The 112,159-nt window shown below is 63.7% G+C and carries 103 protein-coding genes and 1 pseudogene (1 of these 104 cut by a window edge); 52 read left to right on the plus strand and 52 right to left on the minus strand.

The genetic code is table 11. The features are described from left to right. Window positions 1–228: 228 nt before the first annotated feature. Window positions 229–747 (plus strand): DUF4142 domain-containing protein, encoded by a 519-nt coding sequence (locus NKH43_RS14320; RefSeq protein WP_352858733.1) that lies wholly within the window; start codon window positions 229–231, stop codon window positions 745–747. 249 nt (window positions 748–996) lie between these two features. Then, window positions 997–1,242 carry a polymerase gene (locus NKH43_RS14325; RefSeq protein ID WP_502906479.1) on the plus strand — a complete coding sequence of 82 codons (246 nt, stop codon included), beginning with the start codon at window positions 997–999 and terminating at the stop codon, window positions 1,240–1,242. Window positions 1,243–1,341: 99 nt separating this feature from the next. Here NKH43_RS14325 and NKH43_RS14330 read toward each other — a convergent pair whose 3' ends face one another. Then, window positions 1,342–2,130 (minus strand): DUF1236 domain-containing protein, encoded by a 789-nt coding sequence (locus tag NKH43_RS14330; RefSeq protein WP_352858840.1) that lies wholly within the window; start codon window positions 2,128–2,130, stop codon window positions 1,342–1,344. Window positions 2,131–2,334: 204 nt separating this feature from the next. On the opposite strand from NKH43_RS14330, the gene NKH43_RS14335 reads away from it, so the two are divergent. The 4 genes from NKH43_RS14335 (at window position 2,335) to NKH43_RS14350 (ending at window position 5,632) form a co-directional block, all read left to right on the plus strand. Further along, window positions 2,335–2,634, plus strand: a complete 300-nt coding sequence (locus NKH43_RS14335; RefSeq protein ID WP_352858735.1) for a DUF1236 domain-containing protein — start codon at window positions 2,335–2,337, stop codon at window positions 2,632–2,634. A 313-nt stretch (window positions 2,635–2,947) separates the two neighbouring features. Beyond that, window positions 2,948–3,796, plus strand: coding sequence for a MetQ/NlpA family lipoprotein (locus NKH43_RS14340; RefSeq protein ID WP_352858736.1), 849 nt, complete (start codon window positions 2,948–2,950; stop codon window positions 3,794–3,796). A gap of 134 nt (window positions 3,797–3,930) precedes the next feature. Next, window positions 3,931–4,995 carry a methionine ABC transporter ATP-binding protein gene (locus NKH43_RS14345; protein ID WP_156948146.1) on the plus strand — a complete coding sequence of 355 codons (1,065 nt, stop codon included), beginning with the start codon at window positions 3,931–3,933 and terminating at the stop codon, window positions 4,993–4,995. Continuing rightward, complete coding sequence (locus NKH43_RS14350; protein WP_023720558.1) at window positions 4,976–5,632, plus strand: methionine ABC transporter permease; 657 nt, start codon at window positions 4,976–4,978, stop codon at window positions 5,630–5,632. Before NKH43_RS14345 ends, NKH43_RS14350 begins: the two co-directional genes overlap by 20 nt. A gap of 32 nt (window positions 5,633–5,664) precedes the next feature. On the opposite strand, the gene NKH43_RS14355 is transcribed toward NKH43_RS14350, so the two are convergent. Both NKH43_RS14355 and NKH43_RS14360 read right to left on the minus strand, forming a co-directional pair. Further along, the gene (locus NKH43_RS14355; RefSeq protein ID WP_352495105.1) at window positions 5,665–7,407 is read right to left on the minus strand and encodes a hydantoinase B/oxoprolinase family protein; all 1,743 of its coding nucleotides are present in this window, start codon (window positions 7,405–7,407) and stop codon (window positions 5,665–5,667) included. A 1-nt stretch (window position 7,408) separates the two neighbouring features. Next, the gene (locus NKH43_RS14360) at window positions 7,409–9,493 is read right to left on the minus strand and encodes a hydantoinase/oxoprolinase family protein (RefSeq protein ID WP_352515745.1); all 2,085 of its coding nucleotides are present in this window, start codon (window positions 9,491–9,493) and stop codon (window positions 7,409–7,411) included. A 216-nt stretch (window positions 9,494–9,709) separates the two neighbouring features. Here NKH43_RS14360 and NKH43_RS14365 point away from each other — a divergent pair, with 216 nt between their 5' ends. From NKH43_RS14365 to NKH43_RS14385, 5 genes are all read left to right on the plus strand, one after another. After that, on the plus strand, window positions 9,710–10,537 hold the full coding sequence (locus tag NKH43_RS14365; protein ID WP_352481417.1) for a ferredoxin--NADP reductase: 828 nt from the start codon (window positions 9,710–9,712) through the stop codon (window positions 10,535–10,537). Window positions 10,538–10,700: 163 nt separating this feature from the next. Continuing rightward, the gene (gene deoC / locus NKH43_RS14370; protein ID WP_352481416.1) at window positions 10,701–11,750 is read left to right on the plus strand and encodes a deoxyribose-phosphate aldolase; all 1,050 of its coding nucleotides are present in this window, start codon (window positions 10,701–10,703) and stop codon (window positions 11,748–11,750) included. Window positions 11,751–11,763: 13 nt separating this feature from the next. Then, window positions 11,764–14,136: an aldehyde dehydrogenase family protein gene (locus NKH43_RS14375; RefSeq protein ID WP_352858738.1), complete on the plus strand. Its 2,373-nt coding sequence runs from the start codon at window positions 11,764–11,766 to the stop codon at window positions 14,134–14,136. 178 nt (window positions 14,137–14,314) lie between these two features. Continuing rightward, window positions 14,315–15,046, plus strand: a complete 732-nt coding sequence (locus NKH43_RS14380; RefSeq protein ID WP_352481414.1) for an SDR family oxidoreductase — start codon at window positions 14,315–14,317, stop codon at window positions 15,044–15,046. A gap of 161 nt (window positions 15,047–15,207) precedes the next feature. Continuing rightward, window positions 15,208–16,053, plus strand: coding sequence for a fumarylacetoacetate hydrolase family protein (locus NKH43_RS14385; protein ID WP_023720565.1), 846 nt, complete (start codon window positions 15,208–15,210; stop codon window positions 16,051–16,053). A gap of 166 nt (window positions 16,054–16,219) precedes the next feature. Here the strand turns inward: NKH43_RS14385 and NKH43_RS14390 are convergent, their stop codons facing one another. From NKH43_RS14390 to NKH43_RS14415, 6 genes are all read right to left on the minus strand, one after another. Further along, window positions 16,220–17,218 carry an ABC transporter ATP-binding protein gene (locus tag NKH43_RS14390; protein WP_023718925.1) on the minus strand — a complete coding sequence of 333 codons (999 nt, stop codon included), beginning with the start codon at window positions 17,216–17,218 and terminating at the stop codon, window positions 16,220–16,222. 15 nt (window positions 17,219–17,233) lie between these two features. Then, complete coding sequence (locus NKH43_RS14395) at window positions 17,234–18,295, minus strand: Gfo/Idh/MocA family protein (RefSeq protein WP_023718924.1); 1,062 nt, start codon at window positions 18,293–18,295, stop codon at window positions 17,234–17,236. Then, on the minus strand, window positions 18,292–19,131 hold the full coding sequence (locus NKH43_RS14400) for a carbohydrate ABC transporter permease (RefSeq protein ID WP_023718923.1): 840 nt from the start codon (window positions 19,129–19,131) through the stop codon (window positions 18,292–18,294). Before NKH43_RS14400 ends, NKH43_RS14395 begins: the two co-directional genes overlap by 4 nt. A gap of 12 nt (window positions 19,132–19,143) precedes the next feature. Further along, complete coding sequence (locus tag NKH43_RS14405) at window positions 19,144–20,067, minus strand: carbohydrate ABC transporter permease (RefSeq protein ID WP_023718922.1); 924 nt, start codon at window positions 20,065–20,067, stop codon at window positions 19,144–19,146. A 237-nt stretch (window positions 20,068–20,304) separates the two neighbouring features. After that, window positions 20,305–21,564 carry an ABC transporter substrate-binding protein gene (locus NKH43_RS14410; RefSeq protein ID WP_352858740.1) on the minus strand — a complete coding sequence of 420 codons (1,260 nt, stop codon included), beginning with the start codon at window positions 21,562–21,564 and terminating at the stop codon, window positions 20,305–20,307. A 2-nt stretch (window positions 21,565–21,566) separates the two neighbouring features. Next, window positions 21,567–22,526, minus strand: a complete 960-nt coding sequence (locus NKH43_RS14415) for an N-acetylmuramic acid 6-phosphate etherase (protein WP_352858742.1) — start codon at window positions 22,524–22,526, stop codon at window positions 21,567–21,569. Between the two features lie 199 nt (window positions 22,527–22,725). Here NKH43_RS14415 and NKH43_RS14420 point away from each other — a divergent pair, with 199 nt between their 5' ends. From NKH43_RS14420 to nagA, 4 genes are read left to right on the plus strand one after another with little or no spacing between them, the layout of a single operon-like run. Next, window positions 22,726–23,607 carry a glucosamine kinase nucleotide-binding domain-containing protein gene (locus tag NKH43_RS14420; protein WP_023718919.1) on the plus strand — a complete coding sequence of 294 codons (882 nt, stop codon included), beginning with the start codon at window positions 22,726–22,728 and terminating at the stop codon, window positions 23,605–23,607. After that, complete coding sequence (locus tag NKH43_RS14425; protein ID WP_023718918.1) at window positions 23,604–24,386, plus strand: GntR family transcriptional regulator; 783 nt, start codon at window positions 23,604–23,606, stop codon at window positions 24,384–24,386. Before NKH43_RS14420 ends, NKH43_RS14425 begins: the two co-directional genes overlap by 4 nt. Next, window positions 24,383–25,414 (plus strand): SIS domain-containing protein, encoded by a 1,032-nt coding sequence (locus NKH43_RS14430; protein WP_352495468.1) that lies wholly within the window; start codon window positions 24,383–24,385, stop codon window positions 25,412–25,414. The genes NKH43_RS14425 and NKH43_RS14430 overlap by 4 nt, the downstream gene beginning before the upstream one ends. After that, the gene (gene nagA / locus NKH43_RS14435; RefSeq protein ID WP_023718916.1) at window positions 25,411–26,583 is read left to right on the plus strand and encodes an N-acetylglucosamine-6-phosphate deacetylase; all 1,173 of its coding nucleotides are present in this window, start codon (window positions 25,411–25,413) and stop codon (window positions 26,581–26,583) included. Before NKH43_RS14430 ends, nagA begins: the two co-directional genes overlap by 4 nt. 2 nt (window positions 26,584–26,585) lie before the next feature. Here the strand turns inward: nagA and NKH43_RS14440 are convergent, their stop codons facing one another. The 4 genes from NKH43_RS14440 to NKH43_RS14455 form a co-directional block, all read right to left on the minus strand. Then, window positions 26,586–28,109: a malonate--CoA ligase gene (locus NKH43_RS14440; RefSeq protein ID WP_352549622.1), complete on the minus strand. Its 1,524-nt coding sequence runs from the start codon at window positions 28,107–28,109 to the stop codon at window positions 26,586–26,588. Between the two features lie 39 nt (window positions 28,110–28,148). Continuing rightward, window positions 28,149–28,826, minus strand: coding sequence for a ribulose-phosphate 3-epimerase (gene rpe / locus NKH43_RS14445; protein WP_023718915.1), 678 nt, complete (start codon window positions 28,824–28,826; stop codon window positions 28,149–28,151). A 230-nt stretch (window positions 28,827–29,056) separates the two neighbouring features. Beyond that, window positions 29,057–32,806, minus strand: a complete 3,750-nt coding sequence (locus tag NKH43_RS14450) for a DUF7929 domain-containing protein (RefSeq protein ID WP_352858744.1) — start codon at window positions 32,804–32,806, stop codon at window positions 29,057–29,059. A 10-nt stretch (window positions 32,807–32,816) separates the two neighbouring features. After that, a complete protein-coding gene (locus tag NKH43_RS14455; RefSeq protein ID WP_502895966.1) occupies window positions 32,817–35,024 on the minus strand; it encodes a hypothetical protein in 2,208 nt (735 codons plus the stop codon). 322 nt (window positions 35,025–35,346) lie between these two features. Here NKH43_RS14455 and dnaK point away from each other — a divergent pair, with 322 nt between their 5' ends. From dnaK to NKH43_RS14485, 6 genes are all read left to right on the plus strand, one after another. Next, window positions 35,347–37,263, plus strand: coding sequence for a molecular chaperone DnaK (gene dnaK, locus NKH43_RS14460; RefSeq protein WP_023718912.1), 1,917 nt, complete (start codon window positions 35,347–35,349; stop codon window positions 37,261–37,263). Between the two features lie 212 nt (window positions 37,264–37,475). Then, the gene (dnaJ, locus tag NKH43_RS14465) at window positions 37,476–38,606 is read left to right on the plus strand and encodes a molecular chaperone DnaJ (protein WP_023679852.1); all 1,131 of its coding nucleotides are present in this window, start codon (window positions 37,476–37,478) and stop codon (window positions 38,604–38,606) included. Window positions 38,607–38,722: 116 nt separating this feature from the next. Further along, window positions 38,723–39,328, plus strand: coding sequence for a phospholipid N-methyltransferase PmtA (gene pmtA, locus NKH43_RS14470; protein WP_023718911.1), 606 nt, complete (start codon window positions 38,723–38,725; stop codon window positions 39,326–39,328). Window positions 39,329–39,389: 61 nt separating this feature from the next. Beyond that, a complete protein-coding gene (locus NKH43_RS14475) occupies window positions 39,390–39,986 on the plus strand; it encodes an NADPH-dependent FMN reductase (protein WP_352858746.1) in 597 nt (198 codons plus the stop codon). Further along, window positions 39,983–40,696 carry an orotidine-5'-phosphate decarboxylase gene (gene pyrF, locus NKH43_RS14480; protein ID WP_352858748.1) on the plus strand — a complete coding sequence of 238 codons (714 nt, stop codon included), beginning with the start codon at window positions 39,983–39,985 and terminating at the stop codon, window positions 40,694–40,696. The genes NKH43_RS14475 and pyrF overlap by 4 nt, the downstream gene beginning before the upstream one ends. A 27-nt stretch (window positions 40,697–40,723) precedes the next feature. After that, on the plus strand, window positions 40,724–41,011 hold the full coding sequence (locus NKH43_RS14485; protein ID WP_023718908.1) for a DUF1330 domain-containing protein: 288 nt from the start codon (window positions 40,724–40,726) through the stop codon (window positions 41,009–41,011). Here the strand turns inward: NKH43_RS14485 and NKH43_RS14490 are convergent. The 6 genes from NKH43_RS14490 to NKH43_RS14515 form a co-directional block, all read right to left on the minus strand. Then, window positions 41,008–42,066: a D-alanine--D-alanine ligase family protein gene (locus NKH43_RS14490; RefSeq protein WP_352858750.1), complete on the minus strand. Its 1,059-nt coding sequence runs from the start codon at window positions 42,064–42,066 to the stop codon at window positions 41,008–41,010. The two genes, NKH43_RS14485 and NKH43_RS14490, sit on opposite strands and share 4 nt — an antisense overlap. Window positions 42,067–42,225: 159 nt before the next feature. Further along, a complete protein-coding gene (locus tag NKH43_RS14495; RefSeq protein WP_352481401.1) occupies window positions 42,226–43,107 on the minus strand; it encodes an SMP-30/gluconolactonase/LRE family protein in 882 nt (293 codons plus the stop codon). Next, a complete protein-coding gene (locus tag NKH43_RS14500; protein ID WP_023718905.1) occupies window positions 43,107–43,745 on the minus strand; it encodes a 2-dehydro-3-deoxy-6-phosphogalactonate aldolase in 639 nt (212 codons plus the stop codon). Before NKH43_RS14500 ends, NKH43_RS14495 begins: the two co-directional genes overlap by 1 nt. After that, window positions 43,742–44,692: a 2-dehydro-3-deoxygalactonokinase gene (locus tag NKH43_RS14505; RefSeq protein ID WP_352858841.1), complete on the minus strand. Its 951-nt coding sequence runs from the start codon at window positions 44,690–44,692 to the stop codon at window positions 43,742–43,744. Before NKH43_RS14505 ends, NKH43_RS14500 begins: the two co-directional genes overlap by 4 nt. Further along, on the minus strand, window positions 44,692–45,459 hold the full coding sequence (locus NKH43_RS14510) for an SDR family NAD(P)-dependent oxidoreductase (protein WP_352640350.1): 768 nt from the start codon (window positions 45,457–45,459) through the stop codon (window positions 44,692–44,694). Before NKH43_RS14510 ends, NKH43_RS14505 begins: the two co-directional genes overlap by 1 nt. A gap of 132 nt (window positions 45,460–45,591) precedes the next feature. Next, complete coding sequence (locus NKH43_RS14515) at window positions 45,592–47,391, minus strand: GtrA family protein (RefSeq protein WP_352481399.1); 1,800 nt, start codon at window positions 47,389–47,391, stop codon at window positions 45,592–45,594. A gap of 130 nt (window positions 47,392–47,521) precedes the next feature. On the opposite strand from NKH43_RS14515, the gene NKH43_RS14520 reads away from it, so the two are divergent. The 6 genes from NKH43_RS14520 to NKH43_RS14545 all read left to right on the plus strand — a co-directional run bounded on the left by NKH43_RS14520 (window position 47,522) and on the right by NKH43_RS14545 (window position 52,369). Next, on the plus strand, window positions 47,522–48,529 hold the full coding sequence (locus NKH43_RS14520; RefSeq protein ID WP_023718901.1) for a glycosyltransferase: 1,008 nt from the start codon (window positions 47,522–47,524) through the stop codon (window positions 48,527–48,529). A 7-nt stretch (window positions 48,530–48,536) separates the two neighbouring features. Continuing rightward, on the plus strand, window positions 48,537–48,911 hold the full coding sequence (locus tag NKH43_RS14525) for a GtrA family protein (RefSeq protein ID WP_352640351.1): 375 nt from the start codon (window positions 48,537–48,539) through the stop codon (window positions 48,909–48,911). A gap of 216 nt (window positions 48,912–49,127) precedes the next feature. Further along, the gene (gene gshB, locus NKH43_RS14530; protein ID WP_352640352.1) at window positions 49,128–50,069 is read left to right on the plus strand and encodes a glutathione synthase; all 942 of its coding nucleotides are present in this window, start codon (window positions 49,128–49,130) and stop codon (window positions 50,067–50,069) included. A 160-nt stretch (window positions 50,070–50,229) separates the two neighbouring features. Continuing rightward, window positions 50,230–51,762: a YifB family Mg chelatase-like AAA ATPase gene (locus NKH43_RS14535; protein WP_352495454.1), complete on the plus strand. Its 1,533-nt coding sequence runs from the start codon at window positions 50,230–50,232 to the stop codon at window positions 51,760–51,762. Window positions 51,763–51,854: 92 nt separating this feature from the next. Continuing rightward, window positions 51,855–52,178 carry a hypothetical protein gene (locus NKH43_RS14540; protein WP_352495471.1) on the plus strand — a complete coding sequence of 108 codons (324 nt, stop codon included), beginning with the start codon at window positions 51,855–51,857 and terminating at the stop codon, window positions 52,176–52,178. Further along, a complete protein-coding gene (locus NKH43_RS14545) occupies window positions 52,082–52,369 on the plus strand; it encodes a GNAT family N-acetyltransferase (RefSeq protein WP_352515833.1) in 288 nt (95 codons plus the stop codon). The genes NKH43_RS14540 and NKH43_RS14545 overlap by 97 nt, the downstream gene beginning before the upstream one ends. 201 nt (window positions 52,370–52,570) lie before the next feature. Here NKH43_RS14545 and NKH43_RS14550 read toward each other — a convergent pair whose 3' ends face one another. From NKH43_RS14550 to lepA, 7 genes are all read right to left on the minus strand, one after another. Continuing rightward, a complete protein-coding gene (locus NKH43_RS14550) occupies window positions 52,571–54,742 on the minus strand; it encodes a malate synthase G (protein ID WP_352495453.1) in 2,172 nt (723 codons plus the stop codon). Between the two features lie 290 nt (window positions 54,743–55,032). Further along, window positions 55,033–57,060 (minus strand): hydantoinase/oxoprolinase N-terminal domain-containing protein, encoded by a 2,028-nt coding sequence (locus tag NKH43_RS14555; RefSeq protein ID WP_352858753.1) that lies wholly within the window; start codon window positions 57,058–57,060, stop codon window positions 55,033–55,035. A 177-nt stretch (window positions 57,061–57,237) separates the two neighbouring features. Next, window positions 57,238–57,612, minus strand: a complete 375-nt coding sequence (locus tag NKH43_RS14560; protein WP_352858755.1) for an endonuclease domain-containing protein — start codon at window positions 57,610–57,612, stop codon at window positions 57,238–57,240. 97 nt (window positions 57,613–57,709) lie between these two features. Further along, window positions 57,710–58,333, minus strand: coding sequence for a CDGSH iron-sulfur domain-containing protein (locus NKH43_RS14565; protein WP_352858757.1), 624 nt, complete (start codon window positions 58,331–58,333; stop codon window positions 57,710–57,712). Between the two features lie 526 nt (window positions 58,334–58,859). Then, window positions 58,860–59,234: a hypothetical protein gene (locus tag NKH43_RS14570; RefSeq protein ID WP_502906480.1), complete on the minus strand. Its 375-nt coding sequence runs from the start codon at window positions 59,232–59,234 to the stop codon at window positions 58,860–58,862. Window positions 59,235–59,498: 264 nt separating this feature from the next. Then, window positions 59,499–60,023: a hypothetical protein gene (locus tag NKH43_RS14575; protein ID WP_352549613.1), complete on the minus strand. Its 525-nt coding sequence runs from the start codon at window positions 60,021–60,023 to the stop codon at window positions 59,499–59,501. A 147-nt stretch (window positions 60,024–60,170) separates the two neighbouring features. Beyond that, complete coding sequence (lepA, locus tag NKH43_RS14580) at window positions 60,171–61,976, minus strand: translation elongation factor 4 (RefSeq protein WP_352858759.1); 1,806 nt, start codon at window positions 61,974–61,976, stop codon at window positions 60,171–60,173. Between the two features lie 158 nt (window positions 61,977–62,134). On the opposite strand from lepA, the gene NKH43_RS14585 reads away from it, so the two are divergent. The 4 genes from NKH43_RS14585 to msrA all read left to right on the plus strand — a co-directional run bounded on the left by NKH43_RS14585 (window position 62,135) and on the right by msrA (window position 65,473). Next, window positions 62,135–63,184, plus strand: coding sequence for a TadE/TadG family type IV pilus assembly protein (locus tag NKH43_RS14585; protein WP_352858761.1), 1,050 nt, complete (start codon window positions 62,135–62,137; stop codon window positions 63,182–63,184). Window positions 63,185–63,526: 342 nt separating this feature from the next. After that, complete coding sequence (locus NKH43_RS14590; RefSeq protein ID WP_352858763.1) at window positions 63,527–64,252, plus strand: DUF1223 domain-containing protein; 726 nt, start codon at window positions 63,527–63,529, stop codon at window positions 64,250–64,252. Window positions 64,253–64,331: 79 nt separating this feature from the next. Continuing rightward, entirely contained in the window at window positions 64,332–64,667 is a 336-nt protein-coding gene (locus tag NKH43_RS14595; RefSeq protein WP_352858765.1) for a hypothetical protein, read from the plus strand. Window positions 64,668–64,744: 77 nt separating this feature from the next. Continuing rightward, window positions 64,745–65,473, plus strand: coding sequence for a peptide-methionine (S)-S-oxide reductase MsrA (gene msrA / locus NKH43_RS14600; RefSeq protein ID WP_352858767.1), 729 nt, complete (start codon window positions 64,745–64,747; stop codon window positions 65,471–65,473). A 229-nt stretch (window positions 65,474–65,702) separates the two neighbouring features. Here the strand turns inward: msrA and NKH43_RS14605 are convergent, their stop codons facing one another. From NKH43_RS14605 to NKH43_RS14615, 3 genes are all read right to left on the minus strand, one after another. After that, window positions 65,703–68,237, minus strand: coding sequence for a mechanosensitive ion channel family protein (locus tag NKH43_RS14605; protein ID WP_352858769.1), 2,535 nt, complete (start codon window positions 68,235–68,237; stop codon window positions 65,703–65,705). 101 nt (window positions 68,238–68,338) lie between these two features. Beyond that, a complete protein-coding gene (locus tag NKH43_RS14610) occupies window positions 68,339–69,343 on the minus strand; it encodes a cytochrome d ubiquinol oxidase subunit II (RefSeq protein WP_352481386.1) in 1,005 nt (334 codons plus the stop codon). Further along, window positions 69,340–70,713: a cytochrome ubiquinol oxidase subunit I gene (locus tag NKH43_RS14615; protein ID WP_352858771.1), complete on the minus strand. Its 1,374-nt coding sequence runs from the start codon at window positions 70,711–70,713 to the stop codon at window positions 69,340–69,342. The genes NKH43_RS14610 and NKH43_RS14615 overlap by 4 nt, the downstream gene beginning before the upstream one ends. A 263-nt stretch (window positions 70,714–70,976) precedes the next feature. Between NKH43_RS14615 and NKH43_RS14620 the strand changes: the two genes are divergently transcribed. The 4 genes and pseudogenes from NKH43_RS14620 (at window position 70,977) to NKH43_RS14635 (ending at window position 73,984) form a co-directional block, all read left to right on the plus strand. Continuing rightward, window positions 70,977–71,903, plus strand: coding sequence for an ABC transporter ATP-binding protein (locus tag NKH43_RS14620; protein WP_352858773.1), 927 nt, complete (start codon window positions 70,977–70,979; stop codon window positions 71,901–71,903). Between the two features lie 14 nt (window positions 71,904–71,917). Next, window positions 71,918–72,679, plus strand: a complete 762-nt coding sequence (locus NKH43_RS14625) for an ABC transporter permease (RefSeq protein ID WP_023718882.1) — start codon at window positions 71,918–71,920, stop codon at window positions 72,677–72,679. Between the two features lie 137 nt (window positions 72,680–72,816). Further along, on the plus strand, window positions 72,817–73,308 hold the full coding sequence (locus NKH43_RS14630) for a MarR family winged helix-turn-helix transcriptional regulator (RefSeq protein ID WP_023718881.1): 492 nt from the start codon (window positions 72,817–72,819) through the stop codon (window positions 73,306–73,308). Then, window positions 73,305–73,984, plus strand: a pseudogene (locus tag NKH43_RS14635) (GNAT family N-acetyltransferase). Before NKH43_RS14630 ends, NKH43_RS14635 begins: the two are co-directional and overlap by 4 nt. A gap of 103 nt (window positions 73,985–74,087) precedes the next feature. On the opposite strand, the gene NKH43_RS14640 reads toward NKH43_RS14635, so the two are convergent. After that, complete coding sequence (locus NKH43_RS14640) at window positions 74,088–76,079, minus strand: PhoX family protein (protein ID WP_352481384.1); 1,992 nt, start codon at window positions 76,077–76,079, stop codon at window positions 74,088–74,090. Window positions 76,080–76,282: 203 nt separating this feature from the next. Here NKH43_RS14640 and NKH43_RS14645 point away from each other — a divergent pair, with 203 nt between their 5' ends. From NKH43_RS14645 to NKH43_RS14660, 4 genes are all read left to right on the plus strand, one after another. Then, complete coding sequence (locus NKH43_RS14645) at window positions 76,283–76,621, plus strand: hypothetical protein (protein ID WP_023718878.1); 339 nt, start codon at window positions 76,283–76,285, stop codon at window positions 76,619–76,621. A gap of 14 nt (window positions 76,622–76,635) precedes the next feature. Continuing rightward, a complete protein-coding gene (locus tag NKH43_RS14650) occupies window positions 76,636–77,337 on the plus strand; it encodes a phosphatase PAP2 family protein (protein ID WP_023718877.1) in 702 nt (233 codons plus the stop codon). A gap of 318 nt (window positions 77,338–77,655) precedes the next feature. Beyond that, on the plus strand, window positions 77,656–77,925 hold the full coding sequence (locus NKH43_RS14655; protein WP_023718875.1) for a helix-turn-helix domain-containing protein: 270 nt from the start codon (window positions 77,656–77,658) through the stop codon (window positions 77,923–77,925). A gap of 181 nt (window positions 77,926–78,106) precedes the next feature. Further along, entirely contained in the window at window positions 78,107–79,819 is a 1,713-nt protein-coding gene (locus NKH43_RS14660; RefSeq protein WP_352858775.1) for a SulP family inorganic anion transporter, read from the plus strand. 13 nt (window positions 79,820–79,832) lie between these two features. Here the strand turns inward: NKH43_RS14660 and NKH43_RS14665 are convergent, their stop codons facing one another. Beyond that, on the minus strand, window positions 79,833–80,693 hold the full coding sequence (locus tag NKH43_RS14665) for an SMP-30/gluconolactonase/LRE family protein (RefSeq protein ID WP_352851348.1): 861 nt from the start codon (window positions 80,691–80,693) through the stop codon (window positions 79,833–79,835). A 115-nt stretch (window positions 80,694–80,808) separates the two neighbouring features. On the opposite strand from NKH43_RS14665, the gene NKH43_RS14670 reads away from it, so the two are divergent. Together NKH43_RS14670 and NKH43_RS14675 are read left to right on the plus strand one after the other, a co-directional pair. Continuing rightward, window positions 80,809–81,612, plus strand: coding sequence for a helix-turn-helix domain-containing protein (locus tag NKH43_RS14670; RefSeq protein WP_023718872.1), 804 nt, complete (start codon window positions 80,809–80,811; stop codon window positions 81,610–81,612). A 365-nt stretch (window positions 81,613–81,977) separates the two neighbouring features. Continuing rightward, entirely contained in the window at window positions 81,978–82,772 is a 795-nt protein-coding gene (locus NKH43_RS14675) for a DUF6647 family protein (RefSeq protein WP_156948065.1), read from the plus strand. A 109-nt stretch (window positions 82,773–82,881) separates the two neighbouring features. Here NKH43_RS14675 and NKH43_RS14680 read toward each other — a convergent pair whose 3' ends face one another. Genes NKH43_RS14680 through NKH43_RS14690 form a run of 3 tightly spaced genes read right to left on the minus strand, consistent with a single transcriptional unit; the run spans window position 82,882 to window position 85,150 of the window. Continuing rightward, entirely contained in the window at window positions 82,882–83,694 is an 813-nt protein-coding gene (locus NKH43_RS14680; protein ID WP_023718869.1) for a C40 family peptidase, read from the minus strand. 41 nt (window positions 83,695–83,735) lie between these two features. Beyond that, window positions 83,736–84,680 (minus strand): CHAD domain-containing protein, encoded by a 945-nt coding sequence (locus NKH43_RS14685; RefSeq protein ID WP_352858777.1) that lies wholly within the window; start codon window positions 84,678–84,680, stop codon window positions 83,736–83,738. Further along, on the minus strand, window positions 84,677–85,150 hold the full coding sequence (locus NKH43_RS14690) for a CYTH domain-containing protein (RefSeq protein WP_023718867.1): 474 nt from the start codon (window positions 85,148–85,150) through the stop codon (window positions 84,677–84,679). Before NKH43_RS14690 ends, NKH43_RS14685 begins: the two co-directional genes overlap by 4 nt. A gap of 88 nt (window positions 85,151–85,238) precedes the next feature. On the opposite strand from NKH43_RS14690, the gene NKH43_RS14695 reads away from it, so the two are divergent. Genes NKH43_RS14695 through NKH43_RS14710 form a run of 4 tightly spaced genes read left to right on the plus strand, consistent with a single transcriptional unit; the run spans window position 85,239 to window position 88,967 of the window. Next, window positions 85,239–85,955: a CerR family C-terminal domain-containing protein gene (locus NKH43_RS14695; RefSeq protein WP_502906481.1), complete on the plus strand. Its 717-nt coding sequence runs from the start codon at window positions 85,239–85,241 to the stop codon at window positions 85,953–85,955. Further along, on the plus strand, window positions 85,952–86,905 hold the full coding sequence (locus tag NKH43_RS14700) for an HlyD family secretion protein (protein WP_023718865.1): 954 nt from the start codon (window positions 85,952–85,954) through the stop codon (window positions 86,903–86,905). The genes NKH43_RS14695 and NKH43_RS14700 overlap by 4 nt, the downstream gene beginning before the upstream one ends. Then, window positions 86,902–87,822, plus strand: a complete 921-nt coding sequence (locus NKH43_RS14705; protein WP_023718864.1) for an ABC transporter ATP-binding protein — start codon at window positions 86,902–86,904, stop codon at window positions 87,820–87,822. Before NKH43_RS14700 ends, NKH43_RS14705 begins: the two co-directional genes overlap by 4 nt. An 8-nt stretch (window positions 87,823–87,830) precedes the next feature. After that, complete coding sequence (locus NKH43_RS14710; protein ID WP_023718863.1) at window positions 87,831–88,967, plus strand: ABC transporter permease; 1,137 nt, start codon at window positions 87,831–87,833, stop codon at window positions 88,965–88,967. Window positions 88,968–89,003: 36 nt separating this feature from the next. On the opposite strand, the gene NKH43_RS14715 is transcribed toward NKH43_RS14710, so the two are convergent. The 3 genes from NKH43_RS14715 to NKH43_RS14725 form a co-directional block, all read right to left on the minus strand. Next, window positions 89,004–89,657, minus strand: coding sequence for a glutathione S-transferase family protein (locus NKH43_RS14715; protein ID WP_352495448.1), 654 nt, complete (start codon window positions 89,655–89,657; stop codon window positions 89,004–89,006). A 92-nt stretch (window positions 89,658–89,749) separates the two neighbouring features. Continuing rightward, window positions 89,750–90,727 (minus strand): threonine/serine dehydratase family protein, encoded by a 978-nt coding sequence (locus tag NKH43_RS14720; protein WP_352495447.1) that lies wholly within the window; start codon window positions 90,725–90,727, stop codon window positions 89,750–89,752. Between the two features lie 202 nt (window positions 90,728–90,929). Next, window positions 90,930–91,247: a hypothetical protein gene (locus NKH43_RS14725; protein WP_023718860.1), complete on the minus strand. Its 318-nt coding sequence runs from the start codon at window positions 91,245–91,247 to the stop codon at window positions 90,930–90,932. Between the two features lie 181 nt (window positions 91,248–91,428). Between NKH43_RS14725 and mbfA the strand changes: the two genes are divergently transcribed. Continuing rightward, a complete protein-coding gene (mbfA, locus tag NKH43_RS14730) occupies window positions 91,429–92,412 on the plus strand; it encodes an iron exporter MbfA (RefSeq protein WP_023718859.1) in 984 nt (327 codons plus the stop codon). A 6-nt stretch (window positions 92,413–92,418) separates the two neighbouring features. On the opposite strand, the gene NKH43_RS14735 is transcribed toward mbfA, so the two are convergent. The 3 genes from NKH43_RS14735 to NKH43_RS14745 form a co-directional block, all read right to left on the minus strand. Continuing rightward, complete coding sequence (locus NKH43_RS14735; RefSeq protein WP_023718858.1) at window positions 92,419–92,763, minus strand: antibiotic biosynthesis monooxygenase family protein; 345 nt, start codon at window positions 92,761–92,763, stop codon at window positions 92,419–92,421. After that, a complete protein-coding gene (locus NKH43_RS14740; RefSeq protein WP_023718857.1) occupies window positions 92,760–93,092 on the minus strand; it encodes an NIPSNAP family protein in 333 nt (110 codons plus the stop codon). Before NKH43_RS14740 ends, NKH43_RS14735 begins: the two co-directional genes overlap by 4 nt. Window positions 93,093–93,187: 95 nt before the next feature. Continuing rightward, window positions 93,188–93,403: a DUF1127 domain-containing protein gene (locus tag NKH43_RS14745; RefSeq protein ID WP_352858779.1), complete on the minus strand. Its 216-nt coding sequence runs from the start codon at window positions 93,401–93,403 to the stop codon at window positions 93,188–93,190. 68 nt (window positions 93,404–93,471) lie between these two features. On the opposite strand from NKH43_RS14745, the gene NKH43_RS14750 reads away from it, so the two are divergent. Next, complete coding sequence (locus NKH43_RS14750; RefSeq protein WP_352789094.1) at window positions 93,472–94,146, plus strand: ArsR/SmtB family transcription factor; 675 nt, start codon at window positions 93,472–93,474, stop codon at window positions 94,144–94,146. Window positions 94,147–94,370: 224 nt separating this feature from the next. Here the strand turns inward: NKH43_RS14750 and ligD are convergent, their stop codons facing one another. The 3 genes from ligD to NKH43_RS14765 form a co-directional block, all read right to left on the minus strand. Continuing rightward, complete coding sequence (gene ligD / locus NKH43_RS14755; RefSeq protein ID WP_352858781.1) at window positions 94,371–96,872, minus strand: DNA ligase D; 2,502 nt, start codon at window positions 96,870–96,872, stop codon at window positions 94,371–94,373. A 9-nt stretch (window positions 96,873–96,881) separates the two neighbouring features. Next, on the minus strand, window positions 96,882–97,733 hold the full coding sequence (ku, locus tag NKH43_RS14760; protein ID WP_352858783.1) for a non-homologous end joining protein Ku: 852 nt from the start codon (window positions 97,731–97,733) through the stop codon (window positions 96,882–96,884). A gap of 125 nt (window positions 97,734–97,858) precedes the next feature. Further along, window positions 97,859–98,365, minus strand: coding sequence for a YciE/YciF ferroxidase family protein (locus NKH43_RS14765; RefSeq protein ID WP_023718852.1), 507 nt, complete (start codon window positions 98,363–98,365; stop codon window positions 97,859–97,861). Between the two features lie 407 nt (window positions 98,366–98,772). Between NKH43_RS14765 and NKH43_RS14770 the strand changes: the two genes are divergently transcribed. From NKH43_RS14770 to NKH43_RS14780, 3 genes are all read left to right on the plus strand, one after another. Continuing rightward, window positions 98,773–98,919, plus strand: a complete 147-nt coding sequence (locus NKH43_RS14770; protein WP_023718851.1) for a hypothetical protein — start codon at window positions 98,773–98,775, stop codon at window positions 98,917–98,919. Between the two features lie 257 nt (window positions 98,920–99,176). Further along, entirely contained in the window at window positions 99,177–99,557 is a 381-nt protein-coding gene (locus tag NKH43_RS14775) for a thiol-disulfide oxidoreductase DCC family protein (protein ID WP_502895944.1), read from the plus strand. Window positions 99,558–99,607: 50 nt separating this feature from the next. After that, the gene (locus NKH43_RS14780; protein ID WP_352858785.1) at window positions 99,608–101,335 is read left to right on the plus strand and encodes a saccharopine dehydrogenase family protein; all 1,728 of its coding nucleotides are present in this window, start codon (window positions 99,608–99,610) and stop codon (window positions 101,333–101,335) included. Here the strand turns inward: NKH43_RS14780 and NKH43_RS14785 are convergent. The 3 genes from NKH43_RS14785 to NKH43_RS14795 form a co-directional block, all read right to left on the minus strand. After that, complete coding sequence (locus NKH43_RS14785) at window positions 101,248–101,631, minus strand: DUF1850 domain-containing protein (RefSeq protein WP_352858787.1); 384 nt, start codon at window positions 101,629–101,631, stop codon at window positions 101,248–101,250. The genes NKH43_RS14780 and NKH43_RS14785 overlap by 88 nt on opposite strands. Beyond that, window positions 101,628–103,724: a TRAP transporter permease gene (locus NKH43_RS14790; RefSeq protein WP_352858789.1), complete on the minus strand. Its 2,097-nt coding sequence runs from the start codon at window positions 103,722–103,724 to the stop codon at window positions 101,628–101,630. Before NKH43_RS14790 ends, NKH43_RS14785 begins: the two co-directional genes overlap by 4 nt. A 159-nt stretch (window positions 103,725–103,883) precedes the next feature. Further along, window positions 103,884–104,849 carry a TAXI family TRAP transporter solute-binding subunit gene (locus NKH43_RS14795; protein ID WP_023718847.1) on the minus strand — a complete coding sequence of 322 codons (966 nt, stop codon included), beginning with the start codon at window positions 104,847–104,849 and terminating at the stop codon, window positions 103,884–103,886. A 259-nt stretch (window positions 104,850–105,108) separates the two neighbouring features. On the opposite strand from NKH43_RS14795, the gene NKH43_RS14800 reads away from it, so the two are divergent. Together NKH43_RS14800 and NKH43_RS14805 are read left to right on the plus strand one after the other, a co-directional pair. Further along, the gene (locus NKH43_RS14800) at window positions 105,109–105,462 is read left to right on the plus strand and encodes a YciI family protein (protein ID WP_023718846.1); all 354 of its coding nucleotides are present in this window, start codon (window positions 105,109–105,111) and stop codon (window positions 105,460–105,462) included. Then, a complete protein-coding gene (locus NKH43_RS14805) occupies window positions 105,462–106,718 on the plus strand; it encodes an RNA polymerase sigma factor (protein ID WP_352495443.1) in 1,257 nt (418 codons plus the stop codon). The genes NKH43_RS14800 and NKH43_RS14805 overlap by 1 nt, the downstream gene beginning before the upstream one ends. A gap of 15 nt (window positions 106,719–106,733) precedes the next feature. On the opposite strand, the gene NKH43_RS14810 is transcribed toward NKH43_RS14805, so the two are convergent. The 6 genes from NKH43_RS14810 to hrcA all read right to left on the minus strand — a co-directional run. Further along, the gene (locus NKH43_RS14810) at window positions 106,734–107,357 is read right to left on the minus strand and encodes a glutathione S-transferase family protein (protein WP_023718845.1); all 624 of its coding nucleotides are present in this window, start codon (window positions 107,355–107,357) and stop codon (window positions 106,734–106,736) included. Window positions 107,358–107,540: 183 nt separating this feature from the next. After that, complete coding sequence (cysK, locus tag NKH43_RS14815; protein ID WP_023718844.1) at window positions 107,541–108,521, minus strand: cysteine synthase A; 981 nt, start codon at window positions 108,519–108,521, stop codon at window positions 107,541–107,543. Window positions 108,522–108,685: 164 nt separating this feature from the next. Then, window positions 108,686–109,303, minus strand: coding sequence for a LysE family translocator (locus NKH43_RS14820; protein WP_352495441.1), 618 nt, complete (start codon window positions 109,301–109,303; stop codon window positions 108,686–108,688). A gap of 87 nt (window positions 109,304–109,390) precedes the next feature. Beyond that, the gene (locus tag NKH43_RS14825; protein WP_352858792.1) at window positions 109,391–110,746 is read right to left on the minus strand and encodes a PQQ-dependent sugar dehydrogenase; all 1,356 of its coding nucleotides are present in this window, start codon (window positions 110,744–110,746) and stop codon (window positions 109,391–109,393) included. A gap of 101 nt (window positions 110,747–110,847) precedes the next feature. Beyond that, a complete protein-coding gene (locus tag NKH43_RS14830; RefSeq protein WP_023718841.1) occupies window positions 110,848–111,045 on the minus strand; it encodes a hypothetical protein in 198 nt (65 codons plus the stop codon). A gap of 33 nt (window positions 111,046–111,078) precedes the next feature. After that, window positions 111,079–112,159, minus strand: the 3' portion of a protein-coding gene (hrcA, locus tag NKH43_RS14835) for a heat-inducible transcriptional repressor HrcA (RefSeq protein WP_352481369.1). It continues 32 nt past the right edge of the window; the window shows 1,081 of its 1,113 coding nt (coding positions 33–1,113); its start codon lies off the right edge, out of view; the stop codon is at window positions 111,079–111,081.

Below are 112,159 nucleotides of genomic sequence, written 5' to 3' on the forward strand. Positions count from 1 at the left end.
TCGAACGCCTTGACGATCACGTTGAGCGCGCCGATCTCGCTCTCATTCGACCATGTATGGAACAGTTTGAGCTCGGTGGCGGCGGGGGGGGGGGGGGGGCGCGGGGCCCCCCCCCCCCCCGCCACCAGGCAACCTCGCCGCAGCTTCCGCGTTGAGCCATCGGAGGGATGACATCAGCCTCGGAGAACTCCCATGAAAACACTTCTGTCCATCACTGCGGCAGCGCTGATGGCCGGCGCGCCTTTGGCTGCTTTTGCCCAATCGGCGACGCTGACGCCTCTGACGACCGACACCATGAGCAAGGTTGACACGGCGACGTTCGTGAAGACGGTGCCCATCGCCAATACATTTGAAATCGAGTCGAGCCGACTTGCACAGAAGCAGGCGACGGCCGACGATGTGAAGGCCTTCGCGGCGCAAATGGTCACGGACCACACCAAGGCCGGCGAGGACTTCAAGGCGGCGCTCAGCAAAGGTCAGACAACTTCGGCCACCACGCCGGCCGGCCCGCCGCTGGACACCAAGCACCAGGCGTTGCTCGACCAACTCAAGGAGGCCAGCGGTGACAGCTTCCAATCGAAATATATCGACATGCAAACCCAGGCACATAAGGAAGCGGTAGCGCTGTTCTCCGCCTACGCAAATTCCGGCGATGATCCGGCGATGAAGGAGTTTGCCAAGAAGACGCTGCCGGTGCTGCAAATGCACGAACGTCATGTCAAGGACCTCGCTGCGGCGCATCAATGAGAGCGAAGACCGCCTGCAGTTTTCGCACATGGAAGACGGCCCCATACCGGCCTGTGTGAAGCGGCTGTCGTCGGACCACACGGCCGGGAACAAAGCACCGAGAGTGCCGTTATTTATTCGGCTTGTTCGGGGAGGATTCAATGGAAGGCGGCATTCGCGAGGCCCCAAGGATAGTAGCGCCGGCTTTGGGCGCCGTCGTGGTCGCCGCTGTCACAGGCTGAAATCGCTTTCCGAACTGGACAGGCTGCCTTGATGCGTTACGGCGAGATATTTGCAAATGTTACGGCACTCATGTTGCTGGCCTTGATGATTGGCGGCGTCTTCGTCCTGTTTGGAGAGCCGCTGTGGCCGCGGCACTACGCGAGAATGGTGCTGGTCACGAATAGTGATGCCATGACCACCGCGTCAGTCCGAACAAGCTGCGCGCACAGTCCATGCCTGCCCGACACCATCGATCACACCGTGCTCACTCCTCGCCCCGAGGACGGACCGTGATCTGCGATTGCAGCAGATGCGGAGCGAGGAGATGCGGAAAGGCCCGCCACGCGACCTGCGCGACGGACCCTTTGGTTCAATCAAACCGTCTGGCCACAACTAAGTCAGGATAATCACGATCTTGTAGGTATTCGGGTCGACGATGACTATCCGGCCATCGGCGAGCACGAAATACTCATAGCCTTCGTAAGCCGGAACGATCTTGACGATGCGCGCCGGCAGACGATGCAGCCGGACTTTCTTCCGCGGAACCTCGATGCCGACAGAGATGTCGAAATCGACGCTGGAAACGGGTTGGACGCTCGTTTCCTTGATGACCTGCGTGATCTGGGTTTTCTGTTCAACGGTCACATTGCTGATGGAAGCGGTCGAACTCTGGTCTTGCGTCTGCGTCGAGGCTTTGCCCTGAGTCTGCTCGGTGGTCGTGGTCCCAGTCTTGCCCTGAGCCTGCTCCTCGGTCTTCATTTTCGTGTTGCCTTGGGCCTGCTCGGTAGCGGTGGTTCCGGCCTTGCCCTGGGCTTGCTCGTCGGTCTTCATCTTGGTGTTGCCCGTGGCCTGCTGGTCGGTCGTGGCGCCGGCCTTGCCCTGGGCCTGCTCTTCGGTCTTCAGCTTCTTGTTGCCCTGCGCCTGTTGATCAGTCGTAGCGCCGGCCTTGCCCTGCGCCTGCTCGTCGGTCTTCAGCTTCGGTTTGCCCTGCGCCTGTTGATCAGTCGCAGCGCCGGCCTTGCCCTGAGCCTGCTCGTCCATCTTGGCGCCATTCTGGCAATTGGCAGCGCCGGCTGCGCAATTGGCGCCGGACTGGTCGTCGGTCGACTGCTGCGTCTGGGCAAGTGCAGCTCCGCAGCTGACGCTGATTGCTAGCAAGCTGGTGATCAGAACGCCTTTCATGAGAGATCTCCTTGGAAAATGCGTCCCTTCACCGCGTAAAACTGCGGCCAAAAAATTTTGTTCCAAACCAATGGAGCGAAACGGCAAGCGATCCGAGTGGCGGAACAAGCTCCACCTGATGACGTTACCGGCCTATAGCAACCCCGCTGCGAACAGCATGACGCGGCGCAGCGCAGAGGTGGCTCACCACGAAAGGAGACGATCATGAGAATGCATCTTTCGGCAGCCGCGGCTGGGTTCTTGCTGCTTGCGGGTATTGGCGCCGCTGCAGCTCAGGACGTGGTCATCGAACCCCAGCAGGAGACGATCGTACGCGAGTATGTGAAGAAGCAGCCTCTGGCGTCCGTCCAGCTTCCCGGCGTGGAGCTCAATGTCGGCTCGACCCTGCCCGATACCGTCGAGCTTCATGAGGTTCCCGACGTCAAATACCGCTATGTCGTCGTCGACAATCGGACCGTCCTGGTCGATCCTGGCACGCGTAGGATCGTGAAGGTCATCCAGTGAGCAATGCGCGTCGTTTTTTGAAGGGACATGCGGCGCGTCCTGCATTGTCGACATCCCAAACTGCTGCCCGTGCCTGGGCATTCGGACGCAGAAAGGCCCGCCGTTCCGACGCACGGCGGGCCTCATAGCGGAGTCAGCGCGCTAGGCGGCAGCGTCCTGTGCTCGCTAGGCCAAAAACTTTGAGAGAATATTCCCGGCTCCGCATTTCGCGGGAAATACCGTTCTTTGATCTGGCGATCAGCATTTCCGATGATGCCCGCAAGGCTTCGCATTCCGCCTGGCCGCAATGATTTCAAAACCGATGGGATTGACCATGCCTGGGACTATCAACACTTTGCTTCCATTCCTCGCAGCAACTATAAACCGGCGCGCCGGCCTCGCTGTACTGTTTGCATCGGCGGTTGCGATTGTCGGCATGGCTGCGCCGTCGTTCGCCGAGGACAAGACGGCGATCAAGGTCGGCATCATGAGCGGCGAGGACGAGGACGTCTGGCGCGTCGTCACCGCCCAGGCGGCGGAGAGGGGGCTGACGATCGAGACCGTGGTGTTCAACGACTACACCCAGCCGAATGAAGCACTCGAGCGTGGCGAAATCGACGCCAACGCCTTCCAGCACAAGCCCTATCTCGACAACCAGATCAAGACGCAGGGCTATCACATCGTCCCGGTCGGCTATACCGGGGTCTGGCCGATCGGCCTCTATTCCAAGAAGTACGCGAAGATTGGCGACTTGCCCGAAGGCGCCGTCGTCGGCGTGCCGAACGATCCGTCCAATGAAGGGCGCGCGCTGCGTGTCCTGCAGAGCGAAGGTCTGATCAAGCTCAGGGAAGGAACCGGCATTCTGGCTACGACGACCGACATTGCCGAAAACCCGAAGAAATTGGTCGTCAAGGAGCTCGACGCTGGCATTGTCGGGCGCTCGGTGGAAGATCTCGACGGGGCCGTGGTCAACACGGATTGGGCGCTTAAAAGCGGCCTCACACCGGAGAACCGCATCGCCCAGGAGGCGGTGGCCGACAATCCCTACCGCAACTTCATCGCGGTCAAGGCCGGCAATGAAAACCAGCCCTGGGTAAAGACATTGGTCGCCTCCTACCAGAACGAAAAGGTGAAGGCCGAATTCGACCGGGTCTACAAGGGAACCGGCATCAGCGCCTATTGATACCGAGCTCGACTTGGCGCTGAAGCCCGGCATGATAAAGCGGTCCGCGCTCCAACGCGGACCGCGATCGCGTTTTGCGGGACACCAATACAGGAACTTTCATGAACCAGCATTTCGCCCCGGTCACCGAAGTCATGCATCCCGTCGGCAGCCGTTCCGCGGGACCGCACGATGTCGTACGCCTCATCGAGCTGAAGCGCCGCTTCGGCGCAACAGCGGCGCTGGACGGCGTATCGCTCAGCGTGCGCCAGGGCGAGATCCTCGGAATCATCGGCCGGAGCGGCGCCGGCAAGTCGACGCTGATACGCTGCCTAAACGGCCTGGAGCGGCCGGATACAGGACAGGTCTTCATCGAAGGCCGCGACATCAGCCGGCTCGGCGAGCGCGAATTGCAGCCGCTGCGCCGGCGTATCGGCATGATTTTCCAGCATTTCAACCTGCTGTCCGCCAAGACGGTCGAAGACAATGTAGCGCTGCCGCTCAAGATCGAAGGCCGGCCCAGGGCCGAACGCCTGGCGCGCGCTGCCGAGCTGCTCGAGCTCGTCGGCCTGTCGGAGAAGGCGAAAGCCTATCCGGCGTCGCTGTCGGGCGGACAGAAACAGCGCGTCGGCATTGCCCGGGCGCTTGCGGCGCGCCCAGCGCTGCTGCTGTCGGACGAAGCGACCTCGGCGTTGGACCCGGAGACGACGCGCTCCATCCTTGCCTTGCTCAGAGACATCAACCGGCAGCTCGGCCTGACCATCCTGCTCATCACTCATGAGATGGAGGTGATCCGTTCGATCGCCGACCGGGTCGCGGTGATCGACGCCGGACGAATCGTCGAGCAAGGGCCGGTGTGGTCGGTGTTTGCCGATCCGAAGTCGGCGATCACACAAAGCCTGCTCGGCGGCATCAGGCCGCAATTGCCGGCGGAGATCGCAAGCCGGCTAACGCAGAACGCCGGCGTGGAGGCGATCCTCAGGATCGACGTGGCGGGTGAGGCCGCGCGAAGCCCGCTTTTGTCCGATCTTGCCTCGGCAGTTCCCGGCTCGTTCCGCCTCGTTCATGGAGGCATCGATCACGTCCAGCAGCAGCCTGTCGGGACGCTGTTCGTCGCGGTCGCCGGTAGCAATGAAGCTCACCTGGCACAGGTGATCGCGTTCTTGAAAGCCCGCAATGCGCGGGTGGAGGTGCTTGGCCATGTCGCCAATTCTGTTTGAACTCCTGCTTCGATCCATCTGGGAAACGATCCTGATGACGGCCGCCTCCGGCCTCATCTCGCTGGTTTTCGGGCTGCCGCTCGGCCTGGCGCTGGTCGCCACCGACCGCGGCGGCATCGCCGAAAACCTGTGGGTGAACCGTGCGCTCGGCGCGGTCATCAACGGTTTCCGCTCGGTGCCTTTCATCATCCTGCTGGTTGCGCTGATCCCGGTGACGCGGCTGATCGTCGGCACCTCGATCGGCACATGGGCCGCCATCGTGCCGCTGTCGATCGCGGCCACGCCCTACTATGCCCGGATCGCCGAAGTGTCGCTGCGCGAGGTCGACCACGGGCTGATCGAAGCGGCGCGCGCCATGGGCGGCAACCGCTGGACGATCATCCGCGAGGTGCTGGTGCCGGAAGCGCTGCCCGGCATCGTCGCCGGCTTCACGGTGACGCTGGTGACGCTTATCGGCGCCTCGGCCATGGCCGGCGCCATCGGCGCCGGCGGGCTGGGCGACCTCGCCATCCGATACGGTTACCAGCGCTTCGAAACGTCAGTCATGATCGCCGTGGTCATCGTCCTGATCGTCCTGGTCTGCGGCATCCAGTGGGCCGGCGACCGGCTGGTCGCGAGGCTGGATCATCGGAACTGAGCGTGGCACAGCGGAGATGCTGGCCAGCATCGTCAGCCGGCGCGCTTCTTTTCGGTCGCTGCCCGGTCAATCGCCAACCCGTTCGCCGACAGCGCGACGCCGAACTTTTCGCCGGCTTCTGCGGGTGTGTAATAGCCTAGGGCGATATCCCGAGCGACCAATTCCGGATCACGCTGCCAGGGATTGCCGTAGCCGCCGCCGCCCGGCGTGCCAACTCGCACGCGGTCGCCGGCCTTCAGCGCGATGTCCTGTTCCTTGGAGAGGTGCGGCGGCACATGGGCCTCACCGTCGCGGAACACGGTCACCGTGTTGACCGCGCCGTCCTTGCCGCCGAGCGCGCCTTGCGGGCCGAAACGGCCATGGTCCATGACGAAGGAGGCGCGGGCGTCGCCACGCAGGATCTCGACCTCATAGGCGAGGCCAAAACCGCCGCGATGCTTGCCGGCGCCACCCGAGCCTTCGCGCAAGGCATAGTGGCGATAGAGCACAGGGAAAGCCTGTTCCATGATCTCGACCGGCGGCGATTTGGAAATGCCGATGGTCGAGCAGCCATTGGTCAGGCCATCATGATCGGCATTGCCGCCATAGCCGCCGCCGGATATCTGGTACATGACGTAGTCGCGGCCACGGAGCGGATCGTTGCCGCCGAGCGCGAAATTGCCGCTGGAGCCGGCGGGAGCCGCAGTCACCCTGTCCGGCAGCGCCTGCACCATGGCCGCGAACACCGCCTCGGCGATGCGCTGCGAAACCTCGGCCGCGCAGCCCGATACCGGCCGCGGATATTTGGCATCGAGGAAGGTGCCTTCTGGCCGCTTGACGATGAGCGGCTCGAAGGCGCCGGCGCTGATCGGCACGTCGGGGAAAATGTGGCGCATGGCGAGGTAGACCGAGGACAAGGTCGTCGCCAGCACGCTGTTCATCGGCCCGGCGCAGGGTTTTGACGAGCCTGAGAAGTCGAAGCGGAGCGTGTCGCCTTTTTTCTCGACGGCAAGCGCAATGGTCAGCGGCTCGTTCACCACCCCATCGGAATCGACGAAGGCCTGCGACCGGTAGATGCCATCGGGAATTGCCGCGATGTTGGCACGCATCTGTTCAGCGGCCCGGCGGCGCAATTCGGCGATTGCTTCGACGACTGTTTCGTCTCCGTAACGATCCAAAATGCCGTTGAGCCGGTCCTGGCCGATCAGCAGTGCTGCCGCTTGCGCGCGGATGTCGCCGATGCGCTGGTCGGCAACCCTGATGTTCGAGCAGATGATGGCGTAGATCTCAGGGTCGAGCACGCCCTTCTTGAACAATTTCACCGGCGGCAGCCGCAAGCCTTCCTGCTCCACCGCAGTCGCCGAGGCGGAGAAGCCGCCCGGCACCGAACCGCCAATGTCGGGCCAATGGCCGGTGTTCGACAGCCAGCAGAATATCTTGCCGTCGCGATAGACCGGCATGGCGAAGCGCACATCCATCAGATGGGTGCCGCCGAGATAAGGATCGTTGACGATGTAGATATCGCCCGGCTCGGGCGGCAGGCAGCGTCCGTCGGCGATCATCTCGATCACCGTTTTGGTCGAATACTGCATGACGCCGACGAACACCGGCAGGCCCTGGCTGCCTTGCGCGATCAGCGAACCATCGACTGCCGAATAGATGCCGTCGGAGCGGTCATTGGCCTCGGCGATGACGGGCGAGAAAGCGGCGCGCGAAAACGTCAGGTCCATCTCGTCACAGACCTGCTGCAGCGCCGCCTGGAGGACCGAAAGGGTGATGGCGTCGAGCTTTTGCATCTCAGGCCTCACCAATGTCGATGATGATGTTGCCGTCGGCATCCGAGCGCGCCCGGTCGCCGGGCTCGAGCACGGTTGTGGCATCCATCTGTTCGAGGATCGCCGGGCCTTCGATGATGGCGTCGAGCGGCAACTTTTCCCTACTGTAGACCGGCGTGTCGTACCAGCACCCGCCATACCAGACCGGCCGGATCTCGCGCCGCGCCTCTTCGAGCGTTTTGGCGCGGCCAGCCGGATCGATCAGCCGCGACAGATCGATCGCCGGCCGCACGCCGGTCACCGAGGTGTTGAGATTGACCAGATTGGCGCGGATTTCCGGCAGCTCGACCTTGAAGCGGGCGAAATAGGCCTTCTCGAACAGTTGCTGCAGGACCTCGCGCGTCACCGCAAACGACGGCAGCGGCACGTTAATAATATGCGTCTGGCCGACGAACTGCATGTCGGCGGAATGCGTGACGCGGATCGTCTCCGGCTTCACCGCTTCCTTGCCGATCAACTCTGCGCCTTCGTTTCGGTGCCGTTCCAATATAGCTTGGAGCTGGGCTTCATCGAGCCCCGCCACCGGCTGGTTGACCGTGTTGACGAAGTCATGGCGCAGATCGGCGACGACGCAGCCGAGCGCATTGGTAATGCCCGGCCGCGCCGGCACCAGCACCCGCGGCAGGCCGAGCTCGCGCGCCAGGGCGGTCGCATGCAGCGGCCCGGCGCCGCCGAAGGCGAACAGCGCGAAATCGCGCGGGTCGTGACCGCGCGACACCGAGACCATGCGGATGGCGCCCGCCATCTTCATGTTGCCCAGCCGCAGCACCGCACCCGCCGCCTCGACGCCGGACAGGCCGGTAGGTCGCCCGATCCTGTCCTCGAATATGCCCGTGACATGTTCGACGGTGACCGGGTTTTCCACCGCCAGCAGCTTTTTCGGCGCCAGCCGGCCGAGCACCAGATTGGCGTCGGTGATGGTCGGCTCCAAGCCGCCGCGGCCGTAGCAGATCGGCCCGGGATTGGCGCCGGCGCTTTCCGGGCCGATCTGGATCAGGCCGGCTGCATCGACGCGGGCGATCGAGCCGCCGCCGGCGCCGACTGTATGCACCGCCACCATCGGCACATGGATCGGCATCGCATATTCGATCTCGATCTCGTTCGACACCGCCGGTTCGGCATTGCGGATCAGCGCCACGTCGGTCGAGGTGCCGCCCATGTCGTAGGTGACCAGGTTTTCGAAGCCGGCGCGCTTGCCGGTATAGGCCGCGGCAATGACGCCGGAGGCGGGGCCGGACATAACGGTCTTGGCCGATTCACGTGTGACAAAGCGGGCCGAGATCATGCCGCCATTGCCGTTCATGATCAGGAAGTCGCGGGCGTAGCCTTTTGACGCCAGCTCCTTGCGCAGCCGTTCGACGTAGCGTTCGAGGATCGGTTGCACCGAGGCGTTGACCGAAGCGGTCACCCCGCGCTCGAATTCGCGCGCTTCCGAAAGCAGCGCATGGCCTGTCGTGATGTAGCCGTTCGGCCAAAGCTCGGCGCCGATCTCGGCCGCGCGCCGCTCATGCGCCGGGTTGGCGTAGGAATGCAGGAAATGGATGACGAGCGATTCGCAGCCGGCTTCGATCAGTTGTGAAATCGCTGCCCGCATCTCGGCCTCGTCGAGCGGTATGCGCACCGCGCCCGAGGCCTCGACCCGCTCCGACACTTCGAGCCGCAGATTGCGCGGAATGATCGGCACAAAGGTGCCTGTCATGCCATAGGCTTGCGGCCGTGTCCGCCGGCCAAGCTCGATGACGTCACGAAAGCCGCGCGTGGTGATCATGCCGGTTTTGGCCAGCCGGCGCTCCAGCACCGCGTTGGTTGTGGTCGTCGTGCCGTGCACGATGAGGTCGATGCCGTCCACGCGAAAGCCGGTGGCACCAAGAGCTGCAACGACGCCGAAAGCCTGGTTGTCGACCGTGGTCGGGGTCTTGGCGATATGCACCCGGCCACCATCACGGCCGTCGATCAGAAGCAGATCGGTAAAGGTGCCACCGACATCGATACCGGCGACGACGCTGCCCCTCGAATCCAGAGCTTGCGCCGAAAAATTCTGTTCCATTGTCGAAACCCGAAATGCCCGAACTGCTTACATGCCTCAGTTTGGAAAGCTGTTTTACGGCGACGTCTTGACGCAAATATCGTTTGTATACTAATAAATTCCGGACACAAGAGCTTACCGCTTCGGAGTGTGCAAGGGCACGCAGGAACCTGACCGGTTCGGGCGCGCAGGTGATAATTTGGCCCGGCGCTGAGCTGGCCCAGAAGGTTAGGTTTGATGAACACCACATCCGCGTTCAACACCGCCGGCGCCCGGCCGTTGCAGTTTCCGATACCGGCCAATGTCTATGCCGAAACCGTCGTCTCGGTGAAGCACTATACCGACCGGCTGTTTTCGTTCCGCATCACCCGGCCGCAGTCGCTGCGCTTCCGCTCCGGCGAGTTCGTCATGATCGGCCTGCCCAATGCCGAGAAGCCGGTGTTCCGCGCCTATTCGATCGCCAGCCCGTCCTGGGACGACGAGCTGGAATTCTTCTCGATCAAGGTGCCGGACGGCCCGCTTACCTCGGAGCTGCAGAAGATCCAGATCGGCGATACCGTCATCATGCGGCAGAAGTCGACCGGCACGCTGGTGGTCGACGCGCTGACGCCGGCCAAGCGCCTGTTCATGATCTCGACCGGCACCGGCATTGCGCCCTTCGCCAGCCTGCTGCGCGATCCCGACACCTATGAGAAGTTCGGTGAAGTCGTGCTGACCCACACCTGCCGCGACAATGCCGAGCTCATCTACGGCCAGGAGCTGGTGGCCGCGCTGGAGAACGACCCGCTGATCGGCGAACTGACCGGCGGCCGCGTCACGCTCTATAATTCGACGACGCGTGAGACGTCCGAACGCATGGGCCGCATCACCGCGCTGATCGGCTCGGGCAAATTCTACACCGATCTCGGCATCGACAAGCTCAATCCCGAGACCGATCGCATCATGATCTGCGGCTCGATGCATATGCTGAAAGACGTGAAGGAACTGGCCGAAAGCCTCGACTTCCAGGAAGGCTCGCTGCATCATCCGGCAAGCTTCGTCGTCGAGCGCGCCTTCGTCGGCTGAGACGCGGCAGTTCAGCGTCCACTGCTTTGACACCCTGATTTTGACCGGACGGTCAAAAATCGGCTGCCTTGACTGTCTTTTTCCGCTATGACCGCCTGAAGGACTCGTGAAGCGCTGCTTCACGGTCTATCTTCGGCATAAGTCGCTGAACAAGGGGCAGGAGATGAGCAGCACAATCCGCGAAACCGATCTCGGCACGTCCAAGATCACGCCGCTGCCGGCGCGCGCCGCCGCCAATGCGCCGATGCCGCAGGCCCATGCTATTGCTCGCAATCCCGGCATGAGGCTCGATCTTGGCTTCATGGAATCAATGCGCAGCGTCAACCGCTCGGCGCTGGAACGCCGCGTCGCCAGCCTGACCAAAAGACGCTCGATCAAGGCCGATAACCAGGCTGCCTGGCTGCTGCGTGCTGTCGCCTGCATGGACCTGACGACGCTGAACTCGAACGACACAGAAGAGCGCGTGCGCCGGCTCTGTGCCAAGGCGGTCAACCCATTCCGCCGCGACATTGCCGAGGGGCTCGGCATTACCGGCGAAAATATCCGCCCGGCGGCGGTCTGCGTCTATCATCCCTTCGTCGCCACTGCCGTCGAAGCACTGCGCGGCAGCGGCATCCGTGTTGCCGCCGTTTCCACGGCTTTCCCGCATGGCCTTGCCCCGCTTTCGACACGTCTGCAGGAGATCGAAGCATCGGTCCGGGACGGCGCCGACGAGATCGACGTCGTCATTCCGCGCGGTCTGGTATTCGGGGCGAAATGGCAGGAGCTCTATAACGAGATCGTCTCGATGCGGGCCGCCTGCGGCGAGGCGCATCTGAAGGTGATCCTCGGCACAGGCGACCTCGCCACGCTGCGCAATGTCATGCTCGCCTCGATGGTGGCGATGATGGCGGGTGCGGACTTCATCAAGACCTCGACCGGCAAGGAAAGCGTCAACGCGACACTGCCGGTTGGCCTTGCCATGGTGCGCGCCATCCGCGCCTATTTCGAGGAAACCGGCTATCTCATCGGCTTCAAGCCGGCCGGTGGCATTTCCACGGCAAAAGCCTCGCTCGATTGGCTGGTGCTGATGAAAGAAGAGCTGGGCCGGCCGTGGTTGGAGCCGGAGCTGTTCCGCTTCGGAGCATCGAGCCTTTTGACCGACATCGAGCGCCAGCTCGAGCATCACCTGACCGGCCACTACTCGGCCAATCATCGCCACGCAATGGCGTGATTCGGAGCGCTTCATGAACATTCTCGAACGCTATCACGCCATGGATTACGGCCCGGCGCCGGAGGCCCGCAACGAGGCCGATGCCTGGCTGACGACCCGTGATTTCTCGAAAGCCCTGTTCATCGGCGGCGACTGGAAAGCAGCTGCAAATGGAAAGACCTTCGACACCAGCGATCCCGCCTCCGGCAAATTGCTGGCCAAGGTCTCGGATGCCGGTGCTGCCGATATCGATGCGGCGGTTTCGGCCGCCACAAAAGCGCTGCCGAAATGGAGCGCCAGCACCGGTTATCAACGCGCCAAAGTGCTCTATGCCATCGGCCGCGCCATGCAGCGCCACCAACGGCTGTTCGCGGTGCTGGAATCGATCGACAACGGCAAGCCGATCCGCGAAAGCCGCGACATCGACGTGCCGCTGGCGATCCGTCATTTCATCCATCATGCCGGCTGGGCGCAGGCGCTGGACAGGGACTTTCCAGCCCATAAGGGCGTCGGCGTCGTCGGCCAGATCATCCCGTGGAACTTCCCGCTTTTGATGCTGGCCTGGAAGATCGCGCCGGCGCTCGCTGCGGGCTGCACCGTGGTGCTGAAGCCCGCGGAATTCACGCCGCTCACCGCCATCCTGTTTGCCGAGATCTGTGAACGCGCCGGCGTGCCGAAGGGCGTCGTCAACATCGTCCAGGGCGGGCCGGAAGCGGGTGGGGCAATCGTCAATCATCCCGGCATCCAGAAGATCGCCTTCACCGGTTCGTCCGAGGTCGGCAAGATCATCCGCAAGGCCACCGCCGGTTCGGGCAAGAAACTTTCGCTGGAGCTTGGCGGCAAGTCGGCCTTCGTCGTTTTCGAGGATGCCGATCTCGACAGCGCCGTCGAGGGTCTGGTCGACGGCATCTGGTTCAACCAGGGCCAGGTCTGCTGTGCCGGCTCGCGCCTTCTGGTGCAGGAAGGCATCGCCGACGCCTTCATCGCCAAGGTCAAGACGCGGATGAGCCGGCTGCGCGTCGGCAGCCCGCTCGACAAGAACACCGATATCGGCCCGCTGGTCGATTTGACCCAACTCGACCGCGTCAAGGGCCTGATTGCCGAAGGCGCCAAGCAGGGCGCGATATGCTGGCAGCCGGACTCGGCACTGCCCGCCTCGGGCTATTACCATCTGCCAACGCTGGCGACAGGTGTTTCGCCGGCTAACATTCTGGCCCAGGAAGAGGTGTTCGGGCCGGTGCTGGCGACCATGACCTTCCGCAATACCGAGGAAGCGGTCGAGCTCGCCAACAACACACGCTATGGCCTGGCCGCCTCGGTGTGGAGCGAGAACATCAATCTTGCGCTGCACGTCGCGCCGCAATTGAAGGCCGGCGTCGTCTGGGTCAACGGCACCAACATGTTCGACGCCGCCTGCGGCTTCGGCGGCTATCGCGAGAGCGGCTTCGGCCGCGAAGGCGGGCGCGAGGGCATGTTCGAGTATCTCTCGGCAAAACTGCCGCTCGGCCCGATCATCAAACCGGCTGTGGCCACTGCCCAGCCCATCGAGCGCCCGGAAGGCGATGCCATCGACCGCACGGCAAAGCTGTTCATCGGCGGTAAGCAGGTCCGGCCGGACGGCAATTATTCCCTTGCCGTCGCCAGCGCCAAGGGCAAGCTCGCCGGCGAGGTCGGTCTCGGCAACCGCAAGGATATCCGCGACGCCGTCGCGGCCGCGCGCGCCTGCAAGGCCTGGCCGGAAGCGACCGCCTACAATCGCAGCCAGGTGCTTTACTATCTGGCCGAAAACCTGTCCGGCCGCGCCGACGAGTTTGCCGCCCGTTTGACCCAGCTCACCGGCGCGACCGCCAAGGCGGCGCGTGACGAGGTCGAGCTGTCAATCGAGCGGCTGTTCCTCTATGCCGGGCTTGCGGACAAGTTCGAGGGCCGCGTCCACCAGCCGCCGGCCCGCGCCGTCACGCTGGCACTGCACGAACCGGTCGGCGTCGTCGGCATCGTCGCGTCGGACAACGCACCTTTGCTCGGCCTGATCTCGCTGGTTGCGCCGGCGCTCGCCATGGGCAACACCGTGGTCGCCGTGCCGTCCGAACGATATCCACTGCTTGCCACCGACCTTTACCAGGTCATCGAATATTCCGACGTTCCGGCGGGCGCCATCAATATCGTTACGGGCCGTAGCGCCGAGCTGGCCGGCGTGCTCGCCAAGCACGACGATGTCGACGGGCTCTGGATGTTCGCCGATGCCGAGACCTGTGCCAAGGCGGAGGCCGAGTCCATCGGCAATCTCAAGCGTGTCTGGACCGGCAACGGCCACAGCCTCGACTGGGCGTCGAGCGAAGCAGCCGGCGATGCCTTGCTGCGCCGTGCGATCGAAGTCAAGAACGTCTGGGTGCCCTACGGCGACTGAGTGTCCCGGAGGGACGTCCGGGCTTGACGGGCCAAAAGATGTTCTTTACCGAGAAAAAACATTTGGCCGGCAGGGCGAATATCGAAACAGGCGGGATGGTAGCGCCCTTCTGGCACATTGCGCCCCGGCCTTGTGCCGGTAAAAAGCCGAACGACCACAGACAGGCGAGGAGAAAAGCATGGCGGATCTGACAGGCAAGGTCGTTGTCGTCACGGCGGCGGCGCAAGGCATCGGCCGGGCAAGTGCGCTGGCTTTCGCCAAGGCCGGCGCCGTCGTCCATGCCACCGACATCAACGAAGTGGTGCTCGCCGACCTCGGCAAGACCCCCGGTATCAAGACCCGCAAGCTGGATGTCCTAAACGACGAGGCGGTGAACGTCGCTTTTGCCGAGATCGGCGCCGTCGACGTGCTGTTCAACTGCGCCGGCTTCGTCCATTCCGGCTCGATCCTCGAGATGAAGGACGGCGATCTCGACTTTGCCCATGATCTCAATGTCCGCTCGATGATCCGCACCATCCGCGCCGTGCTGCCCGGCATGCTTGAGCGCGGCGACGGCTCGATCATCAACATGGCGTCGCTGGCCAGCTCGACCAAGGGCGTGCCCAACCGTTTCGTCTATGGCCTGACCAAGGCGGCCGTTATCGGCCTGACCAAATCGGTTGCCGCCGACTATGTCGGCAAGGGCATACGCTGCAATGCGATCTGCCCGGGCACGGTCGAAAGCCCGTCGCTGCACGACCGCATGCACGCGCAGGGCGACTACGAAGCAGCCCGCGCCGCCTTCATCGCCCGTCAGCCGATGGGCCGGCTCGGCACGCCCGAGGAAATCGCCGACCTCGCCGTCTATCTCGCCGGTGCCACCTATACGTCGGGGCAGGCCTATAATATCGACGGTGGCTGGTCGATCTAGGAGTCTGAAATCTAATTCTGCCGGGCGCCTGGCGCGGCGTCCGCGCTTGCCTAGGCTCACGTACTTTAAGTACGCTCCGCTCCGGTTCTCGAAACCTACGCCATTCGCCGCAGCGGAGCGAGTTTGCAAACGGCCTCTGGTCGCAACTGGGAGAAAACTGCATGAAACTGCTGCGCTATGGCGAGGCGGGGAGCGAACGCCCTGGCCTCCTTGATGCGGATGGAACGATCCGCGACCTCTCCGCCCATGTCACCGACATTGCCGGCAGGGCGATCGACCCGGCATCGCTCGAGTCATTGTCGAAGCTCGATCCGAAATCGCTGCCGGCAGTTTCCGGCAAACCGCGCATCGGCGCCTGCGTCGCCGGCACCGGCAAATTCATCTGCATAGGCCTCAACTATTCCGACCATGCCGCAGAAACCGGCGCAACCGTGCCGCCGGAGCCGATCATCTTCATGAAGGCAAGCTCGGCCATTGTCGGGCCGAACGACGACGTGCTGATCCCGCGCGGCTCGGTGAAGACCGATTGGGAAGTCGAGCTCGGCGTGGTCATCGGCAAGACCGCAAAATATGTCACCGAAGCCGAGGCGCTGGACTATGTCGCCGGCTACTGCGTCGCACATGACGTCTCTGAACGCGCCTTCCAGGCCGAGCGGCAGGGCCAGTGGACCAAGGGCAAGTCCTGCGACACATTCGGGCCGATCGGCCCGTGGCTGGTGACCAAGGACGAGGTCAAGGACCCGCAGAACATTCCGATGTGGCTGACGGTCAACGGCAAGACCATGCAGAACGGCTCGACCAAGACCATGGTTTTCGGCGTCGCTTATCTCGTGTCTTATCTCAGCCAGTTCATGTCGCTGCATCCGGGCGACATCATCTCGACCGGGACGCCGCCGGGCGTCGGCCTCGGCATGAAGCCGCCGGTGTTCCTGAAGCCCGGCGATGTGGTCGAGCTCGGTATCGAAGGGCTGGGTATCCAGAAGCAGACGTTCAGGGCGGATGCGTAGAAACCTTCCCTTCTCCCCCTTGTGGGAGAAGGTGGATCGGCGCGCAGCGCCGAGACGGTTGAGGGGTGTTGGAAGGAACTCCAACGCCTCATTCCGTCTAGCACCTCTCATCTGACCGAGCTTCGCTCGGCCACCTTCTCCCGCAAGGGGAGAAGGAAGAGGGGCGCTACTTCATCACCTTGCCATCCGCTCCAAACCGATAGGTCTTTACCGGATCCGGCGTCGCATAGAGCGTGGTGCCGGGTTCGGCATTGTAGACGCCAAAAATGCGCACGGTGATCAAGCCGGCCTTCTCGCAGTCGAGATAGAGGTTGGTGTCGGCGCCGAGGTGCTCGGCATGCACGACCGTGCCTTTCCAGGCGCCGGATTTGGGATCGACGGTCAAATGTTCGGGCCGGACGCCGATGGTCTTTGCCGTTTCGCCAAGCCTGGTGCCGTCGACGAAATTCATCTTCGGTGAGCCGATGAAGCCGGCGACGAATTCATTTGCCGGCGAATTGTAAAGCTCCATCGGGCCGCCGATCTGCTCGATCTTGCCTGCGTTGAGGACCACAATCTTGTCGGCCAGCGTCATCGCCTCGACCTGGTCGTGGGTGACATAGATCATCGTCGCCTTCAGCCGACGGTGCAGCTGGGCGATCTCCAGCCTGGTGTTGACGCGCAGTGCGGCATCGAGGTTCGACAGCGGCTCGTCGAACAGAAAAAGCTTGGGTTCGCGCACCACGGCGCGGCCGATGGCGACGCGTTGACGCTGGCCGCCGGACAATTCGGCCGGGCGCCTTTCGAGGTAGGGCTCCAGCGACAGCATCGACGAGGCGATGCCGATGCGGCGGTCGATCTCGGCCGCCGGCGTGCCCGCCTGCTTGAGGCCGAGGCCCATATTGTTCTTCACCGTCAGATGCGGGTAGAGCGCATAGGTCTGGAACACCATGGCGATGCCGCGCTTGGCCGGCGGCGTGGCGGAAACGTCCGCCCCGTCGATGACCACGCGGCCCGAGGTCGAGTCCTCCAGCCCGGCAATGACCCTGAGCAGCGTCGACTTTCCGCAGCCGGATGGACCGACGAAGACGACGAACTCGCCATCCGTCACCTCGAGGTTGATGCCCTTCAGCACCTCGACCGGCCCGAAGGCCTTTTTCACGTTCTCGATGTTCAGCGAGCCCACGGCTTCGTCCCTGTTCTAGAGTTTCACGGCGAGGCCGCTGCGCACGCTCTCGTCGGCGGCAAGGCAGACGGCGAGCGACTTCACCGCGTCGTCCATGTGGCGGCCAAGATCGAGGTCCTCGCGGATCGCCTTCAGCACAAACGCCTGTTCGAGGTCACAGAGGTCCTGATGGCCGGGCTCGCCTTCCATCGACAGCATCTCGTCCGGTTTGGCGAACTTGCCGTCCGCGCCGGTTGCAGCACTGTGCAGGCGGATGGTCGAGGTCTTGGTGTGGGTGTCGATGTCGTCGGACCTGACGCCCTCCTTCATGACGATCGACACGCAGCCGTTGGGCGAGATCACGTCTTTGACGAAGAAAGCCGTCTCCGAAATCATCGGCCCCCAGCCGGCCTCGTACCAGCCGACCGAACCGTCGTCGAACAGCACCTGCAGGTGGCCGTAATTGTACATCGTGGGCGCAATCTCGTCGCTCAGCCGCAGCCCCATACCGCGCACCTCGACCGGCCTGGCGTCGGTGATCTGCAGCATCACGTCGAGATAATGCACGCCGCAGTCGACGATCGGCGACGTCGTTTGCATCAGCTGCTTGTGCGTCTCCCAGCTGTGTCCGGAGGATTGCTGGTTGAGATTCATGCGGAACACGTACGGGCCGCCGAGCTTCCGCGCCTCGGCGATCAGCCTGATCCAGGACGGGTGGTGGCGCAGGATGTAGCCGATCACCAGTTTCTTGCCGTTGGCCTTGGCCGCGGCTACGACGCGTTCTGCGTCCGCGACCGTCGTTGCCAGCGGCTTTTCGACAAAGACGTGGCAGCCAGCCTCGAATGCCTTGACCGCATAATCGGCATGGCTGTCGGAATAGGTGGCGATGCAGGCGACGTCAGGCCGTTCGTCACGCAGCGCCTCGTCGAATGAACGCCGGATGCCATAGCTCGAAAGCCCTTCCGGCAGCGGCACATCCGAGCGGTTGACCAGTGCGGTAATCTGGAAGCCCGGGTTGGTGTGATAGGCCAGCGCATGGCTGCGCCCCATATTGCCGAGCCCGGCGACGACGACGCGAAGGGGTGTTTGCGAACTCACTTGACCGCTCCCGAAGTGATGCCGCGGATCAGCTGCCGCGAGAAGATGACGTAGAGGATCAGCACCGGCATGATCGCCAGCGACAGTGCGGCCAGAATGGCGTTCCAGTTGGTGACAAACTGGCCGAGGAACAGCTGCGCGCCGAGCGTCACCGTCTTGGTCTCCTCCGACGGCGCCAGGATCAGCGGGAACCACAGGTCGTTCCAGATCGGGATCATGGTGAAGACCGCGACCGTCGCCATCGATGGCCGCACAAGCGGCAGCACCAGCCGGAAGAAGATGGTGTATTCGGACAGGCCGTCGATCCTGCCGGCATTCTTCAGATCGTCGGAGACTTGCTTCATGAATTCCGACAGGATGAAGACGGCGAGCGGCAGGCCTTGCGCCGTGTAGACCAGGATCAGCGCCGTCAGCGTGTTGACCAGCCCGCTCGCCACCATCAGCTGCAGGATGGCGACGGTGCCGAGGCGGATCGGGATCATGATGCCGAGCGCCAGGTAAAGCCCCATCAGCGAATTGCCGCGGAAGCGGTATTCCGACAGCGCGAAAGCCGCCATGGCGCCGAACAGAAGTACGAAGAACAGCGAGGCGACGGTGACGACAAGGCTATTCTGGAAATAGTGGATGAAGTCGCCCTGGCCGATCACCGTGGTGTAGCCGATCAAGTCGAAGGTCCCTGGCGTCGGCGGCGTCAGCGGCGCGCCGAAGATACCGGCACGTGATTTGAACGAATTCATGATCACGAGGATCACCGGAAACAGCGCGATCGCGGTGTAGGTCAGAAGGATCGCATGCGCGCCGATGGTGCGGGGCAGCGAACGGGTTGCCGTGCTCATGGTCACGCTCCCCTAAAACTGGTAGCGACGCAAGCGCGTCTGCACGAGGAATAGGTAGACGCAGACGCCGCCGAGGATGATCAGGAACATCATCGTGGCGATCGCCGCGCCCATATTGGGGTCGCCGACCTGCAGCTGGAAACCGAAGAAGGCGCGGTAGAGGAAGGTGCCGAGGATATCGGTCGAATAGTTCGGCCCGGCCAAGGCGCCTTGCGCCGTGTAGATCAGGTCGAAAGCGTTGAAATTGCCGACAAAGGTCAGGATCGAGATAATGCCGATCGACGGCAGGATGAGCGGCAGCTTGATCTTCCAGAATTGCGCCATGCCGGTGATGCCGTCGCATTCGGCGGCCTCGATCACCTCTTCGGGGATGGACAGCAGTGCCGCATAGATCAGCATCATCGGGATGCCGACGAACTGCCACACTGAGATCAGGCTGAGCGCGGTCAGTGCATATTGCGCCTTGCCGAGCCAGGGCGTGAACAGGCTTTTCAGGCCGACAAGGTCCATCATATGCGGCGCCACGCCCCATAGCGGCGACAGTATCAGCTTCCAGGCGAAGCCGACGATGACGAAGGACAGGATCGTCGGCACGAAGATTGCCGTGCGGTAGAAGGCGGAAAACCGCAATCGGGGGCTGGACAGAAGTGCTGCCAAAAGGACGCCGATCGGGTTCTGCACCAGCATGTGGATGATGAAGAACCAGACATTGTTCCGCAGCGCGTTCCAGAAATTGACCGACCAGTTGGGATCACCGAACAGCATGCGGAAATTTTCCAGTCCGACGAACACCTGCGACTGGTTGATGTTGCGGAACAGCGACAGCTGCAGCGTGCCGGCCAGCGGCAAGATCATGATCGCCGTATAGACCAGCAACGCCGGCGCCAGGAAAACGCCGATATGCCAGCGGAACGGTCTTTTCGGTGCTGCGGCCATGCGTTCGGTCCCCGCCGATCAGGTCTTGCTGTTGCCGTCAAAAGGCACGGCGCCTCCCTCCCCTCGAGGGGAGGGTGCCTCGCGAAGCGAGGCGGGTGGGGTCGGCCGAGGCAGCGCGCCATCATCGTTCGACCGTGCTTTCCAGCAACGATCAAGCCGCGGCCTGCCTCGACGACCCCCTCTGTCGCCTTTGGCGACATCTCCCCTTCGAGGGGGGAGATATCGCTTCGCCACGCCTTACTTCGCCGGCTTGTACCAGCTGTCGAGGCCGTCCTGCAGCTTCTTGGCGGCAGCTTCCGGCGTGTCGGTGCCGTTGATGACGTTGGCCGATTCAACCCACGTCTCGTTTTCGAGGTTCGGCGTGCCGCGCGACAGGATCTGGTAGGTCGAGCGAATCGTCGACTTGCACTTGCCGCGCCAGGAGACGAATTCCTGGGCCAGCGGGTCTTCCATCTTCACCGGCGTGTTGTTCAGGCTGAAGAAGCCGGGCAGCGCGTTGGCGTAGATGGTAGCGAAATCCGGCGAGGCCACCCAGGACAGGAAGGTCTTGGCCGCATCCGCGTTCTTCGAGGCCGCATTGAGGCCCATGCCGATATCGGTGTGGTCGGAGATGTAGCAGGTGTCGCCGGCCTTCTGCACCGGCGGCGGGAAGGCGCCCATCTTGAATTGCGCCTGCGTGTTGAACAGGCCAATTTCCCACGAGCCGGCCGGGTAGATGGCGGCGCGGCCGAGCGTGAACAGGTTCTGGCTGTCCGGATAGGTCTGCGCCTCGAAGCCGTCGCCGAGATAGTCCTTCCACTTGGCCAGTTCCTTGTAGGGCTCGACCCACTGCGGATCGGTCAGCTTCTGCTCGCCCTTGATCAGCGCCAGGCGGCCTTCCTCGCCCTTCCAGTAATTCGGGCCGATGTTCTGGTAGCCCATGGTCGCGGCTTCCCAGAGATCCTTGGTGCCCATCGCCATCGGGATGTAGGTGCCGTCGGCCTTGATCTTGTCGAGCGCGGCGTAGAACTCCTCATTGGTCGTCGGCACCTTGATGCCGAGCTTGTCGAAGGCGTCCTTGTTGTAGATGAAGCCATGGATGACCGAGGCCATCGGCACGCAGAAGCTCGACTTGCCGTCGTCGGTCTGCCAGGCGGCCTTGGCAACATCGGAGAAGTTCTCCATGCCGGGCAGCGTCGAGATATCGGCGAGATTGCCCTTCTTGAAGAGTTCCAGCGATTTGTCGAACGGGCGGCAGGTGATCAGGTCGCCGGCCGAGCCGGCGGCGAGCTTGGCGCCGAGGGCGGCGTCATATTCGGTCGGCGCCGACGGCGCGAATACCACCTTGATGCTGGGGTTCTTGGCCTCGAAAGCCGGGATCAGCTTGTCCTTCCAGATGGCAAGGTCGTCGCCGCGCCAGCTTTCGATGTTGAGCGTTACGTCGTCGGCATAAGCCACCCCGGCGGTGCCGAGAATGCTGGTGCCGAGAAGAAGTGCCGTCAGTAGCTTCGTTGTCATGCTCAGTCTCCCTGTTGACCTTTTTCAGGTTCGGTTTTGATGAGAACAGAGGCATTGCGCCCCTTGCTCCCCTCGATCGCGGAAAGGGCTGGCCGCAGCTTGTGGCCGGTCCCTTCCAGTATCTTCTCGGCCACATCGGCGCTGGCGGCGCCGGCGGCGAGCAGAATGGCGGTCTTGACGACGCCGCCGCTCTTTTCGAGCAGGCGGCCCGCCTCGTCCTTGTCGCGCCCGCTGACGGCGGCGACGATGCGCGCGGCGCGGTCGCGCAGCTTGATGTTGTCGGCCGTGAGGTTGACCATGTAGCCATCATGGACATGGCCGAGATGGATGGCTGCCAGCGTCGACAGCATGTTGAGTGCGATTTTCTGGGCGGTGCCGGCACCCATGCGCGTCGAGCCGGCAATCAGCTCCGGCGGTGTTTCGAGCAGAATGGCGATGTCGGCCAGCCGCAGCAGCGGCGTATCCCTGTTGTTGGCGATGGCAATGGTGGCCGCACCGCGGCGCCCGGCCTCCTCGATCGCCCTGACAGCATAGGGTGTCGAGCCGCTGGCCGAGACGGCGATCAGGCAATCGCCCTCGCCGATGCCGGCCCCGGCGACCGCAGCCGAAGCTTCGTCGGTGTCGTCTTCCGGTCCGCCGGCCAGTGTCTTGAAGGCCTCGTCGCCGCCGGCAATCAGGATGGCGATACGGTCGCGCTGGATGCCGAAAGTGCCCGGCAGCTCCAGCGCATCGGCCAATGCCATCAGGCCCGAGCTGCCGGCGGCCGCATAGGCGAGCTTGCCGCCGCTTTTCAGTCTGCTTGCGATGATTTCGGCTGCCGCGGCAATGGCAGGAATGGCGCCGTGAACGGCCTTGGCGGCCTCGATCTGCGCGTTGGCCAAAGAGGAAAGGACGGCTTCCGGGGCCTGGATATCCAGTCCCTCGGCATTGTGGTGAAGCGCTTCGGTGCGCGTTTCGGCCATCCGCTTTCCTCCAATCGAGAAAACCATACCAAAAAAATACCACTTGTCCACACGCATTAATCAAATCCTTGCGGTGGCGCAGGCTTGCGGACGAAATCAGCTGATTTTCCAACAAACTACGCCTTAACTTTTTTGAAACGGAAATTAATCCTTGGCTATTGGTATTTTATTGGTATTATCCGTCTGGAGGAGAAATCGCGTGAAATTCGTGCTCGGCATCGATGGCGGCGGCACCAGCTGCAGGGCGGCCCTTGCGACGGCCGATGGCAGCGTCCTCGGCCGCGCCAAAAGCGGCGCCGCCAACATCCGAACCGATCTCACCGGCGCCAGGGCCAACATCGTCGACGCGGCGCAGCAGGCCTTTGTCGCCGCGGGCAGAGATCCCGGACTGATCCCGCAAACTCCGGCCATTCTCGGCCTAGCCGGCGCCAATGTCGGCACCTACAGGCAGCAGCTCGAAGCGATCTTGCCGTTCCGCATCAGCCGTGTCGAGACCGACGCCGAGATCGCGCTGGAAGGCGCGGTCGGCTCTGGTGACGGCGCCATGGCCATACTCGGCACCGGCACCGCCTATATGGCGCGCAAGAACGGCCGATCGCGTGCCATCGGCGGCTGGGGGTTCCAGGTCGGCGACCAGGGCAGCGGCGCCCGCATCGGCCGCGACCTGCTCGAGCAGACGCTGCTCGCCTATGACGGCATCCGCGAAGGATCGCCACTGACGCAGGCCATGCTCGCCATCTTCCGCAACAATCCCGAGGATGTGGTCGAATTCACCACCAATGCCAAGCCCGGCGATTTCGGCGGCTTCGCACCCAAGGTGTTCGAACATGCCGAAAAAGGCGACGTCGTCGCTATCTGGATCCTCGACAAGGCGGTGGCCGATGTCGAGGCAGCACTTGGCGTGCTCGACCTTGGTGGCGACGATCCGCTTTGCCTGCTCGGCGGCCTGGCGCCGCTTTACGCGCCGCGCCTGTCGGCGCGCTACCGGGCGCTGCTGAAGCCGCCGCTCGACGACGCGCTGGGCGGCGCGGTTCAGATGGCGGTTCGGATTTTTACGAAGGCGGCGGAGGCGGCGCGATGAGCGACGCCGCCGACCAGATTTTCGCGGCGCTGAGACAATCGTCGCAGAGTGGCGCGCCACTCTATCTGCAGCTGAGGAAAAGCATCGAGGACGCCGTCAAACGCGGGCTGATCGGACCGGGCGATGCGCTGCCTTCCGAGCGCGACATCGCCAGCAAGGCCGATATTTCGCGCGTCACCGTGCGCAAGGCGGTGCAGGACCTGGTCAAGGGCGGCATCCTCGTCCAGCGTCATGGTTCCGGCACCTTCGTTGCGCCGCGCATGGAGCGCGTCGAGCAGTCCCTGTCGATGCTGACCTCGTTTACCGAGGACATGGCACGGCGCGGCATGGCGGTGCGTTCGGCCTGGCTCGACCGCGGCCTCTATCCGCCATCGCCCGACGAGATGATGGTGCTCGGCCTGGCGTCGAACGAATTGGTGGCGCGCGTCGCGCGCCTGCGCATTGCCAACGACACGCCGCTGGCGATCGAGCGCGCCTCACTATCGACAAGCGTGCTGCCCGATCCGGCGGCGATCGGTTCGTCGCTCTACGCGGCGCTGGAAAAGACCGGCAACAGGCCGGTGCGGGCGGTGCAGCGCATTTCCGCCACCAATCTCGGCGATGGCGACGCGCATCTGCTGGAAGTGCCGCCGGGCATTGCCGGCCTGCACATCGAGCGTATCTCCTATCTGGCGAGCGGCAAGGTGATCGAGTTCACCCGCTCCATCTACAGGGGCGACGCTTATGATTTTGTCGCCGAACTCCGGCTGAGCGGGCCGGGCGAAGAGGGCAGGCCATGACCGCAACAATGACCCATATGCGGCGCGAGATCGAGGAGATCCCCGAGGCCACCGCCCGCCTGCTCGACGGCTCGGCCGCGGTGCTGACGGAAGCCGGGCGCGGCATTCGCGAGCGCGATCCGAATTTCATCGTCACAGTGGCGCGCGGCTCGTCCGACCATGCCGCGACCTTCATGAAATATGCCGTGGAGCTGACCGCCGGGCTGGCGGTCGCATCGGTCGGCCCGTCGATCGCCTCGATCTATGGCGCCAAGCTGAAGCTGGGCGGCTCGGCCTGCCTGGCGATCTCGCAGTCGGGCAAGAGCCCGGACATCGTTGCGATGGCGCGAGCGGCGCGGGCCGGCGGTTCGCTGACCGTCGCCATCACCAACACCGCCGATTCGCCGCTCGCGCGGGCTTCGGACTACGCGATCGACATCCTTGCCGGACCGGAGCGCAGCGTCGCAGCGACGAAGACCTTCGTCAATTCGGCGGTCGCAGGGCTCGCTCTGATGGCGCATTGCACCGGCGACGACAAACTTCTGGCAGCACTTGCCCGCTTGCCGGAGCATTTTCGGAAGGCGATCGCTTGCGACTGGATGGCGCTGGCCGGGGCACTCGAGACGCCGAACTCGCTGTTCATCCTTGGCCGGGGCCCGTCGGCGGCGATCGCCAACGAGGCGGCGCTGAAATTCAAGGAAACCTGCGCCATGCATGCGGAAGCCTATAGTGCCGCCGAAGTCATGCACGGCCCGCTGGCGCTAGTCGGTCCCGGCTTCCCAGTGCTGGCGCTGGCTGCCCGCGATGCGTCCGAACCATCCGTCGCCGAGGCCGCCGACAGCCTGGCCGGCAAGGGCGCCGCTGTCTTTGTGACTTCGGACAAGGCAAAGAAGGCGCAGCCTCTGCCGCATGTCGCCACCGGTCATCCGCTGACCGACCCGCTGACACTGATCGTGTCGTTCTATGGTTTCGTCGAGGCTTTTGCCCGCCATCGCGGCCTCGACCCAGACACGCCGCCCAATCTGCGCAAGGTGACGGAAACGCTATGAGCGATCGCTTTGCGCTGACCGGCGCCCGGATATTCGATGGCGATGACTGGCACGACAATGCGGCGCTTGTCGTGCGCGACGGCCTCGTCGAGGCCATCGTTGCCGCCGGCGCCGTCCCATCCGGTGTTGCGCCTATCGAGACCGGCGGCGGTATGCTGGTTCCGGGTTTCGTGGATTTGCAGGTCAATGGCGGTGGCGGCGTCATGCTCAACGACCATCCCGACGTCCCCTCGATCGAGACCATCTGCCGGGCGCACGCGCCCTTCGGCACGACGGCGCTATTGCCGACGCTGATCACCGACACGTCCGAGATCACCGCCGCGGCGGTTGCCGCCGGAGCAGAGGCCGCACAACGGAAGGTGCCGGGCTTCCTAGGCCTGCATCTCGAAGGCCCGCATCTGTCGATCGCCCGCAAGGGCGCACATGACCCGGCCTTGATCCGGCCGATGCTAGATCCCGACCAGGCGATGCTGATCGCGACGCGGAAAAACCTGCCGGTGCTGCTGACTACGGTGGCGCCCGAATCCGTCGAGCCCGACCAGGTATCGGCGCTCAGCAATGCCGGCGTCATCGTCAGCATCGGCCATTCCGATACCGACTATGCCACGGCCCGCACCTTTTCCGAGGCCGGCGCAACGGTGGTCACCCATCTTTTCAACGCGATGAGCCAGATCGGCAATCGCGAGCCGGGGCTGGCGGGCGCGGCAATCGATACCGGCACATTCTATGCCGGCATCATCGCCGACGGTATCCATGTCGATCCGGCCACCATGGCCATCGCCTTGCGCGCCAAGCAGGGGCCGGGCAAGATCCTGCTCGTCACCGACGCCATGGCGACGATCGGCACCGACATGACCTCGTTCACGCTGAACGGTCGCACCATCCACCGCAAGGATGGCAGGCTGACACTTGCCGACGGCACGCTGGCGGGCGCGGATCTCGACATGATTTCCGCGGTGCGCTTCGTGCATCGCGTGGTCGGTCTCGACCTCGACGAAGCCTTGCGCATGGCCTCGCTCTATCCGGCGCAGGCGATCGGCCAGTCGCACCGGCTCGGGCGCTTCGCCAGGGGAACCGCCGCCAACATCGTTTCGTTGTCGGACGATCTGGACATGAAAAGCGTCTGGATCGACGGCGCCAGGGTTTTTGCAGCCAGCCCTGCTTGTTAGGGTTAGCCGGCTTTGGACGTATAGAGGTCTTTGTAGGCTTCGCGCAGCAGGTTCTTCTGCACCTTGCCCATCGTGTTGCGCGGCAGTTCGTCGACGAAGATCACCTGTTTCGGATGCTTGTACCTGGCGAGGTGCCCAGCGATGGCCTCGATGATCGCGGCGGCGCTGATCGTCGAGCCCGGCGCCCTCACCACGATCGCCGTGACACCCTCGCCGAAATCCGGATGGACAACGCCGATGACAGCGCTTTCGGCAACACCGGCAAGAGCGTCGATCTCGCTCTCCACTTCCTTCGGGTAGATATTGTAGCCGCCGGAAATGATCAGGTCCTTGCCGCGGCCGACGATGTGGACATAGCCGTCGGCATCGATCAGCCCGAGATCGCCGGTGATGAAGTAGCCGTCGTCGCGGAATTCCGCCCTGGTCTTTTCCGGCATGCGCCAGTAGCCGCAAAAGACGTTCGGGCCCTTGACCTCGATCATGCCGACCTCGCCCCGGGCAAGTGTTTCGCCGCCATCGGGATCGGAGATGCGCAGGCAGACGCCGGGCAAAGGGAAGCCGACCGTGCCGGCACGCCGCTCGCCCTCGTACGGGTTCGACGTGTTCATGTTGGTCTCGGTCATGCCGTAGCGCTCGAGGATGGCGTGGCCGGTGCGCTCGCGCCACGCTCTGTGCGTCTCGGCCAAAAGCGGTGCCGAGCCGGAAATGAACACCCGGATGTTTTTCGCCGCTTGCCGGTTCAAACCGTCCTGCTGCAGCAGGCGGACGTAGAAGGTCGGCACGCCCATCAGCGCGGTGGCGCGCGGCAGTAGCGAGACGATGCGGGTCGGGTCGAATTTGGTTTCGAACAGCATCGAGGCGCCGGCCATCAGGACGACATTGGTGGCGACGAAAAGGCCATGCGTGTGGAAAACCGGCAGCGCGTGAATCAGCACGTCTGCGGCAGTGAAGCGCCAGAGGTCGACCAGCACCCGCGCATTCGAGGCGAGGTTTTCGTGGCTGAGCATGGCGCCTTTCGAACGGCCGGTGGTGCCGGACGTGTAGAGGATCGCGGCAAGGTCGTCCGGTCCGCGCGCCACATCGTGGAAGTCCACGGCCGCCTCAGAGGCTCGATCAGTCAACGAACCCTCGCCCTTGCTGCCGAGTGTCGCGACCGCAGCGCCCGAGGTCTGCGCCAAAGCGCCGATCTCGCCCGCTCGCGCCGGGTCGCAGACGACCAGTCGCGGCTCGGCATCCCTGAAGAAATAGTCGAGCTCGGTCAGCGTATAGGCGGTATTGAGCGGCAGGAAGATCGCGCCGGCACGCAGGCAGGCGAGATAAAGGAAAATGGCCTCCGGGCTCTTCTCGACCTGAACGGCGACGCGGTCGCCGGCTTCGACGCCCAGCTGCGACAGCGCATGCGCCAGTTGAGCGGAGCGCGCCAGCGTCTCGCCATAGCTGATCGAGCGCCCATCCTCTGTCTCCATCAAAAGGCGTTCGGGCGCGGGCATCCGGGCACGGAAAGCATCGAACAGATGGTTGCTCATATTTCCCCCCGAGCGGCTGGTCCGGCCGGACGGCAGCGGTCAGCCGGCCGCCTTGTCCGCCGCTGCCCTGATTGCCTCGATGTTTGCCCGGTAGGCGTCGACGCTGCCGCCCTTGAAGATAGCCGCGCCGGCGACCAGCACGCTGGCGCCGGCCGCGGTGACAAGGGGCGCAGTTTCAGGCGAAATGCCGCCGTCGATCTCGATCCGGATCGGCCGGTTGCCGATCAGCGCCTTCACCCGCTTCACCTTGTCGACGATCGCTGGAATGAAAGCCTGGCCGCCGAACCCCGGATTGACCGTCATGATCAGGACCAGATCAAGCCGGTCGAGCACGTATTCGATCATCGTTTCCGGTGTCGCCGGGTTGAGTGACACGCCGGCCTTCTTGCCAAGGTTTTTGATCGTCTGCAGCGAGCGGTCGAGATGTGGCCCGGCTTCGGCGTGCACCGTGATGCCGTCGCAGCCGGCCTCGGCGAAGGCGGCCAGATAGGGGTCGGCCGGCGCGATCATCAGATGGCAGTCGAAAAACGCCTCGGTGCGGTTGCGGATCGCCTTGATCACCGGTGGCCCAAACGTGATGTTCGGGACGAAATGCCCGTCCATGACGTCGAGGTGGATCCAGTCGGCGCCGGCGGCCGTCACCGCCTCGACCTCGTCGCCGAGCTTCGAGAAATCGGAAGCAAGCACCGATGGCGCGATCAGGGTTTTTTTGCTCATGATGCGGCCTTCCCGTACGCCCCGGTTTGCGGACCCTCTGTCTGTATCGACTGCCTAGACCATGAGTCCGGAAAGTGGAAGCCGGTTTGTCCTTCCGCCGATGCAGCGGCTTCAGGTTTGCGCTGCCTTCTCATCTGCCCGCTGAAGAAAAACCCCGCCGGATCGCTCCGGCGGGTATTGGGTGACGAGTACGGTCACTGTTTGAAGTTCTGGATTTCCCGCGCCGTATCCTATTGCTCCGGCTGCGGCTTGCGCCTTGGCACGACCTGCTGAGGAACATTCGGATTCAGCAGCAGGTTCGGCTCAAGCGTCGATTTCCTGCGGACCGGGACGCAGTCCGGATATCGTCCGACCGTTCCGATAGGGCAGCGCCGCTTGATGATCGGCTGGCACTGGCCATTGATCGGCCGCGCGCCCGGTGCGCATTCCAGCCGTGGTTTGCGGCAGGCGCCGTCGCGCAGCTCTGTCCCACGCGGACAGACGCAGGCGCCGCGCTTGTTGTGGATCTGGCCAGGTATCGGGCACTCCACCACAACCGGCTTCTTGCGCCTGCAGGCATTGCCCTGCAGTTCCGTGCCCCGGGGGCAGACGCAATCGCCGTTGGCGTCGTGGATCTGACCACGGATCGTGCACTGCTTGGGCTGCGGCCGAATTGGCCGGCAGGCATTGCCCCTGACTTCCGTGCCCCTCGGGCAGATGCAATCGCCAGCGGCGTTATGGATCTGGCCCCGAATGGTGCACTGTTCGGGCTTTGGCTGGATTGGCCGGCAGGCATTGCCCCTGACTTCCGTACCTCTCGGGCAGACGCAATCGCCAGCGGCGTTGTGGATCTGACCCCGAATGATGCATTGCTCGGGCTGCGGCTTGTTGCCCACGCAAGCGCCGTTCTCCAGCTCGGTCCCGCGCGGGCAGACGCAGCGTCCGTCATCGGTACGGATCTGGCCTTTGAGCAGGACGCAAGGTTTTGGCTTCGGCACGATGACCGTGCCTCCGCCGGACGAGCATTGGCCGTTACGGAAGGTCGTGCCTGGCGGGCAGACGCAGTTGCCGGCGTCGTTCATGACGAAGCCTTGCGAGCATTCCTTCTTCACCTCATGCGTGATGATAAAGGGATGGCAGGCATAGGCCTTGCCTCGATCGCCCTGCACATTGGCGGCACCACGAGACAACACGTCGCCACCGCCTTGCACCGGCGTCTTCGGAGACAGCACGCCGACGCAGTTCTGGCCGTTGACAGTGCCCTGCAGATTGGTCAGACGGCCATCGTCGGGAATGATCACGGTCACATTGTGCACATGGCTTTCCCCGGCGCCGAGCGTCAGTTGGGCGATGCAGGACAGAGGCAAGGTTGCCGGCTCCTGCGAGCAGCCGAAGGGCGGATCGATCGAGGTGATCGCAACGCCTTCCAGCCGGCCGAGGCCTTCGACGCCGATCGCATCGCCGATGCGAACCGGACCGGAGAAGGCGCTCGTCCCATCGTTCGTGATGGTGATCTTGAACGAGCAGGGCTGGCCGGGCTTGCACTCGGCGTCGCCAGTCTTCTCGACGCGGATGGTCGAGGCGCCGCCGCCCTTGGCGCAGGCCTGGCCGATCGGATAGACGATATCGTCTCCCGGAGCCGGGCCGTAGGAGCCGCGTGCGCAGTTCTCGAATTCGCCGTTCGCGGCAACCGTCACGTCGAAATGGCGGCTGGTTCCAGGCGTCATAACGGCGCCGGGAATCTGGCACGACAGCGCATTGGCCGGAACCGGTCCGCAAGCCCATTCCGCGCCGTCTGGGGTGACGCTCTGGATCTGGACCGGCGCTCCGCCGGCTATCAGCGTCGCGGCATCGTTGACCCGCAACGGACCGGTCGGGGCTGTGGCGCCGAGGCTGATGACGGTAATGCGGCAGGAAACGACCGCAGCACCGGCCAGCGAGCCATTGCACACCTTGGTGATGCGCATGGCCGGCTGCCCGCCATTCGGATGACGGATGCGTTCCTTGGCGCAGGCCCTGTTGTTGGTGATGTCGTTCTCACCGGGAATGGCCTTCACCTCGGCGCAGTTCTCGACACTATCGGGCCGGAAGTTGGCCGGCATCACCGCCCTGACGAAGATCGGCGTCGAGGCGCCCGGCATAAGCGCGATGCCGGGATTGTCGCAGCGGAACTTGCCGGAACCGTTCGGTCCGCACGTCCATGGCGGCGTCGGGCCGAAGGTCGAGGATGCCGGCGCGCCGCCCGGATAGCTATCGACGACCGTCAGCGGCCCATTGTAGGGGACGCTGCCATTGTTGATGATGTCGATCACGAAGGTGCAGACGCCATCGGCCGAACAGAATTCGGTGCGGGCGCGCTTCTTCAGGATCAGGTCGACCTTCTTCTCCACCGGTGGCCGGCAGTCGCGGTCACGATCGCCACGGCGGCAGACCGGGATCGACGCACAGCCGCGGTCGTTTAGCTGGCTGCCGAAAAGCGGCTTGCCGCTGGCGCCGTAATTGTAGGTGGCGCAGTTGCGCAAAACGCTGCCTTGCCAGCCTGCGGCCGGCTTGAAGCCGAGCTTGAGGTCGACAGAGGCACCCGGATTGAGCGTGGTCACCGGATGGGTGCAAATCGTCGGGGTGATTCCAGGCGCGCAGACCCAGGGCGGGTTCGGCCCTGAACCGAGGGTGGAGCCGGCCGGCAGGGTGACTTCGTCGAGCACGATCTTGCCGTGGTAGGGCGCATCGCCGACATTGGTGACCCTGATGGTGAAGTCGCAGCCGCCCATCGTGCAACGTTGCACGTCGGCGCGCTTTTCGACTTTCAGATCCGGTTCCTTGTCCTTCGGCGGGCAGCGCTGATCACGCGGGATGACGATGTCGACGGTCTGCGTGCAGCACAGGCCCCAGCCCTCCTTCGGGCCGGCATAGGTTTCGATACCGGTGACGATGATGTGGATAACGTCGCCGGGTGAAGCACCGACGATCTTCCAGTTGAGCACACCGCCGCCGGCCGGCACCAATTGGGTGTCGGGAATGATTGTGATGCCGGGTGTCGTCGTCGAAAGCTGCACCCATTTGCCAGCCATCTCTGGGCCGACCGGCATATGGTAGATGAAGGCGCCGCCGCCGGGCACGCAATCGACCGTGCCTCGCTCCACCTTGAAGCATTCACGATTGCCAGGAGGTGGAGGCGGTGGGTTGCACTCGGTGACGTCGATCTTGATCGACGTCTTTGCACCCGTGAGATAGTTGCCGTCGTCCGGCTTGCCCGGGTCCTGCGACGGAATTTCGACGCCAGCACCGCGGTCGCCGCGGCTCACCTTGATCAGCCCCTGGTTATCGACGATTGCCGGCGACGGAAACGCCGCATGGTCGATCTTGGCGGTGATCTGGAAGGTGATGGCGCGCTCGTTCGCAGCGCCGATGCCGTCGAGGTCGCTGGCGGAAATCCGGAAATCGGACACCGTCGCCGTATCGTCCGGGCCAGCCGAACTGCTGATCGCAGCGCCGGGCAGCGGTCCGCCGGATGCGTCGGTGCCGTCGCCGGTCACATGCACGCCGACAATCCGCAGGCCGTGCGGGAGTTGGTCCCTGAAGTCGAGCCTGACCTTTTTCAGCATGGCCGCGAGGCCCGGGCCGGCAAAACCCTGCGGATTGCCGCGCAAGCCAAAGCTCAGCGAGTATACGACATAGTCGCAGCCTCTCTGGCCGCCTTTCTTGGTGAAGAAGGGCACGATCCGGCCCGGCTCCGGGTTGACGATGCGAGGATTGTCGAAATCGAGCTTGGGATCTGGAATGACAGTGCCTGCATCGGCAGGCTTGGCCTTGGCCGGAGCAAGGTCTTCAGCGAAGCCTTGCAGCGGGCTCAGCATGGCGACCGCGATACCGGCCGCCATCAGCCAGCGCGCGCTCCGCCTGGCGAGTGACAGGGGTTTCATGACGGTCTCCATGACGATTGATTGTTTGCCGGTTGATTGGCTGCTCGTCGCAAGCGGGGACTGTGCAAGATTGCTCATCTTCCCCTCCTCACGGTTCGCAGCTGACGGCTGGGGTTCTGAGCGGCAAGGTCATCTTGCAGCAAGGGTAGTAGCCACCCTTGTCGCGGTCGGACTGCCTGTAGAAGCAGAGCCCGACATCGACCCTGTCGCCAGGATAATGGCCGGTGATACCTATCGTGAATGGCGCGCCGGGCGCATGCGACAGGGGCGAAGTCACCCCGACGCCAGGCGTCCTGGACAGAGCCTTGATCGAATCGCCGCCGAAGCCGGTATGGTCATGAAGATAGAGATCGGCCTCGAGGCCGGAGGGGGTGCAGAAATACTCGACGTCCTCGACATCAAGGCAAGGAGGCAGATTGCCGGGGGGCGGGAAGTCCGGCGGATAGAACGGTGGCAGATAGCCGCCCGGCACCTGCTCGTAATAGCCGGCACGGCCTTCGCAGGGGCGCCAGACCTCGACGTCGCCGACATGGCCTTCCACTTCCGGGTCTTCGAAATAAGTGTCGAAATCGACGAACCACGAGCCGAAAGGCGGCACGTTGGCCGGCCTGACCAGCGCCGTCGGCGTGATCTGCACGCCGTGCACGGCAAGCGGCCCCCCGGCTGCGAGCTGTTCGGCGAGCGCCGGGTTGTCGCGCAACTTGTCGCCGGTATCGACCAGCGTGTCGGTGCAGATGCCGGTATCGAGATTGCCTTCGGAATCGTAGCCATATTGCAGGTCGAGGCCGCCGGCCGACTGCCGGTTGTCTTGCGGGAAGCCGACCGCATATTCCTGCGGCACTTCCACCCAGACCGATTCCGTTGCCGGATCGTCCGGATTTTCGCGCCAGTAGCGGATGACCTCACCCTTGCCGGAATCGGCGAACTGGCTGTAGTCGTAGCGGTTTTCCACCGGGCCGCGCTGAGCCAGATACATGAAGCCCTTGTTGTCAAAGGCGATGTCGGTGACCGCGTAATCCTTGTCGGCCTTGACGGTCAGCTCCCAGCGCGGGTCGCCGAAGCTGCCGTCGCCGGCAATGCCCACCGACCAGATCTCCGCCTTTTCCCCGACCGAGTAATAGAGCCGGCCGCCACGATAGGCGACCGACCAGACGCGGCGCTCGTCCTGTGTGTAGCCCCAGCTATCGGGGTCCTCGCTGTCGAAGGCAGCACCCTGGATGTCCATCACCGAGCCGTCGTCGGCGACTGGGGGCAGCCCGTGCGCCGGGCGGCCGGCGACGCCGTGGTCGAACGTGTCGACTAGCGCGCCATTGGCGTCGATGCGGTGGATAAGGCCGGTGTCGAGATCGCTGGCGAAGAACTGGCGGTGGATATTGTCGAAAGTGACGTCGCCGATGCCGGGACCGCTATTGGCGTCGATATCGGCGAATTTCGAGACGGCGCCGGTGATGCCATCGATCTTCCAGATCGTTCCGGGGCCGCCGCCGTTTTCGGTGCCGAACTGGCCGTCCATGAAGACCGCGTCAGCCGTGCCGCGGCGCTGCCGCTCCGGCCGGCCGTCGGCGTCGCCGTCTGGTGTGACGATGCGGATGCCGTGCAGCGAGGTGGCGCCGGCATAGAGGTTTGGAATGGCCGAGGGAACGCCGTCGCGCACGCCGTCGTCATAAGTGATGCCGAACACCTGGCCGATTTGCTCGGCCGTGACCTCGAAGGGTGGCGGGGTGAAGACCAATTGGCCAGACGCCGGCCCGCCCAGCCTTGAAACGTCGAAGACGCGCAAGGTTGCGCGCGCCGTGTCGATGAAGGTCTCGTCGACCGGATCGACGCCCGGCGGCAGGCCTTCCTCGAAATTGGGGATGATGGTGCCAGAGAATCCGGTCACTGCCATCGAGCCGGGATAGATGATCTGGGTTTCCTGGGCCTGTGCCGAGCCGCCGAGCCAGAGCCCAGCGGCGAGTGCCAAGGCCGATAATCCGCTGGCAGCCTGGATTGCGCGGCGCAAATGGCCGGCACGAGAGCGCACGGACGCGCCATGGTCGCAAGACATGGATCTCCCCCCACAGGTCATGGGAGAAACATCCGGTCTCGGCGCGCAAATCAGGGCAAGGCGCGGCGTTCCGGCACGTTCATCCCTGATCGAATTGTCTGCTTTCCTCACCGTCATGATACGCCGGCGTCCGCGCAGGGTCAACGGAACCAGCGGAAAGCCCAGCGCATCGACCCGGTCCCGAAGGCGACTGTCGCGCTGAGTTCCTGCTGTTCCCGGAGACCATCGAGCCTCTGGATCTGTGGTCATGGGGCTTTCCTTTCCGGGGCCGCACCACGCGGCACCTGAGCGTCAGTCGCGAGGTGAGGCGGAAAGGTTCATGGACCGGGGGCCGGGCCGGCTGGATCACGGCCGGAAAATACGGGCCTGCCGGTCCCGAATCCGATCAACCGCGATGAATGGTGAACGCCTTGCGCAGAATGCTTGCGCGCCACGCAGCCTGTTCTTATATACGCGCCAAGCCGTCCAGCGCCGAATGCCGGTTGCCGGAGCGGAATTTCTTGTGAACAGGGGCTTTCGTCGGAACGCCTGTACGGGTCCTGAGAGCCTGCTTAGCGGAGAGATTAGAGAAATGGCAAAAGTAATCGGTATCGATCTGGGAACAACCAACTCCTGTGTCGCCATCATGGACGGCAAGGAATCCAAGGTCATCGAGAATGCGGAAGGCGCGCGCACGACCCCTTCGATCGTCGCCATCAACAGCGACGGCGAGCGCCTCGTCGGCCAGCCGGCCAAGCGCCAGGCGGTCACCAATCCTGAAAACACCATTTTCGCGGTCAAGCGCCTGATCGGCCGCCGCTATGACGATCCGGTGACGGAGAAGGACAAGAAGCTTGTCCCCTACAAGATCGTCAAGGGCGACAATGGCGATGCCTGGGTCGAGGCCGGCGGCAAGAACCAGTCGCCCAGCCAGATCTCGGCGATGATCCTGCAGAAGATGAAGGAAACGGCGGAAGCCTATCTCGGCGAAAAGGTCGAGAAGGCGGTCATTACCGTTCCGGCCTATTTCAACGACGCCCAGCGCCAAGCCACCAAGGATGCAGGCAAGATCGCCGGCCTGGAAGTGCTGCGCATCATCAACGAGCCGACGGCGGCAGCACTTGCCTATGGCTTGGACAAGAAGGAAGGCAAGACGATTGCCGTCTATGACCTTGGCGGCGGCACGTTCGACATTTCGGTGCTCGAAATCGGCGACGGCGTGTTCGAAGTGAAGTCGACCAATGGCGACACCTTCCTCGGCGGCGAGGATTTCGACATGCGTTTGGTCGAATATCTGGCGGCCGAGTTCAAGAAGGAACAGGGTATCGACCTGCGGAACGACAAGCTCGCCCTGCAGCGCCTCAAGGAAGCGGCTGAAAAGGCCAAGATCGAGCTGTCGTCCACCACGCAGACCGAGATCAACCTGCCCTTCATCACCGCCGATGCCAGCGGCCCCAAGCACCTGACGCTAAAGCTGACGCGTGCGAAGTTCGAGAGCCTTGTCGAAGATCTCGTCCAGCGCACCATCGAGCCCTGCAAGGCGGCGCTCAAGGATGCCGGCCTCAAGGCCGCTGAGATCGACGAGGTCGTTCTGGTCGGCGGCATGACCCGTATGCCCAAGATACAGGAGATCGTGAAGCAGTTCTTCGGCAAGGAACCGCACAAGGGCGTCAACCCGGATGAGGTCGTCGCACTTGGCGCTGCCATCCAGGCCGGCGTGCTGCAGGGCGACGTCAAGGACGTGCTGTTGCTCGACGTGACGCCGCTGTCGCTCGGCATCGAGACGCTGGGCGGCGTATTCACGCGGCTGATCGAGCGCAACACGACGATTCCGACGAAGAAGAGCCAGGTGTTCTCGACGGCTGAGGATTCGCAGTCGGCGGTGACCATCCGCGTCTTCCAGGGTGAGCGTGAAATGGCCGCCGACAACAAGGCGCTCGGCCAGTTCGACCTGGTCGGCATCCCGCCTGCGCCGCGTGGCGTGCCGCAGATCGAGGTCACGTTCGACATCGACGCGAACGGCATCGTCAACGTTTCGGCCAAGGACAAGGGCACCGGCAAGGAGCACCAGATCCGCATCCAGGCGTCTGGCGGCCTTTCGGACGCTGACATCGAGAAGATGGTCAAGGATGCCGAGGCCAATGCCGAAGTCGACAAGAAACGTCGCGCACTGGTCGAGGCCCGCAACCAGGCCGAGGCTCTGGTGCATTCCTCGGAGAAGTCGCTGAAGGACTATGGCGATAAGGTCTCGGAGACCGACCGCACGGCGATTGCCGATGCGATCGCGGCGTTGAAGACCGCTGCCGAAGGCGATGATGTGACCGAGATCGAGGCCAAAACGCAGACGCTCGCCGAAGTCTCGATGAAGCTCGGCCAGGCGATGTACGAGGCTTCGCAGAAGGAAGCCGCCGAGGCCGACGCCAAGGCTGATGCCGCCAAGGACAGCGATGTGGTCGATGCCGATTTCGAGGAAATCGACGAAGACGACGAGAAGAAGAAGTCGGCCTGAACCGCCTGACGGTACAGGTAAGCAAAAAGCCCGGCGCACAGCCGGGCTTTTTTGCAACCCTTTGCCGGAAAAACGCCGAGCTACCCGAAAAAATGCGGACAAAGCCTCGTAGACACTGGCATCCCGGCTCCATCACACCTAAATCGGAACAGCGTGCCGGCAAACGACGCAACGATACTTCAAGACGTTGACTATCCGGACTGCGGGAAAACATGAAAGCTGATTTTTACGAAACGCTGGGCGTGCAAAAAGGCGCCGACGAGAAGGAGCTCAAGAGCGCTTTCCGCAAGCTGGCCATGCAGTTCCATCCCGACCGCAACCCAGGCGACCATGCCTGCGAGCACAAATTCAAGGAAATCAACGAAGCCTACGAAACGCTGAAGGACCCGCAGAAGCGTGCCGCCTATGACCGCTTCGGCCACGCCGCCTTCGAGCACGGCGGCATGAATGGCGGGGCGCAAGGCTTTGGCGCCGGCGGTTTCGCCGACATTTTCGAGGACATTTTCGGCGACATGATGGGCGGGCGCCAGCGCCGCTCGTCCGGCGGCCGCGAGCGCGGCGCCGACCTGCGCTATAATATGGAAATCACGCTGGAAGAGGCATTTTCCGGCAAGACCGCGCAGATCCGCGTGCCGGCCTCGATCTCGTGCTCGGAATGCTCGGGCAGCGGCGCCAAGCCCGGCACCCAGCCCGTCACCTGCTCGATGTGCAACGGCCACGGCAAGGTGCGCGCCACGCAAGGGTTCTTCTCGATCGAGCGCACCTGCCCGCAATGCCAGGGGCGCGGCCAGACCATCAAGGACCCATGCCCGAAATGCGCCGGCCAGGGCCGCGTCACCGAGGAGCGCTCGCTGTCGGTGAACATCCCGGCCGGGATCGAGGACGGCACCCGCATCCGGCTTGCCAATGAGGGCGAGGCCGGCCTGCGCGGCGGCCCGTCGGGCGATCTCTACATCTTCCTCGCGGTCAAGCCGCACGAGTTCTTCCAGCGCGACGGCGCCGATCTTTATTGCAAGGTGCCGATCTCGATGACGACCGCAGCGCTTGGCGGCTCCTTCGAGGTGACGACATTGGACGGTACCCAGACGAAGGTGAAGGTGCCGGAAGGCACTCAGAATGGTCGCCAGTTCCGCCTCAAGGGCAAGGGCATGCCGGTGCTGCGCCAACCTAATATCGGCGACCTCTACATCCAGACCGTGGTCGAGACGCCGCAGAACCTTTCGCGCCGCCAGCGCGAATTGCTGGAGGAATTCGAACAGCTTTCCTCAAAGGACAATTCGCCCCAATCGAGCGGATTTTTCGCCCGGATGAAGGACTTTTTCGAAACGTTCGGCGAGCATTGAAGCTCATCCCTGGAAACGCTTCCCGAGCGTCATCAACACCTTATCCGGGGATTCGCCTTGTCTTGCACCTCGTAGCTGATAAGTAGCATGCGAGGGAGCGTTGAGGAGGACTTTCGATGACGCGTAGTCCCGGACTGCGAAAGACACTGGCGGAAAAGTTCGATGACGAGCTGAAGTTCTTCAAGGGCTGGATCGACAAGCCGAAGGCGGTCGGTTCGATCGTCCCGACCAGTTCCATCACCGCGCGCAAGATGGCCTCGATCGTCGACCCGAAATCCGGCCTGCCGGTGCTCGAGGTCGGGCCCGGCACAGGCGTCATTACGCGCGCCATCCTCGCTCAGGGCATAAAGCCTGAAAATCTCTACGCGGTCGAATATTCCACTGATTTCGTGCGCCATCTGCGCCAGCTTTATCCAGGCGTCAACGTCATCGAGGGCGACGCCTTCAATCTCGACGCGACGCTCGGTGACAAGCGCGATCTGGTCTTCGATTCGGTGATATCGGGCGTGCCGCTGCTCAACTTCCCGGTCGCCCAGCGCATCGCCTATGTCGAGAGCCTGCTCGACCGCATCCCGGCGGGCCGGCCGATCGTGCAGCTGACTTACGGGCCGCTGTCGCCGATCCCTCCGGGCCGCGGCGACTATACGGTCGAGCATTTCCATTTCGTCATCCGCAACATTCCGCCGACGCAGCTTTGGATCTACCGGCGCGGGGCCGCTTGAATTGCAGCGTTGGGTTTGAATAGCACTTGTCTTATACCCATCGGGTGACAAGGCAGACCCCATGGCTGTGATCCCGAAAATTCTCGTCGTCGCCGGTTCGGTGCGCAGCGGCGCCTATAGCGCCAGGACCGCCGACGTTGCGCAGAAGGAACTTGCCATGCAGGGCGCGGAGGTGACCCGCATCTCGCTCGCCGACTATCCGTTGCCGATCCTCGACCAGGATCTGGAAAAGGAAGAAGGCATTCCCGAAAACGCCTTCAAGCTCGGCCGGATGATCGCCGCCCATGACGGGCTGCTGATCGCGACGCCCGAATATAACGGCTCCATTCCGCCGCTGCTCAAGAACACCATCGACTGGGTGAGCCAGCTGCGCAAGGATGGCGGCCGGACGTTCAGGCCGCTTGCCGGCAAGGTCGCCGGCCTCTGCTCGTCTTCCAACGGGCCCTTCGGCGGGATACGCTGCATCAACCATCTGCGCGCCGTTCTGGTGCGCTGCCGGATGGAGGTGGTGACACCGGAATGCTCGGTGCCGGAGGGCGGCAACGCCTTCGACGACGAGGGCAACTTCAGGGACGAGAGACTACGCCAATCGATGGAGCACCTATGCCGAACGCTGATCGAAACCTCGCGCATGCTGTCGACGCGGATCGAGGCATGATCCCGGACGCCGCGCATGCCGACACGATGCGGGAAAGGCTGATCGTCGGCCTCGACCTGCCGACGCTGAAGGAAGCCGAGAAAGCGGTGCGCGAGCTCGACGGGATCGTCTCCTTCTACAAGATCGGTTACCAGCTCGCCTTTGCCGGCGGGCTCGACTTCGCCCGCGAGCTGGCCAGCGGCGGCACCAGGATCTTTCTCGACATGAAGCTGCTCGACATCGACAACACGGTGGCCAAGGGGGTCGACAACATCGTCAGAATGGGCATGAGCATGCTGACCATCCATGCCTATCCGAAGACGATGAAGGCAGCGGTCGAGGCTGCGAAGGGCAGCGACCTTTGCCTGCTCGGGGTCACCGTGCTGACCTCGATGGACGAGCAGGACGTGATCGACGCCGGCTATGAGTATGATCCGCATACGCTGGTGCTGAGGCGCTCCGAGCAGGCGCTGCATGCCGGCATGGGCGGCATCGTCTGCTCGGCCGAGGAAGCCGAGGCGGTGCGCCGCATTGTCGGCCCCGACCTGGCAGTGGTGACGCCGGGAATCCGGCCGAAGGGCGGCGACCACGGCGACCAGAAGCGGGTGGTGACGCCGGCGCAGGCGATCCGCAACGGCTCCAGCCACCTCGTGGTCGGCCGGCCGATCGTCGGCGCGGCCGACAGGCGGGCGGCGGCCGAAGCCATCCTCGATGAAATGCGCTCGGCCTGACGCCAAGAATTAACGCGGAGAAAAACCATGCCCAAGGGATACTGGATCGCTCGCGTCGACGTGCGCGATGCGGAAGGCTACAAGGACTATGTCGCAGCCGCCAAGCTGGCCTTCGATCGCTTCGGCGCCAAGTTCCTGGCGCGCGGCGGCGCGCATGAGAAGGCCGAGGGGCCGGGCCGAGACCGCAATGTGATCATCGAGTTTCCGTCGCTTGCGGCGGCGCATGACTGCTACCACTCGCCCGAATACCAGCGCGCGGTCGCGATCCGCCAGAAGGTAGCTGATGGCGAAATCGTGCTGGTCGAGGGGATTTAGGCGAGAAGTCGGTTCATCGCGGTTTCAGCCATCGCATCGGCGAGGCTCAGGCCCCATTGCCGGCGACAGTAATCGCGGAAATCGAAGCAGGGCATGCCGGGGCAGACCTCGAACTCGATGAGGTGCACGCTGTCGTCGGCTTCGACCCGAAAGTCGATCGAAAACACATCCCGCAGGCCAAGCCCGATCATCAGGCTTTCGGCGATGCGACGAATTCTTGCATCCGCTCGAGGCTGGCTGGCGTCAACGGGAAGCAGCAACGGCTCAGCGTAATTTCCCTCGGCTTTCGCCGCTACACCGGTATCGCCGTAAAGCGCCAGGCTGTCCTGCATGGTCTGGAAATCGCTGCCCGAATCGACAAGGGCGATGCCGAGCGCCTCGGCGCCGGTATCCGGCTTCAATCCGAGAAAACTGGCGCGCGCGTTGCGGCCGGCGACATAGGGCTGGACCACGACATCGTCGCGATAGGCGGCGAAGACGCGCCGGCTAAGCTCCAGCGCGTGGCCGAGATCGGGGCAGCGCGAATCCGGCCAGATGCCGATCTTGGCGCCGAGCCGGTTCGGCTTGACGAACCAGCCGGCGGGCGAGTCCGGCGGCGCGACCAGCCAGGCTCCGTCACGGGCAAGGCCCGCCCGCGGCACCGGCAAGCCAAGCGCGCCGAGCACGGCGCCGGAACGGAACTTATCCTGACAGAGCGCAAAAAGCGCATCGTCGGCGCCGATCGCCTTCAGGCCGTTCAGCCGTGCCAGAGCTGGTGCCGCGCCGCCGCGGAAATAGGCGATGCCGTCGGTCAGCGTCCAGACGAGCGTGGTCTTCGGGTCCTCGCCGGCGAGAACGCTTGCGGCGTCGTCGAGTGTCACCGGCGCAAACGACAAGCCGCGCTTCTGGCAAGCGGCGGCAAGTGCGTCGAATTCAGCAGCGATGTCGGTCGATTGCGCCAGATAGGAGGCGATTTCGACGGCACGCTCCGGCACGTGGTTATCGGCGACCAGCCGATCGAAGCAGGCCTTTTCCGGCTCGTAGACAAGGATCAGCTTCGGCTTGCGGCTTGACATGGGTGGAACGGCTCCTGGCAGCACGATTGCCTACCATCGCACGGGAAACGCATTCGGCTTGCGCGGAACCGACGTTGATCGGACGCCTGCACGACAGCAAGCGCACCATCTTCTTGTTTGACCATGATCTTTTCCGAACCAAAGGTTCGGGACCATGGTCTAGCCAATCAGCACGCGCGGCTCGAAGCGACCATTGACTGGAATGTCGAGCATAAACGTCATGCCGGCTTGCGGGTCGAGCAGGCGCTGCTTCTCGCTCTTGCCGGACCAGGCGGAGGTGACCGCGATCCGGTCGGCATTCCTGCCGACAAAAGCCGGACAGGACGGCTGCGTCGCCGGCATCGCCACCGAACGGACAAGCTTGCCGTCGGGTCCATAGGCTTCGACGACGCTGCCGCCCCAGCAAGCGTTCCACAATATGCCGTCGCGGTCGAGCACCGAACCATCGATATAGCCCTTGGCCGAACGGTGATCGACGAAGACCTTCGGTTCGCCAACCGGCAGGCCGGTCGCAGGATCGCAGCCGACGCGCATCAACAGCCCGGTGCTGGTGTCGGTATAATGGGCGATAGTCCCATCTTCGGAAAAGCAGATCGAATTGGGCACCGTGAGATCCGCATAGAGCCGGCGCAGCTCGCCCTTGAAGAACCAGTAGATAGAACCGGCGGCCTTCTCCTCGCCCTTACCCATGGTGCCGACCCAGAGGGCGCCGCAAGGGTGAACGCGGGAATCGTTCGAGCGGGTGACCGTATTATCGGCCTCGATCGGCGTGTGCAGCGTCAGCTTGCCGGTCGCGACATCGCGGACATGCAGGCCGGTCTCGGTGGCGATCAGCTGGCGTTGGTCGTCGACGATGGCGATGGCGCTGGCCATCTGACCGAGCTCGTGGATTTTGACCGCACCGCCGGACAAGCGCTGTTCCAGGAGCTGGCCGTTGACGATGTCGAACCAATAGAGCGTGTCCGTGGCAGGGTCATAGCTTGGCCCCTCGCCGAGTTGGCAGACATGGTCGGAAAAAACCGAAACGATGGTCTCGCTCATCATGCCGCTCCAAACGCCGCGTCCCAGGCCACGACCGCAGCCTTCGCCCGTGCTGCCACTTCGTCGATGCTCATGCCCGGCTTGAACAGGCTGGAGCCAAGACCGAAGACGGTGACGCCGGCCGCTTTGTAGCCGGCAAAGTCCTTGTCCGAAACGCCGCCGACGGCGCCGACCAGCACACTGGCTGGCAGCACCGCGCGCATCGCCGAAATGCCCGCCGCGCCAAGCACGCTCGCCGGGAAGAATTTCAATGCCGAGGCGCCGAGCCGGATTGCTTGAAATGCCTCGGTCGGCGTGAACACGCCGGGCATCGTCACCATGCCGTACTGCATGGCACGGCCCATGACCTCGGCATCGATATTGGGGCTGACCAGCAGCCGCCCGCCGGCCTTGTGCAGACCGTCGACATCGGCGGCGGTGAGCACCGTGCCGGCGCCGACCAGCGCCGTCGGAGGAAGCGCTTCGACAATACTGGCGATGGAAACAAAAGGCTCGGGCGAGTTGAGCGGCACCTCGATTGCTTCGATGCCGGCGCCGAAGATCGCCTGGCCGATCGCCACCGCCTCGCTTGGCTTGAGCCCACGCAGGATCGCGACCAGACCCCGCTTGAGCTTTGGAAAAGGTGCGGTTTCGGTCATGCGGCAACTCCATTTTTGGCGATCATGCCATTTTCGCCCGCGGCTTCGGCAAGGCCGGCACGCACCGCCTCATCGGCGTCGACCGCCCTGAAAGCGAGCCCGGCAAGGCCGAGCGCCTCGGCATAGAGCCTGCCGAGTGCGCCCGATGCGATCAGCACGACGGGCACGGCGCTTGCCCCATAGCGGCTATTTGCCGAAGCGATCTCGCCGCCGATCAGCAGGCCGGACAGAGAGGCTGCGGCATCTTCGGGCTTCAGGTCCTGCAACAGGCTGGCGGCGCGGATCGAGAACAGTCTTGAAACGATGTCACCGCCCTCGGCCAACGCCTTCAGGCACCAGTCCCGGAAAAACGGACTTTCGGCGGCAACCGGCTGCGGCGGCTCGCCCAGCGAATGGCGCAGGATCGAGTGCGCAGCCAGCACCGAAAACAGCTCGCCGGTCGGCCAGGTGCCGAAGCCGGCAATGGAACCGTCCTCGACCGGCACCCATTTCGAATGGGTGCCGGGCATGCAGACGAGGTGGCGTCCCTGTGCCGGCAAACCGGCGCCGGCAAGCTGCGTTTCCTCGCCGCGCATGACGTCAGGTGCATCGGCAAGGCGTTGGGCAAGGCCGGGCACGATGCGGATGTCGCGGCGCTGGCCGGGGATGCGGGCAGCGCCGGCGAGGATAGCGCCGATCGGCGCCGGCACGCTGACATAGGGCGCCTCCAGCCAGCCCTGGCGCGAACCGGCCATCCCGCAAATGATGACCGGCAGCGCCTCGGGGGCACCCATGGCAGCCAGATGCCCTTCGAGAACGGACGAAAATCCTTTAGCCTGGGCGGTGATCAGCCCGTCATCGCCGCGCCGCTCGGCGAGAACCTTGCCGGCGCCGTCGAGCAGCCACACCCTCATCCGGGTGGTGCCCCAGTCGACGGCCGCGACAGAAGGGGCCTTGCTCGATGAGATCACAGGAACCCCCCGTCGACGATCAGCATCTGCGCGGTCAGCATGCGTGAAGCATCCGACGCCAGGAACAGCACGGTGCCGACAACGTCTTCCGGCTGCATCACCTCTTTGACGCACTGCTTGGCGACGTGGGCGGCGAGCGCCTGTTCGGTGACCCAGAGCTTTCTCTGTCGCTCGGTGATCACCCAGCCGGGCGCGATTGCGTTGACGCGAATGCCGTCGACGCCGAGCTTGCCGGCAAGACCCTTGGTGAGGCCGACGATGCCGGCCTTGGCGGCGGTATAGGCCGGCATATCGGGATGGTTGATGAGAAACGAGGTCGAGGTGAAATTGATGATCGAGCCGCCACCGGCCCGCTTCATGCCCGGCGCCACCGCCTGTGCGCTGAAGAAATGCGGGCGCAGGTTGATGGCATGATTGTTGTCCCAGAACTCGACCGTGACGTCTTCGACGGTATGACGGTCATCCTGCGCGGCATTGTTGACCAGCACGGTCACGTCGCCATGCGCCTCGGCGGCTTTGGCAACTGATAACCGCAATGCCTCGATATCGCGTATATCGGTCTTGAGATAGAGCGGCCGCCGGCCGAGCTCCTTGTCTAACCGATCGGCCAGCGCCAGGCTCGGACGGTCGGCGATATCGATAAAGGCGACCTTTGCCCCCTGGCGGATAAATCCCTCGGTCAAGGCGGCTCCAATGCCGGAGCCGCCACCGGTGATCAGCACCGAAGCGCCTTCGAGGTCGGCAAAGCGTGCCGATGGCATCATGAATTCTCTCCCGGTCCAACGATCTCGGTCTGACCGGCGCGCATCCTATCCAGCCATGTCGGGCGGGCAAGGGCGAAAGAGTGGATAGTCGGGACTTATGTCCGACAAAAGGCCGCACGCGCCCCCGATCGATCAGCCGCCCAGCCGGACGTGGTACAATTCGACGGCGGCTCCGCTGGTCCCGGCAACCGGCTCAAGCCATTCCGGTACGCTGCCGCGCATCAACCCGGCGAGAAAACCTGCCGGCGCCTTGGCGGCGAGGAGCTTGCTTTCGGGGCTGCCGGGGCACAATGCGACGAGGCCGACGTGATGATCCGCCAGGATTGTCCTGGCATCGGCATCGGACCCAAGGAAGGCATCGAGCGCCAGCAGGTTGCCGGCGACGTTGCGATGATAAGGCCCGGCGAAGACGCGGTGTCCGGAATAGGCCAGGATCGGCGATCCGAGATTGGAAATTGCCAGCACCGTGGTGCCGGGCAGGCGGCCAAGCGCCGCAAAGGAGGCCATGCGCTGGCAAGCGACATCGGCGCCGTCGCCATTATCGGCGGCGGTATTGCTGTCCTCGAAGGCGACCGAGGTCGCCGCGGCAGCCCCAGTCCAGACGGCATTCACCGAAACCAGCCAGACGGCGGCCATGCGCAGCGCCACGCCGCGCGACGGGCTGGCCTCGGCCCGTTGACGCCATTTGGCAATCCAGGCAGCAAGCGGGATGACGGCGAAGGCGATCGAGAATGTCGAACCGCGCACCTGCCAGGCACTGACGATGAAGGCCACGACAAGCAGCGTGCCGACAAGGCTGTCCTGCCGCCGCCAGCCGCCACGGCCAAGGCGAAGCGCCATCAGCACGAGCGCGATGAGCGGCGTAGCATAGCGCGCCACCACCCCGGCCGGATCTTCAGCGAGAAGCTTGAACAGCGATTGCGCCTCGTCGATGTGATCAAGCCATAGCTCCTTGAGGCGCGGATCGAGGTTGGCATAGGGCGCTGCCAGGCATTGCGGGAACAAAAAGACGACGACTGCGGCCAATATCAGGGCAAGCAGGCCAAGCGAGGCGATGCGCCGTTGGCGCGTGCGGCCAGCGGGCTCGACCGACGCTATCGCCGCAAGGCCGGTTCCGGCAATCGCTGCGACGACGAACTGCACGGTCGAGAAGGCGTCGCATTGCGCCTGACCCCAGGCGGACGGTGCGATGGTGGCGACAAAGACGAGAGCGGACACGCCGGCAAAGCCGAGGCCGAAATCCCTGGCAATCGGCCTCTCGCCATCGGCGTCGAGGGCAAACAGCGTGGCGACAGAGGCGCCGATGGTGGCGACATAAGGCGCGGTTTCCATGCCGACGGCCAGCATCAATCCGGCGCACAGGCCGGAGAGTAGTGCCGCCGGCCTGCGCAACGGCGCTTCAAGCAGAAGGCTCAGGCTGGCCATGCTCAGCATCAGCTGGACATTGTGGTGATCGAGCGCGCCAGGCGAAAAAATGCCGAGGAAGTGCAGTGCGGCGGCGCCGACGACGACAGCGGGCAGCACGGCGCCGTCACCAGCAAAGCTGCGCGCGGTGCGAGCGGTGAAAAACACGGTCAGGCAAAAGAGCAGCGCCGGCCACAGCACTTGCGCAAAATTCTCGGCAAAGACCGTGCTCCCGGTCAGGGCCGACACGGCCGTGATGGCGGCGATCGGCGCATCGACCAGCCGCGACCAGTGCATGACGAAGCCGCCTTCCAGGCCCATCCTGTACTGGTGCAGATCGAACCAGCTTTGGCCTGCCAGCATGTCGCGAACTTCGACAAGGCGCAGCAGATTGTCGTTGTCGCCGCCGGCATTGGTCAGTTCCGGGAAACCGGCAAAGGCATTGACGGCAAGCGCCAGCAGCGTGGCAAGCAGCGCCAGCGCGATATCGGACCTCCAAATGGAGGCGCCATCGTCGGCTGTGCTCATATCAGGACCTTTGGAAGGAATACGGGGCGGTTTAAACCTAGCCTTAACAGCTTCAATAAATAGTAAAGCCGCCCCGAGCGAGGCCGGCGTTTGAGCGGTCAGGGACCTCACAGGGCATCCGGAGACGAAAATGCCACAAGAAGTGCGCCATGAGCCGAGCATCGCCGTGCTCCTGCCTTGCTACAATGAGGAGCTGACGATCGGCGAAGTGGTGCGGCGCTTTCGCGAGACGCTGCCTGCCGCCGCGATATATGTCTACGACAACAATTCGCGCGATCTGACGGCGCTCCGAGCCCGCGCCGCCGGCGCCATCGTGGTGCGCGAGCCGCGCCAGGGCAAAGGCAATGTCGTGCGCCGCATGTTCGCCGACATCGAGGCCGACATCTATCTGATGGCCGACGGCGACGGCACCTATGCGCCGGAGGACGCGCCGCAACTGATCAACACGCTGCTGACCGAGCGCTCCGACATGGTGGTGGGCACCAGGCGCGGCGTCGCCGACGATGCCGGCAGGACTGGCCATGCCTTCGGCAACCGCATCTTCAACAGCCTCTACAAGCGGCTGTTCGGCTCGGACTTTACCGATATCTTCTCGGGGTACCGCGCCTTCACCAGGCGCTTCGTCAAGAGCTTTCCCGCCGTTTCCGGCGGTTTCGAGATCGAGACCGAAATGTCGGTGCACGCCTCGCAGCTCAAATTGCCGGTGAGCGAGATCGGGCTCGACTATGGCCGCCGGCCGGAAGGCTCCTCGTCGAAGCTGTCGACCTTTCGCGACGGCGCGAAGATCCTGTGGATGTTCGCCATGCTGATGAAGGAGACACAGCCGCTGCGTTTCTTCGGCGCTTTTTCGGTGTTCTTCCTGGCATCGAGCCTGTTCCTGATGGCGCCGGTGCTGATCGAGTTCGCCGAAACCGGGCTTGTGCCGCGCATGCCGACCTGGGTGCTGTCGGTCGGGCTGCTGCTGCTGTCGATGCTGGCGGCGGTGACCGGGGTAATCCTCGATTCGGTGTCGCGCGGCCGGGCCGAGCAGAAGCGCATCTTCTATCTGTCGATGCCTTCCGGTCGCGTCGAACGTGAACGTGCAAGCGCCCTCGCGACTTTGAAGGCCGGACCGGGCAAGACCCCGCGCGCGGCCTAGAGCCTGAATGGGACGCCTCGCCCGCTTCATTTTCGCCGGCGGCGTCGGCTTCGTCGCCGATGCGGCGGCGCTTTGGCTGGTGCTGACGATAGCGCCGCTCGGACCATTCGCGGCTCGCATCATTTCGATCGGTTTTGCCCTGTCCGTCACCTGGTTGATCAACCGCCATCTGACGTTTTCGCCTTCCAGCCGCGGCATCGCGCAAGAGGGCGCACGCTATGGCGGCGTCGGCATTGCCACCAGCGTCGTCAATTATCTCGTCTATTGCGCCATCCTGTTCGCGCTGCCGACGGTGTCGCCGCTCATCGCCCTTGCGGTCGCCTCGCTGATTGCCATGGCGCTGTCCTTCCTCGGCTATTCCAAGTTGGTCTTCGATCGCTGACGGCACATCGCATTGGGATCTGCGCCAAACGAAGCGCAGCCTCATCATGACCTTGGCCGATTGGCAGAAGCCGCCGATTTCCTTATATCGCTGTCGTCGATGCATCGGCGCGAAAATCGGAATCGATTTTCGGACAGCACGATGCATGGATTCAAAAGTGTTGGAGCGTACTTTGTGCATCCAAGTGGATCGCTGCAAGTGCGCCGGAGAGCTGCCATGCCCCTGAAAGTCGCCGTCCAGATGGACCACATCTCCACCGTGTCGATTGCCGGCGACACGTCGTTTGCGCTGTCGCTGGAAGCGCAGCGGCGCGGCCACCAGCTGTTCCACTACACGCCCGACCGGCTGTCGCTGCGCGACGGCAAGGTGTTTGCCCGCATCGAGGCGATGCAGGTCCGCGACGAGAAGGGCAGCCATTATTCACTGGGCGAAGAAATCCGTACCGATCTTTCGGAGATGGACGTCATCCTTTTGCGGCAGGATCCGCCCTTCGACATGAACTACATCACCACCACGCATATCCTCGAGCGCATCCATCCGAAGACGCTGGTGGTCAACGACCCGGCCTGGGTGCGCAACAGCCCGGAAAAGATCTTCGTCACCGAATTTCCCGACCTGATGCCGGACACGCTGATCACCAAGGATCCGCTCGAAGTCGCCGCCTTCCGCAAGGAGTTTGGCGACATCATCGTCAAGCCGCTCTACGGCAATGGCGGCGCCGGCATCTTCCACCTGCACGAGGCCGACCGCAACCTCGCCTCGCTGCTCGAAATGTTCGGCCAGATGTTCCGCGAACCCTACATCGTGCAGCGCTACCTCAAGGAGGTGCGCGCCGGCGACAAACGCATCATCCTGATTGACGGCGAGCCGGTCGGCGCCATCAACCGCGTGCCGGCCGAGCACGATTCGCGCTCCAACATGCATGTCGGCGGCCGCGCCGAAAAGACCGAGCTGACAGAGCGCGAACGCGAGATCTGTGCCCGCATCGGCCCGTGGCTGAGGGAGCGCGGCTTCATCCTCGTCGGCATCGACGTCATCGGCGACTACATGACCGAGATCAACGTGACCTCACCGACCGGCATACGCGAAGTGAAGCGCTTCGGCGGCGCCGACATCGCCAGCCTGTTCTGGGATGCGGTGGAGGGCAAGCGTAACTAGTCTCGCTTCGGAGCGGCCGCGTTGCAACCCATTGGAGCCGCTGCGTTCAGCCGTTCCCCAAATGTTCTTGCCTTCGCCGGAAATCTGTGGTTGTCTCCGGTGACGCCGTTCGCGGCATGATCGCAAGGGCTTGGGGCAAGCCTGCAGCCGGGGTGAAGACATGGTGGCGCGGGTTCGCACGGTTGCTTTCCAGGGCATCGAGGCCGTGCCGGTCGACGTGCAGGTGATGATCGCGCCGGGCAAGGTCAACATGCACATCGTCGGCCTGGCCGACAAGGCTGTAGCCGAAAGCCGCGAGCGGGTGCAGGCGGCGCTGCATGCATCCGGCCTGTCGATGCCGTCGAAGAAGGTCACCGTCAATCTGGCGCCTGCCGACCTGCCCAAGGAGGGCAGCCATTACGATCTGCCGATCGCGCTCGGTTTGATGGCGGCACTCGGCGCCATTCCGGGCGACATGCTGGCCGGCTATGTCGTGCTTGGCGAATTATCGCTCGACGGCACCATTGCCGCGGTGGCCGGCGCGCTGCCGGCGGCGATCGGCGCCAATGCCGAAGGCAAGGGCCTGATCTGCCCGTTCGCCTGCGGGCCGGAAGCGGCGTGGGCCGGCAAGGATTTCGACATATTGGCGCCGCGCAGCCTGATCGCCATCGCCAATCATTTTCGCGGCACGCAGGTCCTGTCGCGGCCGGAAGCCGGCATCCATGCTTCGGCGCGCGACCTGCCCGACCTTGCCGACATCAAGGGGCAAGAGACCGCCAAGCGGGCGCTGGAGGTGGCGGCAGCCGGCGGCCACAATCTGCTGATGGTCGGTCCGCCCGGGTCCGGCAAATCGATGCTGGCGCAGCGGCTGCCGTCGATCCTGCCGCCGCTTGCGCCGAAGGAATTGCTCGAAGTCTCGATGATCGCGTCGGTGGCCGGCGAACTCGGCGAAGGAAAGCTCACCGACCGGCGGCCGTTCCGCGCGCCGCATCATTCGGCCTCGATGGCGGCGATGGTCGGCGGCGGCTTGCGCGTGCGGCCGGGCGAGGCCTCGCTTGCCCATCACGGCGTGCTGTTCCTCGACGAGTTTCCCGAATTCTCGCCGCAGGCGCTCGATGCGCTGCGCCAGCCGCTGGAGACCGGCGACTGCATGATCGCGCGCGCCAACCATCGCGTCACCTATCCGGCGCGCATCCAGCTGGTCGCGGCGATGAACCCGTGCCGCTGCGGCATGGCCGGCGAGCCAGGCTATCGCTGCCTGCGCGGCGACCGCTGCCGCACCGACTACCAGGCGCGCATTTCCGGCCCGCTGCTCGATCGCATCGATCTCAGGATCGAGGTACCGGCGGTTTCGGCCAGCGATCTGATCCGGCCGGACCGGGCGGAGAAGAGTGCAGCCGTGGCACTGCGCGTCGCTCGTGCCCGTATGATCCAGCGTGAGCGTTTCGAACGGCTCGGCGCGACCTCCGCCACCACCAACGCGCATTGCTCACCGTCGGTTATCGAGGAGATCGCCATGCCCGATGCCGCCGGCCTGTCGCTACTGAGGGACGCCAGCGAAAAGCTCGGCTTTTCGGCAAGAGCCTACCACCGCGTCTTGAAGGTGGCGCGGACGCTGGCCGATCTCGAGGCCAGCGAAACGGTCGGCCGCATCCATCTGGCCGAGGCGATTTCCTACCGCATGAGCTCGGAGCGGATGGCACAGGCGGCGTAGTGCTTCTGCTGCTCGCTGGAAGTACGGTTGCGGGTTCGCGCCCGATGATCGCATATGTTACGGTCATGCACCTAACCGGGGCTGAGGCGGGGATGATTTCTGTTTCGCCGGCACGCAGTGCCGAAGACTTCGAGACCATGGCCGGGCTTTGCCGCAAGCTTGCACAATGGGATGTCGACGCCGTGCAGCCTTACGGCGTCTCGGAGGAGGACGTGAGGACCATCTTCCACCCCGAAAGGAGCGGCAGTTCGCTGGCAGCGAAGTTCGGCGCGCCAGATGCCATGGCGTTTATCGCGCGATCGGAGAACCTACCGGCGGGCTGCCTCGCCTTGACCAGTTCGACGACCATACGGCGGAGATTCACAAGTTTTTTGTCGACGCGTCGTTTCGCGGAAAAGGAATCGGCCGGGCGCTGATGGGGGCCGCGCTGGCGGAGATCCGGAAAGGCCGAATCCGGACGGTATTGATCCACACGACGTTCTACATGAAAAACGCCATTGCCGTGTATGAGTCGTTCGGCTTCAGGCCCTGCCCGCCCTTCCGTGAAACCCCGGAGCCGGTCAGACATACCGATATTTTCATGTCGTGCTCGATCTCGCCCGCGTGAGGTTAGAGGCAGCCGCGGTGTGGAGGACGCGGCGTCCCTCGACTTGCCCTATTTTTGGAAATCGAACCTGGGCCCCGATGATCCTCTTCCTGAGGCGCATCGTCAGAATGGGCGTTGGCGCACTTCATGCAGGACCCCTCCCGGCCCTTCGGGTCACCCTGCCCTCAAGGGGAGGGGGACGCCGGCTCCCGCGCCTTCGCTTCAGGCGCCTTGCTTCGCCTTCAGTTCCAGCCGCCGCGCGTGCAGCACCGGCTCGGTGTAGCCGTTGGGCTGGACGCGGCCTTTGAAGACGAGGTCGCAGGCGGCGAGGAACGCGATTGAATTGTTGAAGTCCGGTGCCATCGGCCGGTAGAGTGGATCGCCTTCGTTCTGGCGGTCGACGATCGCCGCCATGCGTTTCATCGTTTCCATGACCTGATCGGGCGTGCAGACGCCGTGATGCAGCCAATTGGCGATGTGCTGCGAGGAGATGCGCAGCGTGGCGCGGTCCTCCATCAGGCCGACGTCGTTTATGTCAGGCACTTTCGAGCAGCCAACGCCCTGGTCGATCCAGCGCACGACATAGCCCAGAATGCCTTGCGCGTTGTTGTCTAGCTCCTTCTGGATGTCTTCAGGCGACCAGTTCGGCCGCCTTGCTACCGGCACCGACAAGATGTCGTCGAGCCTGGCCTTGGGCCGGCTTTTCAGCGCCTTCTGCACGGCCTGGACATCGACCTTGTGGTAGTGCGTGGCGTGCAGGGTTGCCGCCGTCGGCGACGGCACCCAGGCGGTGTTGGCGCCGGCCTTAAGGTGCGCGATTTTCTCGGCCAGCATCGCCGCCATCAGGTCGGGCATCGCCCACATGCCCTTGCCGATCTGGGCGTGGCCGGCCAGCCCGCATTCGAGCCCGGTATCGACGTTCCAGGCTTCATAGGCGGCAATCCAGGCGGCCTGCTTCATGTCGCCCTTGCGGATCATCGGGCCGGCTTCCATCGAGGTATGTATCTCGTCGCCGGTGCGGTCGAGGAAGCCGGTGTTGATGAAGACGACGCGGTCCCTGGCGGCGCGGATCGCCTCCTTGAGGTTGACGGTGGTGCGCCGCTCCTCGTCCATGATGCCCATCTTGATGGTGTTTTTCGCCATGCCGAGCAGCGCCTCGACGCGGTCGAAAATCTCGACGGCAAAGGCAATTTCCTCCGGCCCGTGCATCTTGGGTTTTACGATATACATCGAGCCGGCGCGAGAATTGGCGCGGCGCCCGTTGGGGCCAACATCGTGCAGCGCGATCAGCGCCGTCAGCGCCGCATCCATGATGCCTTCCGGCACCTCATTGCCGTCGCGGTCCGATATCGCCGGATTGGTCATGAGGTGGCCGACGTTCCTGACCAGCATCAGCGAGCGGCCGGGCACGGTCAGCGTGCCGCCATCGGGCGCGGTATAGGTGCGGTCGGGGTTGAGCCTTCGGACAAAGCTCTTGCCGGCCTTGGTGATCTCTTCAGCCAGGTCGCCCTTCATCAGGCCGAGCCAGTTGCGGTAGACCAGCACCTTATCCTCGGCATCGACGGCCGCCACCGAATCCTCGCAGTCCTGGATGGTTGTCAGCGCCGATTCCAGCACGACATCGGCAATGCCGGCCGGATCGGTGCGGCCGATCTGGTTGTTGCGGTCGATGGCGATTTCGATGTGCAAGCCATTCCTGACCAGCAAGACGGCTTCGGGGTCGGCGGCATCGCCGCGATAGCCGGCAAACTGCTTGGGGTCGGCAAGCGTGGTGGCGCCGCCGCCCTCGCCCAGCCGCAACATGCCGTTGGCGACCGAAAGCCCGTTCACGCCGGCCCATTTGCCTGTCGTGAGCGGCACCGCCTCGTCGAAGAAGCTTTTCGCCCAGGCGACGACCTTGGCGCCGCGCGCCGGATTGAATTTGTTGCCTCGCTCGGCGCCGTCCGTCTCCGGGATGGCGTCGGTGCCGTAGAGCGCATCATACAGTGAGCCCCAGCGCGCATTGGCGGCATTCAGCGCATAACGCGCATTCATCACCGGCACCACCAACTGCGGCCCGGCGACCAGCGCGATTTCCGGGTCGACATTTTCGGTCGTCACGCTGAAGGCCGGCCCCTCGGGCAGGAGATAGCCGATCTCGCGGAGGAAGCTCTTGTAGGCCTCCATGTCGACGGGCGCGCCATTGTCGCGGTACCAGCGGTCGAGCTTGTCCTGCATGGCATCGCGTTTTTCGAGCAGCGCCCGGTTTTTTGGCGAGAGATCATGGACGATCGCCGAAAAACCGCTCCAGAATGCCTCCGCTTCAATGCCGGTGCCCGGCAACGCCTCGTTCACGACAAAATGATGAAGCTCGCGGGCAATCCGCAATCCGGCGATCTCGACGCGATCGGTCATCAGGGCTTCTCCAGACGAAAGGCTAGGCCGGGCCTTTGGCATGTCGCGGTTGCAGGGTCAATTCGGCATAGGTGAAGGTAGGGCGTTTTCGCCGTTGCAGGAGCTGCCAATCTCCCCACTTGTGGGTGAGATGCCCGGCAGGGCAGAGGGGGGCGTGAAGGATCGCCGACCTTGCCATTTACGACCAGCCGCAAGTCTGAGGTGTTACCGCGAAAGACTGAGACGTTGGCGGGACAGCGCCCCCCTCTGTCCTGCCGGACATCTCCCCCTCGAGGGGGGAGATCGGCTAATCACACCGCCATCCTTGGCCTGCCCGACGCGACCGCCACGACATGCGCCTCGATGAACATGCGCTGGCCCTCGACGGTGGAGACGCGGAACTCGCTGGCGATTTCGATCTCGGCGCTGTCGGTGCCGGCGTCCTTCGCCCGCCCGGCGGCAATAGCGCGCACATCTTTCTCCGCCGCGGCGATCGCCGCCGCCTCGTCGTTGAAATCGCGCACGCTTTCGCCTGAGGCGACACGGAACAGCCCTTCCTTGGGCTGGCTGACCCGCGCCTCGGCCGAAACCCGGACCTGGCCGACGACGGCGCCGAGCGCATTGGCCACATCGGTATCCTCAGGCACCACGCAGTCATTGCCGACCAGCTCGGCCAGGCCGGCATAGTGCAACGGCGCCGAGGCGCCGAGGCCGATGACCGGACGGTCGAGCGCGACGCTGAGCCGGGCGATGCCGGGATGGGCGTCGACGGCGCGCTGGACCAGCGCGTGGGCGACGGTCGCCGCGCCATCCAGCCCATCCTCGGCGAAGGCGGTCTCGAGGATGACTTCCGCCGACAGGCGGGTCAGCGTGGTCAGCACCCGTTCCGAGATCGCCTCCGGCGAGGCGGCGATGAACTGGCCGCGGCCGTCACGCCTGCGCGCGAACAGCTCGGCACCCAGACGCGCCGCAGCCAGATCCCAATTGGCCTGCCTGCCCAGCACATGCGCGGCATCCGACGGCGTGAAGCCGGCGACATGCACCAGCCCGCGCGACACCAGCCGGTTCAAGGTGGCGTTCTGGGCATTCGAAGTCAGCAATCTGTCGAGAGCCTGCGGCACGGCACCGATCAGCTCGTAAAGCTTGGCTTCGGCACCGGTCAGTCCGGCCGCGAGCCGCTCCGGCACGCCGGTGCGCACCGCGAGGCGGCCATCCATGCGGCCGGAATTGGGTGCGCGCAGCTGGCGTTCCAGTTCTGATGTGACCGCGTCGCCATGCATCATGCCGGCCAGCGCCAGCGGCACCAGGCGGCGCGGCCCGAGCAGGATTTTCGGGCTGAGCGCGCCGTCCTCCAGTGCCACTTCGGAATCGCCGCCGAGGCCAAAAGTGCGCATGGCGACGGCCTCGACCATGGTGCGGAAGCCGCCGACGGTCGCGCCTTCCGGATCGAGCCGCGGCCGGCCCTTGTCGAGCACGGCGACGTCGGTGGTGGTGCCGCCGATGTCGGAGACCACCGCATTGTCGAGGCCGGTCATGTGGCGGGCGCCGACAAGGCTGGCGGCCGGGCCGGACAGGATCGTCTCGATCGGCCGCTGGCGGGCAAAGGCGGCCGAGACCAGCGCGCCGTCGCCGCGCACCACCATCAGCGGGGCGGCGATCTTGCGCGCGGCCAAAAAACCTTCGGTTGCCGCGACCAGCCGGTCGATCATCGAGATCAGCCGGGCGTTGAGCAATGTCGTCAGCGCCCGGCGCGGGCCGCCGAGCTTGGCCGACAGCTCGTGGCTGGCGGTGACTGGCAGGCCGGTCCTGTCGCGGATCAGGTCGCGGGCGGCAAGCTCGTGCGCCGGATTGCGGGTGGCGAAATAGGCGCAGACGGCAAAGCCTGACACCGACTTTTCCAATTCCGGCAAAGCTGCCTCCAGCCCGGACAGATCGAGGCTCGCCGCATTGCCGTGGACATCGTGGCCGCCGGGGCAGAACACCACCGGATCGGTGCCGAGCGCCGCCTTCAGCCCGTCGCGGGCAAGGTCGCCCTCGGCAAAACCGATCATCACCAACGCGACGCGCCCGCCCTGGCCCTCGACCAGCGCATTGGTGGCAAGCGTCGTCGACATCGACACCAGCTTGATCGCCGCCGGGTCGGTGCCGGCTTTTTGCAGCACCGCATCGACCGCGCCCGATATGCCGACCGCCAGGTCGTGACGGGTGGTCAGCGCCTTGGCCTTGGCCAGCACTTTTCCGCCGGGGCCGCCGGCTTCAGACCACAACACGGCGTCGGTGTAGGTGCCGCCGGTGTCTATTCCGAGGAACAGGGGGGAGGGTTTGGTCTTGGTAGTCATATTTTGGGTCCGGAGAGTTCGTCTCCGCCCCTTAGCGGATACCGGCCGATCGATAAAGCCGCGATGGCTGGGCCAAGATGGGAGTTCGATCTCCCCCCTCGTGGGGGAGATGGCCGGCAGGCCAGAGGGGGGCGCTGTCCCGCCGGCCTTGCCGTGGTTACAAGCCGCTCCGGCCGGTCATTCAGACGCACGCCCCAGGCCAGCCGCAATCACAACATGCTGGCAGACATTGTCGATGTCGCGGAGAATGTCGTCGTTCCAGAAGCGCAGAACGGTCCAGCCATCCTGTTCCAGGCGCACTGTCCTTGCTTCGTCTCTGGCAACAGCATCGGCTTCGGTATGCTGGGAGCCGTCGACTTCGACGATCAGCTTCTGCTCCGGGCAGGCGAAATCGACAATGTAACCGGCGATCGGAAGTTGTCGCCGAAAGCCAAGCCCCATCAGCCGGTGCGCGCGAAGCTCGTTCCAGAGCTTCAATTCAGCAGAGGTCATGACCTTACGCATCGATCGGGCATTTGCGCGGTGTTTTGGAGGCAATGGCGTATGAGGCATTGTACTGCTGAAATTAGCGCTCTACGGCGCCCCCCTCTGTCCTGCCGGACATCTCCCCCACTTGGGGGGAGATTGGCCGCTTGGCGGCACAGCCCTCCTACCCGACAAACCCCACGCGCTTGTGGCTGCCATCGCAGAACGGCTTGTTGGCGGAGTGGCCGCAGCGGCAGAGGAAGGTGCGTTGCGTGCGGTCGACCGTGTGGCCGGTGCCGGTGACGATTTCGAGATTGCCTTCGAGCTTGAGCGGGCCGTTGGTCGTCGGCGTGACGGTGAGCGGGCCATCGCGCGCTTCCAGCGCCGGCGTGTCCTTCAGCGGCGGCTCGCCGGTGGCGGTGAAGCCCGCCTTGGCGTGGCTGCCATCGCAGAACGGCTTGTTTTCCGAGGCGCCGCAGCGGCAGAGCGTGGCGCGATAAAACGTTTCGCCGTCCAGCACGATCTCGGCATGGACGGCCAGCGGGCCGTTTTCCCTTATGCGCACAATGTTGACCACCGGCGGCTGTTCCTGCGGCCCGCCATCCTTGCGGACATAGGTGATGGCGCCGGACGGGCAGCCTTCGGCGAGCGCCACGATCTTCTCGACGCTAGCCGCCTCGGGATGGATCCACTGGCCGGGCGCGTTGGGCACGAAAACATGCGGATCGCCAAGCACGCAGTTGCGCGAATGGATGCAACGTTTTCCCGAAAAGCCGATGTCGATGTTCTCGCCTTCGACCACTGCCATGGGTGGGCCTCCTGTCGGACTACGCTATGGCGACGGCCAGGACGACGTCAAGGCAGCATTCTCCCCCTCTTGAGGGCCGACCTCGGGCGCGGCGGGAAGAGAATTCGCATTTTTTGCTCGCAGCACCACATTTTGTTCTTGCTTTGTGCCGGCAGCTATGCTACAAAACTGACTATGGTGCCAATTGGCTCCAACGACCCGCCCCACCGAGGCGGGTTTTTTGTTTCAGCTTTGAATTCCGGCGTTGCCGGCCGACGTTGGCGGGACAGCGCTCCGCTGCTATGGCCTCTGTACGACCACCTGGCCCACAAGGGTGAGGCAATCGCATACGGGAGTCCCCCTCATCCGGCCGCTTCGCGGCCACCTTCTCCCCGAGGGGAGAAGAGGCTGGCGCCAGTGCAGGCGACTCCTCTCCCCTCGGGGAGAGGTCGGATTGCCCCGAATTCCCCTTCGCAATTCGGTTGGCAATCCGGGTGAGGGAGCACTTGCCGGTGTGCGATAGCCCCCAACAAGGCAGGCAGGCAACTCACGGAGCCAGATCGATCTCTTCGGTCTCGCCGCCGCTGCAGGTGTAGCAGCAATCGTCGCATTTTTCCGTGTTGCCGGGACCGACGCCCCAATAGGTGCTGTCGTCGCCATCGACCCAGGCGCCATAGCAGATCGATTCGCCGTCATTGCAGGACAGCGGGATCGACTTGGTCTCGCCGTCGTTGAGATAATAATCCTGATTGTTGCCCGGCCAGACATGGTCGCGGTCCTGGCTGTACAGTTCGACGCGCATGGCGTTGGGATGGCTGTTCTTGATCTCGAACGTGACATCGCCGGCATGCGCGACGGGCGCAAACAATCCGACGATGAACAGCGCAGCGGCAACGCGGCGCGCGAAAGCGTAAGACAACATGATGATTCCCCCCGGAATGAAACGGCCTGCCCGGCCGCGACGGGGAACATGGCATGGCGGCGGGATGGGTGGAAGGGGGTGAGGCATTTTGCGTAGCGAAAGGCGCAGCGTTGCCAAGCAAGACCCCTCTCCGGTTTGCTTCGCAAACCACCTTTCCCCGGGGCGAGGAATGCCAATCGCCGAAGTCTCACAAGACCTGGGTTCCTCGCCCCCACAAAGTGGGGGAGCCGCGAAGCGGCCGGAGAGGGGGCGGTCCGACCAGGCTCAACGATCGGGCTTCAGCAGGGTCCATATCCAGCCGATGAATGTGAGCACCAGGAAGGGATATCCGGCAGCGGGCAGCGGCGCCGACGTCGGCAGCAAAGGCGCGCCCCACAGGATCAGGCCCACTGAGACGACAAACAGCACAGCCGCCACGACAGCGGTGAGTCGCATCCACAGGGCGAAGGTTTTCGGCGCGCTGACCATGACCAGCGCCGCCGCCCAGAGCGAGATACCGCCGACATAGGAGGGCACGCTGGCCTCAAGCCCCGCCGCATTGCCGGCGAGCAGCAGGCTCTCGCCGGCGAGAAAGGTCAGAAATCCGGCCGCCACGCAGTCATTGCCCAGCCGCTGATATTTCATCGTCAGCAGCGCGGTTGCTACCACCAGTGCGACGCCGTCGATCGTCCAGAGTGTTTCGCGAAGGGACGCGCTCTCGACGAAGGTGCCGACGAGGCCCATCGCGCCGCCGATGGCAAGGCCGATCGCGGCGATCGTGTCGGAGATAGCAGGGCTGGCGGGACGCATCGGGACCTCCCTTCCAAGCTCAAGGATACTTCAAGACGGGACCTTCTCCAATGGCGGCCCGCTGCCTAAAGCGAAGGGCATTGGCCGGCGCGTATTTGATCGCATCGGGAGGCGGTTCGGTCAGCTCGAAATCGGGAACGGACCCGCTCAATCGCCCATCTTCAGCGCCTGGATAAACGCCTCCTGCGGAATATCCACCTTGCCGAACTGGCGCATCCGCTTCTTGCCCTCTTTCTGCTTGTCGAGCAGCTTGCGTTTGCGTGAGACGTCGCCGCCGTAGCATTTGGCGGTGACGTCCTTGCGCAGCGCCGAGATCGTCTCGCGGGCGATGACCTTGCCGCCGATCGCCGCCTGGATCGGGATCTTGAACAGATGATGCGGGATCAGCTCCTTCAGCTTCTCGCACATCTGGCGGCCGCGCTTTTCCGCCGCCGTGCGGTGGACCAGCATCGACAGCGCATCGACCGGCTCTTCATTGACCAGGATCGACATTTTCACCAGGTCGCCTTCCTTGTAGTCGGTCAAATGATAGTCGAACGAGGCGTAGCCCTTGGAGATCGACTTCAGCCGATCGTAGAAGTCGAAGACCACCTCGTTGAGCGGCAGATCGTAGATCAGCATGGCGCGTTTGCCGACATAGGATAGGTCCGCCTGGATGCCGCGCCGGTCCTGGCAGAGTTTCAGGATGCCGCCAAGATAGTCGTCGGGGGTGAGGATGGTGGCGCGGATCCATGGCTCCTCGATGGCCGATATCTTGACCACGTCGGGCATGTCGGCCGGGTTGTGCAGTTCCTTGACCGTGCCATCGTTCAACAGCAGGCGGTAGACGACGCTAGGTGCGGTGGCGATGAGGTCGAGATTGAATTCGCGCTCCAGCCGCTCCTGGATGATTTCGAGATGCAGCAGGCCGAGGAAGCCGCAGCGATAGCCGAAGCCGAGTGCGGCGCTGGTTTCCATTTCAAAGGAGAAGGACGCGTCGTTGAGGCGCAGCTTGCCGACAGCGGCGCGCAGATCCTCGAAATCGGCGGCGTCGACCGGGAACAGGCCGCAGAACACCACCGGCTGCGCCGGCTTGAAGCCGGGCAGGGCCTGTGCCGTCGGTCGCTTGTCCTCGGTGATAGTGTCGCCGACGCGGGTGTCGGCAACCTCCTTGATCGAGCCGGTGAAGAAACCGAACTCGCCGGGGCCGAGTTCGTCGACATTGATGCGGGCCGGCGTAAAGACGCCGGTGCGCTCGACCAGGTACCTGGCGCCGGTACCCATCATGCGGATGGTCTGGCCCCTCTTCAGCACGCCGTCGATGATGCGCACCAGCACGATGACGCCGAGATAGGCATCATACCAGCTGTCGACCAGCATCGCCTTCAGCGGGGCCGTGATGTCGCCCTCGCGCGGCGGCGGCAGATCGTTGACGATCGCTTCGAGCACGTCGGGAATGCCGAGGCCGGTCTTGGCCGAAATCAGCACGGCGTTGGAGGCGTCGATGCCGATCACCTCCTCGACCTGTTCGCGGATGCGCTCGGGCTCGGCGGCGGGCAGGTCGACCTTGTTCAGCACCACGACGATCTCGTGGTTGTTGTCGATCGCCTGGTAGACATTGGCCAGCGTCTGCGCCTCGACGCCTTGCGAGGCGTCGACGACCAGCAGCGAACCTTCGCAGGCGGCGAGCGAGCGCGACACTTCATAGGCGAAGTCGACATGGCCGGGCGTGTCGATCAGGTTGAGGATATAGTCCTGCCCATTGTTGGCGTGGTACTTCAGCCGCACCGTCTGCGCCTTGATGGTGATGCCGCGCTCGCGCTCGATGTCCATCGAATCCAGCACCTGCTCCTTCATGTCGCGCAGTTCCAGCCCGCCGGTCGACTGGATCAGCCGGTCGGCAAGCGTGGATTTGCCATGGTCGATATGGGCAACGATGGAGAAGTTGCGGATGTTTTTGATCGGCGTGGTCATGCGGCGCGCTTTAGCAGGGGCACGCTACATCGGCAAGCGGCGGGGCGCGGGTGCGGCGGCGGGGCGGCAAAGTCGTTAAACTTTGATCCATGAGATTAGAGCATAGTTCGCGCCCGGCGTGATAGCCCACTGGCCATCGCCGTTTCGGGGGGATCGGAATGCCGTTGTCAGCACGAAAATTTCTCAAATCGGTGAGCGGCTCGTTCGCGCCATTGCTCGCCATCTTGCTTATCCCGATGGTTGCCGCATTGGGTTTTTCCATCGACTATACCTCTGCGGTTTCAACCAGGGCATCGATGCAGAACGCCCTCGATGCAGCGTCGCTGTCGATCACGACGCTTGCGACGGACACCTCACTGGCGGACCGCCAGGTAAAACTGCAGGAGGCATACCTGGCCAATGGCGGGCAAGGCACGGCCAAGCTCGACAGCTTCGTCGTCGCCACCGACGGCGCCGCCAGCATCAAGGCTTCGGCCGGCTTTGCCATGCCGACGAATTTCATGCAGATCGCCAGGATCAACACGGTGCAGGTCGGCGTTGCGTCGGCAGTGACAAAGCGGCCGGCATTGGTGGAGGCCACGTTCAAGGTCGACAAAGTCTCGGGCTATTGGAACAAGACGATGACGCTCTATGGGACCAAATTTACTGAGACGAATGCGAACAAGCTGATGAAGATCGTCTACACATACAACGGCTACGGCGATCCGAAGGGCTACGGCACGTCGAGCGTTTACACGATCAACGGAACGACAGAGACGCTGGTCCAGAAGCAAGTATGCACGACCACCACGGTGACCAGCTTCTATGGGTTGCCCACCACCACGATCACCCAGACGAGCGGTACCAGGAAATACGCTACGACCTGCGTCAACACTATGTACCCCGCGAATGGTGCCGGCGCGGTGATCGATGTCAGCCTGATGGACCAGCTATATCTGCGGATGGATGTGCCGTCAGGCAATCCAACCGTGCTCAAATCGAACGACCCGGCAACATCGAACCGGCTCTACGCCGACGGCGTCGAGATTGCGAGCGGCACAACCGTTGACATTTTTTCGCTGGTGCCGTGTGGCCAGACCAGCGCACAGGCTTGGGAAGACGGCGGCAATCCGGTACCGGCCGCCATCTCGAACGCTGACTTCTTCTATGGCGTGACGGGCAAGTGCGCCTTCAATCAACGGGCATCGGAAACGCTGCTGACGCAATAGGCCGCCGCAGCTGAGTGCGAGGGCATTTCGGCCCGCTTAGGCTGCCCGTCCATTACACCGCCGCCCGGTCACACCGGGTGACGTGTTGGTTGCGAGCGACCGTCTTCCCTTCGCCCCTGTGGGAGAAGGTGGCCGAGCGAAGCTCGGTCGGATGAGGGGTGTTCCAGGAAACGCCAACGCCTCATTTGTTCCAGCACCCCAACCGTCTCGGCGCTTCGCGCCGATCCACCTTCTCCCACAAGCGGAGAAGGGAGAGCTGCGAACGATCACGAAGCGGTGATGCTGTAACGAACCGTGTGTCGGCGGCGAAGTGTGGACATGGAACCGCACAGGAGAACAGCGATGACCGGATCGGAACGAAGCACAGCCCTGATGGGGCTCGCCGCGGCACTGTTTTCCGCGACTTTGTTTCCGGCAATCGGTTTTTCGGTAACCAGCGCGGCCGCCGGCCAGACGCTGACCGTCGTAGAGCTGTTCACCAGCCAGGGCTGCTCGTCCTGTCCGCCGGCCAACGCCAATCTGATCAAGGTCAAGGACTGGCCCGGCGTGCTGGCGCTGTCCTTCAACGTCACCTACTGGGACTATCTCGGCTGGAAGGACACATTCGGCAAAGAAGAATTCACGCAGCGCCAGGTCCGCTATGAACCGTCGCTCGGCCGTTCCGGCCCGTTCACGCCGCAAGTGGTGGTCAACGGCAGGGCCGATGCCGTCGGCGCCAGGCCGGGCGAGATCGAGCAGCTGATTTCGAGCGGCGGCCACGGTGACGGACCTTCGCTGTCGCTCGCCGGCGGAAAGATCAGCATCGGCGCCGGTCCGGTGCCCGGCGGCAGGGCCGACGTCTGGCTGGTGCGTTACGGCAAGGGCGTCGTCGAGGTGCCGGTGGCGCGCGGCGAAAACACCGGCCGCACGCTGCCGCACGCCAATGTCGTGCATTCGCTGACCAGGCTGGGCAGTTGGACCGGCGACGCCACCGCGCTGCCACTGCCGGCGGCGACGGGTGGCCTCAGCACAGCGGTGCTGGTGCAGGTGCCGGGCGGCGGGCCGATCGTTGCTGCCGCAGCGAATTAGAACACGTTCCGAAATTTGCGCAACGCCGCAGCGGCGCCGCCGCATGCGATCAATCCCTGCCAAACCCAAGGAGATCATCATGACCAATCGTTTGACCAATCGCCCGACCCTGGCGGCACTCGCCTTCGCACTTTGCTCGACGGCGCTGTTCGCAGGAGGCGCTGCGCGGGCCGAAGATGCGATGAAGCCGGCGATGGCGACAAATGCCATGAAGCCGGCAACGGGCGCCATGAAGCCGGCAACGGATGCCATGAAGCCGGCCGGCGCCATGGCGGCTGACGCGATGGCCACGACTGCGATGAAGGCGGGCGATCCGATGAAGGCCGACTGCATGAACAAGGCCGCCGCCGAGACGGACGCCATGAAGAAAGCCGAAGCGACCAAGGCCTGCGATGCCATGGCTCCGGCCAAATAGGCGATGCGCACAGCAATGTGAGAGCCCGGCGGACCTATCCGTCGTATAATCCAAACCAGCATCATGGGAGATCAGACATGACCGGAGCCGTGAAACGATCGTCGATTTTCGCAAAAGCAGCACTTGCCGCGCTCATCCTCACGGCCGCCGCTGCCGTGTTCTGGCAGACGCCGGCAGTCTCGGCCGAAGACGCGGTGGTGATCCCGCCGCCGGCGATGGACGAGAAAGCCACCGCCGGCACCGAAAAGGCGGTCTTCGCCGGCGGCTGCTTCTGGGGTGTGCAAGGCGTGTTCCAGCACGTCAACGGCGTCACCAGCGCCGTTTCCGGCTATGCCGGCGGCGACAAGGACACCGCCGTCTATGAAATGGTCGGCACCAGCCGGACGGGCCATGCCGAATCCGTCGAGATCACCTACGACCCGTCCGAGGTGACCTACGGCCAGCTGCTGCAGGTGTATTTCTCGGTGGCGCACAACCCGACGCAACTGAACTACCAGGGCCCGGACAGCGGCACCCAGTACCGTTCGACGATCTTTGCCGAAAACGACGCACAGAAAAAGATCGCCGAAAGCTACATCGCCCAGCTCGACAAGGCCAAGGTGTTTGCAAAGCCGATCGTGACGACGCTGGAGACCGGCAAGACCTTCTATCCGGCCGAGGACTATCACCAGGACTTTCTGACGCTCAACCCGACCTATCCCTATATCGTCTACAATGATCTGCCCAAGGTCGAGAATCTGAAGCGGCTGTTCCCCAATCTCTACAGCGAAAAGCCGGTGCTGGTGCTGGCCGCCAACAAGAGCTGAGTTTTTGGGGCCTGCCTAAACTGGAAGCGTCGGCGGGACAGCGCCCCCCTCTGGCCTGCCGGCCATCTCCCCCACTTGGGGGGAGATTGGATGTCCCGCGGCTTTCGCCAACCACCGATGTTGGAGGGAGGGAGCCGGCGCCGACGCTGCAATCTCCCCCCTTGTGGGGGAGATGGCCGGCAGGCCAGAGGGGGGCGCGAAGGATCGCCGACGCCTCTGCGCAAACGACCTAAACCCCCTTTTTCCAGGGCAGGCTCCAGCGCACTTTCTCCAGCGTCGCCTTTGCCTCGGCCGAGTCCGGGTCGGGCTCTGTCTCACGATAATGCGCCGAGCCCCGAGGCGGGTAGGCAAGCGTGTTGTTGAGGGCAAATTTGTCGATCTGGCTGAACTCGGGGAAAGGCAGGTTTTCCGCCTCGCGCCAATCGCTGACCCTTTTCTCCGCGGCGATGCGTTTTTCGTCGTCGACCGCAAGATCGGTGGCTCTGTATTCCAGTGACGAAGGGAAGGCGAACTGCGCGCCGGCATCATCCATGATGTTGATCATGGACAACAGGATGTCCTCGCGGATGGCTTGGAATTCGGCCACGTCGGCGGTTTTGACGTAGGTGAACACGTCGATGTCGAGCGAATAGGCGCCGAAGCCGGCAAAGCGCACGCGGCATGGCTCGTCGATGACGCGCGGATGGGCGATCAGCAGCTTGCGCAGCTCGGCCAGGACGTAACGCAGCTGATCGGGCGTCGTCTCGTAGCGCAGCTGCAGCGTCGTCGCGAACCGGGTGCGGTCGCGATGCGCGTAGTTCTCGATCTGCATGCCGGCGAAATCCGAATTCGGCACCGAGATGATCGTGCGGTCGAGCGACCGGATGCGTGTCGAGCGCATGCCGATATGCTCGATCGTGCCGGACTGGTCGCCGAACTTGCAGAAGTCGCCGACGCTGACCGGCCGATCGGCATAGAGCGTCAGGCCGGAGAGGAAGTTCTGCAGCGTCGGCTGCGCCGCCAGCGCCACCGCCAGACCGCCGATGCCGAGACCAGCAATGACGCCTTCGTAGGGAATGGCGAGCACTTCGGCCAACAGCAGGAAGGCGACGACCAGCACGGCGACGCGCGCGACGCCGGTGGACAGCGAAATCAGCGTGTCGTGGTAGCCGGGCACTTGCCACAGTCCACGATAGTGTTCGGCGACCTTGCCGATCAGGTGCCAGACCACCGGCACGGCACCGATCACGATCAGGCTCCAGGCGATTGCCTTGACCGGGGCGGCGACCACTTGCGGCAGACCGAGCGGGCGCAGCGTCAACAGCAGGAAGAACCCAAGCACGATCGAACGCACCGCCCATTCGACGATGCGGAAGAAGGCCGAGCTGTCCGTCCTTCGCACAATCAAGGAAATCAGCGCATTGGCGATGAAGCCGAAAACGATGCCGGCCACTGCGGCAAGGCCGAGCATCCACCACTGCCAGTGCTCCATTGGTCCGGCGCGGGTGAGCAGGCCGGGGCTGATCTCGCGGGCGAGGCCACGGGCGATGAAGAACGGGTCGGTGCTGGCGAAGGCAGCGAACTCCGGCGCCACCGGCACGTCTTCCACGTCGGCGTAGAGCGCGCGGATGTGGGCGAGCGTCTCGGGCGTGAACTGCCAGATCTTGCCCTTCTCGGTCTCGACCGGGCCGATGACGATGTTGCCGGCGGGATGCTCGAAATAGATGAAGGGGGTGTTGCTCTTCGGGTCGTCGGGGATCTCCTGCCAGTAGACATAGCCGATGCGGTCGATGACCTTTTTGAGATAGCGCTCGAGCAGGAACGCCTCGTCGCCGCGCACCGCCTGACTGTAGTTGCGCAGGTCGAGCGCCGCCTGTGCCGGATCGCCGGCCTCGGTGAGGCCGCTCAACAGTACCTTGAACGTATCGCGTGGCGAGGCGAGCCTGCTCGGATCGTCCACCATGTCGACGGCTTCGCCACGCGCTTCCTGGAATTCGGCGAGCTTGGCCTGAAGCTGGCCAAGTGGCGGCCCGACGATAGACCACTCGCCATTCTTGCGGCGAAAGGTGAGATCGAAGGAAACCCTGGTGCCATATTGCGGGAGCGTCGCCGTCACCTCGTCGCCGGCAATCGTATCATGCGGCAGGCTCCACAGGCGGAACGTCGCGTTGTCGATGACGGTGAACAGGAGCTTGGTGTAATCGGGCATGTTGAGGCCGCCGCGGTCGGCCTCGGTGACGTCGACGAGGCCCGCTGCCAGACCGGCAAGACCCATGCCGCCGCCGGTCGCGCGCGGCACGTTGTCGGCGCCGCTCTCGTTCATCGTCTGCAGGAACGAGCGCATGGTGCTCATCGGGCTCGACTGGTCGACACGGACGTCCTCGACGGCGCTGACGCGCACGCCTGTCCACCATTCGGCGGTGGCGACATCGAAACGGCCCATGAAGCTTTCGCCGTCGGGCGACTGGACGAAGGTGAAGGCGCCCTGGCGGTCGCCTTCGAACCAGTGGCCGACAAGCTTGTCGCCTTCGGCCTTCGCCTCGATACGGCCGCTGTAAAGCGGGTAGACGCCCTTTACGTCGGCGCCGGTCTGCTCGAACTTGATCTGGGCGCCGCCGCCGCGCCATTTCGTGTCCCACACGCCGGTCCAGCTGGCCGCGTCCTGCGCATGCGCCTGCGGCATGGCCGGCAGCAGGCCTGCAAGCGCGAGTGCGCCGACCAGCGCGACCGTCCGGATCAGCATCAGCAACAGCCGATCCTGTCTCGCCGCAAAAAAGGGGGTCATTCTGTTGCCCTTCTTCTGCCGGCGATTCTGCTGGGCCGGCCAGAGAAGGTTATTCCGCTTGAAGATGAATATTCTGTTTCGGCCGGCGCCGGCGAAGCCGGTCAGTCATAGGTCAGATCCGTCGCCTTGCCGCCGAACACGCGGTAGGCAAAGAACGAATAGAAGATGATGATCGGCAGCACGACGACTGTCCCGACCAGGATGACGGCCAGGCTTTCGGGTGCCGAAGCAGCCTGCCAGATGGTCAGCCGGTCGGGCACGACGAAGGGGTAGAACGACCAGGCGAGCCCGGCAAAGCCAAGCGTGAAGATCGCGGCCAATGTCAGGAACGGGAGCAGCGCGTGGCGATCGTCGGGCTTCGGCAGATGAAAGGTCTGGCGCCACAGCCACAGGAACAGCACTGCCGACAGGATCGGCAACGGCGACAAATAGAGCATGGCCGGCCAGACGAACCATTTGTCGAAGATGCGCGCGCTGGCAAAGGGCGTGGCCAGTGATACTGCAACCATGCCGAGCGCGGTCAGCACCAGTGCCGTGCGCAGCCACAGCACCGCTTTCTTCTGCAAGTCGCCTTCCGTCTTGTAGATGACCCAGGCCGCGCCCATCGCCGCGTAGGCGGCGGCAAGGCAGAGCGCCACCAGCGCCCCGAAAGCCATGCCGCCAGGGCCGACGTCGAGGCCGAGTACATAGACGCCGAGCATATAGCCCTGCGCCAGCGACGCGATGACCGAACCGAGGAAGAAGATGCGGTTCCAGCGGTGCTTCCTGCCGGCCGGCACCTTGGCGCGGAAATCGAAGGCGACGCCGCGCAGGATCAAGCCGACCAGCAGCACGAAAACCGGAATGTAGAGCGCGGTCAGGATGGTGCCGTGCGCCAATGGGAAGGCGACCAGCAGCAGGCCGACCGCCAGCACCAGCCAGGTCTCGTTGGCGTCCCAGAACGGGCCGATGGCGGCGATCATCGTATCCTGTTCGGTGTCTTCGGCTGCGGCGAACAGGATGCCGATGCCGAGATCGAAGCCGTCGAGGATGACGTAGATCAGGATGGCTAGGCCCATCAGGCCGGCGAAGATCAGAGGCAACAGGGTCGGCCAGTCGAAGCTCATGATGTTTCTCCCGGTTGCGCAACCGGCTGCGACAGCGGCCTGTTCATGACGCCCGGCAGCGGCGAGGAGTCACCATCCTTCGCCGCCTTCAATGCCAGATGCACCAACACGCCGAGATAGGCGATCAGCAGCAGCACGTAGAGGATGAGATAGACCGCGAGCGACAGCGCGACATGGCTGCCGGCGACCGGGCCGACAGCATCGGCGGTACGCAGCACGCCGGTGACCAGCCAGGGCTGGCGGCCGATCTCGGTGGTGTACCAGCCGGCCAGCGTCGCCAGCCAGCCGGACAGTGCCATCGGCACCATGACCAGCGCCAGCGGCTTAGGCAGGCTGTGGCGACGCTTGAGGAAGAAGGCCGCCGACCAGGAGACGACGAGCATCAACAGGCCGGTGCCGACCATGATGCGAAAGCCCCAGAACACCGGAAACACCGGAGGATGGTTGCCGGCATAATCGTTCAGCCCCGGTACGATGCCGCCGGCGCTGTGCCTGAGGATGAGGCTGGCGCCGTCGGGAATGGTGAGCTCGAACCTGTTCTCCTTGGCCGCTTCGTCGGGAAGCGCAAACAGCACCAGCGGCACGTTGGGACCGGTGTTCCAGTTGGCCTCCATGGCGGCGATCTTCTGCGGCTGATGTTCAAGCGTGTTGAGGCCGTGCTGGTCGCCGGCAAAGATCTGGATCGGGATCAGGATCGCGGCGGCGAAGACACCGGTGCGCAGCGCCTTCCACATCGATTCCGAGCGATCGCCGTAGAGATAGCGCAGCGCCGACAGGCCAGCGATCAGGAACGAGACGGTCAGCCCCGAAGCAAGCAGCATATGAACGAGCCGGTAGGGCATGGACGGATTGAAGACAACGGCCCACCAGTCGGTGGCGTGCGCAACACCATCGCGAATTTCGAAGCCGGCCGGCGTCTGCATCCACGAATTGAGGGCGATGATCCAGAAGGCGGACAGAGTGGTGCCGCCGGCTACCAGCACCGTCGCCAGCGTGTGGACGCGGTTTGAGACGCGGCGGAAGCCGAACAGCATGATGCCGAGGAACGCCGCCTCGAGGAAAAAGGCCGTCAGGATCTCGTAAGCCAGCAGCGGGCCGGCGATGTTGCCGACCGTCTCCATATAGCCCGGCCAGTTGGTGCCGAACTGAAAACTCATGGTGACGCCGGAAACCACGCCCATGGCGAAGGACAGCGCGAATACCTTAACCCAGGTGAAATAAGCGCGCATCCAGGCGGAGTCGCCTGTCGCGTTGTAGCGGAGCTTGAAGAACAGCAGCACCCAGCCGAGCGCGATGGTGATCGCCGGGAACAGGATGTGGAACGAGATGTTCGCGCCGAACTGTATGCGCGACAGGATGAGCGGGTCCATGGCGGCTCCAGCTGCTGCTTGTTTGTACAAGGATAGGCTTCATGCGCCGGGCGGTCAAAGCGGCGTCCCGCCGCGAGGCGGAACGCCGCAGTGCCGGTTAATCTGCTTTTGCGTGGAATTTTGCTGGACGACCAGGCGGGTGTTGCCTATTCCGGCGAACCTCGATGTCCAGAACTGTCAGGAGCGCCATTGACATCCGGATTTGCGCACCGACATTCAGCGGATTAAATCAACAACTCTGTTTCAAGCAGCCGTTTTCAGCCATGCAGCCGATCATCTCGATTTCCGGGGTCACGAAGACCTACGCCACCGGCTTCAAGGCGTTGAAGGAGATCAATCTCGATATCGTGCGCGGCGAGATATTTGCGCTGCTGGGGCCGAACGGCGCCGGCAAGACGACGCTGATCTCGATCGTCTGCGGCATCGTCAACCGCTCGTCGGGCACCGTCACGGTCGACGGCCATGACATCAACCGCGACTACCGCGCTGCGCGCGGCCTGATCGGGCTGGTGCCGCAGGAACTGACCATCGATGCCTTCGAGAGCGTGTGGGCGACGGTCAATTACAGCCGCGGCCTGTTCGGCAAGCCGGCGGACAAGGCGTTCGTCGAAAAAGTGCTGCGCGACCTGTCGCTCTGGGACAAGAAGAACGCCAAGGCGATCACGCTGTCCGGCGGCATGAAACGCCGGCTGATGATCGCCAAGGCGTTGTCGCACGAGCCGCGAATCCTGTTCCTCGACGAACCGACCGCCGGCGTCGATGTCGAGCTGCGCCAGGACATGTGGGCGATGGTGCGCCGGCTGCGCGAAGACGGCGTCACCATCATCCTGACCACGCACTACATCGAAGAAGCCGAGGCGATGGCCGATCGCGTCGGCGTCATCAACCGCGGCGAGATCGTGCTGGTCGAGGACAAGGCCGAGCTGATGCGCAAGCTTGGCCGCAAACGGCTTGTGCTGGAACTGCGCAGCCCGTTGGCCACCGTTCCCGATGCTTTTTCGCACTACGCGCTGGAGCTTTCGCCCGATGGCGGGCAGCTGACCTATACCTATGACAACCAGAGCGAACGGCCGGGCGTCGCCTCGCTGATCCGCGAGCTCGAGGCGGCCGGCATCCAGTTCCGCGACATCGATACGGAAAACAGCTCGCTCGAGGAGATCTTCGTCAATCTGGTGAGGAAACAGGCATGAACCCGCGCGCGGCCATGAACCTTCATGCGGTATGGGCGATTTATCGGGTGGAGATGGCGCGCGCCCTTCGCACTGTGCTGCAGAGCATCGTTTCGCCGGTCATTTCGACGTCGCTCTATTTCGTCGTCTTCGGCTCGGCCATCGGCTCGCGCATCACCGAGATCGACGGCATCAGCTACGGCGCCTTCATCGTGCCGGGGCTGATCATGCTGTCGCTGCTGACGCAGTCGATCTCCAACGCCTCCTTCGCCATCTACTTTCCGAAATTCGTCGGCTCGATCTACGAATTGCTGTCGGCGCCGGTGTCCTATCTGGAGATCGTCATCGCCTATGTCGGAGGTGCGGCGACAAAGTCGATCGTGCTTGGCCTGATCATTTTGGCGACGGCCTCGCTGTTCGTGCCGCTGACGATCGAGCATCCGTTCTGGATGCTCGCTTTCCTGGTGCTGACGGCCGTGACCTTCAGCCTGTTCGGCTTCATCATCGGCATCTGGGCAAGAAGCTTCGAGCAACTGCAGCTGGTGCCGCTGCTGATCATCACACCGCTGACCTTCCTCGGCGGCAGCTTCTATTCGATCAACATGCTGCCCGGCATCTGGCGCACGGTGACGCTGTTCAACCCGGTGGTCTACCTGGTTAGCGGCTTCCGCTGGAGCTTCTACGGCAAATCCGACGTTTCGGTCGGCGTCAGCCTCGGCATGACGGTGGTCTTCCTGCTTGTCTGCATAGCGATCGTCGCCTGGATCTTCAGAACCGGCTACCGGCTGCGCAACTGATCGATTGGCCTTGCCAAGCAAAGCAGCCTTATCGATCAACGGAAACAGCACTGAGTGCAGCCCCTGCAACGATAGCCCCTTGACCTTCATGTTTTGTTATATATCATGTTATGATTTATCGCGAGGCGGATTGGCCTATGGAAGACGTCATACGATCGCTTGGCTTCCTGTGCCTGGGCAGCAGGATGAAGCGTATAGGCGAGCAACTGCAAGCGGAGGCGCAGCGCCTTCTCGACCGGCTGGATGTTCCGGTTCAGGCGAGCCAGTACCCACTGCTGGCCGCGCTCGACAGGCTAGGCCCCCTGCCTGTCGGGGAACTGGCGCAATCCCTTGGCATCGCGCAGCCAGGCGTAACGCGAAGCGTCTCGCTTCTCGCCGAGTTGGGATTGCTCGAGGTCAGTCCGTCGATCGATGACCAGCGGCGCAGGATCGTCTCCCTCACCAGGGACGGCCGGCGGCTGGTCGATGTCGCAAAGCGCGAGGTCTGGCCGCGCATCGAGAACGCCGTCGCGGATCTGTGCGCGGATCTTTCGGGGCCGCTTCTCGATCAGTTGGCCGCCATCGAGGACGGCCTCGCCGCGGCTCCTCTCGACCGTCGTGCACCAAAACCGAGAGATGCCGTGCAATGAAACACCTGCTTGACCGCCCGATCTGGAGCGCGCTTCAGACGCGACATCAGGCCTTCGCGCAAGGTGGCAACCTCGCCAGGCGACATCGGCCGTCGATTGTTCCTTTCGCCGCCACTGGCGCGGACGACGCGGAAAGCCTGCGGGCGCTCGAAAAGCTTGTCTCCCCGGGCGAGAGTGTGATCCTGCTTCAAGCGGACGCCATTGCTCTGCCCACGGGGCTTTCCGCGACTTCGACCGCGGCCGGGGTTCAGATGATTGCCGAGCAGCCATTGCAGATCGTGTCCGACGGGCGCGTGCAACGTCTGACGCGAGACGACGCCGCTGAGATGCTGGCTCTGGCGTTGGTCACCAAGCCTGGCCCATTCACGCTCGAAGCCTTGAGCCTGGGCGATTTTTGGGGTGTGAAAATCGAGGGCAGACTTGCAGCAATGGCCGGCGAGCGCATGAAGCAACCTGGCTATACCGAACTCAGCGGAGTGTGCTCACATCCGAAATTTCGCGGCGGTGGCCTGGGCAAGCTGTTGTCCATATTCGTGGCAACCGGATAGTGGCGCGCGACGAAATTCCCTATCTCCACGCTTATGCCAGCAACGCCACGGCCATTAGACTTTACGAGTCCATTGGCTTCAGGTTGCGAAGCACAATGAATGTGGCCGTGGTTCAGCGCACCGAATGATTCGTCGGCGCATAATGCGTAGCATGGATGCATCCCGCATCGGGAAAGGAAGGATTTCGTATCGCCGAAATCCTTCCTTGAGACTGCAAGACCTTGCTGCGTGTCAGACCGCGATCTTGCCACCACCTTGCCTGGTGATGGCAACGACCGCCGGCCGCACCGGCATGTCCGGCTTGAAGTCGGGCCAGCGGGTCGACAAATCCTCATAGTAGGACGGACGGCCGAAAGCCTCCCAGTCCTCGCCACCGTCGCCTGGATGCTGGACGGCAACGAAAGCGGTCTGGTCGTCCGGCGCAAACAGGGGACCACACATTTCGGCGCCGATCGGCACGCGGAAGAACAGTTTTGAGGTCGCCCGCGCCGGCCCTTCCGTATCGACCGCCCACAGACCGTCGGTGCGGCCAGTGGCCTTCGGACCCTGACCGTCGGTGGCGACCCAGAGGCGGCCGGTCGAATCAACCGCGCAATTGTCCGGCATGCCGAACCAGCCATTGGCCGTGGTTGCGGTCGAGAAGGTGGCGCCGACTGCCGCAACCGAGGGATCACCGCATTTCAAGAGCACCTCCCACTTGCCCTTGGTGGCGGCAAAATCGCCACCGTCCTCGACGATCTCGATGATGTGGCCAAAGGCATTTTCGGCACGCGGGTTGGCGGCGTCGACCTGATCGGCCTTGCGCTTCGAATTGTTGGTCAGCATGACATAGACCTTGCCGTTGGCGGCATTGGGCTGGATGTCTTCAGGGCGGTCCATCTTGGTGGCGCCGAGCAGGTCGGCGGCGCGGCGCGTCTCGATCAGCACGTCGGCCTGGCTGGCAAAGCCGTTCTCCGCCGTCAGCGGCCCTTGGCCGAAGACGATCGGCAGCCATTCGACCGAACCGTCGTCGGCAAACTTGGCGACATGCAAGGTGCCGTCGTCGAGCAAATCCATATTGGCGGCGCGGTCGTCCGGATTGAACTTGCCTGTGGTGACGAACTTATAGACATAGTCGAAGCGCTCGTCGTCGCCGAGGTAGAAGACGACACGGCCATCCTTGGCGACGATCGATTCGGCGCCCTCATGCTTGAAGCGGCCCATTGCGGTGCGCTTCTTCGGCACCGAAGTCGGATCCTGGACGTCGACCTCGACGATCCAGCCAAAGCGGTTCGGCTCGTTCGGCTCTTTGCCGATGTCGAAACGGTCGTAATGCGCTGCCCATTCATAAGCACCTTCGGGAATGCCGAGCCGCTTGTAATTGGCCGCTTCCTTGTGGCCTTGCGGCAGCTCGCCCGAGAAATAGCCGTGGATGTTCTCCTCGGCCATGACATAGGTGCCCCACGGCGTGACGCCGCCGGCACAATTGTTGACGGTGCCGACAACTTTCGTGCCGGTCGGGTCGGCGCTGGTCTTGACGCGGTCGTGGCCGGCGACGGGGCCGGACAGCGCGATCTCGGTGTTGGAGGTGATGCGGCGGTTGAGCTTGCCGTCGCGAACGACCTGCCATTTGCCGGCTTCCTTGCGGATCTCGACAATGGTGCCGCCATGCGCGGCCATCTCGACGTCGACTTGTTCCTTGCTGAGAGGCGCCTGCTTGGCTTTGCCATCGACGATGGTGACGAGGCCCGGAAACATCAGGTGCGGATTGGTGTATTCGTGGTTGACCACCAGCAGGCCGTGCTCGGCCGAGCCGTCGATCGGGATATAACCGACATAGTCATTGTTGTAGCCGAATTGTCTGGCCTGGGCTTCCGCCGACTGTTTTGTCGGATCGAATTCCGGCGAATCGGCGAACAGCGGATCGCCCCAGCGCAGCAGCACGTCGGCGTCATAACCGGGTGCAACGTGATGCTTGTCGTCGATGCCGGCCTCGAGCTCGTCGAAAGCGAAGGCGGAGCCTTCGGCGGCGCGGGCGTTGTCGGCGGTGATCAGCGCCAGCGGGCTGACGGTAGCGGCTATGGCCGAGACGGCAAGCGAGCCCTTGAGGAAGCCGCGGCGCGAGAACCGCGCGGCGATGATCTCACCCATGGTGCGGTTGTCGCTGGGATTGGCTCCTGGCCCATCGTTTTCCTCGAGCAGGCTGGTGCGGAAATGGGCGTCAGGGGTGCGATGTTCGGTCATAGGGGCCTGCCTCTGGCTGGATGGATTGCTGGAGCGTGTTGCCTGGCCAATCCGGTATCGCCGGCAGGTCACAGTTTGATGACATGCCGGCTAATTGCCATCTGCGATTTCGTGCCCAACATCAGCCCCGCTTGACCGCGACCGGCGCTTCGGAAACAAGAGCTGCGGCAGGCGCGCAAGGACCGCATCGGGAGGAGCAAAAAGTGAGTTTCTGGGGACTTGGGCAGCTCTGCATTTCGACAGTGATCTTCCTGCTTGCGGCGACGGCGGCGAAGCAATGGGGACTGGCGCCGAGCTTTGGCAAGATCGTGCTGACGTTGGCGCTCTATTCGCTCGGCAATCTGATCATGCTGAGGCTGATCCGTGAATTCGGCATGTCGGTGTCGTTCAGCCTGTCAGCGGTGATCCAGCTGGTGTCGGTGAATGTGGTGGCGCTGGTCTTCTTCGGCGAGCGCGTCAATGCCTTGCAGGCGACCGGCATCGTGCTTGCCATCGCAGCTGTGGCGCTGATCACGCTCGGACCCTATCTGCAAAGGCTGTAACTGCGATCGGGCCGATGAAGAAGACCGCAAGCAGACTGCGCAACTGGCTGGAGTTCCCGGTTCTGCTGGCCGGGCTGATCATTGCCGGCGGGCTGTGGGGGTTCGAGGAGCTAATGGAGATGGCGCGGGCCACTACGCCGCATGCCTTCGATACCGAAATCCTGCTTGCCTTCCGCAAGGCCGGCCAACCCGACAATCCGATCGGACCGGCGTGGCTGGAAGGAGCGATGCGCGACATCACCAGCCTCGGCAGCGCCAGCGTGTTGGTGCTGATCACGGCAGCAATGATCGTCTATCTGCTCCTCATCCGCAGGCCAGGCGCGGCGCTTCTCATGTTCATCGCGGTAGCGGGCGGCCAGGTCCTGTCAAGCGTGCTCAAGTTCGATATAGATCGGCCGCGCCCCGATCTGGTCTCGCATCTCGCCGACGTGGCATCACTTTCGTTTCCGAGCGGCCACGCCATGCTGTCGGCGGTGACATATTTGACGCTGGGCAGCATGGCGGCGCGGTTTTTGCCCGGGCGGACAACGAAGATCTATGTGCTCGGTCTGGCGGTGCTGACGACGGTGGTGGTCGGCATCAGCCGCATCTATCTCGGCGTCCACTGGCCCTCCGACGTATTGGCCGGCTGGTGCGCCGGCTTTGCCTGGGCGATGCTGTGCTGGCTTGCGGCCCGGTTCCTGCAGCGATGGCTCGGGCGGGCCGGCGGCACCTGACTCATGTCAGTCGATTTGCGGTCAAATCAGCCTGTTGATCAGGCCATGACCGCAGCCTGCCAGCAGGAAAACCATCGACAGCAAGGCTGTCGAGGTCGCCAACGCATTGAATATCTTCACCTGCTCATCCTTTTTGAGTCGTTGCCTGTGAAATCGGGATCGCAATGGATGTCCCGCCAAACGATGCCGAAATTGTAGCATGCTAGCGCATCGGCTGGCAAAGAGTGCTGCATGTTTCACATATGCAAGATGATGCTTGAACCATCATAATGAAGGTATTACACGTGATATCGCAGACTCAGACGGGGGTTATGGCCGATGATCACTGCCGCGCAGATGCGTGCCGCGAGGGCGCTGGCCGGCATCGATCAGAAGACGCTCGCCGAGCGCGCCGGGGTTTCGCTTCCAACCATTCAGCGCATGGAAGCGAGCGACGGCGTGGTCCGGGGCGTGGTCGATACGCTGATGAAGGTCATCCAGGCCCTTGAAGAGGCCGGGGTCGAGCTGATCGGCGACAACCAGGCGAGCGAGCGTGGCGGCAGGGGCGTTCGCCTCAAGCCTGTCACGCCGCAGAACCCGCAAGGCTGACGGTACTGCCGCATCGCCGAAAATCGAAATCGATTTTCGGATAGTCCAATGCGCGGTTCAAAAGTGTTGGAGCGTACCTGTGCGTCGATTTGGACGCACGCCGCTCCAAGTCGCGACGGCGACCGCCGACAGTCCTGCCGACGATCCCGCCGCCTCCTTGGTTTCATGGGGAAGGCACTCGATGGATCAGACCCGGCGGGCAGTGCATCAACCGGCACGGCCGACATTTTCCGAACTGTTCACGCCGAAGCTGGTGACGGTGCTGCGCGAGGGCTATACGCTCGCGCACTTCAAGGCGGATGCCATCGCCGGGCTGACTGTCGCCATCGTGGCGCTGCCGCTGTCGATGGCAATTGCCATTGCTTCAGGCGTGACGCCGGAGCGCGGGCTCTACACCTCGATCATTGGCGGCTTCCTGGTCTCGGCGCTTGGCGGCAGCCGTTTCCAGATCGGCGGCCCGGCCGGCGCCTTCATTGTGCTGGTGGCTGCGACGGTGGCGCGAGTTGGCGTCGACGGCTTGCTGCTGGCGACGATGATGGCCGGCCTGTTCCTGCTTGCCATCGGCTATCTCGGGCTTGGCACCTACATCAAGTTCATCCCCTATCCGGTGACCGTCGGCTTCACCGCCGGCATCGCCGTCATCATCTTCTCCGGCCAGATCGTCGAACTCTTCGGGCTGAAGCTCGCCGGCAAGGAACCGGGGCCGCTGGTGCCCAAGCTGATGGCCATCGGCGAGGCGGCCGGAACGATCAACCTCGCCGCAACCGCGGTGGCGGCACTGACCATCATCACCATTGCGCTGTTGAAGCGGTTTCGGCCGAAGTGGCCGGCCATGCTGATTGCCATCGGGCTGGCATCACTCGTCGTGGCATTGCTCGCCATGCCGGCCGAAACGATCGGCACGCGCTTCGGCGGCATCCCGCGCAGCCTGCAATGGCCGGCCTTCCCGCCGCTCAGCCTCGACAGGATAATCGACGTGCTGCCGGACGCCATCGCCTTTGCGCTGCTCGGGGCGATCGAATCGCTGCTGTCGGCCGTCGTCGCTGACGGCATGACCGGAAGGCGGCATCGCTCCAATTGCGAGTTGGTGGCGCAGGGCTTCGCCAATATCGCCTCCGCCTTGTTCGGCGGTATCTGCACCACCGGCACCATTGCCCGCACCGCGACCAATGTACGGGCCGGCGCGCATGGACCGGTCTCAGGCATGATGCACTCGGCCATCCTGCTTGCCCTGATGCTGGTGGCGGCACCGCTGGCCAGCTATATCCCGCTTGCGGCACTTGCCGGCGTGCTGGCGGTGGTGTGCTGGAACATGTTCGAGAAACAGGCCTTCGCCACCTTGCTGCGCGCCTCGCGCGGCGATGCGCTGGTACTGCTGGCGACGTTCCTGATCGTCATCTTCCGCGACCTGACCGAAGGCATCGTCGTCGGTTTTGCGCTGGGCTCGATGCTGTTCATCGACCGCATGGCCAAGAGCATCGCGGTGGAGGCGGACCATCAATCCTTGGTCCAGGAAGACGTTGCCGACCGCGCCAGCGCTTATGATTCCAGCGAGGCGAGCGATGCCGATACCGTCGTCTACCGGATATCGGGCGCCTTTTTCTTCGGCGCCGCCTCGACCGTCGGCACGGTGCTGGACCGCATCGCCGACCAGCGCAGGAACTTCATCCTCGACTGTTCGGCGGTGCCGTTCTTCGATTCGACGGCGGCCAATGTTATTGAGGGCGCGGCCCACAAGGCCAAGCGCGCCGGCGTTCGCTTCATTATCTCAGGCGCTTCACCGCAGACACGCCGCATGCTGATCAACCACGGCGTCAAGCGGCCGCTGGTGACTTATGCCGCCTCGATCACGGATGCGCGGGCGCAGCTGAAGAAAGCCGCGCCCGCCGCCTGAGCCGATGGCTGGCTTAGTCGAGGCCTAATGCCGCGATCTCTCCGTCGTTCATCAGCGGCACGAAGATTGTCGACTTGCCGTCGGTGCCGATGTCGGCGCTGCCCGGCTTGAACGTCGCAACCGCTTGCGGCGTGCCGCCGGCTTTGTAGCTGTAGAGCGTGCCGGTCATATACGCGGTGGCGTAAACGCTGCCGCCGATGGCGACGACGCCATCGAGGTTAGCGAACTTTTCTGCGCCGGGCAGTGACGCAATTGCCTTGGTGGCGAGATCGACCGAGAGCAGGCCGCCCGGCTCCGCGGTGCTGAAATCGGGCTTGATGCCCTTGCCCCACGAAGCGACGATCAGCCGGCCGCCATCGGCGAAGATGCCATTCGGCGAAGCAAGCGCCGCATCCCTAACGAACAGTTCGGGCCGGTCGCCGTCGATGCGATAGATCGTATCGGCAAGCATATCAGTGACGTAGACCTTGCCGGACGCGTCGGCGGTCACGTCGTTGAGGAAGACCGCGTTCGGCACGTCGATCGTCGATGTTAGCTTGCCGCTTGCGAGATCGACGACGCGCACATGGGTGAGGTCGGCGACGTAGAGTTTGCCGTCGGCAATCGCCATGCCCTTGGGCGCGTCCATGCCGTCGGTCCAATGTTGCGTAACCATCTTGCCGTCCACAGACAGGACCGACAGGTATCCATTGCCGTCGGCGTCGCCGGGATTGCCAACGATATTGGAGATGATGATGCGTTTGCCGGCGGCATCGAACAGCGCCGATTCCGGTTGCTCAAGCCCGGTAGCGCGCCAGAGTTCGGCCGCCTGAACTGCCGGCGCGGCGGCGATGCCGACCAGGGCGAGAAGTATCGAGGTGAAGAGGCTCTTCATGGCTAGTCTCCTGTAATGGAATGGGGGAGAGCTAGGCCTTTCGATACTTTTCGGGAAGATGTATCGGGACTAGTACCGAAGGCTGATACCAAATCGCGTAAAAGAGGTGCATCCCATGAACGGCCCGATCTTCGAAGCGCTGAAGCGGACGCTTAAGGCCAAGGGCGTGACCTACCGTGTCCTTGCCGAGCGGATGGGCGTTTCCGAGCCGACGGTGAAGCGCATCTTCCATGAGCGCAACTGCAAGCTCGACCGGCTGATCGAGATCTGCGATGCCGCCGGCGTGGAGTTGGAGAACGTGCTCGGCTCGATGAACAGGGGACCGGGACCTGCCAACCGGATCGCGCCGGAGATCGAGCGCAGGCTCGCCGGGCGGCCGGCACTGCTGTTCGTATTCGTCATGCTTTCCGAGAAATTCACGCCAGAAGGCATCATGCGCTCACAAGGGTTGAGCGAGGCTTCGATGTTCCTCTATCTGCGCGACCTCGAGGAACTCGGCCTGGTCGCGCTTGGTGGCGGCCTGTCGGCAAGGCTGCTGGTCGAGGCGCCGATCCAGTGGAATTTCGACGGGCCATTGCGGCCGCTGTTCGAGATGACCAACAAGAATTTCATCGGCTGGGCCATCACCCATCTTGAGCGCGAGGCGACATTCGTCAGCTTCTCCAGGCGGATGCGGCCGGAAACGGCGGAAATGGTCAGGCGCGAGGCGGAGGAATTGGCGGAGCGCGCCAAATTGCTTGCTCATCACGACCAGCACACGACGCCCGAAGACGGGCTGGTCGGCTACAAATGGACGTTTGCGTTCGGCGCAACGCCGTTCCCGGTGATCATGCCGATCGGGCCACATCCGCGCGACGCAGGCGCGCGGACGGACAATCGAGTTGCGGCCGCCGCAAACGGACGACGTCTGCCGGCCTAGGTCAAATCACGGAACGACTGAGGTCGGATTCTTGGGTTTAGGCTGCTGTCCTCCACAGACGCCTTGTAAGCCGCGAAGACTAGGCAGGCGCGCCGAAAACTAGGCAAGCGGCGCCTATAAATTGGGTGACCGTACCGATGTGCATGGACATCGGCTTGCGTAGGGTGAGCCTGTGATTATCCAGGCTGCTTTGCAGTCCGGGGCCGGCGTCAGGAGGTGCGCACGGGACACCGGCCAGTAATTTATGCATCGCTTCGCAGGTTACGGGAGCACGTCGCGAAGCCGTCGCATTCGTTGACCGCAATGCAAACCTGAACGCTCTTTCGTGGCGTTGTTTCTTCATCACGGCGGTGTCTCCCAAATTGATGGCGCTGCCGATCAAGGAGGTCGTGACCATGAGCGCGCTCTTAAGGGCATGCTTGCCTTGCGTCCTAAGCGTGATCCTGGCGGCGACACTTGCCGCGTCCGCGGACGAGCCGGAGCTTAGAGGACCCAATGCCGATCCAGGCTCAGGATTGCCGCCGTTGGTCCTGCCTTATATCGAATTGCTCAGCGCACCCGGTGTAGTAGCATCAGCGACGCTTGCCGCGCCCGCGGGCGACTCGGAGCTTATGGGACCCGATCCCGCCCGGCCCGGCATCCAATTGCCCGGCGCACCTGGTGCTCTTGCTCCCATGAAGATGTCTGACCGCTCGCAGCCGGCCGCGCTAATGGCAATAGCGGTATGGCTTTCGTCTGAACTCGGCCTTCCGTCGATCGAAGAGCCCCCGGCGGTAAGCTTCGTACCTGCGCGCAGGATGGCAGGTTTGCGGTTTCGCGACGTGGCGGCGGATCGCTGGAACAGCAGCCCCAATTTTGCCAGTCCGGACAATGTTGGCAAGCAGCCCACTGTTATTGCTATCTACGATGACGAAGCACGGACTATCTTCTTGCCGGAGGGCTGGACAGGCGGCACCCCGGCGGAGCTGTCGGTACTTGTGCATGAGTTGGTCCATCACGTCCAAACCGTGGCCGGGCTGAAGTTTGCATGCGCGGAAGAACGCGAGAAGGCGGCCTTTGAGGCGCAAGAGCGGTGGCTTGCCTTGTTCGGCAGCGACCTTCTGAAGGAATTTGAGCTCGATCCTTTCACGCTGTTGGTTCGCACGAACTGCCTGTATTGATGCTGAAGCCGCTTCGGGGGCAGCCAGTCTGACTGAGCTTCTTACCCCAGAGTATCGGCCGCAAAACCGGTTCTCGGAGGCCCCATGCTCAAACCACAAGATCGAGCGGCTATCCGGCGGTCTTCGTCTCCGGAGCGGCCGCGACCGCCTTGTCATCCCAGACCATCTGCCGGTAGTCGAAGCCGTATTCCAGCGTCGGCTTGACGATGCGGAAATAGGGCGACAGGTCGAAGTCGCGCGGCGTGTAGAGCGAGTGATGGCGGATGTGCAGGATTTCCTTGCGCGAATAGCTCGACTGGGCCGAGGCACGGCCGGGCGCGCGGGTAATCTCGGGTAGGATCGGGTAGCGGATCTGGCCGTAAGCCTCGGCGATCAGCGACGAGCAGATGGCGCGCGTCGGGTCGCCGGAACCGAAAGCCAGCATGCGGCGGCGCCAGCGCACCGGCACCGGCGGCGTCGGCAAGAAGTAGCGCAGCATGTCGAATATGTTCTTGAGATCGTATCTGAGACCCAGCCTGCCGATCATGAAGGCGACGACCGCTTCGCGATCGTCGGGAGCCAGGCCGCTCGCCCGGCAGATGCGGGTGTTGTAGCTGCGGTAGCGCGACAGCGGCACGGCGATGCAGCCATCGCCGAGCGTGACCTCGATCAGGCGCCGCCGTTCCGACCCGTCCTCGGGCTCCGGCAATGCATCGCCGACATAAAAGGCGGCATGCGACCAGGTCGACTGGGTGAGGTATTTGATCGCCGCCGAGATCTTCTGGTTGCCTTCGATGAGCAGGATGTCGCCGGGCTCGAGCGTGCGGCGTAGCGTTTCGGCGTCCGACGGCGTGTAAGGCTCGTAGCCGGACGATTCCTCCTGCAGCCGGCCGGCAAGCCAGCGGCCAAGTCGGTCCAGAAGCGTGTCGCCGGGCTCGGTCATGCCAGACGGCGATTACCACAGGGCGACAAATTAGACCATGATCAGCCCACGCCAGGCGCGCCGGCGTCTTCGTGCGGTACCGCTATGAGATCCTCGCGCACCTTACGGGCGAGCTTCCTCGTCGAGCGCTTCGGACTGTCGCCGAAAAGCTCGGCCGCCTCGGCGAGGCAGGTTTTTTTCAGGCCCTTTTCCGAGCGCTTCAGCAGCTTGCCAAGCAACCGCGTCTCCTCAGCGGGGCCAAGCGGCTGGTCCTCGGCATCGAGAAGCGCGCGCATGACGAGCACATCGTGCAGTTCGCCGAGCCGCTCGCCCAGTTCGTCGACGGCCTTGCGCCGCGTCTTGATCGGCGTCGGCCACAGCCTGCCGAGCAGCGACAGATGCATGCCATGCGTCTTGGCCGCCTTGCGCAGATCGTGAAAATCATCGGCCGCGCCGCGCGAAGCGGCCTTGTCCAGCGCTTTCCTGGCGCGGCGCAAAGTGATGCGCGCGCCTTCGGCGAGCACGTCGGCAGCCTGCTCCGGCTGGTCGGGCAAAGCGAGCTTGTCGATGCGGACGACACCTTCCTCGCAAGCGGCAACCGCCGCGCCTATCGCAGCATCGAGGCCCGCTCCGACATGCAGCTCATGCTGGCGCGCGACGAGCCTGTCGCGGACGGCACCGAGACCGCCGCCGGCACTTTGCTCGGGAAAGCTTGCCGCCAGCCGGTCGATTGTTTCGACCAGCGCAGTCGCCTCACGCGGACCGGCAAGCAGGGCCGCCACCTGGCGGTAGCACTGATTCTCGGTCACGCAGAATGTTTCGTCCCCGGAACGAATTAGGCGCAGTAAAGCGCGGACGTTTTTCAACCGCTTGCGGCACTTGTGCAGCGCCTGTTCGGGCCTGTCATGCGCCGCGTCCAGATGAACGAGCGCCCTGCCGATCTCCTCGGCGAGGATGCGCCTGACCTCGCCGGTCAGCGACATGCGCGGATCGATACGAAAGCTCATGCGACGATCTCCGGAATCCCCCCAAGGGCGAGCGACGCGTTGTAAAATCTCGGCTCGCCGGTGACTTCGCGGCCGAGCCAATCTGGCAGCATTTCGTCCGGTACATCCTCCTGCGTCTCGAGCTCGGCGATCACCAACCCCGCAAGCGTCCCGCCGAAGACATCGACTTCGTAGAGATAGCCGCGGTGTCTAACATGGTGGCGTGTCTTCTCGATGACACGTCCGATGGCAAAGGCCTGCATCTCTTGCGCCTCCGCCAAAGGCACCGGATATTCGAATTCATCGCGCTCGCGGGCCTGGCTGCCGAACTTGAGCGTCAGCTTGGCAGCGGCATCATTGCTGATGCGCACACGCACCGTGCGGGTAGGCTCGGCGACAAGATAGAATTGACGGATATGAATGTCCGCCTTGACCATTCCCCGCCATTCCTCACCTGAGACCAGGAATTTACGCTCGATTTCCTTGCCCATGGCGAGGCACTAAAGCGCGCACGGCCAGAGTTGGCAAGCCGCTTGACCGCAGTTGACTTTAATCATTCGATTGATTAAAGTATAGACCATGATCAAATCGCCCAGTGCCAGCGGCCTTCCTCATGAAGCGCCCAAGACTGCCGCGGATATGACGCGGACGGCCCTCGTGCGCGCGGCGCTGAAGCTGTTCGGACGCCAGGGTTTCGACGGCACGTCGACGCGCCAGATCGCGGCTGAGGCCAAGGCCAATATCGGCTCGATCGCCTATCATTTCGGCGGCAAGGAAGGGCTCCGCAACGCGGCGGCCGACTACATCATAGACACCATCCAGACCATTGCGGGCCAGGCGATCGGCAATCTGCAAGCGCCGCCCGCGGCATTGGCGGACACCGAGGCCGCGCGGGCACATTTAGCCGTCGCACTGGAGCGGATGGTCGCCTTCATCGCGGCAAGGCCGGAAGCCGGCGAGATTGTACAGTTCGTCCTGCGTGAGCTGTCGCATCCAACCGCCGCGCTCGACCGTATCTATGACGGCGTGTTCGAACCGGCGCATCACCGGCTCTGCCTGATCTGGGAACAGTCGACGGGCGAGCCGGCCGAGAGCGAGCGCACTAAACTCACCGTATTCACGCTGATTGGCCAGGTCGTCTATTTCCGCATCGGCCGCGAGGCGGTTATGCGCCGGATGGGCTGGCGCGAGATCGGCGATGACGAGGCCGGCAAGATCGCGGCAACAGTAACCGACAATCTCAGCGCGATTTTAGCTCGGCGCGATTTGGCTGTCCGGAAGGATCGTGGATCATGAGCCTGCTCTGTTCTTTGCCGCTTGCCGCCCAGCTTTTCAGCGCCTGCGCGCCGGCAGCACCGCTCGCCGTCGGCTACGTCGAGGGCGATTATGTGCTGCTGGCGCCGATCGAGGTGGCCCAGGTCGAGACGATTGCGGTCAAGCGCGGCGACCGCGTAGCGCCCGGCACGCCGGTGGTGACGCTGGAAAACGCCGACGCCAAGATCGCCATCGCGCAGGCCGAGGCGGCCCTCGCGCAGGCCCAGGCGCAACTTGCCGACCTGCAGGTCGGCAAGCGGCCGGAAGAGATTGCAGTGCTCAGGGCGCAGGTCGACATGGCCAAAGCGCAGGCCGCCGACGCCAAACGCAGATACAGCCGCGCCAGCGATCTGTTCAAACGCGGCACCGGCACGCAGGCCGATTATGATACGGCTTCCGCGGCGCTGGAGACGGCCAACGCGCAGGTCGGCCAGGCGGAAGCCAATCTCGCTGTCGGCGGCCTGCCGGCACGGCCGGAGACGATCAAGGCCGCCGACAATCAGGTCAGGCAGGCGCAATCGGCGCTGGAGCAAGCGCAATGGCGACTGTCGAAGCGTGTGCTCACGGCGCCCTCCCCCGGCAGGGTCAACGATGTCATCCGCTATCCCGGCGATACAGCCGGGCCGACCGCGCCGGTCATCTCCATACTGCCGGACGGCGCAGTGAAGCTCAGCGTCTATGTGCCGGAAAGCGCGTTCTCCTCGGTCGAGGTCGGCACGCTGCTCAACGTCCATTGCGATGGTTGCGGATCGGGCGTGAAGGCACGCGTCAGCTATGTGTCGCCGGATCCGGAATTCACGCCGCCGGTGATCTACTCGCTCGAGACCCGGCAAAAGCTGGTCTATCTGGTCGAAGCGCGGCCGGAAGGCGACGCCAGCGCATTGCAGCCCGGGCAGATCGTCGACGTCGATCTGGCGGACATCGGAAAATGAACGTCATCGACGTGCACGGCCTGGTCAAACGCTTCGGCGACAAGACTGTCGTCGACCATGTGACGATGACCGTGGCCGAGGGCGAGATCGTCGGCTTCCTCGGGCCGAACGGCTCGGGCAAAACGACGACCATCCGCATCATGTGCGGCTTGCTGACGCCCGATGAGGGTGAAGGCACGGTTCTGGGCTTCAACATCCGCACCGACAGCCTGCGGATCAAGCGCGAAGTCGGCTACATGACGCAGAGATTCTCGTTCTACGAAGACCTCACCATCGGCGAGAATCTCGAATTCGTGGCACGGCTCTACCGGCTGAAGCCGCTCGACGAACATGTGGCCAAGACGCTTGAGGAGCTCGGCCTGACATCACGCAGAAACCAACTGGCCGGCACCTTGTCCGGCGGCTGGAAGCAGCGGCTGGCGCTGGCCGCCTGCATCATGCACAAGCCGAAACTGCTGCTGCTCGACGAACCGACGGCTGGCGTCGACCCGAAGGCGCGGCGCGAATTCTGGGACGAGATCCACCGGCTGGCGAGCGGCGGGCTGACCGTGCTGGTCTCCACCCATTACATGGACGAGGCCGAGCGCTGCCACCGCATCAGCTACATCTCCTATGGCAAGATGCTGGCCACCGGCACGGTTGAGGACGTGGTGAGGAATGCCGGGCTGACCACCTTCGTCCTGCAAGGGCCGCGGCTCGATCAGGTCGCTGCCGCACTTCATGGCCGCCCAGGCGTCGACCAGGTGGCGCCGTTCGGCGCGACGCTGCATGTAGTCGGCTCCGACAGGACGGCGCTTCAGGCAGCGCTCGCCGACGTCGAGAAAGACCACAAGGGCGTCAGGGTCTCGCCCGGCGAGACCAGCCTGGAGGATGTGTTCATCCAGTTCATGTCCGGTTCGAAGGACAATATGGGATGAAGAACGGGATAAACAGCGTCTTTTCCTTCGCCAGGCTCGGTGCGCTGCTGATCAAGGAGTTCATCCAGATGCGGCGCGACCGCATCACCTTCGCCATGATGCTGGGCGTGCCGCTGATGCAGCTGGTGCTGTTCGGCTATGCCATCAACAACGATCCGAAGAGCCTGCCGGCAGCGCTGGTGGCGATGAGCAGCGATCCTTACACGCGAGCCATGGTTTCGGCGCTGCAGACCACCGGCTATTACCGCTTCGACCATGTCGCGCAAAGTGCCGCCGAAGCCGAATTCCTGATGGCGCGCGGCGACGTTGCCTTCGTCGTCACCATTCCCGCCGATTTCGCCCGACGGGTCGAGCGTGGCGACAGCCCGCAGATCCTGATCGAGGCGGATGCGACCGACCCGGCCGTCGCCAGCGGCGCCATCTCGACGCTCGGCACCGTTGCCAACCAGGCGCTGCTCAGGGCGCGCGGCATGCAGGAGACAGCGGCCGAAGCTGCCCGGGGCCAGCTCCAGGTCGTAGTGCACCGGCGCTACAATCCGGAAGCCGTATCGCAATACAACATCGTGCCCGGCCTGCTCGGCGTCATCCTGCAGATGACGATGGTAATGATGACCTCGATCGCGCTGACGCGTGAGACCGAGCGCGGCACGATGGAGAACCTTCTGGCGATGCCGTCCAGCCCGCTCGAGATCATGCTGGGTAAGGTGCTGCCGTATCTGGCGGTCGGCGCCGTGCAGGTGCTGGTGGTGCTGGCGGCATCGAAGCTTCTGTTCGCCATCCCCTTCACCGGATCGATGTCGCTGCTGTTGACGGCCGTCCTGATCTTCGTGCTGGCGCTGGTGCTGCTCGGCTATACGATCTCGACGATTGCCCGCACGCAGATGCAGGCACTGCAGCTCACCTTCTTCTTCTTCCTGCCGTCGATCATGCTGTCCGGTTTTATGTTCCCCTATCGCGGCATGCCGGACTGGGCGCAGATTTTCGGCGAGGTGCTGCCGCTGACGCATTTCCTGCGCATCATCCGCGCGGTGATGCTGAAGGGCGCCGAGCTGCCGGCGGTGGCAACGGAGATCGGCTGGCTGGTGGTGTTCGTGGCGCTGTTCGCCGGCGTGGCGCTGGTGCGGTTCCGCCGGACGTTGGATTAGGGTCGAACTCGATCCGCTTGTGCAAATGACCGAGATTCACACCGGCTTGGCCTGACCCGGGACCGGCGCCAATTCAGGCGCATTGAGCCCTTCGAAGGGATCGCGCCAGGCGTCGATTTCTTCAAGCTGCCGATACCAGCGACCGACAGAAGGATAATCATCGAGCGGCAATCGGGCGACGTCGTTGAAGGGCAGAAACGTCGCCATTCGAAAGTCGGCATAGGAAACCGAACTTCCGACCAGCCAGTCTCGCTCGGAAAGCTCGGCATCAAGTATTGCGGCGGCGGTGCTGAAGTCGCTCAGGCCCTCCTCAACCCGCGCCTGATCGATCGGGCCGAGCCCATAGCGCTGTTTGGTCCCGCGTTCGAAATGCACGACGTCGCAGGCTCTTGCGAAGTTCTCTTTGCCCCAACTCAGCCATCGGATCATCTCGGGCTCGTCGTCGCCGGTGCGCCAGAAATGCGAATGCGTGTCGCGTGAAAACCGGCAGGCTATGGCGTCGGCCTCCCAGAGGCTTTTTCCCAAGCCCACAAGGATAGGCAATGAAAGATTTGGATTGAGCGGCCGAAAGCGCTCGGCCTGCCCCGGAGCGAAGGGAGAGGCGAATTCGAACTCGACCTTGGCTTTGAGATACCGTGCCACCGCGACCGCGAGGCGAGGATTGGGATTGCGGCTGAAGAACAGTTTCATTGATCTCAGTCTTTGAAGGGTACCGGTTCGACCGGGCGCAACGGACGCTCAAGCACCTCGAATCGGCACATGACCTGGAACTGGTTGCTATCCTAGCCGGCAGCAATGATCTCGGCATAGGTGCTGAGATCGACATTGCCACCGGAGAGCACCACGGCAATGCATTTCCCGGCAAGGTCGATCTCGCCTGACGACAGCGCGGCCAAGCCGACGCAACCGCCAGGTTCGACGACCAGCTTCAGGCAAGCCATGGCATCGCGCATCGCCTGTGCCACCGCCTTGTCGGAAACGGTGATGGCGCCGGCGAGATTCTTGCGGTTGATCTCGAAAGTGATCGCGCCCGGCTCGGCGACGAGAAGGGCATCGCAGATCGAGGTGTGGCCGGGCGCGTTCGACACCCTGGCGCCTTTGATCAGCGAGCGGCGTGTGTCATCGAAATGCTCGGGTTCCACGGCCCAGACGGCGGTGCCCGGTGAGGCGTCCTTGACCGCGATCGAAATGCCGCTGCTCAAGCCGCCACCGCCGCAGGGAACGACTACCGCATCCAGGCTGACGCCAAGCGCGCTTGCTTGGCGCATCAATTCGAGGCCGATCGTGCCCTGGCCGGCGATGATGGCCGGATCGTCGTAGGGCGGCACCAGGACCATGCCCCTTTCCACGTAAGAACGGACGACGGCAGTGCGATCGTCGCGGACCCGGTCGAAGGTGATCACTTCCGCGCCCATCTTCCTGACATTGCCGACTTTCATCGCCGGCGCATCGGTGGGCATGGCGATGACGGCCTTGACGCCGAACATCGCCGCTGCGGCGGCAACGCCTTGCGCGTGATTACCCGACGAGAAGGCGACGACCCCGCCAGCGCGTTCTTCCGCCGAGAGCGAGGAGAGCTTGTTGTATGCACCGCGGAACTTGAAGGAGCCGGTGCGCTGCAACGTCTCGGGCTTGAACAGGATCCTGGCGCCGAAGCGCTTGTTCAGCTCCGGCGATTCGATCAGCGGCGTTTCGACGATCAGGCCGGACAATCGCGCTGCTGCGCTGCGGATATCGGCGATGCCGGGAGGGGTGGTCATGGCGAGGTCCTGCAAGAAATGAGACCGCCTATGGTGCACGGAAAGGGAGGCCGCGCACCAATGAAAAAATGTGACGGTTACAATTCGTCTTGCAGGCAGGAGAGGAGCGTGCCTGCCACCTGCCGCCTCCTCGTCTCTCCGCCATGCGGTCGTCGCTTCAATCGACAAATCGTTGCCGATTGACCGGCTTGGCCGCCGCTCCTCACCCCAACAGCGTCTTTTGCCGTTTGGGACCGCCCATCTTACGCCAGGTGTTGAAGCGGTGGGTGGCGGCGGCGAAGGAGATCTTCATCTGCTGGGCGACCGAATAGCGCGACTTGCCCTCGTCGAACAGGCGATAGCAGCACTCGACACCCTCCTCAGTCAACTTGCCATCGGGAGCCTTGTTGTGCGGATTGGCGGGATCGAATTTTTCGACCTGCTGCTCGACCAGGCCTTTCAGGCGCTGCAGATCCGCCTCGATGTTGGCGATCAGGTCGAGGACTGGTTTGGGATCAAACGGCTGCTGTTTTTCCGGCATCTGCGGGTTCCTTTCTCTTGGTTCAGATTCGGTTATATAAGTGAACGTTCACCGATAGCAAACGACGACCTGCTCGGGGTTTCGAAATCTGTAGCTTTTGAGCATGAGTGGAGCACGCACGATTGACCGGCGACGTGCAAGGTCATAGTTTAGAACTATTCTAAACTAGGGTGAATTTCTCATGCTTTCCCGCGTTTTCGGCCTCGGCCGCCGTTCCTTTGAATCGCTCTCGGAACAGGAGATCCTGGCGCTCGCCATCTCCTCCGAGGAGGATGACGGGCGCATCTATCGCGCCTATGCCGACGGGCTGGCGGAAAGCTTTCCGCAATCGGCCAAAGTGTTCGAAGAGATGGCGGAGGAAGAGGACGGCCATCGCGATTCACTGATCGAGCTTTACCGCAAGCGTTTCGGCGAGCGGATACCGCTGATCCGGCGCGAACATGTGAAGGGTTATTACGAGCGCAAACCGGACTGGCTGGTGAGGCCGCTCGGCGTCGATCATGTGCGCAGCCAAGCCGAGGCCATGGAGCGGCAGGCCTACCTGTTCTATGTCGAGGCGGCCAAGCGCACAGGCGATGCGTCGACGCGAAAGCTGCTCGACGATCTGGCGATCGCAGAACAGGGCCACGAGACACTGGCGCAGCGGCTCGAACAAAAGCATGTGCCGGGCGCGGTCAAGGACGAAGAGGCGGCGGCCGAGCAGCGCCAGTTCATCCTGACCTACGTACAACCGGGGCTGGCGGGGCTGATGGATGGGTCGGTGTCAACACTGGCGCCGATCTTTGCCGCCGCCTTTGCCACGCACGACACGTTCCAGACCTTTCTGGTCGGGCTTGCTGCCTCGATCGGCGCCGGCATCTCGATGGGTTTCACCGAAGTGGCCTCCGACGACGGTAAGTTGTCGGGCCGCGGCTCGCCGGCAAAACGCGGTCTGACCGTCGGCGTCATGACAACGCTGGGCGGGCTCGGCCATGCGCTGCCCTATCTCATCCCGCTTTTCTGGACGGCGACCATTGTCGCCGCCGTGGTGGTTTTCTTCGAGCTGTGGGCGATCGCCTTCGTGCAGAACCGCTATATGCAGACGCCATTCTGGCGCGCCGCCTTCCAGGTGGTGCTGGGTGGCGCGCTGGTGTTTGCGGCAGGGGTGCTGATCGGGAATGCATAGCAGCCCCTATCCGTTCACCACCCGGCTGTCTGCTGGCGCCTCGGCGCGTTCGGTCAGGCCGTAGTCGCGCACGACGTGGGCGATGCGCAAACGATAGTCGGCAAAGATACCGCCGCGCCCGGCTTTCTGGGCCTGCCGATGTTCCTGCGTGTTGCGCCAGGCCTTCACCGCTTCCTCGTCGCGCCAGAAGGACAGCGACAGGATGCGGTTCGGATCGGCAAGGCTCTGGAAGCGCTCGATCGACAGGAAACCGTCGATGCCGTCGAGCAGCGGCCGCAGGTCGGCGGCGATGCCGAGGTAGGCTTCGCGCTTGCCCGCCGCCGGCTCGACCTCGAAGATGACGGCGATCATGGCTTCACCAAAGGACCATGCGGCGCGGAGGCCAGCTTGAGGAAGATGCGATCCTCCTTCAGGATGAATTTTTCCCGCCGGGCGAACTCGTAATTCGCCTTGCCGGCGGGATCGGCGGCGAGCCGGGCGCGGTAGACTTCGTAGGCCGCAAGACTGTCGATGTTGTAGGCGGCATAAGCCGTGGTGGCCGAGCCTTCGTGCGGCGCGAAATAGCCGATCAGATCGGCGCCGCAGCGCGGGATCGCCTGCCCCCAATTGCGGGCATATTCCTCGAACGCCGCCTTGCCGAACGGATCGATCTCGTAGCGGATGAAGCAGGTAATGGTCATTTTCGCCTCCTTGGCGGGTGGATGTTTCTTGCGACCACAGTTCGAGCCGGGTCGAAACGTTCCGAAGATCGATATGCTAGGCAATCCCTCGCTGATCATGCCTGCCAGAAGGATTTCGCGTATTCGCGACGGACGTCTTCGGGTGTCAGGCCAGGGTCACGCAGCAGATGATCGTCGATTTCGGCGAGATCGAGGCGCTGCGAATGACGGTCGTACCACCGCTTCAGGAGCCGCAGCCGCAAGCGGCGCAAGACAATTAACGGGAACGGCCGGCGAGCAGGCGCGGCGCTGAGAATGGTCCTTGCAGGCATCGTCGTCTCCTTGATTTGCATCGAGATTAATGCTTGTCTGACGAGGATGCTTCGATGAGGAACGAACTATGCGCGAAGGCCCTGACATAGCCCGCATTGCCAGCCTGGTCGGCGATCCGGCGCGGGCAAACATGCTGTCCGCACTGATGGGCGGCACAGCACTGACGGCGAGCGAACTGGCACTCGAAGCCGGCGTGTCGCTTCCGACAGCGAGCTCCCATCTATCGAAGCTGATGGAAGGCGGGCTGCTGACGCTGGCGAGCCAGGGACGGCACCGCTATTACGGCCTCGCCGGCCCGCAGGTGGCAGGAATGATCGAAGCCATCACCGGCGTCGCTGCTGCTGTCGGGCCGCAGAGGGTGCGACCCGGCCCTCGCGACGCGGCCATGCGCGTGGCGCGGGTCTGCTACGACCACCTCGCCGGCGAGCAGGCGGTGGCGATGCTGGACCGTCTTGTCGCTCGACAAGTGCTCCTGCGCGACGACAAGGAGATCCAGCTTGGGCCGTCGGCCGCCTCGCATTTCGCCGCGATCGGCATCGACATCCATACCAAAGCGCGGCGACCGGTGTGCCGGGCGTGCCTCGACTGGAGCGTGCGGCGTTCGCACCTTGCCGGCACGCTGGGCGCCGCCATTCTCGACAAGATCCTCGCCGAGAAATGGGCGCGGCGCGAGAAGGACAGCCGTGCCGTGATCTTTTCACCGGCAGGCAAGCAGGCCTTCGAGAAAACGTTTCTCGCCTGACAGATCGCTTCGACGCGCTAGTACGCATTCGTCGTTTCACGGAAACGCCGAACCGCTCTGTCTTTTTGTTTTGACGCAATTCCGGACGGAAAACCTTTTCATACTTTTCCTGGAATTGCTTTAAAGCGCGTCGCGTTCGACCGGCCTCATGCAATACGCTTTAGGTCCTTGTTTTGATGCATGTCGTTATCGCAAAACCGCTGCACACTTTTGCGCGACATGCACTAGTCGCGCTTGAGCAGCTTGGCCTGCTTGAAAAAATCCGCCCAGGGGTCGGCTTGCCCGAGCCGCTTCAGCGTCGTCTTGTCGCCGATCGGAAAGGCGTTGGGCGGCAATCCGGCCTCGATCTCCGCCCAGGTCACCGGCATCGATACCGTGGCGCCCTTTTTGGCGCGCGACGAATAGGGGGCGACGGTGGTGGCGCCGCGGCCGTTGCGCAGATAATCGACGAAAATCCTGCCCGTGCGTGCCTTCTTCGACAGCGTCGCCGTGTAGCGGTCGGGTGCGCCCTGTTCGAGCGCTCGGGCGAACTCATGGGCGAAGCCCTTGACCTCGTCCCAATCCGCCGACGGCTTCAGCGGCACGACGACGTGGTAGCCCTTGCCGCCCGAGGTCTTGACGAAATTCGGCAGGGACAGTTCGTCGAGCCGGCCGCGGATGTCGAGTGCCGCCGCGCGCACCGCCTTCACGTCGACGCCCTCGTCGGGATCGAGATCGAAGATGATCTGGTCGGGCTTTTCCAGCTCCTCGGTGGTCGAGCCCCAAATATGGATCTCGACGACGCCCAGTTGCACCAGTGCCACGAGACCGTCGAAATCGCGGATGAACAATATCTCCTCGCCGTCGGTCGGATCCTTCATCACGGCGATCTTGTCGTGCATGCCGGCCGAGGCATGCTTCTGGAAGAAGCGTTGGCCGCCGACGCCGTCCGGCGCCCGCACGAGGCTGAGCGGCCGGTTGACGACGAACTGCTTCATGCGCGGCCAGACCAACTCGTAGTGATCGACCAGATCCTGCTTCGATACGTTCTCCTCGGGCCACAGAAGCTTGTCGGGGCGAGACAGCGTAACCGAGGTTTTCGCCGCGCCTGCGGTTTTGGCGGGCTTTGGCTTCGGCTCTGCCGTGGCTGAGCGTGCTTTCGGTTTCTCCTGCACGACTTCCTCCGCCGGCTTGTCCTCGCGCAATCCCTGGAAGGACGCGTGGCGTATTATACGGTCCGACGTCCAACTGCGAAACTCCACTTCGCCGACAAGTTCGGGCTTGACCCAGACCAGCCCCTTGCCCCTTGGCACCGCGCTGTCGAAGGGCGAGGTTGTCGTCTTCAGCGCATCAAGCCTCTTCTTCAGCTCGTTGGTGCTTTTGGCCGTGAAGCCGGTGCCGACACGGCCGGCATAGCGCAGCTTGCCGCCCTCGTGATAGCCGACCAGCAGCGAGCGCAGGCCACGCCCGGTCTTGTCCGACGGCATGTAGCCGCCGATGACGAATTCCTGACGCGCCGTGCATTTCGACTTCACCCACGAGGGAACACGGCCGCTGCGGTAGGGCGCATCGGCGCGCTTGGAAACGACGCCTTCTAGACCCAGCCGGCAAGCGTGCTCCAGCATGATCTTGCCGGGCTCGGCAAAATGGTCGCTGAAGCGCACGGCCTGATCCTCGGCCTGTCCGGCGAGCAGGCTGCGCAGCCTTTCCTTGCGCTCGACCAGCGGCTCGGAACGGATGTCTTGACCATTGAGCTGCAACAGGTCGAAGACATAGTAGATGAAACGGTCCGTGCGGCCCGCCGACAGATCTTGCTGAAGCAGCGAGAAGGACGACACGCCATTATCCGCCAGCACGACGATTTCGCCGTCGATGACGGCATCGGTACATTTCAGACCGCCAAGTGCCGCGACAATTGAGCCACCAAATTTGTCGGTCCAGTCCAGGCCGGTGCGTGTCAAAAGCCGCACCTCGGTACCGGCAAGCTGCGCCTGCATGCGATAGCCGTCGAACTTCACCTCATGCAGCCAGTCCTTACCGGGCGGGGCGTCCCGCTCCAGCGTGGCGAGCGCCGGCTCGACGAATTCGAGCCGCCTTGCCGCGACAGCCTTCGCTTTGCCGGCGGCCGGCCTGTCGGACTGCCAGACGCTTGGCTTCTTGCCGTCGGCGGTCTTGCCTTCGCCGACCTCCTCGATGGTCAGGCCGGATTTCACCGATTGCGGCGCCTCCTGCAAAATGTCCTCACCGGGACGCGCGGCGGCATCGTCGGACTTGATCAGCAGCCAGTTGTCGCGTTTTTCGCCGGGCCGCGGCTTCAGCCGCACCAGATGCCAGGCGCCATGCAATTTGTGGCCATGCAGTTCGAAATTGATATGGCCTTTCTTCATCCCTTTGGCAGGGTCGCCTTCGGGGACCCACGTGCCTTCGTCCCAGACAATGACCGAGCCGCCGCCATATTGGCCCTTGGGGATGGTGCCTTCGAACGGCGCATAGTCGATCGGGTGGTCCTCGACATGCACGGCGAGCCGCTTCTCATGCGGGTCGAGGCTCGGGCCTCGCGTCACCGCCCAGCTCCACAGCACGCCGCCATGCTCAAGGCGAAGGTCGTAGTGAAGCCTGGTGGCGGCATGCTTGTGGATGACGAAGATGCCACCCGGCACGGCTTTCTTGCCGCGCGCGAGCTTACCGGCCGGTTCGGCGGTCTTCTTGAAATCGCGCTTGGCGTGATATTGCTCGAGGCCGGCCATGGTCTGATCCTAAGCCGATTTGCGCCGGGCGGCTTTGGACTTGGCGGCTTTTGCCGGGCGTCTGGCCTTTGCCGGCGGGCTGGCCTCCGACGAAAGGCTCTTCTTCAGTGCATCGAAGAGATTGACGACGTTGGAGGGTCGCGGTTCTGCCTTGGTCTTCGGTGCCTTCTTGCCGGCCTTCTTGGCGCGGACCAGCTCGATCAGCGCGTTTTCGTATTTGTCCTCGAATTCGGAAGGATCGAACTTCGCCTGTTTCTCATCGACAATGTGTTCGGCCAGCCTGATCATCTCGGCGTCGGTCTTCACCGGCTTGATGTCGCCGAACACCATCTCGGGCCTGCGCACCGTATCGCCATAGCGCAGCGTCGTCAGCAGCAGGCCCTTGCCCAGCGGCTCGATGACCACCGGACGCTCGCGGCGGTAGAGCACGATGCGGGCAAGGCCCGCCGTCTTCTTGGCGGCCATGGCGTCGCGGATGACGGCAAAAGCCTCTTCCGAGACATCGTCCGCGGGCGTCACATAATAGGGCGTGTCGAGATAGATCTGCTGGATCGAAGATTTTTCGATGAACCCGTCGAGGCTCATCGTATGCGAGGATTCGATCTGGACGGCTTCGATCTCCTCCTCCTCGATTTGGACGAAGTCGCCGTCGCCGATCTCGTAGCCCTTGATCTCGTCGCCTTCATCGAGCGGCTTGCCGCTTGCCGAATCGACATAGACGCGCCTGACAGTGTTGCCAGTCTTGCGGTTGAGCACGCGGAACGAAACTTTTTCGGCCTGGGTGACGACATTGGTCACTTCGACCGCGCAGGTGACCAGCGAAAGCTTGAGATACCCTCTCCAGGCGGGGCGCGGCGCCATGACAAACTCCCTGCGCGACAACGTTCAACCGAGAACGGGCAAAGTCCGTTCCGGTTCCAGCGGCGCAAAAGGCAAGTCCGGGCTTTCGGCCCAGCCTTGCCTGAACTCCATTCTCGATCGCGGCCCTACTCGGCGGCTTGCAGGTTGATCTTGCTTTCCGCCATCTCGGTAAGCTTGCGGTCGGTTGCCTGTTCCTCCTTGAGGTTGTTGGCCAACACATTGGCGCAGTCGCTGCGGCCCAGTTGCTTGGCCCAGGCAATCAAGGTGCCGTAACGGGTCATCTCATAATGCTCGACCGCCTGGGCGGACGCGATCAGTGCAGCGTCGAGGACCTCCTTGTCGGCGATGTCGCCGCTGACCTCGTCGGCCTCTTCGAGAATGCCATCGATGGCCGGGCAGTCGACCTCCTTGGCCTTCACGCCGTGCAGCTCGAACACCTGCTCGACACGCTGAATATGACCCTTGGTCTGGGCGAGATGCTTCTCAAAGCCGGCTTTCAACTGCGGATCACTCGCCTTGTCGATCATCTTCGGCAGCGATTTCTCGATCTGTTTCTCAGCGTAATAAATGTCGCGCAGCGTGTGCACGAAGAGATCGTCGAGTGTTTTGATGTCCTTCGAAAAGAAGCCCATGGCCTTTGCCTTTCCATTGCTCTTGCTGTTTCGGATTTTTGGCCGCGGCTCAACCCGAGCACGCCGGCCTGCGGAACCGGTTCGTCCCGGCACTGGGAAATCAACGTGCGGCTGACGGGCCGGTTCCTGGTTTTTCGACCACGTGCACGGAAATTTCGCGGTGGCAGCAAAAGTGAAACAAACGCGCGCCTCGGCGACATTCAGGCGAAACATATGTGATGCAAAAGTCACACTGGGCGAAATGCCGACGGACAGCACGGAAACACCGCGAATCAGCCGCATTGCAGCCATGAACAAAGGCATTTTCGACCAGAGATTAACATCGCGTTCACCGACTATTCACGCCTGGACGCTATGATCCCCGCAATTCGGAAGGGACATCCGAAACGGGACAGGGACCGAGTAAAATGAGCTTCTGGAATCAAATCGCCGGCTATGCCGCCGCCATCCGCGAATTCGTCGCGCCGACCTATCGGCCCGAGCGCTATTACATGCGCGGCCCAGGCCCCGCCTGCGCACGCCGTGGCAACACGCTTGGGATCAGCGTGCACTGATGATGACCATGGAAAGCCGTCACGACAGCCGTATCTGCCGGCCCGACGCCGACAACCGGTCAACGACCTATCGCGCCGAGCGCCCTGCGCTGACCGACAGACGGCGGGCGACAACGCCAAGCCTCTAACATTCCGGGCTTTGATCCAGCCGCCGGCAGGCTTAGTGTCGCCTGATACCAGCTGCCGGGCGCCACGTGATCGTCAAGCCGAACCATTCTCCTGAGCCGCCAGAATTCGAATCAAGTCGCCCGTTGATCGTGTTCGACGGCGTCTGCGTGTTGTGCTCGGGTTTTGTGCGGACGGTGGTAAAGCTCGACCGCAAGGGCCACTTCCATTTCGTAACGGCGCAATCGCCGCTCGGCGAGATGCTGTTCAAGAAATACGGGCTGCAGACGGATCGCTACGAGACCAATCTCGTCATCATCGATGGCGCGGCTTTCACACGCCTGGACAGTTTCGTTGCCGTCATGGCCGAACTCGCCTGGCCATGGCGAGCGGCGCGGATCCTGCTGTTGTTGCCGCGCCCGCTTCGCGACTGGCTCTACGATCGCATCGCAAAGAACCGCTACGCCCTGTTCGGCAAGAAGGACAATTGTGAAATCCCTTCCGCCGAGGTGAGGGCAAGATTGATCGGCTAGGCTCATCGCCGTGGCCGGGAGCGGCGCGGGGCATTTTGGGGGAACTGCGGATGAAGGTTCTTGTCGTCGGCGGTTATGGCACCTTTGGCGGTCGCACCGTCGAGCTTTTGGAGGGCGAGCCCCATCTGATCCTGTTCGTCGCCGGGCGCTCGCTCGCCAAGGCTGACGCGTATTGCAAGAAGCGCGCCCCGACGGCAGCGCAACTGCTGCCGGCACTGTTCGACCGTGACGGCGATCTCGCCGTGCAACTCGCTGCATTTGAGCCTGATATTGTGGTCGACGCGAGCGGTCCGTTCCAGGCCTATGGCGAGGGACGCTATGGCCTGATCGAGGCATGCATCGCCCGGCGCGTCAACTATCTCGATCTTGCCGACGGCTCGGATTTCGTCGCCGGTGTCTCTGCGTTCGACGAGGCGGCGCGAAACGCCGGCGTCTTCGTGCTATCCGGAGTCTCGAGCTTTCCGGTGCTGACGGCGGCGGTTGTGCGCCGCCTGTCTTCGGACCTGACGCGGGTCGACGGAATTCGCGGCGGCATCGCGCCGTCGCCCTTCGCCGGTGTCGGCGGAAACGTCATTCGCGCTATCGCCGGTTACACCGGTCAGCCGGTGCGCCTTGTTCGTAATGGCCGTCCCGAACAAGGCTGTCCGTTTACCGAGCAGCTGCGCTATACTATCGCGCCGCCGGGCCAGCTGCCGCTTCGAAACACGCTGTTCTCGCTGGTCGACGTTCCGGACCTGCGTGCTCTGGCCGAGCTTTGGCCGGAGGCGAGGACCATCTGGATGGGAGCCGGGCCGGTACCCGAGGTGCTGCACCGCGCCCTGATCGGCCTCGCCTGGCTGGTGCGCGCCGGGTTGATCAGTTCGCTTTCGCCGCTGGCGCCGCTGATGCATCAGGCGACGAACCGGCTGCGCTGGGGCGAGCATCGCGGCGGCATGTTCGTCGAGGTGGAGGGATCGGACCGCGCGGGCGCCACCGGCAAGCGCTCGTGGCATCTCTTGGCCGAGGGCAACGATGGGCCGCTGATCCCGTCGATGGCGGTTGAAGCGCTGGTCCGCAAAGTGCTGGCCGGACATCAGCCCGCGCCGGGCGCACGGGCGGCGGTGCGCGATTTAGAGCTCCGGGACTATGAGGCCCTGTTCGCCGGGCGGACGATCTACACCGGCTTCAGGAACGGGGCCGCGGACGAGGACAAGCCGCTCTATACCGAGCTGCTCGGTGCCGCCTGGCAAGGCCTTCCCGAGGCAATTCGGTCAATGCATGACCGCACGATCACGGCCGCAGGCCGCGCTAGCTTAGAACGCGGGCACAATGTTCTTGGCCGGCTAGTGGCCTGGATGGTCGGCTTCCCCGGAGCAAGCAAGGACATCCCGGTTCATGTCCGCTTCGACACCGACAAGGACGGCGAGACCTGGACGCGGACATTCGGCAAGCACAGTTTTTCGAGCCTACAGTTCGCAGGCCGGGGTCGATCGCAGCGCCTGCTGTGCGAACGCTTCGGCCCGCTGACCTTCGCGATGGCACTGGTTGCCGAGGACGGCCGGCTGGCACTGGTCTTGCGCCGCTGGAGCTTTTTTTGCTTGCCGCTGCCGATCTGGCTCGGTCCACGCTCGACTTCCTACGAAACGGTGGAGGATGGCCGCTTCCGCTTCCATGTCGATATCTCGCATCCGCTTGCCGGCATGATCGCCCGCTACCGTGGCTGGCTAGAGCCTTCCGACCCGCACGGCTCCAGCGAGATCGTGTCGCCTGCCACCTTGCCAAATTCGCGGCAGTCCTGAGCCGTGCACAGCGTCCAGCCTTGACCCGTGGCGCCCGAGGCGGCGAGCACCAGGCGCGGCTGTGGCCCGACCCGGGGCGCATAGACCCACCAGCCGTCGCGCAGCGCCGAGCCTTGCGGCGGCTCCATGCCGGCGCCCGAGCCCTTGATTCGTGCCTCGACGAGTTGCAGGCCGGACGGCAGCACCTTCCAGTCTTCCTGCCACTGGGTCTTCTCCACAGAATGCGTCCAGGAGAGCGTGAAGGCGGCGACCGCGAGCGTCATCGTCTTGCCGGCCGCGACGATGCAGAGGCTCATGCCGAATTGGCCAGTGACGCCTGCCGCGCGCGCCAGCAGTGCCACCCGATCCAGGCAAGAGACAGCGCCCAGCCCGCCTCGTCGGTGAGCGGCAGCGCCGCAACCAGCAGCACGCCAGCGGCGAAGGCGACGAGGCGTTCCCACCAGGCCATGCGCTGGGCGAGAAAGCCGACGGCGGCGGCGCCCCACAGGACGATGCCCATGCAGGCTTTGATGACGATGTAGGCGACCTCGACGGGATAGCCGAACTGGGCGGCGATCGGGCCGGGGTCCTGCAGCATCAGCGCCGGGGTATAGACCGCCATGAACGGCACCACGAAGCCAGCAATGGCAAGCTTGGTGGCCTGGATGCCGATCTTGAGGCCGCTTTCCTTGGCCATGGGTGCGGCGGCGAAGGCGGCCAGCGCCACGGGCGGGGTGAGATCAGCCATGATGCCGAAATAGAAGACGAACATATGGCTGACCACCAGCGGCACGCCGAGCGACAGAAGCGCCGGCCCGGCTAGCGACGAGGTGATGATGTAATTGGGAATGGTCGGGATGCCCATGCCGAGCACCAGGCAGGTGAGCATGGTCAAAAGCAGCGACAGGAACAGATTGTTCTCGCCGATCGAGATGATCCAGCCGATGAAGGTCGAGGCGATGCCGGTGAGCGTCAGCGTGCCGATGACGATGCCGACGATGGCGCAGGCAATGCCGACCGGCAGCGCGTTCTTTGCTCCCTCGGCAAGGGAATCGACGCATATGCGCAGTGTCTCGCGCCCGCCCTTGAAGGTGAGGCAGGCGACGACCAGCACGGCGATGACCAGGCTGAGGATGTTGACGCCGAACTTCATGAAGGAAGCGGCGGCAAGCCCGAGCGCCAGCCAGAAGACGACGCGGAAGGCGAGCGGCCCGATCGATGCCGCCAGCGGCGTGCCGAGGATAAGCACAATGGTCAACGCCAGGCCCATCGTGCCGGCGAAGACCGGTGTGTAGCCGGCAAACAGCAGGTAGATCAGTGCTGCGAGCGGCAGTACCAGCGGCCAGTGTTGTCTCACCGCATCCCACGGATTGGGCAGGTCGGCCTTGGCCATGCCGTGCAGGCCGGCCTTGCCGGCCTCCAAATGCACCTGCCAGAAACAGGCGCCAAAATAGAGCAGCGCCGGAATGATCGCCGCCTTGACCACCGCGGCATAGGGAATGTTCAGCGTCTCGGCCATGATGAAGGCAACCGCACCCATCACCGGAGGCATGATCTGGCCGCCCATCGACGAGGTCGCCTCGACGGCTCCGGCGAAGGCCGAGCGGAAGCCGAAGCGCTTCATCAGCGGGATGGTGAACTGGCCGCTGGCCACCACGTTGGCGACGCCGGAGCCGGAAATGGTGCCCATCAGCGCCGAGGACAGCACGCAGACCTGCGCCGGGCCGCCGCGCCATGAGCCGACCAGGCCAAGTGCAAAATCGTTGAACAGCGCGATCATGCCGGCGCGTTCGAGAAAGGCGGCGAAGACGACGAAGATGAAGATGTAGGCGGCCGAGACATAGATCGGCGTGCCGTAGATGCCTTCGGTGCCATAGGCGAAGGTGTCGACGAGCTGGGCGAAATCATAGCCGCGATGGATGAAAGGCGGTGGCAGATGATTGCCGGCAAATGCGTAGGCGAGAAAGATGAACGCAATAACGGCAAGCGGCAGTCCCATCAACCGCCGCGCCGCCTCGAAGACCAGCACGACCAGCACCGCGCCGACGATCAGGTCAGGCGTGGTGAGGAAGCCAGAGCGGCGGATGAGGTCGGCATAGAATACCCAGTTGTACAGACCGGTGGCGAAGCCGAGCACGCCGAGAGTCCAGAAGGCTGCTTTCGCCGGGACGCTTTTGGCACGCAGATTGGCGATCAGGGCAAAGCCGAGCAGCAGCAGGAAGCCGACATGCATGGCGCGCACGACCTGGCTCGGCAGGCTGCCGTAGGCGGCGATGTAGATCTGGAAGATGGAGAAGGCGACGGCGATAAAAAAAGCCGCCTTGCCGGCGATGCCTTCGCCGAAGCCCGGTGGCAGGCCTTCGACAGGGATTTCGGCTGTGGTGGAAAGAACGGTCGGGGTTTCGGTCATTGGCGGGGTTCCTGGGGGGCGTCCCTCTCCCTTGAGGGGAGGGTGGACAGCCGCCGAAGGCGGATGGACGGGTGGGGTAACCTCAACTGCCTCGACCTTTGCCTGAACGATGGAGCGCGTCGCCGAGGACCCCTCCCGGCCCTGCGGGCCACCCTCCCCTCAAGGGGGAGGGATGGCGCCCTTTTCCTTGTAATACCTCTCGGCGCCTGGATGCAGCGGCACCGGCATGCCGTCGAGCGCCTTGGCCGGGTCGATCGCCTTGGCGGCGGCATGGGCAGCGGTGAGCTGGTCGAGATGCTCGAACAGCAGCTTGGTCATCTGGTAGGCGGTCTCGTCGGAGACATCGGCGCTGGTGATCAGGAAATTACCGACGGCGGCGGTCGCGACATCATCGGTCTGGCCCTCATAGGTGCCTTTCGGGATGACCACGGAAAGATAGGGCGAGCCGATCTTGGCGACGTCCTCCGCCGGCACGGCAACGATGTTGACCGGGACCGAGGTGGCGAGGTCGCGGATCGAGGCAACGCCCAGGCCAGCCGATTGCAGCGTGGCGTCGAGCTGGCGGTTCTTGATCAGCTCCACCGATTCGGCGAAGGGCAGATATTCGATCCGCCCGAGGTCTTCGTATTTCAGCCCGGCAGCGGCGAAGATCGTGCGGGCGTTGAGCTCGGTGCCCGAGGCCGGCGCGCCGACCGACAGGCTCTTGCCCTTGAGGTCGGCGAGCGTCTTGATGCCGGACTCCTTGCTGGCGACGATCTGGATGTAGTTGGGATAGATGGCGGCAATGCCGCGCAGCTTGTCGAGCTTGCCTGGGAAGCCGGCTTCGGTATTGCCCTCGGCGGCCAGCTTGACGGAATCGCCAAGCGCGAAAGCGATCTCGCCCTTGCCCTGCTGCAAGAGATTGAGGTTTTCGACCGACGCTTTCGTCGCCTGCACCTGGGTGCGCGCGCCTTCTATGCCCTTGCTATAGATCTCCGATAGCGCGACGCCGAGCGGATAGTAGACGCCCGACGTGCCGCCGGTCAGCACGTTGATGAATTCCTGTGCCTTGACCGATACCGCGCCAAGGCCAAGCGACAGCGCCAGCGCGCCGGCTGCAACAAATTTCGTCCTGAAATTGAGCATGCGATTTCCTCCCTGAAAAACTCGCCGCCGTGCCCTCCTCTGCGGCACGAAGCGAAGCGAGTTTAGACAGCGGGCGGGAAATGCCAACCCGCAATAGCAGCCATTAGACGAACGGCTAAGCAATGCCGCAACAGGTTGGCGCTTGCGCGAGGTCGCGTCGCGGCAGAAAGATTTTTCCAGCACCTGTCGAAATCCGGCAGGGCCGCGCGACATAAGTCCGGCTCGCAACGATGCGGCCTTCGAGAAACGGGAGAAGACCATGCGATATATGCTTTTGATCTACGGAAACGAAGCGGGGATGGCAGCGGCGCCGGCAGATGCGGTGACACAGATGTCGAGCGCGTACGTCGCCTACACCGAAGCGTTGAAGAAATCCGGCGCCTGGCTCGCCGGCGACCGGCTGAAGCCGACGCAATCCGCTACCTCGGTGCGGATGGCCAATGGCAAGACCAACGTGCTCGACGGCCCCTATGCCGACACCAAGGAGCAGCTTGCCGGTTTCTATATGATCGAAGCGGAGGACGTCGACGCGGCTATTGCCTGGGCGGCGCGCTGCCCGGGCGCCAGCACCGGCACGGTAGAGGTGCGGCCGATCTGGGAACTCACCATGTGATGCCTGAACTGCCCGACACCGCACGGGCGGCGGCGGAAGCGGCCGCCCGGCAAAGCTACGGCAAGCTGGTCGCCTATCTCGCCGCACGCACGCGCGACGTGGCCGCTGCCGAGGACGCCTTGGCCGATGCCTTTGCAGCGGCGCTCGAGCGTTGGCCACAGGCGGGCGTGCCCAACAAGCCGGAAGCCTGGCTGCTGGCGGTGGCGCGCCGGCGCCGCGTCGACGCGCTCAGACGGCGGCTGACAAGCGAGGCGGGCCGCGACCACCTCAGGCTGATCGCGGAGGAGATGGAGGCACGCATGGCCGACGAAGACCTGCCGGACGAGCGGCTCAGGCTGATGTTTGCTTGCGCTCATCCGGCGATCGAGGCCGGTATCCGCGCGCCGATGATCCTGCAGACGGTCCTGGGCTTCGACGCAGCGACCATCGCCTCGGCCTTTCTTGTCTCGCCGGCCACGATGAGCCAGCGCCTGGTGCGCGCCAAGGCCCGCATCCGCGAGACCGGCATTCCGTTCCGCGTGCCGGAGCGGGCCGAACTCGGCGAGCGGCTGGGCACCGTTCTGGAAGCGATCTACGCGGCGTTTGCCGAAGGCTGGTCCGACCCCGCCGGCACCGAAGCGCAGCGGCGCAATCTCGCGACCGAAGGCATCTGGCTCGGCCGGCTGGTCGCCTCGCTGATGCCGGATGAGCCGGAAGCACTCGGCCTGCTGGCGCTGATGCTGTTCGCCGAAGCGCGGCGCGCAGCGCGGCGCAATGCGGCAGGCGACTATGTGCCGCTAGCGGAGCAGGATCTTGCACTGTGGGACGATACAATGATCGACGAAGCGGAGATGCTGCTCGGGCGCGCCGCTGCCAAGGGCGTGGTCGGCCGCTACCAGCTCGAGGCCGCCGTGCAGTCAGCCCATGCGACAAGGCGGCTGACCGGCGGCACCGACTGGGTCGCGATCAAGGAGCTCTACGACGCGCTGTCGGTGATTGCCGGCTCGCCGGTGGTGTCGATCAACCGTGCGGTGGCGATTGCCGAGGCCGAAGGTGCTTCGGCAGGATTGGGCGCCCTTGATCAACTCAGCGGCGACAAGCGGCTGTATGACTATCAACCTTACTGGGCCGCCCGAGCGGGCCTGCTGGCAAGACTCGGCAGAGTTCCGCAAGCGAGCGAGGCCTATGACCGGGCTATCGGCCTCGAACGCGATCCGGCCGTGCGCCGGTTCCTGCAGGAACGACGGGCAGGTCTCGACCGCGCGGAAAGACACTGAGACAAGGCGGAGTACTTAGGCCGGCCACATGTCGTGGGAAGCATTCAGCCTCTTTATCACCCGATGTTCCCGCAAATTGGCCCACAGGCGTTCGATGTTCGGCCAAGCGGTTGGAATCTTCGCGACCTCGGGATGCCAAGCCACCAACATGACGAGATAGATGTCGGCCAGCGAGAGCCGGTCGCCGACCAGCCAGTCGCGGCCTTCGAGGGCGGCATCGAGAATGGCGAAGCCGCGATCCATTTCCGAGACCGCCGCCTGTTTGACGGCTTCCACGCCGCCGGGATCTGTCGTGTAGCGATGAGCGTAGAAGAACCGCAGGTCAGCCGAATAGATGACGGAGGACATGAAAAACATCCAGCGCAGGAAGTCGGCACGGTCAGGTGTGTTCGCTGCCGGCGCTAGAGCTGCTTCCGGATAGCGTTCGGCGAGCAGGATGCAGATTGCCGCCGACTCGGTCATCGAATGCCCGTCCGGCAAGACCAGGACCGGGACCTGGTTCAAGGGATTGATGTCGAGGAAGGCTTGGTTGGGTCGGCCTTTTGGAACATCGATCTGGTCGAAAGGCACTCCCGCTAAAGCAAGCGCCGCCTCGACGACAAAGCCGCCGGTATTGGCACGCGTATAGAGCTTGTACATGAAGTCCTCCACCTGCCGGTGCAGCGACGATTTGATATGGAAGTGACTCGCCGCTCAAGCGAACGACGCCCGCCACAGGTGGTTTTTCAGCAGTCCACGCCGAAGCGTCGAAACAGAACTTTTTATGCCGGAGGGGCAGCGCGAAGGATCGCTACGAACCGGCCAAAAACTCCTGTCCAGACTCTAAGCACCCAATCCCTCGAATAGGATCGTGGAGAGATAGCGCTCGGCGAAGGAGGGGATGACGACGACGAGGTTCTTGCCCTTGTTCTCCGGCCGCGAGCCGACGACGATCGCCGCCTGCAGGGCGGCACCCGACGAGATGCCGACCGGTACACCTTCGAGACGGGCGACGAGCCGTGCATTGGCGACCGAATCCTCGTTCGAGACCTTGACGATCTCGTCGTAGATCGTCGTGTCGAGGATTTTTGGTGCGAAGCCGGCGCCAATGCCCTGGATCTTGTGCGGGCCGGGTTGGCCGCCGGACAGTACCGGCGAGGCCTCCGGCTCGACGGCGACGACATGCACCGAGGGCTTGCGCTTCTTCAGCACCTGGCCGACGCCGGTGATGGTGCCGCCGGTTCCAATGCCGGCAACGAAGATATCGACTTCGCCATGGGTGTCGTTCCAGATTTCCTCGGCTGTGGTGCGGCGATGGATTTCCGGATTGGCCGGGTTCTCGAATTGTTGCGGAATGACGGCATCGGGCAGCGTCGCGGCCAGCTCGTCGGCCTTGGCGATGGCGCCCTTCATGCCTTTCGGCCCTTCGGTCAGCACCAGCTCGGCGCCGAGCAGCGCCAGCATTTTGCGGCGCTCGACCGACATGGTTTCCGGCATCGTCAGGATCAGCTTGTAGCCTTTGGCGGCGGCGGCAAAGGCGAGCGCGATGCCGGTATTGCCCGAGGTCGGCTCGATAAGCGTGGTCTTGCCGGGCGTAATCCTCCCAGAAGCCTCCAGTGCCTCGATCATCGACACGCCGATGCGGTCCTTGACCGAGGCGATCGGGTTGAAGAATTCGAGCTTGGCCAGCAGATTGGCGACGACACCCTTCTCCCTGGCGAATTTGTCGAGCCGCACCAACGGCGTGTCGCCGATCGTCTCGGTGATCGAATTATAGATGCGGCCGCGGCCGGGCACGTGTGTGGGGGTGGCGGGTTTGTTCATTGATTTTCCTCCCAGAGGTCAAGCGGCAAGAGTCGGGCGGGCATAAGATAGAGCCATCCGCCGCGCAAGATAGGCTGTCGATCGAAAATATCCGAGTGAAGTTCGTGCCGAATACCCCGCCTTGGAAAGGTGTGACAATTCCTGGCCGGCTTGGCGAAAGAGGTCTATTGGCGGGCGGCGATAGCTGCCGCTGCCCCGATCATGAAACCGGCGGCGGTGCGATTGAGTGCCCTCAGCGCCCGCGGCGACTTCAGGAACCAGCGCGCCTTGGCCGCGAGCGCCAGATAAGGCACCAGCACCACGAGCAGGACGACGATGGTGAGCGCGACAAGGATGCCGTAATCGACCAGCGTGATCGTCTTCAGATCGACGATGGTCGGGGTGATGGCGAGGTAGAAGATCATCGTCTTCGGATTGCCGAGCGTGACGGCGAGACCAGCTACAAAGCTGGATGCCAACCCGCCCTTGCCTTTCTTCGCCTCCACCGTTTCGGGCGTGATGCCGCTCGTCCAGAAACGCCAGCCAAGAAAAGCGAGGTAGGCGACGCCCAGCCATTTGATGACCAGAAAGACCATGCCAAAGGTCTGTGCGACGAAAGCCAGGCCGAGCACCACGGCCGTGAGATAGGTCAGGTCGCCGAGCATCAGCCCGAAGGACATGGCCAGCGACGCGCGGAAGCCCGAACCCAGCGCTCGCGCAACGAGCGCGGTGACGCCGGGGCCGGGGATGGCTGCGGCGATGCCGAGGGCAGCACTATAGGCGAGGAACCCGGTGAGCGTCATGATTCGCGCTTGTCGCACAATGTGGAAGTTGGGTGAATTCCCTCGGCCCGGATTCGATTGCACCAGCGCAGCAGGCGACACCGCCGTTCAAGAGCGGCCGTCTTCGTAGGTAACGCGCCAGATGGTGCCGTTGCCGTCCTCGGTGACGATCAGCGAGCCGTCCTTGGCGATGGCGATACCGACCGGGCGGCCCCAGACGGCGTCGTTCGAGATAACGAGGCCGGTCATGAAGTCCTCATATTCGCCGGTCGGCTTGCCATCCCTGAATTTGAGCCTCACCACCTTGTAGCCGGTCCTGGCGCCACGGTTCCACGAACCATGCATGGTGACGAAGGCGTCACCCTGATAATCCGCCGGGAAGTTGTTGCCGTCGTAGAAGGCTATATTCATCGGCGCCGAATGCGCCTGCATCAGTACGTCCGGGACAGTGGCCTTGCCGGCTAGGTCGAGCCGCTCGCCCTGATGGCGCGGATCCTCGTGATTGCCGATGTAGTACCAAGGCCAACCATAGAATCCGCCGTCCTTGACTACAGTTGCAAATTCGAACGGCACATTGTCGCCGAGTTCGTCGCGCTCATTGACGACGCACCACAATGCGCCGGTGGCGGGCTGCACGGTCATGCCCGTACAGTTGCGCAGGCCGGTGGCGACAGTTCGGGGATTTTTCCCATCCGGATCGAAGGCGAGCACATCGGCACGGCCGTCCTCGGAGCCCCAGGCCGCCCCGAGCGGCTTTGATTTGGCCCAGGCGTCGAGGCCGCTATCCGGCTCCTTGCCTATGTCCTCGGCGACGTTCGAGGCGGAGCCAACCGACAGATAAAGCGTCTTGCCGTCCGGCGAGAAGGCGATGTCGCGGGTCGTGTGACCGCCCGACGGGATTTTGGCGACAATGGTTTCTGGTTTACCGGATGCCTTTAGGTCACCGTCGCGATAAGGAAAGCGGACGATGCTGTCGCTGTTTGCGACATAGACCCATTGCGGCTTGTCTCCTGGCGGATAGAAGGCGATGCCGTAGGGATAACTGAGCCCCTTGGCGAAGATCGCTTTCTCGATGGGCTTGGCGCTGCCCTCGGCGAGACGATAGACACGTATCTGGTCGGCATGGCTGTTGGCAACGAACAGGTCGCCATTCGGAGCGACGCGCACGACGCGCGGATTGACGATGCCGGATGCGATCAGTTCGGCCGAAAAGCCCGGCGGCAAATCTGGCTTGGCCCTTTCGGGCCGTTCCGCCACGCCGGCGCCGTTCGACGCGGATTGGGCGGGATCGGCTGGCGGCATGTCTTGCGGCCCGATCAGGCGGCGGGTGCCAGGCCTGTCGGCGTGCCAATCGCCAAAAGCGGCTTCGCCTTTGAGCACCTTCTGATCCGCCTGCTGGGCGGCTGCCGGTGTCGCAACAAGGAGAGCAGCGGCAATGGCCGCAAAGCCGCCAGATCGGATCATCAACGTCCTCCGGGATTCGCCTCGAAAAGGGCAAACGGGATGAGGCATTGGTCGTTCCAAGCGGCCGTCCAGCACACGAGGATTTGAAGCCGAACCCCGATTCACTTGCCGGCGGCGTAGAAATCGTCGTCGAGGCGCTTTTCCAGCGCGACCAGATCGGCCGGCAGCGGCAAGCCCATGGCCCGCATCTCTTGCAGCTTCTCGCGCAACTGCTCTTGCACCTCGTGCTGATCCTCTGGCTGGTTGATCATTTCTTCGAGCAGCAGGCTGATCTGGGCCTTGAACGATTCCAGCGCCATTCTTTTTCTCCTTGCGGCAGGCCGCGGCGGCTCCTAGCGCAGCATGCGCGAAATCAGCTGCGCGGTATAGTCGACCATCGGTACTATGCGCGCATAATTCAGCCGCGTCGGCCCGATGACGCCGAGCGCACCGACGACGCGGGCGTCCTTGTCGCGATAGGGTGCCACCACCAGTGATGAGCCCGACAGAGAAAACAGCTTGTTTTCCGAACCGATGAAGATGCGCACGCCCGGGCCCTCCTCGGCGAGGTCGAGGAGTTGGATCAGTCCGTCCTGGGTTTCGAGATCCTCGAAGAGATGCCGCAGCAATTCGATGTCGGCCTGGGCAGTGACGTTTTCCAGGAGATTGGCGCGGCCGCGCACGATAAGCCGCCCAGGCACCCCGCTTTCGGCGCCTGCCCAGACCGCCAGGCCCTTCTCGACCAGATCCTGTGAAAGCGTATCGAGGGCTGCCCTGGTCTCTTCCTTGATGCGGGCGATCTCGACCCGCGCTTCGGCCAGGGTGCGGCCGCGAATATGGGCGTTGAGGAAATTGGAGGCTTCGTGCAATTGCGAGACGGTGATGCCGGCGGGCAGATCGACGACGCGATTTTCGACGTCGCCGTTCTGCGAGACCAGCACGGCCAACGCCTTGGTCGGCTCGAGCTGGATGAATTCGATGTGCTTCAGCGCCACCTCGTTCTTGGCGGCGAGCACAAGGCCGGCGCCGCGCGACATGCCGGACAGCATCTGGCTGGCCTCGGTCAGCATATGCTCCAGCGTCGCGCCCGAGCCGGAGGCGCGCACCTGCGCCTCGATGGTGCGGCGCTCCTCGTCGGAGAGGTCACCGAGTTCCATGAACGCATCGACGAAGAAGCGCAGGCCAGCCTGGGTCGGCAGACGGCCGGCCGAAATATGCGGCGCATAGATCAGGCCGAGATGCTCGAGGTCGCTCATGACGTTGCGGATGGTGGCCGGCGATAGCGACGACGGCAGGATGCGCGACAGGCTGCGCGAGCCGACCGGCTCGCCATCCCTCAGATAAGAATCGACGATGCGCCGGAAGATGTCGCGCGAACGCATGTCGAGCGATTGAAGCGCGGGCGATTGCAGCGCGTGCGACGGGAGCACGTGC

It is taken from the genome of Mesorhizobium sp. M1163, from assembly GCF_040318415.1.
Classification (GTDB): domain Bacteria; phylum Pseudomonadota; class Alphaproteobacteria; order Rhizobiales; family Rhizobiaceae; genus Mesorhizobium.

What these genes read in the sequence shown, in the direction of transcription:
- NKH43_RS14320 (WP_352858733.1), top strand. Translation starts at nt 229, where the DNA reads ATGGCCGGCGCGCCTTTGGCTGCTTTTGCCCAATCGGCGACGCTGACG.
- NKH43_RS14330 (WP_352858840.1), bottom strand. Translation starts at nt 2,130, where the DNA reads ATGAAAGGCGTTCTGATCACCAGCTTGCTAGCAATCAGCGTCAGCTGC.
- NKH43_RS14335 (WP_352858735.1), top strand. Translation starts at nt 2,335, where the DNA reads ATGAGAATGCATCTTTCGGCAGCCGCGGCTGGGTTCTTGCTGCTTGCG.
- NKH43_RS14340 (WP_352858736.1), top strand. Translation starts at nt 2,948, where the DNA reads ATGCCTGGGACTATCAACACTTTGCTTCCATTCCTCGCAGCAACTATA.
- NKH43_RS14345 (WP_156948146.1), top strand. Translation starts at nt 3,931, where the DNA reads ATGCATCCCGTCGGCAGCCGTTCCGCGGGACCGCACGATGTCGTACGC.
- NKH43_RS14350 (WP_023720558.1), top strand. Translation starts at nt 4,976, where the DNA reads ATGTCGCCAATTCTGTTTGAACTCCTGCTTCGATCCATCTGGGAAACG.
- NKH43_RS14355 (WP_352495105.1), bottom strand. Translation starts at nt 7,407, where the DNA reads ATGCAAAAGCTCGACGCCATCACCCTTTCGGTCCTCCAGGCGGCGCTG.
- NKH43_RS14360 (WP_352515745.1), bottom strand. Translation starts at nt 9,493, where the DNA reads ATGGAACAGAATTTTTCGGCGCAAGCTCTGGATTCGAGGGGCAGCGTC.
- NKH43_RS14365 (WP_352481417.1), top strand. Translation starts at nt 9,710, where the DNA reads ATGAACACCACATCCGCGTTCAACACCGCCGGCGCCCGGCCGTTGCAG.
- deoC (WP_352481416.1), top strand. Translation starts at nt 10,701, where the DNA reads ATGAGCAGCACAATCCGCGAAACCGATCTCGGCACGTCCAAGATCACG.
- NKH43_RS14375 (WP_352858738.1), top strand. Translation starts at nt 11,764, where the DNA reads ATGAACATTCTCGAACGCTATCACGCCATGGATTACGGCCCGGCGCCG.
- NKH43_RS14380 (WP_352481414.1), top strand. Translation starts at nt 14,315, where the DNA reads ATGGCGGATCTGACAGGCAAGGTCGTTGTCGTCACGGCGGCGGCGCAA.
- NKH43_RS14385 (WP_023720565.1), top strand. Translation starts at nt 15,208, where the DNA reads ATGAAACTGCTGCGCTATGGCGAGGCGGGGAGCGAACGCCCTGGCCTC.
- NKH43_RS14400 (WP_023718923.1), bottom strand. Translation starts at nt 19,131, where the DNA reads ATGAGCACGGCAACCCGTTCGCTGCCCCGCACCATCGGCGCGCATGCG.
- NKH43_RS14405 (WP_023718922.1), bottom strand. Translation starts at nt 20,067, where the DNA reads ATGGCCGCAGCACCGAAAAGACCGTTCCGCTGGCATATCGGCGTTTTC.
- NKH43_RS14410 (WP_352858740.1), bottom strand. Translation starts at nt 21,564, where the DNA reads ATGACAACGAAGCTACTGACGGCACTTCTTCTCGGCACCAGCATTCTC.
- NKH43_RS14415 (WP_352858742.1), bottom strand. Translation starts at nt 22,526, where the DNA reads ATGGCCGAAACGCGCACCGAAGCGCTTCACCACAATGCCGAGGGACTG.
- NKH43_RS14425 (WP_023718918.1), top strand. Translation starts at nt 23,604, where the DNA reads ATGAGCGACGCCGCCGACCAGATTTTCGCGGCGCTGAGACAATCGTCG.
- NKH43_RS14430 (WP_352495468.1), top strand. Translation starts at nt 24,383, where the DNA reads ATGACCGCAACAATGACCCATATGCGGCGCGAGATCGAGGAGATCCCC.
- nagA (WP_023718916.1), top strand. Translation starts at nt 25,411, where the DNA reads ATGAGCGATCGCTTTGCGCTGACCGGCGCCCGGATATTCGATGGCGAT.
- NKH43_RS14440 (WP_352549622.1), bottom strand. Translation starts at nt 28,109, where the DNA reads ATGAGCAACCATCTGTTCGATGCTTTCCGTGCCCGGATGCCCGCGCCC.
- rpe (WP_023718915.1), bottom strand. Translation starts at nt 28,826, where the DNA reads ATGAGCAAAAAAACCCTGATCGCGCCATCGGTGCTTGCTTCCGATTTC.
- NKH43_RS14450 (WP_352858744.1), bottom strand. Translation starts at nt 32,806, where the DNA reads ATGAGCAATCTTGCACAGTCCCCGCTTGCGACGAGCAGCCAATCAACC.
- NKH43_RS14455 (WP_502895966.1), bottom strand. Translation starts at nt 35,024, where the DNA reads ATGACCACAGATCCAGAGGCTCGATGGTCTCCGGGAACAGCAGGAACT.
- dnaK (WP_023718912.1), top strand. Translation starts at nt 35,347, where the DNA reads ATGGCAAAAGTAATCGGTATCGATCTGGGAACAACCAACTCCTGTGTC.
- dnaJ (WP_023679852.1), top strand. Translation starts at nt 37,476, where the DNA reads ATGAAAGCTGATTTTTACGAAACGCTGGGCGTGCAAAAAGGCGCCGAC.
- pmtA (WP_023718911.1), top strand. Translation starts at nt 38,723, where the DNA reads ATGACGCGTAGTCCCGGACTGCGAAAGACACTGGCGGAAAAGTTCGAT.
- NKH43_RS14475 (WP_352858746.1), top strand. Translation starts at nt 39,390, where the DNA reads ATGGCTGTGATCCCGAAAATTCTCGTCGTCGCCGGTTCGGTGCGCAGC.
- pyrF (WP_352858748.1), top strand. Translation starts at nt 39,983, where the DNA reads ATGATCCCGGACGCCGCGCATGCCGACACGATGCGGGAAAGGCTGATC.
- NKH43_RS14485 (WP_023718908.1), top strand. Translation starts at nt 40,724, where the DNA reads ATGCCCAAGGGATACTGGATCGCTCGCGTCGACGTGCGCGATGCGGAA.
- NKH43_RS14490 (WP_352858750.1), bottom strand. Translation starts at nt 42,066, where the DNA reads ATGTCAAGCCGCAAGCCGAAGCTGATCCTTGTCTACGAGCCGGAAAAG.
- NKH43_RS14495 (WP_352481401.1), bottom strand. Translation starts at nt 43,107, where the DNA reads ATGAGCGAGACCATCGTTTCGGTTTTTTCCGACCATGTCTGCCAACTC.
- NKH43_RS14500 (WP_023718905.1), bottom strand. Translation starts at nt 43,745, where the DNA reads ATGACCGAAACCGCACCTTTTCCAAAGCTCAAGCGGGGTCTGGTCGCG.
- NKH43_RS14510 (WP_352640350.1), bottom strand. Translation starts at nt 45,459, where the DNA reads ATGATGCCATCGGCACGCTTTGCCGACCTCGAAGGCGCTTCGGTGCTG.
- NKH43_RS14515 (WP_352481399.1), bottom strand. Translation starts at nt 47,391, where the DNA reads ATGAGCACAGCCGACGATGGCGCCTCCATTTGGAGGTCCGATATCGCG.
- NKH43_RS14520 (WP_023718901.1), top strand. Translation starts at nt 47,522, where the DNA reads ATGCCACAAGAAGTGCGCCATGAGCCGAGCATCGCCGTGCTCCTGCCT.
- NKH43_RS14525 (WP_352640351.1), top strand. Translation starts at nt 48,537, where the DNA reads ATGGGACGCCTCGCCCGCTTCATTTTCGCCGGCGGCGTCGGCTTCGTC.
- gshB (WP_352640352.1), top strand. Translation starts at nt 49,128, where the DNA reads ATGCCCCTGAAAGTCGCCGTCCAGATGGACCACATCTCCACCGTGTCG.
- NKH43_RS14535 (WP_352495454.1), top strand. Translation starts at nt 50,230, where the DNA reads ATGGTGGCGCGGGTTCGCACGGTTGCTTTCCAGGGCATCGAGGCCGTG.
- NKH43_RS14540 (WP_352495471.1), top strand. Translation starts at nt 51,855, where the DNA reads ATGATTTCTGTTTCGCCGGCACGCAGTGCCGAAGACTTCGAGACCATG.
- NKH43_RS14550 (WP_352495453.1), bottom strand. Translation starts at nt 54,742, where the DNA reads ATGACCGATCGCGTCGAGATCGCCGGATTGCGGATTGCCCGCGAGCTT.
- NKH43_RS14555 (WP_352858753.1), bottom strand. Translation starts at nt 57,060, where the DNA reads ATGACTACCAAGACCAAACCCTCCCCCCTGTTCCTCGGAATAGACACC.
- NKH43_RS14560 (WP_352858755.1), bottom strand. Translation starts at nt 57,612, where the DNA reads ATGCCTCATACGCCATTGCCTCCAAAACACCGCGCAAATGCCCGATCG.
- NKH43_RS14565 (WP_352858757.1), bottom strand. Translation starts at nt 58,333, where the DNA reads ATGGCAGTGGTCGAAGGCGAGAACATCGACATCGGCTTTTCGGGAAAA.
- NKH43_RS14570 (WP_502906480.1), bottom strand. Translation starts at nt 59,234, where the DNA reads ATGTTGTCTTACGCTTTCGCGCGCCGCGTTGCCGCTGCGCTGTTCATC.
- NKH43_RS14575 (WP_352549613.1), bottom strand. Translation starts at nt 60,023, where the DNA reads ATGCGTCCCGCCAGCCCTGCTATCTCCGACACGATCGCCGCGATCGGC.
- lepA (WP_352858759.1), bottom strand. Translation starts at nt 61,976, where the DNA reads ATGACCACGCCGATCAAAAACATCCGCAACTTCTCCATCGTTGCCCAT.
- NKH43_RS14585 (WP_352858761.1), top strand. Translation starts at nt 62,135, where the DNA reads ATGCCGTTGTCAGCACGAAAATTTCTCAAATCGGTGAGCGGCTCGTTC.
- NKH43_RS14590 (WP_352858763.1), top strand. Translation starts at nt 63,527, where the DNA reads ATGACCGGATCGGAACGAAGCACAGCCCTGATGGGGCTCGCCGCGGCA.
- NKH43_RS14595 (WP_352858765.1), top strand. Translation starts at nt 64,332, where the DNA reads ATGACCAATCGTTTGACCAATCGCCCGACCCTGGCGGCACTCGCCTTC.
- msrA (WP_352858767.1), top strand. Translation starts at nt 64,745, where the DNA reads ATGACCGGAGCCGTGAAACGATCGTCGATTTTCGCAAAAGCAGCACTT.
- NKH43_RS14605 (WP_352858769.1), bottom strand. Translation starts at nt 68,237, where the DNA reads ATGACCCCCTTTTTTGCGGCGAGACAGGATCGGCTGTTGCTGATGCTG.
- NKH43_RS14610 (WP_352481386.1), bottom strand. Translation starts at nt 69,343, where the DNA reads ATGAGCTTCGACTGGCCGACCCTGTTGCCTCTGATCTTCGCCGGCCTG.
- NKH43_RS14615 (WP_352858771.1), bottom strand. Translation starts at nt 70,713, where the DNA reads ATGGACCCGCTCATCCTGTCGCGCATACAGTTCGGCGCGAACATCTCG.
- NKH43_RS14620 (WP_352858773.1), top strand. Translation starts at nt 70,977, where the DNA reads ATGCAGCCGATCATCTCGATTTCCGGGGTCACGAAGACCTACGCCACC.
- NKH43_RS14625 (WP_023718882.1), top strand. Translation starts at nt 71,918, where the DNA reads ATGAACCTTCATGCGGTATGGGCGATTTATCGGGTGGAGATGGCGCGC.
- NKH43_RS14630 (WP_023718881.1), top strand. Translation starts at nt 72,817, where the DNA reads ATGGAAGACGTCATACGATCGCTTGGCTTCCTGTGCCTGGGCAGCAGG.
- NKH43_RS14640 (WP_352481384.1), bottom strand. Translation starts at nt 76,079, where the DNA reads ATGACCGAACATCGCACCCCTGACGCCCATTTCCGCACCAGCCTGCTC.
- NKH43_RS14650 (WP_023718877.1), top strand. Translation starts at nt 76,636, where the DNA reads ATGAAGAAGACCGCAAGCAGACTGCGCAACTGGCTGGAGTTCCCGGTT.
- NKH43_RS14655 (WP_023718875.1), top strand. Translation starts at nt 77,656, where the DNA reads ATGATCACTGCCGCGCAGATGCGTGCCGCGAGGGCGCTGGCCGGCATC.
- NKH43_RS14660 (WP_352858775.1), top strand. Translation starts at nt 78,107, where the DNA reads ATGGATCAGACCCGGCGGGCAGTGCATCAACCGGCACGGCCGACATTT.
- NKH43_RS14665 (WP_352851348.1), bottom strand. Translation starts at nt 80,693, where the DNA reads ATGAAGAGCCTCTTCACCTCGATACTTCTCGCCCTGGTCGGCATCGCC.
- NKH43_RS14670 (WP_023718872.1), top strand. Translation starts at nt 80,809, where the DNA reads ATGAACGGCCCGATCTTCGAAGCGCTGAAGCGGACGCTTAAGGCCAAG.
- NKH43_RS14675 (WP_156948065.1), top strand. Translation starts at nt 81,978, where the DNA reads ATGGCGCTGCCGATCAAGGAGGTCGTGACCATGAGCGCGCTCTTAAGG.
- NKH43_RS14680 (WP_023718869.1), bottom strand. Translation starts at nt 83,694, where the DNA reads ATGACCGAGCCCGGCGACACGCTTCTGGACCGACTTGGCCGCTGGCTT.
- NKH43_RS14685 (WP_352858777.1), bottom strand. Translation starts at nt 84,680, where the DNA reads ATGAGCTTTCGTATCGATCCGCGCATGTCGCTGACCGGCGAGGTCAGG.
- NKH43_RS14690 (WP_023718867.1), bottom strand. Translation starts at nt 85,150, where the DNA reads ATGGGCAAGGAAATCGAGCGTAAATTCCTGGTCTCAGGTGAGGAATGG.
- NKH43_RS14695 (WP_502906481.1), top strand. Translation starts at nt 85,239, where the DNA reads ATGATCAAATCGCCCAGTGCCAGCGGCCTTCCTCATGAAGCGCCCAAG.
- NKH43_RS14700 (WP_023718865.1), top strand. Translation starts at nt 85,952, where the DNA reads ATGAGCCTGCTCTGTTCTTTGCCGCTTGCCGCCCAGCTTTTCAGCGCC.
- NKH43_RS14705 (WP_023718864.1), top strand. Translation starts at nt 86,902, where the DNA reads ATGAACGTCATCGACGTGCACGGCCTGGTCAAACGCTTCGGCGACAAG.
- NKH43_RS14715 (WP_352495448.1), bottom strand. Translation starts at nt 89,657, where the DNA reads ATGAAACTGTTCTTCAGCCGCAATCCCAATCCTCGCCTCGCGGTCGCG.
- NKH43_RS14720 (WP_352495447.1), bottom strand. Translation starts at nt 90,727, where the DNA reads ATGACCACCCCTCCCGGCATCGCCGATATCCGCAGCGCAGCAGCGCGA.
- NKH43_RS14725 (WP_023718860.1), bottom strand. Translation starts at nt 91,247, where the DNA reads ATGCCGGAAAAACAGCAGCCGTTTGATCCCAAACCAGTCCTCGACCTG.
- mbfA (WP_023718859.1), top strand. Translation starts at nt 91,429, where the DNA reads ATGCTTTCCCGCGTTTTCGGCCTCGGCCGCCGTTCCTTTGAATCGCTC.
- NKH43_RS14735 (WP_023718858.1), bottom strand. Translation starts at nt 92,763, where the DNA reads ATGATCGCCGTCATCTTCGAGGTCGAGCCGGCGGCGGGCAAGCGCGAA.
- NKH43_RS14740 (WP_023718857.1), bottom strand. Translation starts at nt 93,092, where the DNA reads ATGACCATTACCTGCTTCATCCGCTACGAGATCGATCCGTTCGGCAAG.
- NKH43_RS14745 (WP_352858779.1), bottom strand. Translation starts at nt 93,403, where the DNA reads ATGCCTGCAAGGACCATTCTCAGCGCCGCGCCTGCTCGCCGGCCGTTC.
- NKH43_RS14750 (WP_352789094.1), top strand. Translation starts at nt 93,472, where the DNA reads ATGCGCGAAGGCCCTGACATAGCCCGCATTGCCAGCCTGGTCGGCGAT.
- ligD (WP_352858781.1), bottom strand. Translation starts at nt 96,872, where the DNA reads ATGGCCGGCCTCGAGCAATATCACGCCAAGCGCGATTTCAAGAAGACC.
- ku (WP_352858783.1), bottom strand. Translation starts at nt 97,733, where the DNA reads ATGGCGCCGCGCCCCGCCTGGAGAGGGTATCTCAAGCTTTCGCTGGTC.
- NKH43_RS14765 (WP_023718852.1), bottom strand. Translation starts at nt 98,365, where the DNA reads ATGGGCTTCTTTTCGAAGGACATCAAAACACTCGACGATCTCTTCGTG.
- NKH43_RS14770 (WP_023718851.1), top strand. Translation starts at nt 98,773, where the DNA reads ATGAGCTTCTGGAATCAAATCGCCGGCTATGCCGCCGCCATCCGCGAA.
- NKH43_RS14780 (WP_352858785.1), top strand. Translation starts at nt 99,608, where the DNA reads ATGAAGGTTCTTGTCGTCGGCGGTTATGGCACCTTTGGCGGTCGCACC.
- NKH43_RS14785 (WP_352858787.1), bottom strand. Translation starts at nt 101,631, where the DNA reads ATGAGCCTCTGCATCGTCGCGGCCGGCAAGACGATGACGCTCGCGGTC.
- NKH43_RS14790 (WP_352858789.1), bottom strand. Translation starts at nt 103,724, where the DNA reads ATGACCGAAACCCCGACCGTTCTTTCCACCACAGCCGAAATCCCTGTC.
- NKH43_RS14795 (WP_023718847.1), bottom strand. Translation starts at nt 104,849, where the DNA reads ATGCTCAATTTCAGGACGAAATTTGTTGCAGCCGGCGCGCTGGCGCTG.
- NKH43_RS14800 (WP_023718846.1), top strand. Translation starts at nt 105,109, where the DNA reads ATGCGATATATGCTTTTGATCTACGGAAACGAAGCGGGGATGGCAGCG.
- NKH43_RS14805 (WP_352495443.1), top strand. Translation starts at nt 105,462, where the DNA reads ATGCCTGAACTGCCCGACACCGCACGGGCGGCGGCGGAAGCGGCCGCC.
- NKH43_RS14810 (WP_023718845.1), bottom strand. Translation starts at nt 107,357, where the DNA reads ATGTACAAGCTCTATACGCGTGCCAATACCGGCGGCTTTGTCGTCGAG.
- cysK (WP_023718844.1), bottom strand. Translation starts at nt 108,521, where the DNA reads ATGAACAAACCCGCCACCCCCACACACGTGCCCGGCCGCGGCCGCATC.
- NKH43_RS14820 (WP_352495441.1), bottom strand. Translation starts at nt 109,303, where the DNA reads ATGACGCTCACCGGGTTCCTCGCCTATAGTGCTGCCCTCGGCATCGCC.
- NKH43_RS14825 (WP_352858792.1), bottom strand. Translation starts at nt 110,746, where the DNA reads ATGATCCGATCTGGCGGCTTTGCGGCCATTGCCGCTGCTCTCCTTGTT.
- NKH43_RS14830 (WP_023718841.1), bottom strand. Translation starts at nt 111,045, where the DNA reads ATGGCGCTGGAATCGTTCAAGGCCCAGATCAGCCTGCTGCTCGAAGAA.